The 115,343-nt window shown below is 42.3% G+C and carries 120 protein-coding genes and 3 pseudogenes (2 of these 123 only partly in view); 100 read left to right on the forward strand and 23 right to left on the reverse strand.

The features are described 5' to 3' along the window. From gdhA to WA407_RS13400, 3 genes are all read left to right on the forward strand, one after another. Positions 1–30 carry the 3' end of an NADP-specific glutamate dehydrogenase gene (gdhA, locus tag WA407_RS13390; protein WP_235309024.1) on the forward strand. 1,347 nt of this gene lie to the left of the window's left edge, so the window shows 30 of its 1,377 coding nt (coding positions 1,348–1,377); its start codon lies beyond the left edge, outside the window; it ends in the stop codon at positions 28–30. A 279-nt stretch (positions 31–309) separates the two neighbouring features. Then, positions 310–702 carry a MarR family winged helix-turn-helix transcriptional regulator gene (locus tag WA407_RS13395; protein WP_025718154.1) on the forward strand — a complete coding sequence of 131 codons (393 nt, stop codon included), beginning with the start codon at positions 310–312 and terminating at the stop codon, positions 700–702. Between the two features lie 51 nt (positions 703–753). Continuing rightward, positions 754–1,407, forward strand: coding sequence for a nitroreductase family protein (locus WA407_RS13400; RefSeq protein WP_061828772.1), 654 nt, complete (start codon positions 754–756; stop codon positions 1,405–1,407). Positions 1,408–1,542: 135 nt separating this feature from the next. Here WA407_RS13400 and WA407_RS13405 read toward each other — a convergent pair whose 3' ends face one another. The 3 genes from WA407_RS13405 to WA407_RS13415 all read right to left on the reverse strand — a co-directional run bounded on the left by WA407_RS13405 (position 1,543) and on the right by WA407_RS13415 (position 5,583). Next, a complete protein-coding gene (locus WA407_RS13405; protein WP_336077542.1) occupies positions 1,543–2,697 on the reverse strand; it encodes a VanZ family protein in 1,155 nt (384 codons plus the stop codon). A gap of 7 nt (positions 2,698–2,704) precedes the next feature. Further along, complete coding sequence (locus tag WA407_RS13410) at positions 2,705–4,048, reverse strand: amino acid permease (protein WP_336077544.1); 1,344 nt, start codon at positions 4,046–4,048, stop codon at positions 2,705–2,707. A gap of 269 nt (positions 4,049–4,317) precedes the next feature. Then, complete coding sequence (locus WA407_RS13415) at positions 4,318–5,583, reverse strand: VWA domain-containing protein (protein WP_336077545.1); 1,266 nt, start codon at positions 5,581–5,583, stop codon at positions 4,318–4,320. Between the two features lie 180 nt (positions 5,584–5,763). On the opposite strand from WA407_RS13415, the gene WA407_RS13420 reads away from it, so the two are divergent. Continuing rightward, complete coding sequence (locus tag WA407_RS13420) at positions 5,764–7,758, forward strand: AraC family transcriptional regulator (RefSeq protein ID WP_336077546.1); 1,995 nt, start codon at positions 5,764–5,766, stop codon at positions 7,756–7,758. A 112-nt stretch (positions 7,759–7,870) separates the two neighbouring features. On the opposite strand, the gene WA407_RS13425 is transcribed toward WA407_RS13420, so the two are convergent. Further along, on the reverse strand, positions 7,871–8,923 hold the full coding sequence (locus WA407_RS13425; protein ID WP_028542246.1) for a 2,3-butanediol dehydrogenase: 1,053 nt from the start codon (positions 8,921–8,923) through the stop codon (positions 7,871–7,873). A gap of 340 nt (positions 8,924–9,263) precedes the next feature. On the opposite strand from WA407_RS13425, the gene WA407_RS13430 reads away from it, so the two are divergent. After that, the gene (locus WA407_RS13430) at positions 9,264–10,301 is read left to right on the forward strand and encodes a LacI family DNA-binding transcriptional regulator (protein WP_235309036.1); all 1,038 of its coding nucleotides are present in this window, start codon (positions 9,264–9,266) and stop codon (positions 10,299–10,301) included. 65 nt (positions 10,302–10,366) lie between these two features. Next, positions 10,367–11,017, forward strand: coding sequence for a hypothetical protein (locus WA407_RS13435; protein ID WP_336077547.1), 651 nt, complete (start codon positions 10,367–10,369; stop codon positions 11,015–11,017). 160 nt (positions 11,018–11,177) lie between these two features. On the opposite strand, the gene WA407_RS13440 is transcribed toward WA407_RS13435, so the two are convergent. Beyond that, the gene (locus WA407_RS13440; RefSeq protein ID WP_336077662.1) at positions 11,178–12,107 is read right to left on the reverse strand and encodes an AraC family transcriptional regulator; all 930 of its coding nucleotides are present in this window, start codon (positions 12,105–12,107) and stop codon (positions 11,178–11,180) included. A 198-nt stretch (positions 12,108–12,305) separates the two neighbouring features. On the opposite strand from WA407_RS13440, the gene WA407_RS13445 reads away from it, so the two are divergent. From WA407_RS13445 to WA407_RS13460, 4 genes are all read left to right on the forward strand, one after another. Then, complete coding sequence (locus WA407_RS13445; protein WP_336077548.1) at positions 12,306–12,584, forward strand: Atu4866 domain-containing protein; 279 nt, start codon at positions 12,306–12,308, stop codon at positions 12,582–12,584. A gap of 39 nt (positions 12,585–12,623) precedes the next feature. Continuing rightward, the gene (locus tag WA407_RS13450) at positions 12,624–13,361 is read left to right on the forward strand and encodes an SDR family oxidoreductase (RefSeq protein ID WP_028542250.1); all 738 of its coding nucleotides are present in this window, start codon (positions 12,624–12,626) and stop codon (positions 13,359–13,361) included. Positions 13,362–13,582: 221 nt separating this feature from the next. Next, the gene (locus WA407_RS13455) at positions 13,583–13,861 is read left to right on the forward strand and encodes an ArsR/SmtB family transcription factor (RefSeq protein ID WP_013311367.1); all 279 of its coding nucleotides are present in this window, start codon (positions 13,583–13,585) and stop codon (positions 13,859–13,861) included. A gap of 71 nt (positions 13,862–13,932) precedes the next feature. Beyond that, positions 13,933–15,105: an MFS transporter gene (locus tag WA407_RS13460; RefSeq protein ID WP_336077549.1), complete on the forward strand. Its 1,173-nt coding sequence runs from the start codon at positions 13,933–13,935 to the stop codon at positions 15,103–15,105. Positions 15,106–15,284: 179 nt separating this feature from the next. On the opposite strand, the gene WA407_RS13465 is transcribed toward WA407_RS13460, so the two are convergent. Beyond that, a complete protein-coding gene (locus WA407_RS13465) occupies positions 15,285–16,013 on the reverse strand; it encodes a GNAT family N-acetyltransferase (RefSeq protein ID WP_336077550.1) in 729 nt (242 codons plus the stop codon). A 453-nt stretch (positions 16,014–16,466) separates the two neighbouring features. Between WA407_RS13465 and WA407_RS13470 the strand changes: the two genes are divergently transcribed. After that, entirely contained in the window at positions 16,467–16,838 is a 372-nt protein-coding gene (locus WA407_RS13470; RefSeq protein ID WP_061828782.1) for a hypothetical protein, read from the forward strand. 229 nt (positions 16,839–17,067) lie between these two features. Here the strand turns inward: WA407_RS13470 and WA407_RS13475 are convergent, their stop codons facing one another. Further along, positions 17,068–18,072: a chitosanase gene (locus WA407_RS13475; RefSeq protein ID WP_336077551.1), complete on the reverse strand. Its 1,005-nt coding sequence runs from the start codon at positions 18,070–18,072 to the stop codon at positions 17,068–17,070. Positions 18,073–18,338: 266 nt separating this feature from the next. Here WA407_RS13475 and WA407_RS13480 point away from each other — a divergent pair, with 266 nt between their 5' ends. The 5 genes from WA407_RS13480 to WA407_RS13500 all read left to right on the forward strand — a co-directional run bounded on the left by WA407_RS13480 (position 18,339) and on the right by WA407_RS13500 (position 22,579). After that, a complete protein-coding gene (locus tag WA407_RS13480) occupies positions 18,339–19,121 on the forward strand; it encodes an isocitrate lyase/PEP mutase family protein (protein ID WP_336077553.1) in 783 nt (260 codons plus the stop codon). A gap of 42 nt (positions 19,122–19,163) precedes the next feature. Beyond that, a complete protein-coding gene (locus WA407_RS13485; protein WP_336077554.1) occupies positions 19,164–19,724 on the forward strand; it encodes a bifunctional transcriptional activator/DNA repair enzyme AdaA in 561 nt (186 codons plus the stop codon). Between the two features lie 25 nt (positions 19,725–19,749). After that, positions 19,750–20,235, forward strand: coding sequence for a methylated-DNA--[protein]-cysteine S-methyltransferase (locus WA407_RS13490; protein WP_336077555.1), 486 nt, complete (start codon positions 19,750–19,752; stop codon positions 20,233–20,235). Between the two features lie 13 nt (positions 20,236–20,248). After that, a complete protein-coding gene (locus WA407_RS13495) occupies positions 20,249–20,536 on the forward strand; it encodes a hypothetical protein (protein WP_336077556.1) in 288 nt (95 codons plus the stop codon). Between the two features lie 165 nt (positions 20,537–20,701). Next, entirely contained in the window at positions 20,702–22,579 is a 1,878-nt protein-coding gene (locus WA407_RS13500) for a stalk domain-containing protein (protein WP_336077557.1), read from the forward strand. 85 nt (positions 22,580–22,664) lie between these two features. On the opposite strand, the gene WA407_RS13505 is transcribed toward WA407_RS13500, so the two are convergent. Further along, a complete protein-coding gene (locus WA407_RS13505) occupies positions 22,665–23,222 on the reverse strand; it encodes a YdhK family protein (protein WP_336077558.1) in 558 nt (185 codons plus the stop codon). 290 nt (positions 23,223–23,512) lie between these two features. Between WA407_RS13505 and WA407_RS13510 the strand changes: the two genes are divergently transcribed. From WA407_RS13510 to WA407_RS13520, 3 genes are all read left to right on the forward strand, one after another. After that, positions 23,513–24,352, forward strand: coding sequence for a MetQ/NlpA family ABC transporter substrate-binding protein (locus WA407_RS13510; RefSeq protein WP_235309047.1), 840 nt, complete (start codon positions 23,513–23,515; stop codon positions 24,350–24,352). Positions 24,353–24,421: 69 nt separating this feature from the next. Continuing rightward, on the forward strand, positions 24,422–25,597 hold the full coding sequence (locus tag WA407_RS13515) for an aminotransferase class I/II-fold pyridoxal phosphate-dependent enzyme (protein ID WP_254328780.1): 1,176 nt from the start codon (positions 24,422–24,424) through the stop codon (positions 25,595–25,597). Positions 25,598–25,639: 42 nt separating this feature from the next. Beyond that, a complete protein-coding gene (locus WA407_RS13520) occupies positions 25,640–26,350 on the forward strand; it encodes a 5'-methylthioadenosine/adenosylhomocysteine nucleosidase (protein WP_013311357.1) in 711 nt (236 codons plus the stop codon). An 18-nt stretch (positions 26,351–26,368) separates the two neighbouring features. Here WA407_RS13520 and WA407_RS13525 read toward each other — a convergent pair whose 3' ends face one another. The 4 genes from WA407_RS13525 to WA407_RS13540 form a co-directional block, all read right to left on the reverse strand. Continuing rightward, positions 26,369–26,854: a DUF5381 family protein gene (locus tag WA407_RS13525; RefSeq protein WP_336077559.1), complete on the reverse strand. Its 486-nt coding sequence runs from the start codon at positions 26,852–26,854 to the stop codon at positions 26,369–26,371. After that, on the reverse strand, positions 26,847–27,683 hold the full coding sequence (locus WA407_RS13530) for a hypothetical protein (RefSeq protein ID WP_254328783.1): 837 nt from the start codon (positions 27,681–27,683) through the stop codon (positions 26,847–26,849). Before WA407_RS13530 ends, WA407_RS13525 begins: the two co-directional genes overlap by 8 nt. Before the next feature lie 33 nt (positions 27,684–27,716). Next, complete coding sequence (locus WA407_RS13535) at positions 27,717–28,802, reverse strand: WXG100 family type VII secretion target (RefSeq protein ID WP_336077560.1); 1,086 nt, start codon at positions 28,800–28,802, stop codon at positions 27,717–27,719. 271 nt (positions 28,803–29,073) lie between these two features. Then, positions 29,074–29,820 carry a hypothetical protein gene (locus tag WA407_RS13540; protein WP_336077561.1) on the reverse strand — a complete coding sequence of 249 codons (747 nt, stop codon included), beginning with the start codon at positions 29,818–29,820 and terminating at the stop codon, positions 29,074–29,076. Between the two features lie 394 nt (positions 29,821–30,214). Between WA407_RS13540 and WA407_RS13545 the strand changes: the two genes are divergently transcribed. The 5 genes from WA407_RS13545 (at position 30,215) to WA407_RS13565 (ending at position 32,949) form a co-directional block, all read left to right on the forward strand. Further along, positions 30,215–30,397, forward strand: coding sequence for a hypothetical protein (locus WA407_RS13545; RefSeq protein WP_336077562.1), 183 nt, complete (start codon positions 30,215–30,217; stop codon positions 30,395–30,397). Between the two features lie 20 nt (positions 30,398–30,417). After that, positions 30,418–31,119 carry a DUF1963 domain-containing protein gene (locus WA407_RS13550; RefSeq protein WP_336077563.1) on the forward strand — a complete coding sequence of 234 codons (702 nt, stop codon included), beginning with the start codon at positions 30,418–30,420 and terminating at the stop codon, positions 31,117–31,119. A 173-nt stretch (positions 31,120–31,292) separates the two neighbouring features. Next, entirely contained in the window at positions 31,293–31,553 is a 261-nt protein-coding gene (locus tag WA407_RS13555; RefSeq protein ID WP_336077564.1) for a DUF6097 family protein, read from the forward strand. A 52-nt stretch (positions 31,554–31,605) separates the two neighbouring features. Further along, positions 31,606–32,073: a hypothetical protein gene (locus tag WA407_RS13560; RefSeq protein ID WP_336077565.1), complete on the forward strand. Its 468-nt coding sequence runs from the start codon at positions 31,606–31,608 to the stop codon at positions 32,071–32,073. Positions 32,074–32,151: 78 nt separating this feature from the next. Next, positions 32,152–32,949, forward strand: coding sequence for a hypothetical protein (locus WA407_RS13565; RefSeq protein WP_336077566.1), 798 nt, complete (start codon positions 32,152–32,154; stop codon positions 32,947–32,949). A 29-nt stretch (positions 32,950–32,978) separates the two neighbouring features. Here WA407_RS13565 and WA407_RS13570 read toward each other — a convergent pair whose 3' ends face one another. Further along, a complete protein-coding gene (locus tag WA407_RS13570) occupies positions 32,979–33,401 on the reverse strand; it encodes a hemerythrin domain-containing protein (protein ID WP_025718091.1) in 423 nt (140 codons plus the stop codon). 170 nt (positions 33,402–33,571) lie between these two features. On the opposite strand from WA407_RS13570, the gene WA407_RS13575 reads away from it, so the two are divergent. From WA407_RS13575 to WA407_RS13705, 27 genes and pseudogenes are all read left to right on the forward strand, one after another. Further along, the gene (locus tag WA407_RS13575; protein WP_235309064.1) at positions 33,572–34,360 is read left to right on the forward strand and encodes a YwiC-like family protein; all 789 of its coding nucleotides are present in this window, start codon (positions 33,572–33,574) and stop codon (positions 34,358–34,360) included. A 14-nt stretch (positions 34,361–34,374) separates the two neighbouring features. Beyond that, on the forward strand, positions 34,375–35,484 hold the full coding sequence (locus WA407_RS13580) for a TIGR04053 family radical SAM/SPASM domain-containing protein (RefSeq protein ID WP_336077567.1): 1,110 nt from the start codon (positions 34,375–34,377) through the stop codon (positions 35,482–35,484). Beyond that, complete coding sequence (hemG, locus tag WA407_RS13585) at positions 35,474–36,895, forward strand: protoporphyrinogen oxidase (protein ID WP_336077568.1); 1,422 nt, start codon at positions 35,474–35,476, stop codon at positions 36,893–36,895. The genes WA407_RS13580 and hemG overlap by 11 nt, the downstream gene beginning before the upstream one ends. 109 nt (positions 36,896–37,004) lie before the next feature. After that, positions 37,005–37,724 (forward strand): iron-sulfur cluster repair di-iron protein, encoded by a 720-nt coding sequence (ric, locus tag WA407_RS13590; protein ID WP_254328789.1) that lies wholly within the window; start codon positions 37,005–37,007, stop codon positions 37,722–37,724. 29 nt (positions 37,725–37,753) lie between these two features. Beyond that, positions 37,754–38,605: a molybdate ABC transporter substrate-binding protein gene (gene modA / locus WA407_RS13595; RefSeq protein ID WP_336077569.1), complete on the forward strand. Its 852-nt coding sequence runs from the start codon at positions 37,754–37,756 to the stop codon at positions 38,603–38,605. Beyond that, positions 38,602–39,279: a molybdate ABC transporter permease subunit gene (modB, locus tag WA407_RS13600; RefSeq protein ID WP_028542273.1), complete on the forward strand. Its 678-nt coding sequence runs from the start codon at positions 38,602–38,604 to the stop codon at positions 39,277–39,279. Before modA ends, modB begins: the two co-directional genes overlap by 4 nt. Before the next feature lie 197 nt (positions 39,280–39,476). Then, positions 39,477–43,151: a nitrate reductase subunit alpha gene (locus WA407_RS13605; protein WP_336077571.1), complete on the forward strand. Its 3,675-nt coding sequence runs from the start codon at positions 39,477–39,479 to the stop codon at positions 43,149–43,151. Then, on the forward strand, positions 43,141–44,718 hold the full coding sequence (gene narH / locus WA407_RS13610; RefSeq protein WP_028542275.1) for a nitrate reductase subunit beta: 1,578 nt from the start codon (positions 43,141–43,143) through the stop codon (positions 44,716–44,718). The genes WA407_RS13605 and narH overlap by 11 nt, the downstream gene beginning before the upstream one ends. After that, positions 44,711–45,277: a nitrate reductase molybdenum cofactor assembly chaperone gene (gene narJ, locus WA407_RS13615; RefSeq protein WP_039274409.1), complete on the forward strand. Its 567-nt coding sequence runs from the start codon at positions 44,711–44,713 to the stop codon at positions 45,275–45,277. The genes narH and narJ overlap by 8 nt, the downstream gene beginning before the upstream one ends. Beyond that, the gene (gene narI, locus WA407_RS13620; protein ID WP_081330765.1) at positions 45,277–45,960 is read left to right on the forward strand and encodes a respiratory nitrate reductase subunit gamma; all 684 of its coding nucleotides are present in this window, start codon (positions 45,277–45,279) and stop codon (positions 45,958–45,960) included. Before narJ ends, narI begins: the two co-directional genes overlap by 1 nt. A 45-nt stretch (positions 45,961–46,005) precedes the next feature. Then, positions 46,006–46,458, forward strand: a complete 453-nt coding sequence (locus WA407_RS13625) for a GAF domain-containing protein (RefSeq protein ID WP_029515512.1) — start codon at positions 46,006–46,008, stop codon at positions 46,456–46,458. Beyond that, on the forward strand, positions 46,459–47,523 hold the full coding sequence (locus tag WA407_RS13630; protein WP_039274412.1) for a PAS domain-containing sensor histidine kinase: 1,065 nt from the start codon (positions 46,459–46,461) through the stop codon (positions 47,521–47,523). Positions 47,524–47,530: 7 nt separating this feature from the next. Continuing rightward, the gene (locus tag WA407_RS13635) at positions 47,531–48,178 is read left to right on the forward strand and encodes a response regulator transcription factor (RefSeq protein WP_023989699.1); all 648 of its coding nucleotides are present in this window, start codon (positions 47,531–47,533) and stop codon (positions 48,176–48,178) included. Between the two features lie 22 nt (positions 48,179–48,200). Beyond that, the gene (locus WA407_RS13640) at positions 48,201–48,731 is read left to right on the forward strand and encodes a hemerythrin domain-containing protein (protein ID WP_172828330.1); all 531 of its coding nucleotides are present in this window, start codon (positions 48,201–48,203) and stop codon (positions 48,729–48,731) included. 165 nt (positions 48,732–48,896) lie between these two features. Beyond that, the gene (locus tag WA407_RS13645) at positions 48,897–50,051 is read left to right on the forward strand and encodes a nitrate/nitrite transporter (protein ID WP_013311332.1); all 1,155 of its coding nucleotides are present in this window, start codon (positions 48,897–48,899) and stop codon (positions 50,049–50,051) included. Further along, positions 50,044–51,063: a ThiF family adenylyltransferase gene (locus WA407_RS13650; protein ID WP_336077572.1), complete on the forward strand. Its 1,020-nt coding sequence runs from the start codon at positions 50,044–50,046 to the stop codon at positions 51,061–51,063. Before WA407_RS13645 ends, WA407_RS13650 begins: the two co-directional genes overlap by 8 nt. Positions 51,064–51,148: 85 nt before the next feature. Further along, positions 51,149–51,592 (forward strand): molybdenum cofactor biosynthesis protein MoaE, encoded by a 444-nt coding sequence (locus WA407_RS13655; RefSeq protein ID WP_336077573.1) that lies wholly within the window; start codon positions 51,149–51,151, stop codon positions 51,590–51,592. After that, positions 51,585–51,818 (forward strand): MoaD/ThiS family protein, encoded by a 234-nt coding sequence (locus WA407_RS13660; protein ID WP_069290094.1) that lies wholly within the window; start codon positions 51,585–51,587, stop codon positions 51,816–51,818. The genes WA407_RS13655 and WA407_RS13660 overlap by 8 nt, the downstream gene beginning before the upstream one ends. A gap of 37 nt (positions 51,819–51,855) precedes the next feature. Next, positions 51,856–52,872 carry a GTP 3',8-cyclase MoaA gene (gene moaA, locus WA407_RS13665; protein ID WP_336077574.1) on the forward strand — a complete coding sequence of 339 codons (1,017 nt, stop codon included), beginning with the start codon at positions 51,856–51,858 and terminating at the stop codon, positions 52,870–52,872. A 586-nt stretch (positions 52,873–53,458) separates the two neighbouring features. Further along, positions 53,459–54,292, forward strand: a complete 834-nt coding sequence (licT, locus tag WA407_RS13670) for a BglG family transcription antiterminator LicT (RefSeq protein WP_336077575.1) — start codon at positions 53,459–53,461, stop codon at positions 54,290–54,292. A 106-nt stretch (positions 54,293–54,398) separates the two neighbouring features. Next, entirely contained in the window at positions 54,399–56,312 is a 1,914-nt protein-coding gene (locus WA407_RS13675) for a beta-glucoside-specific PTS transporter subunit IIABC (protein WP_235309082.1), read from the forward strand. A gap of 31 nt (positions 56,313–56,343) precedes the next feature. Further along, positions 56,344–57,801 (forward strand): glycoside hydrolase family 1 protein, encoded by a 1,458-nt coding sequence (locus tag WA407_RS13680; RefSeq protein WP_336077576.1) that lies wholly within the window; start codon positions 56,344–56,346, stop codon positions 57,799–57,801. Between the two features lie 177 nt (positions 57,802–57,978). Next, complete coding sequence (locus tag WA407_RS13685; RefSeq protein WP_061829637.1) at positions 57,979–58,329, forward strand: hypothetical protein; 351 nt, start codon at positions 57,979–57,981, stop codon at positions 58,327–58,329. Between the two features lie 86 nt (positions 58,330–58,415). Beyond that, positions 58,416–59,222, forward strand: coding sequence for an alpha/beta fold hydrolase (locus WA407_RS13690; RefSeq protein ID WP_336077577.1), 807 nt, complete (start codon positions 58,416–58,418; stop codon positions 59,220–59,222). A 24-nt stretch (positions 59,223–59,246) separates the two neighbouring features. Next, positions 59,247–60,231, forward strand: a pseudogene (locus WA407_RS13695) (sensor domain-containing diguanylate cyclase). A gap of 117 nt (positions 60,232–60,348) precedes the next feature. Then, on the forward strand, positions 60,349–60,744 hold the full coding sequence (locus WA407_RS13700) for a hypothetical protein (protein ID WP_336077578.1): 396 nt from the start codon (positions 60,349–60,351) through the stop codon (positions 60,742–60,744). Positions 60,745–60,873: 129 nt separating this feature from the next. Next, positions 60,874–61,836 (forward strand): helix-turn-helix domain-containing protein, encoded by a 963-nt coding sequence (locus WA407_RS13705; RefSeq protein ID WP_336077579.1) that lies wholly within the window; start codon positions 60,874–60,876, stop codon positions 61,834–61,836. Positions 61,837–61,924: 88 nt separating this feature from the next. Here the strand turns inward: WA407_RS13705 and WA407_RS13710 are convergent, their stop codons facing one another. Both WA407_RS13710 and WA407_RS13715 read right to left on the reverse strand, forming a co-directional pair. Next, positions 61,925–63,085: an S-layer homology domain-containing protein gene (locus WA407_RS13710; protein ID WP_336077580.1), complete on the reverse strand. Its 1,161-nt coding sequence runs from the start codon at positions 63,083–63,085 to the stop codon at positions 61,925–61,927. Between the two features lie 393 nt (positions 63,086–63,478). Then, positions 63,479–65,239 (reverse strand): methyl-accepting chemotaxis protein, encoded by a 1,761-nt coding sequence (locus tag WA407_RS13715; RefSeq protein WP_336077581.1) that lies wholly within the window; start codon positions 65,237–65,239, stop codon positions 63,479–63,481. Between the two features lie 380 nt (positions 65,240–65,619). Here WA407_RS13715 and WA407_RS13720 point away from each other — a divergent pair, with 380 nt between their 5' ends. Further along, entirely contained in the window at positions 65,620–66,822 is a 1,203-nt protein-coding gene (locus tag WA407_RS13720; protein WP_336077582.1) for an MFS transporter, read from the forward strand. Between the two features lie 105 nt (positions 66,823–66,927). Here WA407_RS13720 and WA407_RS13725 read toward each other — a convergent pair whose 3' ends face one another. Next, positions 66,928–67,362 carry a hypothetical protein gene (locus WA407_RS13725; RefSeq protein WP_336077583.1) on the reverse strand — a complete coding sequence of 145 codons (435 nt, stop codon included), beginning with the start codon at positions 67,360–67,362 and terminating at the stop codon, positions 66,928–66,930. A 309-nt stretch (positions 67,363–67,671) separates the two neighbouring features. Between WA407_RS13725 and WA407_RS13730 the strand changes: the two genes are divergently transcribed. The 13 genes from WA407_RS13730 to WA407_RS13790 all read left to right on the forward strand — a co-directional run bounded on the left by WA407_RS13730 (position 67,672) and on the right by WA407_RS13790 (position 79,624). Further along, the gene (locus WA407_RS13730) at positions 67,672–68,682 is read left to right on the forward strand and encodes an ABC transporter permease (protein ID WP_172828265.1); all 1,011 of its coding nucleotides are present in this window, start codon (positions 67,672–67,674) and stop codon (positions 68,680–68,682) included. 36 nt (positions 68,683–68,718) lie between these two features. Then, positions 68,719–69,627: an ABC transporter permease gene (locus tag WA407_RS13735; protein ID WP_336077584.1), complete on the forward strand. Its 909-nt coding sequence runs from the start codon at positions 68,719–68,721 to the stop codon at positions 69,625–69,627. Positions 69,628–69,662: 35 nt separating this feature from the next. Next, complete coding sequence (locus WA407_RS13740; RefSeq protein ID WP_336077585.1) at positions 69,663–71,255, forward strand: ABC transporter substrate-binding protein; 1,593 nt, start codon at positions 69,663–69,665, stop codon at positions 71,253–71,255. A 134-nt stretch (positions 71,256–71,389) separates the two neighbouring features. Next, positions 71,390–72,661, forward strand: a complete 1,272-nt coding sequence (locus WA407_RS13745; RefSeq protein WP_336077586.1) for a M20 family metallopeptidase — start codon at positions 71,390–71,392, stop codon at positions 72,659–72,661. Between the two features lie 13 nt (positions 72,662–72,674). Then, positions 72,675–73,610 carry a DUF1177 domain-containing protein gene (locus tag WA407_RS13750; RefSeq protein WP_336077587.1) on the forward strand — a complete coding sequence of 312 codons (936 nt, stop codon included), beginning with the start codon at positions 72,675–72,677 and terminating at the stop codon, positions 73,608–73,610. 63 nt (positions 73,611–73,673) lie between these two features. Further along, positions 73,674–74,663 (forward strand): ABC transporter ATP-binding protein, encoded by a 990-nt coding sequence (locus WA407_RS13755; RefSeq protein ID WP_250260796.1) that lies wholly within the window; start codon positions 73,674–73,676, stop codon positions 74,661–74,663. After that, entirely contained in the window at positions 74,647–75,648 is a 1,002-nt protein-coding gene (locus WA407_RS13760) for an ABC transporter ATP-binding protein (RefSeq protein WP_336077588.1), read from the forward strand. Before WA407_RS13755 ends, WA407_RS13760 begins: the two co-directional genes overlap by 17 nt. Before the next feature lie 135 nt (positions 75,649–75,783). Continuing rightward, entirely contained in the window at positions 75,784–76,143 is a 360-nt protein-coding gene (locus WA407_RS13765) for an Hsp20/alpha crystallin family protein (protein ID WP_336077589.1), read from the forward strand. Between the two features lie 259 nt (positions 76,144–76,402). Continuing rightward, positions 76,403–77,410 (forward strand): phosphotransferase, encoded by a 1,008-nt coding sequence (locus tag WA407_RS13770; RefSeq protein WP_336077590.1) that lies wholly within the window; start codon positions 76,403–76,405, stop codon positions 77,408–77,410. 84 nt (positions 77,411–77,494) lie between these two features. Continuing rightward, complete coding sequence (locus tag WA407_RS13775; RefSeq protein ID WP_336077591.1) at positions 77,495–77,830, forward strand: hypothetical protein; 336 nt, start codon at positions 77,495–77,497, stop codon at positions 77,828–77,830. Next, the gene (locus WA407_RS13780) at positions 77,817–78,335 is read left to right on the forward strand and encodes a hypothetical protein (protein ID WP_336077592.1); all 519 of its coding nucleotides are present in this window, start codon (positions 77,817–77,819) and stop codon (positions 78,333–78,335) included. Before WA407_RS13775 ends, WA407_RS13780 begins: the two co-directional genes overlap by 14 nt. A 36-nt stretch (positions 78,336–78,371) precedes the next feature. Next, positions 78,372–79,031, forward strand: a complete 660-nt coding sequence (locus WA407_RS13785) for a DUF2625 domain-containing protein (RefSeq protein WP_336077593.1) — start codon at positions 78,372–78,374, stop codon at positions 79,029–79,031. A gap of 56 nt (positions 79,032–79,087) precedes the next feature. Beyond that, on the forward strand, positions 79,088–79,624 hold the full coding sequence (locus tag WA407_RS13790; RefSeq protein ID WP_190297689.1) for an SMI1/KNR4 family protein: 537 nt from the start codon (positions 79,088–79,090) through the stop codon (positions 79,622–79,624). 79 nt (positions 79,625–79,703) lie between these two features. Here the strand turns inward: WA407_RS13790 and WA407_RS13795 are convergent, their stop codons facing one another. After that, positions 79,704–80,288, reverse strand: coding sequence for an RBBP9/YdeN family alpha/beta hydrolase (locus WA407_RS13795; RefSeq protein ID WP_061829653.1), 585 nt, complete (start codon positions 80,286–80,288; stop codon positions 79,704–79,706). 284 nt (positions 80,289–80,572) lie between these two features. Between WA407_RS13795 and WA407_RS13800 the strand changes: the two genes are divergently transcribed. Further along, positions 80,573–82,318 (forward strand): methyl-accepting chemotaxis protein, encoded by a 1,746-nt coding sequence (locus WA407_RS13800; protein WP_336077594.1) that lies wholly within the window; start codon positions 80,573–80,575, stop codon positions 82,316–82,318. Between the two features lie 113 nt (positions 82,319–82,431). Here the strand turns inward: WA407_RS13800 and WA407_RS13805 are convergent, their stop codons facing one another. Together WA407_RS13805 and WA407_RS13810 are read right to left on the reverse strand one after the other, a co-directional pair. Further along, positions 82,432–83,001: a DUF1697 domain-containing protein gene (locus WA407_RS13805; protein ID WP_336077595.1), complete on the reverse strand. Its 570-nt coding sequence runs from the start codon at positions 82,999–83,001 to the stop codon at positions 82,432–82,434. 34 nt (positions 83,002–83,035) lie between these two features. Then, positions 83,036–83,686: a hypothetical protein gene (locus WA407_RS13810; protein ID WP_336077596.1), complete on the reverse strand. Its 651-nt coding sequence runs from the start codon at positions 83,684–83,686 to the stop codon at positions 83,036–83,038. A gap of 212 nt (positions 83,687–83,898) precedes the next feature. Between WA407_RS13810 and WA407_RS13815 the strand changes: the two genes are divergently transcribed. From WA407_RS13815 to WA407_RS13850, 8 genes are all read left to right on the forward strand, one after another. After that, positions 83,899–84,891 (forward strand): hypothetical protein, encoded by a 993-nt coding sequence (locus WA407_RS13815; RefSeq protein ID WP_235309120.1) that lies wholly within the window; start codon positions 83,899–83,901, stop codon positions 84,889–84,891. Between the two features lie 2 nt (positions 84,892–84,893). After that, entirely contained in the window at positions 84,894–85,085 is a 192-nt protein-coding gene (locus WA407_RS13820; protein WP_081112441.1) for a hypothetical protein, read from the forward strand. A 130-nt stretch (positions 85,086–85,215) separates the two neighbouring features. Then, the gene (locus tag WA407_RS13825) at positions 85,216–86,154 is read left to right on the forward strand and encodes an ADP-ribosylglycohydrolase family protein (protein ID WP_235309859.1); all 939 of its coding nucleotides are present in this window, start codon (positions 85,216–85,218) and stop codon (positions 86,152–86,154) included. Between the two features lie 235 nt (positions 86,155–86,389). Further along, a complete protein-coding gene (locus WA407_RS13830; protein ID WP_336077597.1) occupies positions 86,390–88,777 on the forward strand; it encodes a polyprenyl synthetase family protein in 2,388 nt (795 codons plus the stop codon). A 227-nt stretch (positions 88,778–89,004) separates the two neighbouring features. After that, positions 89,005–89,544 carry a CueP family metal-binding protein gene (locus WA407_RS13835; RefSeq protein WP_254328821.1) on the forward strand — a complete coding sequence of 180 codons (540 nt, stop codon included), beginning with the start codon at positions 89,005–89,007 and terminating at the stop codon, positions 89,542–89,544. Positions 89,545–89,827: 283 nt separating this feature from the next. Then, positions 89,828–91,891 (forward strand): methyl-accepting chemotaxis protein, encoded by a 2,064-nt coding sequence (locus tag WA407_RS13840; protein ID WP_336077598.1) that lies wholly within the window; start codon positions 89,828–89,830, stop codon positions 91,889–91,891. A 155-nt stretch (positions 91,892–92,046) separates the two neighbouring features. Further along, a complete protein-coding gene (locus tag WA407_RS13845) occupies positions 92,047–92,427 on the forward strand; it encodes an immunity 22 family protein (protein ID WP_235309130.1) in 381 nt (126 codons plus the stop codon). Positions 92,428–92,869: 442 nt separating this feature from the next. Next, on the forward strand, positions 92,870–93,010 hold the full coding sequence (locus WA407_RS13850) for a tyrosine-type recombinase/integrase (RefSeq protein WP_336077599.1): 141 nt from the start codon (positions 92,870–92,872) through the stop codon (positions 93,008–93,010). Between the two features lie 148 nt (positions 93,011–93,158). Here WA407_RS13850 and WA407_RS13855 read toward each other — a convergent pair whose 3' ends face one another. After that, positions 93,159–93,446: a hypothetical protein gene (locus tag WA407_RS13855; RefSeq protein WP_235309132.1), complete on the reverse strand. Its 288-nt coding sequence runs from the start codon at positions 93,444–93,446 to the stop codon at positions 93,159–93,161. 171 nt (positions 93,447–93,617) lie between these two features. On the opposite strand from WA407_RS13855, the gene WA407_RS13860 reads away from it, so the two are divergent. The 13 genes from WA407_RS13860 (at position 93,618) to WA407_RS13920 (ending at position 104,588) form a co-directional block, all read left to right on the forward strand. Beyond that, positions 93,618–93,821: a helix-turn-helix domain-containing protein gene (locus WA407_RS13860; RefSeq protein WP_235309133.1), complete on the forward strand. Its 204-nt coding sequence runs from the start codon at positions 93,618–93,620 to the stop codon at positions 93,819–93,821. Positions 93,822–94,024: 203 nt separating this feature from the next. After that, positions 94,025–94,420: a contact-dependent growth inhibition system immunity protein gene (locus tag WA407_RS13865; RefSeq protein ID WP_044788072.1), complete on the forward strand. Its 396-nt coding sequence runs from the start codon at positions 94,025–94,027 to the stop codon at positions 94,418–94,420. A 159-nt stretch (positions 94,421–94,579) separates the two neighbouring features. Beyond that, positions 94,580–95,152 (forward strand): hypothetical protein, encoded by a 573-nt coding sequence (locus WA407_RS13870; protein WP_235309135.1) that lies wholly within the window; start codon positions 94,580–94,582, stop codon positions 95,150–95,152. Between the two features lie 183 nt (positions 95,153–95,335). Next, positions 95,336–95,665, forward strand: a complete 330-nt coding sequence (locus WA407_RS13875; protein ID WP_235309137.1) for a DUF3024 domain-containing protein — start codon at positions 95,336–95,338, stop codon at positions 95,663–95,665. 305 nt (positions 95,666–95,970) lie between these two features. Continuing rightward, positions 95,971–96,642, forward strand: a complete 672-nt coding sequence (locus WA407_RS13880; RefSeq protein ID WP_235309139.1) for a DUF2971 domain-containing protein — start codon at positions 95,971–95,973, stop codon at positions 96,640–96,642. A gap of 212 nt (positions 96,643–96,854) precedes the next feature. Then, positions 96,855–97,691: an abortive infection family protein gene (locus WA407_RS13885; protein WP_336077600.1), complete on the forward strand. Its 837-nt coding sequence runs from the start codon at positions 96,855–96,857 to the stop codon at positions 97,689–97,691. A 119-nt stretch (positions 97,692–97,810) separates the two neighbouring features. Further along, complete coding sequence (locus tag WA407_RS13890; RefSeq protein WP_235309144.1) at positions 97,811–98,572, forward strand: RusA family crossover junction endodeoxyribonuclease; 762 nt, start codon at positions 97,811–97,813, stop codon at positions 98,570–98,572. Positions 98,573–98,767: 195 nt separating this feature from the next. Beyond that, complete coding sequence (locus tag WA407_RS13895; protein WP_235309146.1) at positions 98,768–99,571, forward strand: hypothetical protein; 804 nt, start codon at positions 98,768–98,770, stop codon at positions 99,569–99,571. 20 nt (positions 99,572–99,591) lie between these two features. Then, positions 99,592–99,861 carry a hypothetical protein gene (locus WA407_RS13900; protein WP_235309147.1) on the forward strand — a complete coding sequence of 90 codons (270 nt, stop codon included), beginning with the start codon at positions 99,592–99,594 and terminating at the stop codon, positions 99,859–99,861. 564 nt (positions 99,862–100,425) lie between these two features. Then, positions 100,426–101,580 (forward strand): DUF3800 domain-containing protein, encoded by a 1,155-nt coding sequence (locus tag WA407_RS13905; protein ID WP_235309149.1) that lies wholly within the window; start codon positions 100,426–100,428, stop codon positions 101,578–101,580. A 402-nt stretch (positions 101,581–101,982) separates the two neighbouring features. Continuing rightward, the gene (locus WA407_RS13910; protein ID WP_336077601.1) at positions 101,983–102,621 is read left to right on the forward strand and encodes a DUF2971 domain-containing protein; all 639 of its coding nucleotides are present in this window, start codon (positions 101,983–101,985) and stop codon (positions 102,619–102,621) included. 210 nt (positions 102,622–102,831) lie between these two features. After that, complete coding sequence (locus WA407_RS13915; protein ID WP_235309153.1) at positions 102,832–103,140, forward strand: nucleotidyltransferase domain-containing protein; 309 nt, start codon at positions 102,832–102,834, stop codon at positions 103,138–103,140. Further along, positions 103,137–104,588 carry a hypothetical protein gene (locus WA407_RS13920; RefSeq protein ID WP_336077602.1) on the forward strand — a complete coding sequence of 484 codons (1,452 nt, stop codon included), beginning with the start codon at positions 103,137–103,139 and terminating at the stop codon, positions 104,586–104,588. The genes WA407_RS13915 and WA407_RS13920 overlap by 4 nt, the downstream gene beginning before the upstream one ends. A gap of 182 nt (positions 104,589–104,770) precedes the next feature. On the opposite strand, the gene WA407_RS13925 is transcribed toward WA407_RS13920, so the two are convergent. After that, positions 104,771–105,058 (reverse strand): DUF6809 family protein, encoded by a 288-nt coding sequence (locus tag WA407_RS13925; RefSeq protein ID WP_023989605.1) that lies wholly within the window; start codon positions 105,056–105,058, stop codon positions 104,771–104,773. A gap of 153 nt (positions 105,059–105,211) precedes the next feature. Here WA407_RS13925 and WA407_RS13930 point away from each other — a divergent pair, with 153 nt between their 5' ends. The 5 genes from WA407_RS13930 (at position 105,212) to WA407_RS13950 (ending at position 109,904) form a co-directional block, all read left to right on the forward strand. Further along, positions 105,212–105,436: a helix-turn-helix domain-containing protein gene (locus tag WA407_RS13930; RefSeq protein WP_069291285.1), complete on the forward strand. Its 225-nt coding sequence runs from the start codon at positions 105,212–105,214 to the stop codon at positions 105,434–105,436. A 172-nt stretch (positions 105,437–105,608) separates the two neighbouring features. Next, the gene (locus tag WA407_RS13935) at positions 105,609–106,202 is read left to right on the forward strand and encodes a hypothetical protein (protein ID WP_336077603.1); all 594 of its coding nucleotides are present in this window, start codon (positions 105,609–105,611) and stop codon (positions 106,200–106,202) included. Between the two features lie 207 nt (positions 106,203–106,409). Continuing rightward, a complete protein-coding gene (locus WA407_RS13940; RefSeq protein ID WP_336077604.1) occupies positions 106,410–107,693 on the forward strand; it encodes a hypothetical protein in 1,284 nt (427 codons plus the stop codon). A gap of 172 nt (positions 107,694–107,865) precedes the next feature. Continuing rightward, positions 107,866–109,089, forward strand: a complete 1,224-nt coding sequence (locus WA407_RS13945; RefSeq protein WP_336077605.1) for a hypothetical protein — start codon at positions 107,866–107,868, stop codon at positions 109,087–109,089. 218 nt (positions 109,090–109,307) lie between these two features. Next, positions 109,308–109,904 carry a DUF2441 domain-containing protein gene (locus tag WA407_RS13950; protein ID WP_336077606.1) on the forward strand — a complete coding sequence of 199 codons (597 nt, stop codon included), beginning with the start codon at positions 109,308–109,310 and terminating at the stop codon, positions 109,902–109,904. Positions 109,905–109,972: 68 nt separating this feature from the next. On the opposite strand, the pseudogene WA407_RS13955 reads toward WA407_RS13950, so the two are convergent. Further along, a pseudogene (locus WA407_RS13955) lies at positions 109,973–110,170 on the reverse strand (hypothetical protein); the annotation flags it as partial. A 153-nt stretch (positions 110,171–110,323) separates the two neighbouring features. Here WA407_RS13955 and WA407_RS13960 point away from each other — a divergent pair. From WA407_RS13960 to WA407_RS13980, 5 genes and pseudogenes are all read left to right on the forward strand, one after another. Continuing rightward, positions 110,324–110,544 (forward strand): annotated as a pseudogene (locus WA407_RS13960) (helix-turn-helix domain-containing protein). A gap of 320 nt (positions 110,545–110,864) precedes the next feature. Then, entirely contained in the window at positions 110,865–111,836 is a 972-nt protein-coding gene (locus WA407_RS13965; protein WP_235309168.1) for an HNH endonuclease, read from the forward strand. Positions 111,837–112,217: 381 nt separating this feature from the next. After that, the gene (locus tag WA407_RS13970) at positions 112,218–112,637 is read left to right on the forward strand and encodes a YfiT family bacillithiol transferase (RefSeq protein WP_235309170.1); all 420 of its coding nucleotides are present in this window, start codon (positions 112,218–112,220) and stop codon (positions 112,635–112,637) included. A gap of 29 nt (positions 112,638–112,666) precedes the next feature. Beyond that, positions 112,667–112,825 (forward strand): hypothetical protein, encoded by a 159-nt coding sequence (locus WA407_RS13975; protein WP_235309172.1) that lies wholly within the window; start codon positions 112,667–112,669, stop codon positions 112,823–112,825. Beyond that, positions 112,825–113,472: a hypothetical protein gene (locus WA407_RS13980; RefSeq protein WP_336077607.1), complete on the forward strand. Its 648-nt coding sequence runs from the start codon at positions 112,825–112,827 to the stop codon at positions 113,470–113,472. The genes WA407_RS13975 and WA407_RS13980 overlap by 1 nt, the downstream gene beginning before the upstream one ends. Before the next feature lie 186 nt (positions 113,473–113,658). Here the strand turns inward: WA407_RS13980 and WA407_RS13985 are convergent, their stop codons facing one another. After that, complete coding sequence (locus WA407_RS13985; protein WP_010345193.1) at positions 113,659–113,946, reverse strand: hypothetical protein; 288 nt, start codon at positions 113,944–113,946, stop codon at positions 113,659–113,661. Between the two features lie 171 nt (positions 113,947–114,117). On the opposite strand from WA407_RS13985, the gene WA407_RS13990 reads away from it, so the two are divergent. From WA407_RS13990 to WA407_RS14000, 3 genes are all read left to right on the forward strand, one after another. Continuing rightward, positions 114,118–114,321: a helix-turn-helix domain-containing protein gene (locus tag WA407_RS13990; protein WP_235309176.1), complete on the forward strand. Its 204-nt coding sequence runs from the start codon at positions 114,118–114,120 to the stop codon at positions 114,319–114,321. Positions 114,322–114,521: 200 nt separating this feature from the next. Continuing rightward, a complete protein-coding gene (locus tag WA407_RS13995; protein WP_336077608.1) occupies positions 114,522–114,986 on the forward strand; it encodes a hypothetical protein in 465 nt (154 codons plus the stop codon). Positions 114,987–115,160: 174 nt separating this feature from the next. Next, positions 115,161–115,343 carry the 5' end (the start) of a hypothetical protein gene (locus WA407_RS14000; protein ID WP_336077609.1) on the forward strand. Its footprint extends 207 nt past the window's final position, so only the first 183 of its 390 coding nucleotides appear in the window; the start codon lies at positions 115,161–115,163; the stop codon falls past the right edge of the window.

A 115,343-nucleotide genomic window follows, 5' to 3' on the forward strand; every position in this document is an offset into this window, starting at 1 on the left:
GACGCAATGCTGTCCCACGGGATTGTTTAGCACAACGGTATACCAACCCTTATCTGCTATTACATGATGATTGAATAAGTAAGCTAATGAAACAAAAGCTGAGTGGCTCTGTGTGAGTCGCTCAGCTTTTATTTGCAAAGAGCACTTTATTTTTCTCAGGGACTTGATTTATTTTTAAAGAGGATGTATATTACTTGATAGATCAATAATTGATGGATCAAAGGTCGGACCATCAAGCCCAGCGATATGCTTAAGGGAGGAGAGATTGATATCACCCAGACACCATCCGAGCCTGAGTATATTTTTGACATGCTGTTGTTGCTGAACAAGCAGATTAGCTCCAAGTTTGAGCGTTGTGCAGGAGTCAGCGCATCCAGATTGCAGCTATTGTGCAAATTGTATCAAGTGGAGGAGATTAGTCAAACTCTGCTGCAAAAAGAGGTTGGCATTGACGCTGCAGCCGTAACGCGTCATTTGAAACAACTGGAAGCGACAGCAATGGTCACACGACGCACGAAGCCAGAGGACAACAGGGTTACCTTGGTAAGCCTGACCGATTATGGGCGTGCACGCATTGTCATCTTTAAGCAGGAGCGCTCGCAGTTTGTAGCTCAGCTGCTACAGAGTTTTGACGAGACCCAGCGACACCAGCTAGCTGATATGCTGCAAGTGATGAATAGCCATATATCCGATATGGACTGACAACATTTTTTAAACATTACTATACCCACAGAGGGACAAGGAGAGATTGGAATGAATAATACGAATACATCCAGTACTGTAAAAACGAATGATTTTAAAGAAATCGCCCTGGGACGCCGTTCTGTAAAAGTATACGATCCGTCCGTGAAGATCAGCCGCGAGGAAATGACAGAGATTTTGACAGAAGCTACACGCGCGCCATCCTCCATTAACCTGCAACCTTGGCGTTTCCTCGTGATTGACAGCCCTGAAGGTAAAGCTACACTGGCACCATTGGCCCGTTTCAACCAACGTCAAGTAGAAACATCTTCGGCTGTGATTGCTGTATTTGGAGATTTGAACAACTTTGATAATTTCGAACAAATTTTCGGAGAAGCTGTAGAACTGGGCTATATGCCAAAAGACGTCAAAGAAATGCAACAGGAAAAAGTAGCAGCCCATTTTGCAGCGCTTGATCCAGTTGTGAACAAAGAAACGGTCCTGATCGATGGTGGCTTGGTATCCATGCAGCTTATGCTGGTAGCACGCGCTCATGGTTATGATACTAACGCTATTGGCGGTTTTGAAAAGGATCAAATTGCTGAAGCCTTTGGTCTGGAAAAAGATCGTTATGTCCCTGTTATGCTCATTTCCATGGGTAAAGGTATCAACGATGGTCATCCGTCCACACGATTGCCTATTGATCAAATTGCACAGTGGAAATAAGCAAAACGAACTAACATCTATACACAACATAAAAAAACAGGCGGACAAAGGAAATTCCTTTGCTTCGCCTGTTTTTTATTTGCTTGGATGCAACGTAGATCGCGGGTGCTTATCACGTTGTCAGTCTTTCGGTTATCATGTCACGGTATTTTCTCCCGGCGTCTCTGCCGAATCAGCGGTGTCATTCTGAAGGTGATGATAATGCTTGGGCCATATAATTTGGTGCGAAGTATGGCTAAGCTCCTCATAAAATAACGGGGCTTTCTTGATTAGACGTATGACCAGATGGAAAAAGAACCATCCATTCATCACCAACAACAAAAGGCTGATCAGAACACTTACCCATGGAGAGACTTGAGACCACAGCACGGGTCCACCCAGTACGTAATTAAGTCCAAAATACAACCAATACAAGAGACTGTAACGCTTGATGAGCCCCCACAGGGAAATCCGTTGTCCTGTCCCTATAAGATGAATACGCACCAGCCATTTCCCTGGCGTTCGTCCATTTGTTAAGTAAGGAACCACCATAAAGTATACCCCACTGGAAACCCAGAAAGCAGCAGGAACATGCAGAGACTCCATGATGCCGAGTAGCCCGATCCATATGATAGAATCCACGAAAAAGGCTACACCCCGTCGGGTATAGGACACTCGCTTCGTTGCCATGTCCACATGCTTGTCCAGATGTTCCAAGCGGGGCAGGAAGCGTGAAAACCATTCGCCTAATAGAAAGCCTAGCATGCCGCCCAAGGTATTAGCCAATAGATCGTCCACATCGAACACGCGATACGCATGGTCAAAAAATCCATACAGTCCTGTCAGCTGCGTCACCTCAAAGAAGAGGGAGAGGATAAAGGACAGAATCAGGCACCATCCCCATCGTGCACGGAAATAATAACGTAAGAACATACCGAAAGGCATGGTCATCACAACGTTAAAAACGACTTGCAGAAAAGCGCGCTCCTTCAGCAAATGAACATAGCTGGAGGGATGGGCGGGTGAGACGGATGTTTCTCTTATAATGTCATGAACGAACTGCAAGGGTATCAATTGTAACGCCCCCCCAGCTAGTGCAGCATTATGACGCGATGCCGGAAGTGGGAGTATGACCAGAAAGAAGACGTTCATCAAGTATAAAAGCATCAAGTAAAGCAGCCATGCTCTAGCCTTGTGAATATAGCCATGCCTGCGATATTGCACGATTAGGAAAGGCAGTGTAAACAACAACGCAGCAAAAGGAAACGCAAGAAAGGCATACGAAACAGGAAATAGATACGATTGAATCATGTGCTGCTTACGCCTGCTTTCTCCGGAACTTCACCAAAGACCAGATGATCAGAAATGCCATGAAAGCCAGGCACACGCTAATGCTAATACGATTTTGCGGGTCAAGCAAGAATAGGAACGCAATTACCCATAGGCATCCTACTGTAAGCGCCGTTACATAAGGGAATCCCCATATCTTGAAAGTAGGCTCCACGGGATAAGATTTGCGCAATTTCAATTGGGACAGACAAATGCAGCTCCAGACGAGCAGCACGACAAAGCCAGGTACAGCCATCAAAATACGGAACAGTCCGTCCTGAGCGATATAAGCAACCATGGAACCGACAATCAGGACTACAGCGCACAATTTGAGACTATTTACCGGAACCCCATTAGAAGATACACGGGCGAGTGATTTAGGACCTTCTCCATTGATAGCCAGCGAATGCAGCATACGTGTAGCCCCGTAAATCCCCGAATTGGCGGCAGACAGTACGGCAGTGATCAGAATAAAGTTCATGACATGAGCCGAGCCTTGAAGCCCTACAGAAGACAATACCTGTACAAACGGGCTGGTATTCGCATCCAGTTGGTTCCAGGGAATCAAGCCACAAATGATGAGAATGGGCAACGTATAGAACAAAACAACGCGAAGAATAAAGCTTTTAACCACTCTAGGCAGTACCTTTTCCGGATTTTCTGTCTCCGTCAACGTCAGTCCAATCAGCTCGGACCCGCCGTATGAAAAGGTAACGACCAGCAGCGCTGAAAAGATAGCCAACCAGCCATTGGGTAGAAATCCGCCGTGCTGCGCGTAGTTGCTTAGATAAGGTGGAGTTTCAGTGGGAATAATCCCGAACAGTATACAGCCACCCAAGGCGATGAAGATAATAATCATGGCAATCTTAATACCCGCAAGCCAAAATTCCAGCTCCCCAAATCCGCCGACACTCAGCATGTTAACGACAATAATGAAAGCTGCACTCACTAAACTGAGTACCCATAGAGGAACATCTGGCAACCAATATTGCAGGAAGCTTCCCGCGGCAATGACCTCAATGATACAGACGGCCAGCCACATGAAGCAATACAACCAGCCGATAATAAAGGAAAGTCGTTCTCCAAAAGCTTTGCGAATAAAATCTTTCATATTCATGTTGGGATAGACGGTAGCCATCTCGGCAATTGCGCCCATAACGACCAAGAGCAGGAGTCCCGCGAAGACATAGGATAAAATAACTCCAGGTCCTGCCAAGCTAATCGTTTCGGTACTTCCTTTAAAAATTCCCGTTCCGATGACTCCACCCATAGCCATAAAGGTAATATGCCGTGGGAGCAGCTTTTTGTGCAAAGTTGCTTCATTTGATTTCAATATGAAATCCTCCTTCATATAGTGTATAGCTTCAGCATAGCCCAAACAGGGTTACTTCAATTAGACTTATACTACATGAAAATATCCAATTAGGAAATGAAAGAAATAGGATCTGGTAGGGAGATTGAAATCGATAGAGGACAAACTGAAGAAAACAGAGGCAGAATGTTGGCGCTGATGATTGCTCTATCTGCGGTCATTCTGCCTTTATTGCTCTGCTCGGTGGATATTTAAGTGATCATGTAGGAGTATCGCATTGCGGTGAAGGATTAGCTCCGCAATATTCCTTTAGCCCGCACTTGCTTGAGCCAACCAGGAAACTCATTCAGCAGACGGTTGTACAATTCTGCGTCTGTCACGGAGTCAATGTCATCCAAGGCAAAGAAATCAGCATTATCGACTACGCGGCCGCGCATCTTATCCAACTTTCGAAGGATTCCGTAATCGGCTTGACCAAGACCTACAAATTGCCAGAAAATCGGGGCGCTTGAGCTTTTAATCAGCAGTTGTTCTATTTTTTTTTGTTCATAAATACCTCCATCACTGAAAAAGATAATGTAGGTCGGGATTATATCGTTGGGATCTTCTTTTGTATATTTTAGTATGATATCCTTCATGACTTCTGGTTCGTTATTTCCCCACCCTAGCTCACTATCTTCACTAGGCTCAGCATAATTCATATGAATGTAATTCTCGAAATTCCTCTCTGTGACGCTTGGAGCACGCTTGGCTTTGTCTGCAAAAAACCATACATCCATTTCACCATTGTCATCCATACAGGCGGCTACAGCCAACACACGTTCGCAGGCTTTTTGCACCGTCCCACCCGTGTACAATTTGAACATAGAAACAGAAGCATCGAATACAACCGCTACCCGTGCCTTTTCACAGTCTATGTGTTTCTTTTTTAGTGAATATTGTACATTCTGCTTGTGCAGATTGATTCTTCCACTCACAGGAGAAGTTTCTTTCATGTCAGCTTTATCCGCTGACGGTGCTGCTGGCGATTCCGTTTCCTCTACGGTGACACCGTGAGCCTCGGCAAGCGGCTTTAGTCCTCCGTTGAAACCACGTCCAACTGCGCGAAGCTTAAAGCCAGAAGTATGACGATACACCTCTGCCAGCACAAGCGATGTCTCACTGGTGGCTTCGGTGATGCTGTAGGTGATATGGGATTGCTTGCCTTGAGCAGTAACTGAGCAGCCGACCACATCGGCAAAAGTACCTGGGCCGTCCACTGTGGCCGCAAACACACATTTTTCCACTCCGGTTCGTTCCAGTTCCTGGAGCGCTACAGTAAACTCAGTGGTTCTGTCATTTGGACGCTGTAATCGTACATGGCCGTGCGGGTCAGCGGGTTGATTGTAAAAAACGAAATAGTCATCTGAGGAAACCTTTCCGTCTGCTCCTACCATAAAACAGCTAACATCCAGTTCGGCAGGTGCATGTTTCCATGTAATGGTGACCCGCACTGTATCTTCCTTACCGAATGGTGCATTAGCTCCTGTACTCAATGCAATGTTGGAACCGCTCATGCTGTCAAACCCCCTATGTATTTTAAATCTTGTATTTATACAAATTGTACCATGAAAATGGTATATACACCTTGTTTCGTGCAGGAATATTTGTCTCATGGTAGACGCAGTAAAAGATGATATATAATGAGGTTGGTTTGGAAAAAAAGTATGATATTTATGAAGCGGAGGCTTTGATACGTGAAGCAGGATCGGCAAAAGCAGGCAGGTTCCTATATCGGGATGAGCAAGGGACATGAAGCTGATGAGTTAAACAAACTGCTGTCCCTATGGCTCCATTCGTCGATCCGTGTCATGGATGTCCGGCATATTCGACTGGAGCCGGAAGAGTTGCTTCAACCGTATCGTCTTCCAGCGCAGGCTTTTGTATTTGTATTGCAGGGTAGCGTGCGTTTGGATGGTGATTGGAAGGATACGCCACACTCAGGGTACGTACTGCATGGCAGCAAAGGCTTTGAACTGAATATGAAACCCTCGCACTGCGGGATTGAATATATCCTTGTACTATATAAAGCGACTTCTCTATCTGGACATACGGTGTATAATCATCCTTCGATAGCTCATGGTTTTATACCGCCCTATCCGGTTATACTGTATCAAAAGCTGCAACTACTGGATGAAGCATGGCAGGACCAAGAGACGCTATCCAAGATTCAGGCTCAGGGTCGGTTCTATGATTTTGCATATGAATGTATACGGCAATTGCAGGAACCGAAGGCTCGAACTTCTACGCGGGATATCGTGACACAGGCGATTCGATTTATGCAGATCCATTATGCGGAGTCCGTAACGCTGGAACGTTTGGCCGGATTGTTGGAATGCAGTCCGAGACATTTGACCCGGTTATTTAAAAAACAAACGGATTGTAGCCCGATTATGTACTTGATTCAACTGCGAATGGACAAGGCGAAGGAGCTTTTGCGGAAGACGGATGCGACTTTGCAGGATATCGCTGTCAGTGTGGGGTACCCGGATGTCTATTTCTTTAGTCGCGCATTCAAAAAATATACGGGTGTATCCCCGGTTCATTACCGGGACAGCCTATATTCATCTGCTTTTGTGAGAGATACCAGTCTGGATAATCCATTAAGCATGTCCGGATGTTCCATTGATTCGATAAGTGGCGCCCTGCATACTGTTATTGAGGATAATAATCATTATCAAAATTATGATGAAGGGATTTTACGAATGAATAGAAACGCAAAGCATTCCATGGCATTTATTTTATTGCTTAGTTTTACCCTGCTGCTCAGCGCGTGCTCAGGCACATCAAGTCCTACGGCAACCGATAGCGCTTCGCAAGGGACCAATAATACATCAGCGGAACCAACATCACAGGAAAGGGTACTGAAGGATGCACTTGGGCATGAGGTGAAAATTCCGGCTCAGCCTCAGCGTGTGATCGCTTCTTATCTGGAGGATCATCTGGTTGCGCTGGGGGTCAAACCTGTAGCCCAATGGTCGGTAGGTAAAAATTCAGTTCAAGGTTACCTGCAAAAAGAATTGAAGGACGTTCCTACCATTGCTTCAGATCTTCCGTTTGAGGCGGTTCTGAACTTCAAGCCTGATTTAATCATTATGGACAGTGCGAGCATGGTGGAAGGCGACAAATATAATCAATACTCTAAAATTGCTCCAACCTACGTGGTAGGCACTAATATGAACAATGATTGGCGTCAAGAGCTGCTGACCGTGGGTGAGGTGCTGAATAAGAGCAGTGAAGCGAAGCAGGCATTGAGCAACTACGACAAAAAAGCAGCAGAGGCTAAAGCCAAGCTGAGTCAGACGGTAGGACAAAAAACTGCGGCGGCATTGTGGGTAACGGATAAAAATGTGTATGTCGTAAACCAGAATCTATCCAGCGGTGATGTATTGTATAAGGATTTGGGATTCAAGATTCCACAAGTTGTACAGGAGATTTCCAAAACGGCTAAGGCGAACTGGAGTAATTTATCGCTTGAGAAGCTGGCCGAGCTGGATGCGGATTATATCTTTATCGTGAACAGCAAAAACGTAAGTAAAGAAGATATTGTAAAAGATCCTGTATGGGCGGGAATTCCAGCCGTTAAAGAAGGCCATGTATACGATTTTGGTAAGGATTCTAGCTGGTTGTATACAGGTACAATCGCAAACAGTCAAATGATTGACGATGTTCTGAAAAATGTAACTCAGTAATCCAAATGGTAATCAAAAAACGCTCATCTTGACGACAGCATGTCGCAGGAAGGAGAGCGTTTTTTTATAAAAAGATGTCTGCATAAAGCAGACATCTGGTTTGTTTTCGATATTAGGCTTGCGGAGATACCAGGATTTTAACCTGATTTTTCTCTTTCAGGAGACCTTCAAAACCTTGCTCAATCACTTCTTCGAGTTTAATACGTTTGGTAACCAGCTTGTCGGCAGGGAAATAACCTTTTTCCATCAGGCTGATAACAGCTGGGAATACATCACGGTAGCCGATAATACCAGTCAGATTGCGTTCCTTCATAACGATATTGTTAGGCTTGATCGGAGCTTCTTTTTCAAAAATGCTGACGATCATGATTTGTCCGCTAATTTTAGTAGATTCAATAGCTTGAGTCAGCACAGGAGGTACTCCAGTGACTTCATAGGCTACATCTACACCGCCGTTGGTCCGTTTGTGCAGTTCTTCCACCACATCATAAGTTTTAGGATCAATCACGATAGCACCCAGCTCTTCAGCTTTAGCTTTACGCTCCTCGGAAAGCTCTACTGCATAAATCTCAGATGCGCCCGAAGCTTTCAACGCTTCAATAACCAGCAATCCGATAGGGCCAGCGCCAAATACTACAGCTTTGTCGCCGACTTTCAGTTGGCTTTGACGAACAGCATACAAAGCAACGGCCGAAGGCTCTACTAATGCGCCTTGCTCGAAAGATACGCTTTCTGGAATTTTGTGAACCATGTGCTCGTCAGCTGCGACATATTCAGAAAATCCACCACCGCCGCCTGCCAGACCGAGGAAGCCCATTTTATCGCAAAGATTATATTTGCCTTGTTTACATGCATCACATTCTCCACATGCAAACACCGGTTCTACAACTACACGGTCGCCAACTTGAATCTTGGTTACACCTTCGCCGATTTCGACAACTTGTCCAGAGAATTCATGTCCCATTACGATCGGCGCTTTTTCGCCAGTCAATGGATGCTGAGCATCTTGGGGAATGAAGATCGGTCCTGCTACATATTCGTGAAGATCACTTCCGCAAATGCCACACCATTCTACCTTAATTTTTACTTTTCCTGCCAGAGCAGCGGGCTGCTCAATATTTTCCAATCGTAAGTCTTTTACTCCATGCCATCTCAATGCTTGCATGTTTGTCATCTCCTTGAAGAATATATGATCATTGCTTCTATAAAAGTGAATGAATTAGGAAACGTTTCCGAAAAATAATATGTCACAATTTTTACACATTGTCAAACCAATTTAATGCAAAAAGCACTTGATTTTTTTGTGAATATAATCACTTGTGACTACAGTGCTATATTTGGCTCCTTACTTTTATACAAAGAGATTTTGCGAATTTTTTAGGTGAGGCAAAGACAAGAAGAAAACGACTTCAATTTTTAGACACTCAATCTGTGGTATAATATCAACATTAAGACTTTATCTTAGAAAGTCAGAAAACGATTCCGTTCTTGAAAGGATTTTGGGCGTGACAGATCAAAAGAAAGTAACCATAGAGGATGTAGCCAAGCGGGCAGGAGTCGGTATTGCGACTGTCTCCAGAGCTATTAATGATAGTGAGGGCATCAGCCCGAGAACGAAAGCCTTGATTTTGCAAGTGATTGAAGAGATGGGGTTTACGCCCAACACCTCGGCTCAGAGCTTGAAAGTTCGTCAGACACGACAAATCGCACTGGCCGTGCCAGACATTCGTAACGCGATTATTCCAGAGATCGCTTGGTCCGTAGAGCAGGCCGCCAAGCAGCATGGTTACCGGGTCGTGCAAATCAATACCGCCGGGAATGCCAGAATGGAGCTTGAAACAGTTCGTGAGGTCAAGAAGCTGCATGTCGACGGGCTCATCATTATGCCGCTGGCGTATCCCAAAATGTTGGTAGACATGATTAACAAAGCCAGCGTTCCCGTGTCCATTATTAACTATGGCAAGAAGCTGGGCGAAGATGTCAAAGCGGATATTGTCAGTCTGGCCCGACAAGAGGGAAGACTCGTGATGGAGCATTTACTTAAAATCGGCAGAACAAGAATCGCCTATGCAGGCGCTGCGAAGGACAAAATCGAGGAGAGATACTTCGCTTATGAGCAGTCTCTCCAGCATGTGGACCCTTCACTCGTTTATTTTGGTGATGATTTTTCCTTTGAGACAGGACTGCGTGCAGCCGATTATTTTTACAGCCTCAAACATATGCCGGATGCTATTTATGCGGTTAATGATATGGTGGCGATAGGGATCGTCAATCGATTTAAGGATTTGGGTGTAAAGGTGCCAGATGAGGTTGCTGTAGTCGGTATTGATAACAATTTGTGGGCTATGGTAACGACTCCTCAGATCAGCTCAGTTTCCATCATGGGGGAAGAGGTGGCACGGTTGGCTGCGGAGCTGCTGCTCAAGCGGATTCAGGAACAGACACCTGGGGATTATGAGCGTGTGCAATTCGAGCCTCGTCTGATCGTGAGGGAATCTAGCGTCTCCGTGATCCGTAAGCCTACGGTGGGACGTGACGAGTAGTAGGGTATGAGTGGATTTTGGGCAATTATAACGTCCATTGTTTGTTCAGACAGGAGAGTGGATTCATGTTAAAAGGTAATGGGTTTGTATCTGTAGCTTGTACTGCACTATTGCTGGCTGTAACCATAGGGTGCACTCCCCATCCAGTGGGACAGGATGCTGAAACTGCGGCGCCGTCCGGGGCAAACAATGGGGATTCCAAGCAAACTGCAGTCAATACGCAGCATACCCAGCAAAGTAAAGAGGAGCTAGTGCTGTCCTTTTATAAGGATTCATCCCTCAGTGATGAAGCAAAAGTCCGTCATATGACGGACCATTTAGCAGGAATCCAATGGGGAAAGATGAACAAAATCAATGAACATCAAAGCCTGGAAATTATCGAATATCTATATAGGCAGCGTGCTTTTATTCCATCGGAAAGCTTTGCAAATGTGATCCAGGCTTCTGACGGATTGGATGGAGCTTTAAGCGAAAGCTATGCTGGTCTTATGGGAGATTTGTTTACAAGAGATAGAACTGCGATGACTCGAGCATTGGCAAATATGGACAAAACCAACCGCACACAAGGTATAGGAAGCATCGGGTATGCTCTCAGCTATAGAGAACCCAAGGAAGTCAAGAAAGAGATTCAACAATGGCAGGCAGGACAAAAGCTAACTTCGGCAGAGAAGGATGTCATTCGAGCCTTGTTCGTCAAGCTGGATAATCCGTATTGATGCTCAAATAGCGATGACCACATGATAGAGGAATATATTGAACAGCCGCGTCTCAACCGGAGGAGCGGCTGTTTTGTGCTGTCTTTTTACATCCTACCATGTATGATTGGGATAAGCGTTAGTAAGACCAGTAGTTTCAGATGTTCATCTAACAACGGGTTCAAATGGTCGGGTGATCCTGATCCGAGCGCAAGCGTTTGATATCACTAATTGGAGGCAGGCCGAACAAGCGGGCGTATTCGCGGCTGAATTGTGAAGGACTCTCGTAACCTACCTGAAAACCGACATCTGCCGCATCCGCTGATTCGGATAACAACAGGCGGCGGGACTCTTGTAGGCGTAATTGTTTTTGATATTGCATTGGGCTCATAGCCGTAACCTCTTTAAAATGTCGATGTAGTGACGAAGGACTCATATTCGCTAGTTTGGACAATTCCTCAATACGCAACGGCTTATCATAATCCTGCTTAATCCGCTTTATGACTTCTACAATCCGGTTGGAATGGCTGCCGGCCATGACCAGTTGTTTTAAGGATTCCCCCTGATTACCCTGTAAAATCCTATACAGTATCTCACGAATGACTAATGGAGCCAGCACCGGAACATCCTGCGGATTTTCCAAAAGATGCACTAGCCTTATCACGGCATCCAGCAGTAGAGAGTTGGTTTGGCTTACATACAAGCCTCGTCTGGAATCAGGCATTGGGCTTGTGGGAAGAGCAGATTCCTTGATCAGATCCAAAACCTGATACGGATCAAAATTGAGCCGGAGGCACAAATAAGGAGCTTCTGCTGACGCTTGGATAACCTGCCCCGAGATCGGCAAATCCACCGACACAACAAGGTAGTCGGATGTGCCGTAATGGTAACTTTCCTCTGCGAGCATCACGACTTTTCTGCCTTGTGCCACAATACATAAGGCAGGTTCATGAACTTGATGTATCGGAACGGTTGTATTTGAACTTCGGACGAAGTGAAGCGAAGATATGGCTGTAGTGAGAACTCCGTCCTGATGTGAAAATCGTTCTATGAGCCTTGCCAACTCGGCTTGTTTTTCCATGGTAGAACCCTCTATTTTGGTTGCCTCCATCATGACACATCCCTTCTTTGCAAAATAACCCGTTTTCATTTTCAGTAGTTTATTACATATTAAGGGTCTTTGGAGGATTAGGCAATAATTTGCTCTGATTCTTCTACCGGGCTGATGGACATTCCTCTCATAATAAGATGCAGATACAACACCTAATGAGCAATTGAGAAAAAAATAGAAGGGCAAAGGAGTGGGAGCATGGAGAGTAACAAGGCGGAAAAAAGTGTACACGCTTCGCAGCATCCCTATATAGGGATGTGGGTAACTGAAGACGGAGATATCCGTCAAGAACTCTTGCCTAATGGCCGTTATGATGAAGCACGGGGTCAGAGACAAAGTGCCTATACAGGCAGCTATATCATAGAAGATGACTATATCAAATATGTGGACGACACCGGATTTACGGCAGATGGTGTATTCAAAAATGGTGTTTTGTATCATGCAGGGATGGTTTTTTACAGGGAAGTAAAAAAGTAATCTGTTTCAGTCCGTTTTTAAACTAAAGGAGGAATAAGCATGTTGGATATTAAAGGGAAAGTCGTAGCTATTACGGGGGCAAGCAGTGGGATCGGTGAGGCTACTGCCCGTTTACTTGCTCACCATGGGGCTCATGTAATATTAGGGGCCAGACGCACAGAGCGACTAGAGGCTCTGACATCCGAGATTCGTTCTAAAGGTGGATCGGCTGATTATCAGCAACTGGATGTGACTAAGAGGGACCAGATGGAAGCGTTCATTAAGTACGCGGAAAAAACATTTGGGCGTGTGGATGTAATTTTGAACAATGCGGGAGTGATGCCTCTTTCAAAATTAGAAGCCCTGAAGGTAGAGGAATGGGATCGCATGATTGATGTAAATATACGGGGCGTTCTGCATGGGATTGCGGCAGGGCTTCCGATTATGAAAAAGCAAGGATTTGGTCAGTTTATTAATATCGCCTCTATTGGCGCGTATAGTGTAACCCCAACTGCAGCGGTGTATTGCGCAACGAAGTATGCGGTTCGGGCAATTTCTGAAGGGTTACGTTTGGAGGTGGGGGGAGATATTCGTGTGACGCTGGTATCGCCAGGAGTAACCGAATCTGAGCTTGCTGACAGTATTTCAGATGAAGAGGCCCGGCAAGGAATGAAAGAGTACCGTCGTATTTCGATTTCGCCTGATGCCATTGCCCGTTCCATTCTGTATGCCATGGAGCAGCCAGCGGATGTAGATGTTAATGAAATTATTGTCAGACCCACGGCAAGCCCGAATTAACGCCATGGCGTCCAAGATTCCCCCTCTCTACTCCGTCATTTTTCCCTCCATCCTTTATGGATGGGGGGTTATTTATCGGATGAGAAAGACCATCATTTACACCTCAGAGTGTAAAAAAGCTGTACCTTTATAATAAACAGGTTTACTTTTACAAATGTTTGTGATAACTTTATTTCGACAAACATCAAAATTAAGACTGGAACAGAAGGGAGCCGAACAGGGTGAAAGATACAACAGAGATGCAGCAAGCTGTAAAAATATATAAAGCACTTGGAGAACCCACTCGTCTCAAAATAGCACTTCTGCTAAAAGAGGAAAGTGACCAATGCTGCTCTGTGCTGGGCGAGAAGCTGAACAGTGTAGCTATTTCAACACTATCGCACCATCTGAAGCAAATGGCAGAGTCGGGGCTGCTCACATACCGTAAAGAGGGGACGTTTATTTATTACAGCTTGGATGTGGAAGCAGCGCAGAAATATGCCCCGTTCCTGATAACATAAATTTTTTTAGTCTTAATTTCGATATTTGTAAAAATATAAAAATACCAAAAGAAAAGAGGCGTTATTTAAAAATGCAGAGTACGTGGAAAGTGTATATTTTGGCCATTGTCAGTTTTTTGGTAGGCACATCTCAATATATCATCGCAGGTATTTTGGATCAGATTTCGGCGACGATGGGAATTACAGTGGCGGCTGCAGGTCAGTTGATTACCGTTTATTCTCTGGCTTATGCGATTGGAACGCCGTTCCTGATGGCAGTAACCGCTAAATGGGACAGACGCAAACTGCTCTTGAGTTCCCTTGGATTATTTGCAGTTGCCAATGTTCTGTCCTTTGCACTGCCGGCCTTTGGAATGTTTATTGCTGCACGTATTCTTATGGCCCTCGGAGCGGGGATGGTTGTGGTTACAGCTCTGAGCATTGCAGCAAAAATTGCCCCAGCCGGCAAACAGGCCAGTTCTATTGCTACAGTCACTATGGGTTTTACAGCCTCGCTGATTATCGGGGTGCCACTTGGAAGAATGATATCTTCTGCGTATGGCTGGAAAACCGTATTTCTCGGCATTGCGTTGACAGGGATTATTGCCTTGATCGTTATCGTTATGACGCTTCCTCGTTTGAAAGGAGATCAACCGATCCCCTTACTACAACAGTTTGCTCTTCTGAAAAAGCCTGAAGTCGCTTTGGGATTAGCTATTACCTTCTTTTGGGGAGGGGGTTATTCCCTCGCGTATACTTACATTTCACCGTACTTGCTGAATGTATCAGGGGTAGGGGATAATATGCTAAGTTCAGTATTACTTGCCTTCGGAATCGCCAGTCTGATCGGGTCGAAAATCGGTGGATACAGCGCAGATAAAAAGGGTATTTCCTTTACATTATTCGGGGGCATGGTGCTGCACGGTATTTCCTTACTCTTACTTCCTTTTGCCGCTCATTCCCTGATCGCAGTATTTGCTTTATTGATCCTTTGGTCGTTCGCAGCCTGGACAACTGGACCTACTCAACAATATAATCTGGTCACACTTGTGCCTGAATCTTCCGGTGTGATGCTGAGTCTCAATCAGTCTACGATGCAGCTTGCTATGGCAGCCGGAGCCGGAATCGGCGGTGTAGTTGTTGGTCAGGTTTCGCTGGCTTCCATCACTTGGTTTGGAGCAGCCGGTGTCGTCATCGCCATTGTAGCTGTATATTTACTTTCACGAAGATCCTCAGTTCACACTGGATTGGGTGTTACGGAGTAAAGTGCATAGATAAGTGAAGAGGAGGCCCAGCGATGGATAACATTGCGGGCCTTGTTTGATTTGAATGAGCAATAATATACTCTCTTGCAGTAGGAGGGCTTATTCAAACGCAATATCAGTGATTTTGCCGCCTTCCTTAAAGCCGATATTTTTATAAACTTGATTGGAAGCCGAATTTTTTAATCTGCATATAGCATGGGTACTAAATGCTCATTTTCCAAAATGCAACATAGCTTGGATACCATTGCGCTGGCAAAACCTTTCTTTCGCAAATTAGGCGGGGTATACACAGCATTAATGCGAGCATGTCTCGGAGAGCGGTGAGCAATATTAGCCATGGATACGGGCATGTTATTTACTATCCAAAGGTACAAATTTCCTGTCCTGATGGTCTTCTCCGCAACCGATATTTGACTAACCGGATCAATAGAACTACCTAAAGCCTCTTCTGAAAAACCAGCTAGAAACTGGGCAACTAATTGTACATCCTCTGTGATGGATTGTCGGATCATTCCCTCAACGCCCGAGGGCTTTTTATATTTAGGACAGAAATAAGATTCCATGACCATGTGGGTATGTACCTGAGCAGCATGACGCTGTGCGTAAGCTTTTGCGAACTTCTCGACTGTTTTGGCATCACCACAAACACCTGATAATGTGGTTCCTTTTAAATAACGTAAGAGTTCTTCTATATAGGTCAACTTATGATTATCTGTGATTTGTTGTGAGACCCATAGCCAAGCCTTATGTCCGGGGGATTGAGCAAAGATCATATTTTTATCAGACGTTTTGAGGCATGTTGACCCTTCTGACTCACAAATTCGATGGATCAAATTGTATCGAACTTCATCAGCCAAAAATTGATTTTGATTTAATATATCGTCGTTTGGGACTAGTAGCTCAATCATGACTCGGCCTCCTAAAAATGAGCTATGACCTAAGCACTTGTAAAGTGCTATGAAAAGTAAAATGCTATGAAGATCCAGTTGTTATATCTACTAGGATTTAAACTTCCGCGCTATAAGCTTCTTATTTTTTTGTCGCCAAATCCATCTTTCGATAAAGTTTTTTTCTTTTCTTTCCTGAAGTGTTTCCTTCATACCCTTAATAAGAAATTCGGATCTTCGCTTGTCGTTTCTGCTAATTTCACGTAGTTCCTCAATAAATTTATCGTCCATGTCCGCATCTCCGTTAGTTCAAGATTTTCCAAATTGCTAAGCTAGATTATACAGAACGTATGTTCCTTTTTCAAGTCTGCGTCTGCTCTATTCAATCATATAACCATTTTTAGATGGATGCTGCGAGGCCCGCGCCAATCGGATGGTGAAGCATAAGATAAAGTTGAAAGGAGGAATTACAACATGGACAACAAAGCATATGTATCTCAAACGTATCCACGTCTTACAGTCTACAACGAAGAAAATTTTCGGGGTTCCAGGAGAGTATTCAGAGGAAACCTAGGCATTCGTAATACCGATAACATTCTCGACGGCATCGAAAGTCTGCGTTTCTTTTCTACCAGCAGCAATGCTACACTTGTACTCTTTACTGGCACGCGGTTTAGAGGTAACTTCCGTGTGTTTAGAGGCAATCGCAACATCGCCGACCTGGATGATCTGATTCGCGGGAATGATGTGGAATCTATTATCTCTACCAATCAACGTTTGACGTTGCAGCAAATCCGTAATATCCGCAGTAGCGGTAGACTGCCATCTGGCTATCGAATCATCTAACGGCCTTATTTCGACTTCATAAACCATTTTACAAGACTGTTTCAGGAGCTTGCAACTTTCGGGCTTCTGGGACAGTCTCTCTATTTGTACACGCGACCTACATACTCGAATGATGAGAGGAACTGTATGGGAGAATGGGATGCTGTTAGCAGTCATCGCCAACCCAATGTTCATGAAAAATAGATAAAGGAGGACATACGATATGCCCTCCTAATGACGTATATTATATTTACTTCAGTTCCCAATTAGTTGCTTTGATCACAGCTGCATCTGCGTTCTTAAGATCTGTTTCGCCAGAAGCTAAGAGAGAGCTCCATTGTTTCACACGATTCTTACCATTGGGAGGTTGGTTATAATCATTGGTATCGACAACCAATGTACGCTTAGCATAGAAGCTAGTCATGAACTTCTTCTCATTCGTACTACTGCCTGAGCGTGAGAGGATTCCTTCAAGACTACCTGAATCACCAGTAGCGCCTTGATTGAGTGCTGTGTCGACAAATGATCCAATCGTCAGAGCAGTATTAAATCCGCGTTTCTGTGCTTGCTGTACACTATATTCGATATAGGTGTCATAGAACGTACGCCACATGGCTTCTCTCCAAGCTTCATTGTTTTGGAGAGCGTTGATCTTCTTCTTGATTACACTATCGCTATCGCTGAGTTTTAGAATCGAACCACTCATTTTCCCCTTCAGACCAGCACGTGTTAATCCACCTGCAATGGAAGGGTTACTAGCTCCACTAGCAGCATCAAAAGCTTTGAATAAGTCCGGACCATCGGGTCCTGTATCATTTGAACCGCCTGTTGTTGCTCCAAAGATACCGATTGTGTATCCGCGATTATCGCCGATATCTTCAGCATAGCCATAGAATTCAGTCCATTTCAAAGAATCTTGCTCTGGTTTGTTCACTAGCTTCATAATATTATCCCATTGCTCACCGTCGAGTCCTGTATTAGCCTTCAGAAACTGAAGTGTTGAAGGTGAGAAATTAGCATCATGATCAATAGCTGTAACCGTTGCTTGGCTAGTAGCTTCTTCGCTGGTAAGGGATAATGGCTCTATACTAGCTTCATTTGAATGGTCGAAGCCCTCATTTAAATCGATCGTTTTCTGCACCGGAGTTCCATTCTCTTCAGCAAAAGCCTTGCTAGGTGAAGGGCCGGATAAGCTAGAGAAAGAAGTGATTACAGTAAAGCTTAGCAAGATCATAAGGAACTTTGTTTTATACATATAACTCCTCCTATAATAATGTAATTGTGAAAGACTAAAAGCGTAGATTTGCATCTAACTCGAATTGATTTAGCAAGAGTATAGATAAGAAGCATAGGATTGAATAGAGCTTAAATAACCGTTTTTTTCAAAAATTATGATTTATATGTGAATAAATGGACCTAGTTGTTCCCAGATTCCTACAGACCATAAGTGCAAGAATGAGGACGAAACAAAGATAGTCTCTTGATAAAATGAGATACATCACATATCAGGAGGCTACATTTATGAACAAAATTCATCAGTTTCATGCACTTCACACATCAGAGGAACTTTTATTTTTAGGGAACGCCTGGGATATGCTATCTGCGGTGGCTCTGGAGAAGGCAGGCTTTAAGGCGATAGGTACGACGAGCTGGGGAATTGCCAATACGCTTGGATTCTCAGATGGAGAGCTTATTAATTTTGACCAGCATGTAAGCGTTATTCGGACGATTGCTGAGCATGTTCAAATTCCAGTGTCGGCAGATATTGAAGCAGGATATGGGGAGGATACGGCAACGATTGTTGAGCATGTTTTAAGGGTAGCCGATGTGGGAGTTGCAGGAATTAATATTGAGGATTCTTTGAAGACGCAAAAGGGGCTTCGAGAAGTGGGCCTGCACAGCAACCTGTTGTCCAAAATAAGAACAGCATTGGATGTGCGTGGGTTTCAAAAGTTTTTTATAAACGCAAGAACGGATACATATTTGCAGATGGATGCCCCACTTTCAGAGACCATAGAGCGGGCCAAAGCGTATGTGGATAGTGGTGCGAGCGGAATTTTTGTTCCAGGATTAAAGAGTGATGAAGAGATCAGGGAAGTTGTGTTTCATATACATGCTCCGCTTAATGTTTTATCCCTGCCGGGTCTGACGAATGTCCACCAGCTTCAGCAGTTAGGTGTTAAACGGTTTAGCTTTGGAAATGCATTTTCTGATAAGATAATAGTTGCTTTGCAAAAGAATGCCGAACAGTTGATAGAGCTTCAAGATACATCACATTTATATGAGGATTTTGCAAAATCCTGAACTAGATGAATATGAACTATAGAAAGGACAGAGCATTCGATCATGGCTAACATCAATCTTTCTTTTGAAGAAATGTGGGAGAAAATTATAGCGTGTGATCGTAAGTATGACGGGTTGTTTTTTACCGCTGTGAAAACAACCCGCATATACTGCCGACCTTCCTGTCGATCCAAAAAGCCGAAAAAAATAAATGTGGAGTTTTACTTTGATTTGGACAAAGTGGAAAAGGCGGGTTTTCGTGCTTGCAAAAGATGCCAGCCCCATACAGACCATTCGCCGTATATCAGACTTGTGCAGAATGTGGTAACCTTCTTGGTCAATCAATACAAGGAAAAAATTGTGTTGCAGGATATTGCGGATCATATCGGAATAAGCTCCTTTTACTTGGATCGGATCTTTAAACAGGAAACCGCTGAAACCCCGCGTACGTATTTGGAAAAAATAAGAGTAGATAAGGCAGCCTATCTTCTTAAAAGTACAAATCTTACGAATCTTGAGATTTGTTATGAGACGGGTTTCCAAAGTCCCTCCCATTTCTATAAGGCGTTTCGCAGCTTGAACCATTGTTCTCCTAGTGAGTATAGGAAGTTGAGTAAGGAATAGAAAAGGAAGGAGGTCATATCCTTTTATGAGTGAACTTAACGTATTGAAGTATGTATCGCCGATTGGAGAGATAGAGATACAGGGCACAAATGAGGCTGTCTATTCTATTATGTTCTCTAATCGGAATGAGCTCTTAACGAGGGCTATAGAAAAGGTTCCAATCCAAGTATTAGCGGAATGCGCTACCCAGCTTGACGAGTATTTTAAAGGTGAGCGCTTTGAGTTTACGTTTCCTTATGCCTTTGAAGGTACGGATTTTCAGCAAAAAGTATGGAATGCTCTGGTGTCCGTGGGGTACGGTAAAACGACAGCTTATAAAGATATTGCTCTTGCTATTGGGAATGAAAAAGCGATCCGAGCCGTAGGCAGTGCTAATGGAAAAAATAAGCTAAGCATTGTGATTCCATGTCACCGAATTATCGGTTCCAATCAGAAACTAACGGGCTATGCAGGAGGGCTATGGAGAAAAGAATGGTTGCTCCAGCATGAGAAGCGTTGTCTGAGGCCCTAAGGAGGGTTCGTAGATGAGAGACATATATTTGAAAGAGTTTAAGCCGGAGAGCTGGGCCAACATGGTTCAGCTCTATCAGGAGCGGTATGATCAGGTAGATCCGGCTATAAGAGCAAAAGTGGCCAAAAGTAAAATTCCAAAGGAGATTCAGATTGTGCTGCTGCCCGATATGGGGGAGTATTTGCTGACTTGGATGGATCGAAAAGTCCCCGCACTCGGCTACGAAACACCGTCGCATTATTTGAAAAGCGAAGAAGGGACTAAAGCACTGAAGGCGGCTATATTACGTATGCCACGTTGAAGAAGCGGACCAAGGAGATACATATGAACATTGAACAGAAGAACAGAGCGCGAATGATGGAAAAAGTGAGTTCGCATATCCATAACTGTAATCATATGGCATGAACTTCATCTAACCCTATGCTATGATTTACCGACAAGAATAGATGCAAAAGGGGAAATAAGAATGAAGCTCAAAAGAATGATGTTCCTACTTTCGTTTTTAACGATATTTGTAGGGTTGTTCACTTTGTGTACAGAAAGTGTTCACGCTGCCAATTCGACAGTATTCAGAAATGGAGATAAGCTTAAGCTTACCCTTGATGATGGTAATGGAGTAAACAGAGTGTTTAAATTCGATCTCCCGTTTACGATTAAGCCTGATACGCCAATTCGTCTGTATAGCAACTATATTGAAATTCCTTCTGGTGACTTTACGATTGATTATGCCAACTCTACAATTACGATTGCGGATTCACGACCAGCACCTTATTCAGGATCAGAAAATCATATAGAACTTCCTATAACTATGAAAGGGTCTGTGCAGTCAGTCGATGAATCTACAGTAACTCCACTTGAGGAGGAGCCGAAAGTAACGCAGCCTGAGGTGGAGACCCATATAAAAGAGATTTCCACTCCCAGTAAACCCGAGGTTGCTCAACAGTTGGACGAACCGAAAGTAATTGAACCTCAAGTAACCCAGCCTGTCGTGGAGCCTAAAGTGGACCAAGCGGTTGATGAGTCACCGGAAATCCCTTTAACTATCCCGTCTGGAGAAAATTTTCCGGGTACATTTACAATCAACTCTTCAGGTACGTCATTTTCGGTTCGTTTGAAAATAAAAAATATTCAACCCACGTACACTTCATACGTTATGGTCAAAAATGCAGATGCTCAATTAATTAAACGGATTCAGTTCGATCCGGAAACAAAGTTTACCTACCCTTTGAGTAACCTGAATTTATCTACGGGTGGATACTACTTTTATATCAAAATGATCGACCAGTCGGGAAATTCGGCAGCGTCTGTACCCCAATTTGTTCCCATAAATAATAACAAGGCTCAGCAGGTTGAGGTGTTTATAGACGGGAAACTGCAACAATATGAGCAGCCTGCGACCTCTATTAGCGGAAGTATGCTGGTGCCATTTCGTGCCGTTTTTGAGGCGCTTGGGGCGAAAGTGAAATGGGATGGAGCTACCAAGACCGTTACTGCAACCAAAGGAAATACAACGATCAAGTTAACTGTAGGCTCCAGAGATGCCTATATCAACGGTAAATTAGTGCGTCTCAATGCGGCGCCGAGGCTCATTAACGGCAAAGTAATGGTTCCTATTCGCTTTGTAAGCGAGGCGCTAGGTGCGAAGGTAAAGTGGAATATTGCAGCTCAGAGCGTTGTGATTTTTCTTGCTCCACCGCAGGTTTTGACAACCAGTGAAAGTGAACAATTAATGGAGGAAAATGAAGATGCTTCCGAATCACAATCCAACACAACGATTCTGAAAAAGATATCCACCACCTTCTCCAAATCTACGGATATTGTGTTCGTCATAGATGTTACAAGTAGTATGACAGGGACGCTGGATTATGTGAGACAGAAGGTGAAAGGCTTTGTTGATTCCGTTCCAGCAGGTTCCCAATTTGCTGTCGTTGCATTTCGGGATATCAATCTGAAGGCAGATAAAGATTTAGAATTTTTGGAGTTTACGACCGATAAAAACAAGTTAAAAGGTAATTTGAATATGTTGCGCCCTTCCGCTGGTGGGGATTTGAAGGAATCGGGATTAGAAGCTATTCAGTTAGCTATAAGTAAATTCCCCAAAAATTCTAATTCCAAAACGATCATATTCATTACAGATGCACCAGTTCATGATAAGAATACAGATCTGGGTAAAGCCCGTTTTTCAGTAGATGAAATCAACGAGCAATTACAGAAAAATGGTGTTATTTTTAATGCAATCGTGCCTGCAAATGGAACAGCCAACAAACAAATGAAAAAGCTTGTAGATACCAACAAAGGGGCTTTGTATGATATCAAGGATGCCAAGCTGAATTTAGCGAAGTAGGTTTGTCCAAACCCAAATAAAGCCGTATAAAGGGAGCCGATGTCAGGCTCCCTTTTGCTATCATAAGCGCCTGTGTTGTAAGTGTCTAATGGGCTGAAATCTCACTCTCCGTCACCCATTTATGATTTTTGACAGACTCCCCTCCTGTAGTCGGCGTATAGTCTACCATATATACGGTCGTTGGCTCGACGGAATCAATGGTAGCCTTAGCCCCATCCATCCCTTTCATATGATCTGCTGTAAGGATAACCTCCGTTCCCGGTGCATAGGGCTCGTTGCCTGCATCTTTAATCTCTTCATGAATAACCCACTTATGATTATTCACTTTTTCTTCTCCAGTGGTTGGAGTATATGAGACCGTATAAGCAGTAGTCGTATAAGCACCAACAATCGTGGCAGTAGCCCCATTCATGCCTGCCATATGGTCAGCTCGAATAGTCGCTTGGCTGCCAACTTTGAAGGCTGGGTTTTCAGCTTCTTTTAGTCCGGTAGGAAGCTCACTGGAAGTGGAATGGTTCATATCCGATGTGTCGTGCTGTTGACTGCTGTTTGTCGTGTGTTCCTTGTTCGGCGTGTTACTGTTTCCGCACCCACTCAAAATAATCATGATTGTACCAGCGAGCAAAGCCCATTGCATTCTCATATTTACAGCTCCTTTAGGGTTTTAATTATATATTTTAAATGTACCCCTATGGGGTATATTTAAAACGGAAGTATATGACAAACGTGTGAAGTGTTTTGCTTTCAAGGGGATCTCTTGTTGTGCCCCCTTTTTTGCTATGCAGAAGATGCGTAATTAAATGTTGTTGACAGTGAATAAAAAATCATTGTAATATCTATAAAACGCATAAAGTTACTTGGTATTTTGAGCGATTGTAAACATTCTAACTCACCAAAAGTAGATGATATCAAGGAGCAGGGGGAGACATCAAAATGAAGAAACCATGGATTTCATTTATATTGCTGCTGGGAGCAGTCGTGCTTTTTATTTCAGGTTGCGGCAGCAAGAATACGTCGGACAACGCTGCGGGTGAAGAAAAGAAAACACTGCATATCAGCTTTAATCCCGGTCCATACAGTGATCAGTTTAAGAATGGTGTGGCACCATATTTGGAGAAGAAAGGCTATACGATTACATATAAAGAGTTTACAGACGGTGTTCAGCCCAATGTAGCCGTGGCAAAGGGGGATATTGATGCTAATGTGTTCCAGCACTCGCTCTATCTGGATTCTATGAATAAGCGGGAGAATATTGATCTGATTGGTGCTGTGCAGGTCCCGACTCCTCCAATGGGATTGTACTCCAGCAAGCATACTAGCCTTGACGAAATCAGTGAGGGAGCCCAAATCAACCTGCCCAACGAGCCAGTCAATATGCTGCGTGCGCTGAATATTTTGAAGGAAGTAGGCTGGATTACGTTAAAGGACAATATTGATCCATTGCAAACCTCGGTGAACGACATCACCTCTAATCCGCATCATCTGCAATTTGTTGCTACCGACCCGGCACAGGGGCCACGTGCACTGGAGGATGTTGATTTTGCGGCTATACAAGGGAACTTTGCTGTATCGAATGGAATAAAGCTGACCTCGGCATTAAAGCTTGAAAATATGACAGATCCGTTCACGAACGTGGTCGCTGTGGACAGCAAGAACAAGGATAAGCCCTTCGTCAAAGACATTATTGAAGGATATCATTCAGATGAATTCCAAAAGTACATCCAATCGAATCCTGATTATGAAGGCTACAAGCTGCCAAGCTATTTCAAATAATATGGGGTATTATCTTCTGCGGGCTGACGTTGTCAGCCTGTATCTTATGGATAGAAGGTGGAGATGAACGTGATTTTTTCATCCTCTGATCTCGTCAAGGCTCTGCCTGACAACTATTTTAGCGCAATGGATGACAAGGTGAATCTGCATAAAAGTAAGGGAATAGATGTAATCAATTTGGCAGCCGGCAACCCGGATCAGCCGACACCGGCGCATATCATCAGCGCTTTGAAGGAAGCGGTCGATCAACCGATCAATCAGGGTTATCCGCCTTTTCATGGAAAAAAAAGCACGCTGGAGGCTGTCGCCGCGTTCTATAAACGGGAGTATCACGTGGAACTGGATCCTGACCGAGAGATTGCCATATTCAACGGCTCAGCCATAGGCGTAATGGGGATTCCACAGGCGCTATTGAATCCAGGTGATTGGTTATTGACGACCGATCCGGCATATCCCCAATATTATTCCGCTGCTGCGCTGGCAAGAGCCAAAATTCATACGATTCCGCTTGATGAGAAGCATGGTTTCTTGCCTGATTATACAACCGTGCCGGAAGAAATTGCAGAGCAGGTCAAATTGCTCATGATTAATTATCCGAACAATCCGACTGGAGCAGTAGCTACTGCAGATTTCCTGACAAAGACGCTGAATTATGCCGCTCGGTACCAGTTTCCGGTTATGAATGATTTTGCTTACGGTGCTCTTGGATTTGACGGATATAAGCCGATTAGTTTATTGCAAATCCCCGGCGGCAAGGAGTATGGCGTCGAGACGTATACGGCTTCCAAAACGTATAACATGGCTGGATGGCGCTTCGGATTTGCAGTGGGAAATTCGTCCATCATTGGTGCGCTCAAGCATTATCATACGCATGCCTACAGCACTGTTTTTGGAGCGGTACAGGATGCGGGAGCTGTGGCATTGCTGGGCACGCAGGAACCGGTACATGAGCTCGCGGCGCTATATGAGCGGCGCCGTGATGTTCTCATTGCAGCGTTACGAGGTATTGGCTGGGATGTAGCTACTCCTCAAGGGTCTTTTTTTGCCTGGTTCAAGGTGCCAGAAGGGTATACATCGGCTTCCTTTGCAGACTTTTTATTGGACGAAGCGCATGTTGCGGTCGCTCCTGGAGAAGGCTTTGGTCGTGCAGGAGCTTCTCATGTGCGGGTCAGTCTGGTAAACAGTGAGGAAAGGCTGCTGGAGGCGGTGCAGCGCATCGCAGCAACGGGTGTTTTTCAAGTATAAGCTGGAATACAAGGAATTCATGGAGGGAGCGGGAAAAGAACTTTGAGTATAGCGATTATCGGAGCTATGGAGGAAGAAATAGCAGATTTGAAAGCGCAGATCGAAGGGATAAAGATGACCCAGATTGCGAACGGGATTTTTTATACGGGCCAGCTTGAGGGCAAGGAAGTTATTCTGCTGCAATCAGGAATTGGCAAAGCGAACGCAGCCTCGACTACGGCGCTGTTGATTGAGCGATTTAGCCCGGAGCTTGTCATTAATACCGGGTCTGCGGGTGGGCTCGATCCAGCGCTGCATGTTGGCGATGTCGTAGTGGCGACCGAGCTGACTTACAGCGATGTGGACGGAACGGCGTTCGGCTATACCTACGGACAGGTGCCACAGATGCCGGCAAGTTATCCTGTCGATCCAGCGCTGCTTGCTTTTGCGACAGAAGCGCTGGCAGAGACCAGGATTGAGGGGCAGATCGTCAACGGTTTGATTACGACGGCAGACTCTTTTATCTCCCAGGCTGAGCGCGCCCATTTTATCCGTAGCCAGTTTCCAGAAGCGAAAGTGACGGATATGGAAGGGGCCGCGGTCGTTCAGACTGCGTACCAGTTTGGTGTTCCATTTTTGGCTGTCCGTTCTTTGTCTGATCTTGCCGGTGTAGAAGCGGCGGATTCTTTTGACTCCAATCTTGATTTGGCTGCGGCCAACTCGGCAGCAGTGGTTGTGGCTCTTGTAGCTGCATATGATAGAGACAAGCTTTGATATATTCAATGGCACTATTCAGGAACGTTTTTTCTTTGGCTTGCCATGCTGGTTAATGAGAGTTCGAAGTTGTTTCCCTGCTTGGTTCAGCTCCATATCGTTCAACACATAATCGGTGCTGACTTCCCAGGTGCTGCGGTCATTCAGATGAAAAATAAAGGCGGGAAAGCGAGGGCGCAGCCATTTGCGGATGGAGGCCCCTTCGAATTCGACTTTAGTGATTGCAGCCCACGGGACAGTTCGAATACCATCGGAAATGCTGTGTTCGTCAAAGATGAACAGGTAGGTATCCTTACGAAGCGTTCTGCTTAAACAAACCACAAGATAGCTACCGAAAAAAGGAAGTCCGACAATGGCGGACGTAATAAAGAAGAAGATTTGTAGAGCTGAGATATCTTCGTCGATAAAAATGAGCAGCAGCAAAAACAGACAAATTAGCACAAACATCAAGCTGCCCATGGCCTTCCAAAATGCCAAAGATCTTCGATATACAATTTTATCCACGGAATACCGCCTCGTCGCGTACAAACTCCTGAATGAAATATGTTATCCGTTCTCTCCAGTCAGCTTCGGTTACACTTTCAATACGCAGACATGGGATGGCCTGCATATCCAGTTCTGTATTTCTTACAATCCACACATCATTCATTCCTTTAAGAACAAATAGCAGATTCGTAACAGAAGGACCATCTTCATCCGTATCCGTGTATACCATTTGGCTCAAATTATTAAGGCTACACTGATTACGATCAAAATCCTCTCGCCAGTCTTGTATTATTTGTTGGGCCGACTCATGAAGCTTCCACGTTGTCATTTGCTGCATGCTGAAGTTGGATGAGGTTAACTCATTCCACTGTTCTTCGGTCAGATCGACGTATCGGCTGTGCGCATTGAAGTTCGAAGCAAGTAGGCCGAACAATTGATCAATGTCACGATGCCAGTCTTCTGGAGAAGACCAGCGAAAGAAATGGAGTTCATTGTGACTGGAGAAATGATACAGAAAACGTTCATTTCCATGGTGTATCGTTAATGTATTTTGCTTATCCTGTTGCTCCTTGTAGCCACGTAGCATCTGACGACTTTGTACCAGATGAGCTAGCATTTCAACAATGAACTCATCAAATTCGAGCTGTTGTTGCTCGTCATCCCGTTGTTCCATCAGACCCTTGGATATCAGGCTATGCGTTGCAGCATGAAAAAGCAGTTCCCAGCGATCTTCGGTTAGTTCCCCGTAATAAGATTGGAGCAGACCAGAAGCCATATCTTCTGCGCCCAGTGCGGTCAAGGCAAAGCCTAGTTCCTCAAGCGTTAAAATTACCGTTTGTTTATCCATAGTCAGGCTCCTTATCCATCTGTTAGGTGTATGTCATTTAAATAGTTTTCTGGCCCAACGTATCCCTTTTTCGGCGAATTTGGCGACTTTTCCACCTGCCCAGCTTCCCACCGTACCGCCGACATAAGCACCGACGGCTGCACCGACCGGACCACCGATAGCGCCGCCTACGGCTCCCAAAGCCACAGCACCGCCATAAGTTGCGGCGGTTTTAATCGCTACGTTAGAAGCAGATACAGCCACATCCGTTCCGGTAAGCTTCCCGCTTTTCCATTTTCCAGCCAGACTGATACCCTCGCCCACAATATTCATGGTGGCATTAATAGGGTACAGCTTTTTGGCAATCATGCCGGGAATTTGGCGGGTGGCTATGCCATATCGGCCTTTTTCCACCCCGGCGATAACGTTCCGCGTCCACTGAGGAAAGCTGTTGGCTTTATTGAATCCGAGGCCGAGCTTACCCATTTGAAGCTTTCCAGCTAATCGATCAAAGCCCTTTAACCCCTTCATCACAATACCGGGTTTGGCGAATTGGCGGTTTAGGCTTTTGCCTAAATTACGCATAAAAGCATTGTTACCCTTGCCTTTCACCCATGCCGCATTATGTATAACCGCTCGAGTGGGATTCTTCAGACTTTTCTTGAATTCTACTGTTTTGGTGAGCACAAGTGTGGAAGCCAGACCGCTATAGATAGCTGTTCCGGCAAATCCCAGTTGCCCGCGCCATTTATTGGCTTCTGAAATGCTGTTAATGGCTATATCTGCTGGATCGGGTCCTTTTTTCCCGGAAGTTGTCCCTTCACTGCTGCCGATCTGTCCGCTGTGATCTCCTTTATTAATACCTGTGTCTACTTGGGTATCTGTTTCCTTGAATTTTACTGCAATGGAACGCAGCTCTGTGCTGACAGAACCGACAGTTTGAGTGAAAGCATCCATTTGTCCACGAGCTTTATGAAAATCCTGATAAAAGCGCTGTTGTGTTGTTCCTGCCCAGCTATTTTCCAACATCTGAATATGCTGTGACAGTTGTCCGCAAATTTGTGCCCCCAGCTCACGTGCCTGTGCGAACTGCCTGGAAACCGCCTCTAGTTTCTCAGGAGGAACCATAATTTTAGCCATGATGTCCACCTCGGATGATTAAAATAATTACTTATATTTTAGTGAATCTAGTGGGGGTTAGCAAAAAAAGGAGGGGATTTAAGTGAAAAATAAGTCATTTGTATGAGTTCCTGAGGATTCATAAGGGAAAAAAGTAGGAGTGTTATGATCCGAAGTTCTTATAAGTTATTCATAACGAAAACGAAAAAAGCCCCTCTTTTCAAATGGAGCTTTCCATTAGAAAGAGAGGCCTTCTTGCGTAGAGGCTAATGCATGTTTCGCGTCGTATTAATTATTTTAGCGGAATCTGCTTGGACAGCTTTTCAAACTGCTGCAAGTGAGGAGTGACCTTGGCGGTAATTCCTTTGAAATACTTGATGGACGCTTGTCTTTGACGTTCTTTGGTAGCAGTCTCTTCAGGGAACATGGAGTATTCCTTTTGGACAGAGCCATTTTTATAAATTACGGAGAAGAGCTCTCCTTTTTGCCACCTTTGGACGAGATCTTGATTACTGTGCAAGATATTTAACACTTCTTTTCCATTTTTATAAGTGAAGCTGTAGTCTGGATCGGCCACAGCGTGGATCACTTGGTAGCCGTTCTGTAATCCATTGTTCTGAAAAGTACCTACTTGAATCTCGTTCGAACGTACGGTTCCGTCCATTTGCGTCACTTTTTCAGTCTGCGTACCCCTGCCGCTCATCGTGTCATTGTTCCATGTCCCGTTGTATACGATTTTATGATTTTGTCCATCTGCATCCGTGTATTGATTTATATATTTTCCAGTACCTGAACGCTTGCCATTCACAAAATCACCCGAATACTGCTTATATTGGCTCCATTTGATCGTACCACGTCCGTTGGGCTGCCCATTCTCAACCTCTCCATAGTAAGTCGTCTGACCAGATAGCTGAAGCAATTCCTTGGTTGCAGCCGCATTCGCCGCAGGTGTACTTACAGACAGCGCTCCAGATATCAGCGATGCGGACACCATAATAGGCAGAGACAGATCTTTCCCTTTTTGCCAAAGTTTTTGCATCATGAGTTCTCCCCTTTCGAAGCTTTGAAATTCTAAAAAATTATGTTCAACAACCCAGCACCGTTTTTATACTATTTTGTGCTTGGTGATTTATAGTTTAATATATATTGAGAATTATAGGAAACTGTAAAGTGAAAACAGCTAGCTAGGAGAGAGATTCATGAATTTACCTGAATATGGGAGTGAGGATGTATCTAACATCCTTGCCGTGGAGTCGGAATATGAGCCTGTGAAGACCATAAAAGGAATCCATCAATTGGAGCCTGATGCTTAACTATTTAGCGTACATACGGGAACCGAGCCTGGCTTTTTTTGGTTGAGTACACTCGCGGAGGATCGCTTTGCAGATTTGATTTTCAGTATGGATGGGGTACGGACCGTGTAGCCGCAAACTGTGTTTGAGGCAATGTGGAAAAGTGCCGAATATGCGCGCGCCAGGCTCGGCGGGACATTAGTGAATGAACAGGGTCTGCCAGCTATGCGGGAAGATTATCTACATCAGATTCAAGAGATGGAAGATCGATTAAGTGAGTTTGGATTTAAAGCAGGCGAGGATGTTGTTGCGTTTCTATTCTAGATTAGAAAGGAGTGATTTCGTTGTCCAGCAACTCTATTGAGAAGCTAAGAACGATTCTAAAACGTAATGCTACTATTTTTCATACAGGGGGTCGCAGACCGTCGGGTTCCCTTGAACAGAGCTGGATTGGTAGAGTTACAGTGGCTTTGCCAACGGAGGAACAACCCATTGATGTACAGGGGAATGTTATGGCTCCGATCATGCAATTGTATTTGCCTGCCTTGCCCTTTGTCCCTGAAGCTATGCACAGTGTCAAGCTGTTGACCGTCTTCCTGTCTCCCCATGTACTGGATCATGAGGACATGGAAGGATATATGTGTATTCGTGAGTATACGTCGGTAGAGGATTTGGTTGAAAAAGATTTTGGTCCGGCATTTATGCAAATCAAAGCATTTCCGCTGTTCCCCGAACTTAAAGAGAATGATTATCCGGTCTGGGACGGTGAAGATATCCCTGAGGAATACGGCGATGTTCTCAACCAGATGGACGAGGAGGAACCCGACTATTTTGAGGACATCGTAGAGGAAATATATGCGGTTCACAAAATCGGTGGCTATCCCAGCTTTATTCAACCAGGCATCGACTTTGGCGAGGGCTATGAATTTGTGTTTCAGATTGCCTCAGATGCCAAAGCCCAATTGAATATTGTGGATGGAGGCAGCTTTTATTTTGCCAAGCATCAGAATGAAGGAGTCTGGCGGGGGTACTTTGATTTTTACTAATAGGCTCATTTAGAGAGCAGTCTGGAACCGATCGTTTTGTAGTGCATGGCAACCCAATATACTCGTAGTTTAGAAGCTATCGAAAATGGAGTGGAAAGATATAAATGTTTTAGCAATATGCGGGAACTCGCGTTTTTCAGCGAGGGCTTGCTAAATACAAAGTAATCAATGTAATGCTTATGATCATATCTGTGATCATATTGCTGGCAGCAGGCATCGTTGCGGCGGTGGAATATTTACAACCAGAACGACATTTGCTGCAAGTGCTGGCGAATGTCATGTTTGACCATTGGGTTCCCTCTATCACTTTGCTCAGTGTTGTATTCGTGGGTGTGATCGTTCTTGCCATCGTTAGAAATGTTTATGCCAAGCAATTACATACGCGCGTGCTGGATCGGGCCTGGCAGGCCATTTTCAGTCATGTGGACAAATGAGGACAGAGAGTAACTGTAGGAGATTGGCATAATAGCTGAAGGAGTGACAGCAATGAATGACTGGGAATCGGGAATCATTCAGGTCGATGGTGAGCGTGCGATCTACTCATCTTTAACGGAAGATCAGTTGTTAGAGGCTACTTGGTATTCGAAATATTTTCATTCTGTAAGAAAGCTAGGGAATGACTACATCTGGTATCATTTCGATCAGGTTTCTTTGCTGTGTCGGCATTTTTTTGTGTCTGTATGCTTTAAGGATACAAACCTAATTGTCGTGGAGATTTCGCTCCAGGGAGATGAATTTCCAACTTCGTGGGATAATTGGTCTGAGGAAGGAGAGAGAAAGCGACAAAGGGAGCATGATCGTTTGTTACAGCAACATTTGTCCGTAAAGCCAAGCTATCGTCAAACAAAGCCTTACCCCTATATGGAATATGAACTGAACTGGGGGAAAATCTCTTCTTATTTTGACCCCCGGTCGGGAAATACGGCCATTGCTTTTAAGTATAAAGATGAATAGTGATCTTACATAAAATACACGACAACCCTGCGCTTTGTGCTGAAGGTGAGGGTGTTGGATGAGTAAGGGAGATGTGTTGTGGATAAAAAGGCGAAAAAAATACTGATGAACACATTCTGGTCCTCTAGCGGCTGGAAGCAGGAGCGGGAATCTTTTTCGGGTGAGGATTTTGAATATGCCAAAAGTAAGGGCTTGATGTTCGATCCGATCACCATTACACATAACGAGATTATAAACAGGCTGCATGAGCTGCACCAGCAAAAGGCTACAAAAGAGCGAGTGGCAGCAGCGTTTTTGCACAGTCTTTCCACGAAAAAGGTTCATTTACGAAGCGCCTTATCGAGCTGGGCATTAACCGCAGGGCTTCCTTTGCACACCTATGAGGAGCGGCCTGTCGTCTTGCCCAATTACAGTAGCTGTGGGGATTGTAATTTTAATAAATTGATGTCTGATAAGGAATATGTCAATGAAGATTTGAATGTACTGAATTTTGAACGAATCAAATGGGGCGGTATTCGTCTGAACCACCTTCTGTATTGCTGGATGGACCTTGAATTGTTCAGTCAAGAAGAGGCTGTTCAGATTTCCGATGAGGATCTGACTATACTTCATAACATGCTCGAAGCTGTTCAGAACTGTGATGCTCAAAGCAGTGCACGTCAATTGGAAAAGCGCTGGAAGGATGTGTTTCCATCCAGCAAAAACGAGCGTGATGTAGTCATGGAGGTGTGGGGATATGCCGGACTGCTGGTTCCACAGGACACGCCTCGTAAACGACAGCACGGCAATCATGATTTTTATTCCGTAGCAGCTTGGCAAGGAGATGACGGATACTCGCAGGAGGCGTTGGACTATTTCTTCGGTGCGTTTTTATAGAGAAAGTGAATCGTTATGCCACATCTTGATCATGACGGTTCCTCAAACAACAAACGTTCTTCTTCCCGACTATGAATGGCATTGACAACCAGAAGCGCGTGGAACTGCTGAAGAACTTCAGGCGTAAGCCCTTCTTCACGGATCATGGCTTTGAGCTCTTTTACAATGATTCGGAGCAGATCATGATCCCGTGTAAGTTTGACGACAGCCTCCTGCAGTTCCGGTTTTTTCTCGACCATTTCCTGATAGAATCCTTCCTCTTCTGCATCAGCATGGCTAAGAATGCGGGTTTCCCAATATTCGATCAAGTGGTCGGCAGCCTGGCGCGCCACCTTGAATTCTTTTGCTTCGAGTAATTCCTCTACTTCTCTCGTCTTATCTAGAGCGCCAGATAGCCCGCCTTGATGAATGGCATGATGAGCATGCAGTTGACGTAAAGAAGGTCCTCCCATAACAGTTCATCCTTTCTTTGTACCCTTTTTTTAGTACAGTATAGCATAAGAAAATAGCGTTATTTTTTCGGTTAGGATTTTCCCCCCTAAGGAAAAGGGAACTCCCTAATTGGTTCAATTTCATATAATACTTAGAATGAGGTTAGAAGATAAAACTCAATCTTGGGGGAATGGATGATGAATCGATTAACCGAAATAACAGACATAAAAAAGATTGTGAAAAAAGGATCAAGGGTTTGAAGGGGATGAGCAGATACATACCCAATCAACATGGAGCTTGGGCCATGCTCATTCTTCCATTTTTATTCGGTTTAGCTGCTTCTCGAGGGGAACTCATTCATATCCCCCTATTTGTGTGCTGGTTTTTTATCTACTTATTCAGTTTTCCTGTCCTCCAATGGATCAAAACAGGCAGCAGTGAAAGATACCGCAAACCCGCCGTTGTATACGGAGTGATATTACTTCCTTTGTTAATTTCACTGATATGGTTTGAGCCTGCCTTGATCTGGTATGGAGCTCTTCTATTGCTCTTTTTTATGGCTAATATTTATTTTGCAAAAACGAAAAATGAACGTGCTTTACTTAATGACATTGTTGCAATTCTACTCTTTTGTTCTTTTATATACCCTGTTATTTATATGGGAGGAGGAGAGGATTGGGGAGTAGCAACAGAGCTATTCTTACTTTTGGTGCTTTACTTTATCGGAACTGCTTTGTATGTCAAAACGATCATTCGTGAAAGAAAAAATATACGTTACCATTATGCTTCCGTCATCTATCATTTGGTGATTTTGTTGTTTGCTACCTGCTTAAAGTTACCTCTGTTTGTTCCTTTTTTGATTTTTTTGATACGGGCCATATGGCTTCCTAAACTCGGATTAAAGGCAAAACAAGTTGGCATGGCGGAAATTGGATTTTCAATGATGCTCTATGTTTTTGTGTTGTTTTTATACTTCTAAAAGGAGAGACATCAATGATACCTTTGAAAACGCCGCGTGATTATCATACTGATCCGTTTATAGTCATCTGGGAGGTTACCCGAGCTTGTGCTTTAAAGTGTCTTCACTGTAGAGCGGAAGCTCAGTACAAACCGGATCCTCGCCAGCTGACACTAGAAGAAGGTAAGAAGCTGATAGATCAAATCGCTGAAATGAATCATCCGTTGGTTGTGTTCACAGGCGGAGATCCTTTGATGCGTCCTGATCTGTTTGAACTGGCTCGATATGCAATTGAAGAGAAAAATCTGTCGGTTTCGATGACCCCCAGTGCCACACCTAAAGTGACACGAGCAGCGGTAGAAAAAGCAAAGCAAGTTGGGTTATCGCGGTGGGCGTTTAGTCTGGACGGTTCATGTGCAGACATTCACGATCATTTTCGGGGTACGGTGGGTTCTTACGATACAACCATGCGAGGAATTGGTTATTTAAAGGAACTGAATATCCCTATTCAAGTGAACACTACGGTGTCCCGGTATAACCTCCATGATCTGGAGCAAATTGCAGAAAGGGTAAAGGAAATGCAGGCCGTGTTATGGAGTTTATTTTTCCTTGTTCCAACCGGACGTGGCATGGAGAAAGATATGATTACTCCTGATGAGCATGAAGCCGTAATGAAATGGTTGTATCAAATACAGCAACAGATGCCGTACGGTGTGAAGGCTACAGAAGCTCCCCACTACCGGAGGGTCGTACTGCAGCAAAAGCACAATGCAGGTGAGAGCAGTGTAGCAGACGGACAAAAGAGGACAGATATTTTAGGACGTGCTCCTAAAGGCGTAAATGATGGAGATGGATTTGTTTTTATTAGTCATATCGGCGAAGTATACCCGAGCGGTTTTCTGCCTCTTATGTGCGGGAATGTACGAAACGATAGCCTGGCAGATATTTATCGCAACTCTCCGATCATGATGAATCTTAGAGATAAGTCCCTACTTAAAGGTAAATGTGGAGTCTGTGAATTCAAGGCCATCTGTGGGGGCTCCAGAGCAAGGGCTTTTGCAATAACAGGAGACTATTTGGAGAGTGACCCTTATTGCGCTTATATACCCGGGGTTGGAGAGGAAAAGTGTTTTCATGAAAAATAGTTCTAAAAAAGTCGTTATTCTCGGTGGAGGAATAAGTGGTTTAAGTGCTGCCTTTTATGTGAAAAAGCTGGCTGAGGATCGGCAGCTTGAAGTGGAGATTACACTGGTGGAGAAAAGTGAACGTCTGGGAGGAAAGCTGCAAACCGTTCGCCAAAACGATTTTATGATCGAAAAAGGACCGGATGCTTTCTTGGCCAGAAAGACGGCAATATTGGATCTGACCATGGAGTTGGGGCTGGAAGCAGAGTTGGTATCGACAAACCCGAAAGCCAAATCTGCTTGTATTTTGCATAAGGGCAAACTTCATACGATGCCGATGGGCTTCATTCTGGGCATCCCAACAAAGCTGACTCCTTTCATTCGGACAGGACTTATTTCTCCACTGGGAAAAGCACGGGCAGCCCTGGATTTAATCATTCCGGCGAAGAAAGGTGATGCGGACGAATCACTAGGTGATTTTATCAAACGGCGTCTCGGCAAAGAAGTTCTGGACCAGATTACAGAACCTCTGCTGTCTGGAATTTACGCTGGGGATACTCATTCTCTGAGCCTTATGTCAACTTTCCCTCAATTTAAACTAATGGAACAAAAGCATGGAAGTTTGATTAAGGGTATGTCTAAAGGGGCGGGAAAAAAGCCAGCAGTACAAGACAAACTGCCGGATATCGCTAAGAAAAGTATGTTTCTTTCTTATCGGCTAGGATTATCTACGATCGTGGAGCGGCTAAAGGAAAGGCTGGATACCGTACGTTTTGTTATGGGGCAAGGTGTAGTTGAAGTAAGGAAGGAAAGCGGTTATCAGGTCATTTTAGAACACGGACAAAAAATAGATGCGGATGCGGTGATCTGCGCTGTTCCAGCTTTTGAAGCGGCTACATTATTTTCCGGCGTTGCAAGTGCTAGCTGGTTACACAAGATTCACTATGTTTCCGTAGCCAATATTGCTCTTGCTTATAAAAACACAGATCTTAATTTTGCTTTTGAGGGAACGGGATTTCTAGTCCCCCGCAAAGAAGGCAAAAAGATTACGGCATGTACTTGGTCTTCGACGAAGTGGAGCCATACTGCTCCTGAAGGATATACGCTTTTACGGACCTACATCGGACATGCAGGCGCACAGGATTGGATTCAGATGACAGACGATCAACTTGTGGATGCCGCGCGCAAAGATTTGAAAGATTTAATGGGCCTGGAAGCGGAACCGGAATTCGTTGAAGTCAGTAGGTGTGATCGATCGATGCCGCAATATCCGATTGGACACAAAGAGCATATGGCGAAGATGAGACAGGACTTCGCACAGTATTTACCGGGTGTTTTTCTATGCGGTGCCGGCTATGGGGGCGTTGGAATTCCAGATTGCATCGCTCAAGGGAAAGAAGCGGCTGAACAGTTGCTTTCTGATTTTTTATAATCAGGCTCTTTCCACTAGTGAAAGAGGGAACCCCCTGATTGGTTCAGCTTTAAGGGAGACGTAGAATGAAAGTTAAGCATAAAATCGAAATAAGATGGAGGAATGGAAGATGAGCCAGTTAACGGAAGAAACATGGGTGGCGGACATTGTGAAAGCAGTACCCAAAACGGGAGATCTGTTCCGCAAACTGAGGATTGATTTCTGCTGTGGAGGGAAAATATCGCTCCGTGAAGCAGCAGCCGATCGAGGCCTCCACGCTGGTGAACTGCTGACGCAGATACATGAAGTGGAAGAAAAGCAGGCACAGCATAAGCAAATGCAACCTCCTTCACTCGAACCAAAAGAACTAATCGCCTATATTCAAAATGAGTATCATACGAAGCTTCGGGAAGAACTATCGGCCTTAACGCCGTATGTAACCAAACTAACGCGGGTTCACGGTGAACGTTATCCGCATCTCAAGCGAGTTAATGAACTGTTCACCTTGCTTAAACAGGAATTATCGGAACATATTCAAAATGAGGAGGACCTTGTATTTCCGATGATTGAAGCATTTTTACAAGAATCAACAGTGGAACGAGCAGATGAGTTGAATCTAATTTTGTCCAAGTTGCAAGACGAGCATCAAACGGTGGTGGAATTCCTGAAAGAAATGCGCTTGATCACAAACGGCTTTGAGCCGATGCAGGAAGCTTGTGGTACGCACCGACTCGTATTGAAGCGGTTAGAAGACCTGGAAGCAGATATTTTTAATCATATTCTTCTTGAAAATTGTACACTGATCGAACGTACGAGACAGGCACAGCTAATAGCGAAACCGATTAATTGATGATGAACTAACATGAGGAGCCGAACCAAATGCATAAATTAATTAAAAGTAGCACTGTTTTCGTTTTGGTTATTTCCATCATTTTATTATTATCAGGATGCGGTACGAAACAGCAACTAGATTCAAATGTTGGCAGTGCGGATCAGAACGGATCTTCCAGCCAGACATCTTCGAAAACGGCTGAAACTATTGAGCTTACCATATCCGCAGCAGCAAGTTTAACGGATGCGCTCAAAGAAATTCAGCATTCATACGAATCAACCCATACAGACATCAAATTGAATTTTAACTTCGGCGGCTCTGGTGCGTTGGAAAAACAAATTGAGCAAGGAGCGCCGTCGGATTTGTTTTTGTCCGCTTCGACCAAAAACATGAAGTCCCTTGTTGATCAGCAGTTAATAGATACGAAAAAACAAAAAACGTGGCTGACGAACGAATTGGTCGTGGTTATCCCTGCAGACGGGACGATGAACATCGCGAGTGTAACCGATTTAACAAAAAAAGAAGTGAAGAAAGTTGCAATCGGAATTCCTGAAAGTGTTCCAGCGGGTAACTACGCACAGGAAGCGCTGACGAAAGCGAAGCTTTGGGACACGTTACAGAGCAAGCTGGTTCAAGCGAAAGACGTTAGACAAGTGCTGCAATATGTGGAAACTGGGAATGCAGATGTCGGATTTGTATATAAAACAGATGCATTGACTTCACAAAAGGCAAAAATCGCCTTTGAGGTGAATCCCAAAACCTATTCACCTGTTGAGTATCCAATCGGGATTGTCAAAGCTACAAAGCACATTCAAGAAGCCGAAGACTTTTATGCATACTTACAATCGCAAGAATCTCTGAATATTATGGATAAGTATGGATTTACCATACCGAAGTGAGCATGCAAGATATAGACTGGAATGAATATTGGCCTCCTATCCGATTATCGTTGCAGGTTGCACTGTTATCCAGCGTTCTCGTAATCATATTAGGCTTGCTTGTGGCATGGTCAATGTCGCGGTTGGGATTATTTAAAGGGAAAACGGTTGTTGAAACCGTGCTTATGCTGCCCTTGGTACTCCCACCGACGGTTGTTGGTTTTTTACTGCTCATATTACTTGGACGAAAAAGCGGGTTCGGACGGTTTGTGGAGCAATGGTTTGGCGAGCCTATTATATTCTCGTGGTGGGCAGGGGTTATAGCAGCGGTGGTAGTAGCTTTTCCTCTAGTCTATCGGACGCTGAGAATGGGATTGTCTTCTGTTGACCGTGACTTGGAAAACGCGGGACGTTCGATGGGCGCAAGTGAATGGCAGGTTTTTCGATACATCACCTTCCCTTTAATTTTCCCTTCTTTTAAAGCTGCCTTCATACTCGGTTTTGCCCGCGGCCTGGGCGAATTTGGTGCTACGCTGATGATTGCCGGAAATATTCCGGGTAAAACACAAACGATTCCGACGGCCATTTATATTGCAGTGGATGCTGGTCATCTTCCTATGGCGTGGGCGTGGACATGCTCTATCATACTCATTTCTTTTATCATGCTCCTGTTAACGGGTCAAAAGAACAATTAATTACTTCATACAAGCTTCCCTTTAGCAGGGGAGGCTTTTTTGTATCTTTCCATAGAACGAGGGATTTCCTGTAGCGCTATAGGACATTCCCTAATGGGAACAGAGATGAATGAATTACATAATGAGAGTAAGCGAATGAGTCTTCCCTTGGAACTTGCGTTGGGATGATTCTTTCTAAAAAGGAGTGTTGGTCATCGATGAAAAAGAAATACAACCTCAACTTTTTTAAACCGATCGAAAGCTATTCGGGAAATTGGTCAATCCTTGAGGAAAAAAATAGAGAATGGGAAAACGTATATCGTCAGCGTTGGTCTCACGACAAAGTGGTTCGGACGACTCACGGTGTGAACTGCACCGGTTCCTGTAGTTGGAAGGTTTTTGTCAAAAACGGCATCATTACCTGGGAAAATCAACAGATCGATTATCCTTCCTGCGGTGTAGATATGCCAGAATTTGAACCGCGGGGATGCCCGCGTGGGGCTACATTTTCCTGGTATGAATACAGTCCATTACGCGTGAAATATCCTTATATGCGCGGTAAGCTGTTGCGGCTTTGGCAGGCGGCCATCCAGGAGCATGCCAATCCGGTGGAAGCATGGGCAAGCATTGTGGAAGATCCAGAGAAAGCCAAGCTCTACAAATCAGCTCGCGGAAAAGGCGGTCATGTCCGTGTCACTTGGGACGATGTCCTGCGTCTGATCTCGGCACAACTTATCTATACCATTCGTAAATACGGTCCTGACCGGATTGCGGGCTTTACGCCAATCCCGGCGATGTCAATGATAAGCTACGCTTCGGGAGCCCGATTCATTTCGCTACTGGGGGGGCAGATGTTGAGTTTTTATGACTGGTATGCCGATCTTCCTCCTTCATCTCCTCAAATTTGGGGGGAGCAGACGGATGTACCGGAATCTTCTGATTGGTACAATGCGGGTTACCTGATTATGTGGGGATCGAACGTACCGCTTACCCGGACGCCAGACGCTCATTTTATGACGGAAGTACGATATAAGGGAACAAAAGTCGTATCAGTGGCTCCCGACTTGGCGGAGAATGTGAAGTTCGCTGACAACTGGCTTGCCCCAAATCCGGGTACAGATGCTGCCGTAGCCCAGGCTATGACGCATGTTATTTTGGATGAGTTTTACAAAGAGCGCCAAGAACCGATGTTCATTAACTATGCCAAACAATATACGGATATGCCGTTTATGATTCTGCTTGATCCACACGAGGGAGCCTGGAAAGGTGGACGTTTTCTACGGGCGAGTGACCTGGGGGATGCTTCGCCGCATGCGGACTGGAAGCCAGTCATATATGACGAAGCGGCGGGGGAAATGCTGGTCCCGAACGGTACGATGGGACAGCGCTGGGAGCAGGATAAGAAATGGAACCTGATTCTGGAACGGGAAGATGGAACAAAGGTTGAGCCCGCGCTCACTGTGGAAGGTCATGGCGAGCAATGGGAAGAAATCGTATTCCCTTACTTTGATAACGCCGGTAATGGAACGTTCAAACGTGTAATTCCGGCCAAAAAAGTACGCTTGGCAGATGGCTCGGAGCGTTACGTAGCAACTGTGTACGATTTGATGATGAGCCAGTATGGTGTCGCACGCAATGACAGCCCTAATAACGCCAAAAATTATTACGACGAAGCTTCGCATTATACCCCTGCCTGGCAGGAGAAGATCACAGGTGTGAAGGCGTCTGTTGTGGTACAGATTGCTCGGGAATTTGCCCAAAATGCTATCGATACTAAAGGTCGCTCCATGATTATTATGGGTGCGGGTATCAACCACTGGTTCAATAGTGACACGATCTATCGGTCCATCTTGAATCTTGTCGTGTTGACTGCTTCCCAAGGTGTAAACGGTGGAGGCTGGGCGCATTATGTGGGTCAAGAAAAGCTCCGCCCAATCGAAGGCTGGTCAACGATTGCTTTTGCAAAAGACTGGCAAGGGGCGGCTCGGCAGCAAAATGCTACATCATTTTTCTACTTTGCAACAGAGCAGTGGCGTTACGAAGAAAGTGGAACAGATACCTTGAAGTCACCGATTGGCGGGGATGTCAGTTACAGACATCCAGCAGACTACAACGTGCTCGCAGCACGTCTGGGTTGGCTGCCTTCTTATCCACAGTTTAATAAAAACAGTCTGCTGTTCGCCGAAGAGGCTGCACAATTAGGCAAGAAGTCCAACGAGGACATCATCAATCATTCTGTGGAAGAGATTAAATCACGTAAGACACGCTTCGCTGTAGAAGATCCTGGGGCAGCCGAGAACTTCCCGCGTTCACTCTTTGTTTGGCGGTCAAATCTGATTTCCAGTTCGGCGAAGGGACAAGAGTATTTCATGAAACATTTACTCGGAGCATCTGATGCCCTGCTTGCCCGACCGAATGAAGAACAGAAACCTGAGGAAATCGTCTGGAGAGAAGATGTAGAAGGAAAGCTTGATTTGATGGTTGCACTTGATTTCCGGATGACAACAACTCCATTGTACGCGGACATCGTGCTTCCTGCGGCAACCTGGTACGAAAAAACAGACTTGTCGTCAACAGACATGCATCCTTTCGTGCATCCGTTTAATCCGGCTGTTAATCCACTGTGGGAATCCCGCGCGGACTGGGATATTTACCGCCAGCTTTCCGAAGTCTTTTCGGATATGGCAAAAGAGTACCTGCCAGGCATATATAAAGACCTTGTGACTGCGCCGCTCGCACACGATAGTATAGGCGAAATTTCACAGCCGATGGGTCTTGTAAAGGATTGGACGAAGGGCGAGATTGAAGCGACTCCGGGTAAAACCATGCCGAATTTCAGCATCATCGAACGCGATTATACTAAAATTCACGATAAATTTATCTCACTCGGTCCGAATTTGACTAGTGGGAAAGCAGGTGCGCATGGCGTCAGCTTCTCCGTAGCGGACGAATATGAGGAAATGAAAAAGTTGAACGGAGTTTATTACGATGAATCCATTAAAGACGGGCTGCCCAAAATCCAGACAGCTCGCCAAGTAGCCAATGCAATTCTTCACCTTTCATCCGCGACTAATGGACGGGTGTCGCAAAAGGCTTATGAGCAGGCAGAAGAGCTTCACGGTGTGGAACTCAAAGATATCTCGGCCGATCGGGCAGCGGAAAGGATCACTTTCCAAAGTATCACGGCGCAGCCACGGGAAGTTATACCGACACCAGTATTCACTGGATCGAATAAGAAGGGACGCCGCTATTCACCATTTACAACGAATATTGAACGTCTCGTTCCGTTTCGTACTTTGACGGGAAGACAGCATTTCTATATTGATCATGAGATTTTCCAACAATTTGGGGAATCATTGCCGATCTACAAACCGACGCTGCCGCCAATGGTGTTCGGCCCTCGCGATCGGGAAATAAAAGGCGGGCAAGATTCACTCGTGCTCCGTTATCTGACACCGCACGGTAAATGGAATATTCACTCCACCTACCAGGATAACCAGCACATGCTTACACTGTTTCGCGGAGGTCCTACGGTGTGGATCAACAACGAAGACGCAGAGGCACACGATCTTGCCGACAATGACTGGGTAGAGGTATACAACCGTAACGGCGTCGTAACCGCCCGGACCGTTGTCAGCCACCGGATGCCAAGAGGAACGATGTTCATGTACCATGCTCAGGATAAGCACATTCAAGTGCCAGGCTCCGAAATCACGGATACACGCGGCGGTAGTCATAACGCACCTACAAGAATCCATCTCAAACCAACCCAGATGGTCGGTGGATATGCTCAGCTTAGTTATGGATTCAACTATTATGGTCCGATCGGCAACCAGCGTGATGTGTACGTTGCGGTACGTAAAATGAAGGAGGTTAACTGGCTTGAAGATTAAAGCTCAAATTGCCATGGTCATGAACCTGGATAAGTGTATTGGCTGTCATACGTGCAGCGTGACCTGTAAAACAACCTGGACGAACCGCAAAGGTGCGGAATATATGTGGTTTAACAATGTGGAAACCAAACCGGGTATCGGTTATCCGAAGCGCTGGGAAGATCAGGAATTATATAAAGGGGGCTGGCAGCTCCGCAAAGGGAAACTGGAACTGAAGTCAGGCAACAAGCTGTCCAAGATAGCACTGGGTAAGATTTTTTACAATCCAGACATGCCGGAAATGAAGGATTATTATGAGCCCTGGACTTATAATTACGAGCAACTGACCAACGCTGGCGAACAGAAGCATTCACCTGTGGCACGCGCGCATTCTGCGGTAACGGGTGAAAAAATGGATTTGGAATGGGGTCCAAACTGGGAAGATGATCTGGCGGGGGCGCATGTAACGGGTCCGCTTGATCCAAATATTCAGAAAATCGAAGAAGAGATTAAATTTAACTTTGAGAAGTCTTTCATGGTTTATCTCCCACGGCTTTGCGAACATTGCCTAAATCCAAGCTGTGTCGCGTCATGTCCTTCGGGCGCCATGTACAAGCGGGACGAGGACGGAATCGTGCTAGTGGATCAGGAAGCCTGCCGTGGATGGCGGTATTGCATGACGGGCTGCCCATACAAAAAAGTGTACTTTAACTGGCAGACGAACAAAGCGGAAAAATGTACCTTCTGTTTCCCACGTGTGGAAGCTGGTCTGCCGACAGTCTGCTCCGAGACATGTACAGGACGAATTCGCTACCTCGGCGTTATGCTGTATGACGCGGATCGAGTGCTTGAGGCCGCTTCTACGCAGGATGAGAAAGAGCTTTATAAAGCGCAATGCGACCTGTTCATGGATCCAAGTGATCCGGCAGTGATTGCTCAAGCGAGAAAAGACGGTATCTCGGAGGACTGGATTGAAGCAGCGCAGAACTCGCCGGTCTACAAGCTTGCTATTGAGCACAAGCTGGCATTCCCGCTTCATCCGGAATACCGCACATTACCTATGGTCTGGTATGTGCCACCACTCAGTCCGATCATGAATTACTTTGAAGGGAAAGACTCAATTGAGAATCCCGATATGATCTTTCCGGCTATCGAAGAGATGCGCACCCCTATTCAGTACCTTGCCAATATGCTGACAGCGGGCGACACGCAAACTGTGAAGGAATCCTTGCAGCGAATGGCTATGATGCGCTCCTATATGCGTGCCCAATCCACAGGACAATCTTTCGATGAAAGCCGTCTTGAGCGCATCGGCATGACACCGCGGCAGACTGAGCAGATGTATCGACTTCTGGCGATTGCCAAGTATGAGGATCGTTTCGTCATTCCGACATCACATAAAGAAGGATATTCGAATCCATACCGGGCTCAAGGATCTGCTGGTTACGGCGATACCATGGGAAACATGGGTTCTGGCTCTGGATGTGACGGCTGTAGTATGGCAAGTTCGATGGGGATGGAAGAGCCTTTGAAAACGGGCAAAGAAATGTATGAAGAAAACTTCTACGGGGGTATTTGGCGTGATTAATGTAGCGAAGTTGTATGAATGCAAGCCATCATTCGGGTTTTTCGCTCAGCAACTCATGTACCCGGAAAAGCTGGATTTTCATCCAGCTTTTCTGGAAGCATCGTTTGATCCGAACCATCCGGCATATACGTATGCGAACACCTACTGGTCCCTTATGCAAGAGTTCAGTATGGAAGAGATTCAGGAAATGTATACGGAAACCTTTGATTTTCAAAAGAATTGTGCACTATATATGACTTACTTTAAATTCGAAGATGCAAAAGAACGGGGACAAATGTTGGTCAAGTTAAAGGTGCTATATGAGATGTACGGTCTTGAAATGCCAGATGGAGAGCTGCCAGATTACCTTCCGCTCATGTGTGAATTTCTGTATGCCGCCGAATGGGCGCAAGATCCGAAGACGACAGAAAACTTCCGCATGCCAATCGCGATCCTGGAAGACGGCACATATCATTTGCTTAAAGCGCTGGAAAAAATGGAAAGCCCTTATTTTCATCTGGTGAAGGGACTGCGCGAAACGCTTAAAGCTTGCGTAGAACAGGAGGCGGCCGCGCAATGATGATGCTAGAGCAGTTTTTATGGGTCATTTTCCCTTATATGTGCGTGGTCGTCTTTATTGTAGGCCATATTTTCCGCTACAGAAACGACCAGTTCAATTGGACAGCGAAATCAAGTGAGTTTATTGAAAAAAAACAATTGATGATCGGAAGCCTCTTGTTCCACTTGGGTATCATCCCGGTTATTATGGGGCATGTGTCCGGTCTGGGCATACCGAAAACCTGGATGCATGCACTGGGTGTAAATGATCATCTGTATCATATTGGGGCAGTTTATATTGGTGGTATATTCGGAGCCATGACGTTCCTCGGTATGTTGATTCTCACCTCTCGCCGTTTTACAATACGCAATGTGCGCCGTTTAAGTACAGCGTCTGATTTGATCGTAAACGTATTGCTTTTGGCCATTGTATGCATGGGGATGTTTGCGACTCTCGTAACGAATGCGGTACAGCCAGAATTCGATTATCGAGAGACGATCTCAATCTGGTTCCGCGGTTTATTCATATTCCGTGTCGACCCGACACTGATGAGAGACGTACCGATGTCCTTCAAGCTTCATATCCTTATGGCCTTTGCGATTTTTGCATTCTGGCCGTTTACCCGGCTTGTACATGTGTGGAGTGTTCCGTTGAATTATGTGCGCAGAAGTTATATCCTTTACAGAAGACATAAATCGAATTAGGAAAGCGGGCTCTGCCTTCTTTCCTAATTCTATTAGGAGAGAGCGATGAATAATAGGATGGATTATCAAAGGGAGCTTGAGCGAATACGCGAACATTTCGGTTATGATTTCATGGCGCTTGCTCTGGTTGAACCGGCCGAATATCAATACGTAATTAAATGGAAAAATGCAGCCGGTAATTTAAATGATCGCTTTAAGCGAATTGTACTGCAATCCGGAAAGGGCATAGCAGGAGTCGTGTTCAAAACTGGGAAATCCGTTTTCATTCCATCTGTTCATCAATATGTGGGGGCAGACAACCTGTTTAACTACCCGATCGTTCAATCCGAGAAGCTCAAGAGTCTCGGGGCTGTTCCCCTATGGAATGATGCTCGCGTCGCGGGCGTACTGCTTGGTGGATTTCGGGAAGAACTGCTGATGACCGCAGCCATGATGCGTGATTTGGAAGCTTTGGCGCATAGGGGATTTGGAGAGTTGAACGGGAAGGAAGTGATGTAATTGACATTATCTGTAGGGACTGGCTCTTTGAATGCGCTAATGGTGAAGTTGTTTGAGAACAGTACAGAAGCCATTTTCTTTTTTGATGGGCAAGGGAACACCCTAGCTATGAACCCGGCAGCGGAGGAGATTGTGAGCGATGACGTCCTCATTCAACTCTATGAAGGGAAGGAAAAAGCTTTGTGTGGAACATGCAGGGGCTATACAAGCGAAACGGAGCCCCGTACCTGCCTTGATTGTTATTTCAATATGCCAGAATCCAAGGATTTCGCTTCTTTTCAGGTTTATCTGGAAACAAAGAGCAACGGAATGATCCCCTATGCCGCTTCTTTTCACACCATTGATTCTGAACATGGAACAAGGGTGTTGATGTTGAGGGACTTGACTCCGCAATTTCAGACGCAGGAAAAATTGTATCAAAACAAAATGATGAAGCATGTCATTGAAGCGCAGGAAAATGAGCGTAAACGGCTTTCCAGGGAACTGCACGACAGCGTCGCCCAGGAATTGATGAGTGCGGTTGTTGAGCTGCGGGTGTTAAAATACATGACGAATGATGAACAGCTCATCAAAAACATGAAGCAGACTGAAGCATCCATGACGCGATTGCTGGATGATATCCGCAACCTGTCTGTGGAACTACGCCCCGCCACACTTGATGATTTTGGGCTTGAAGCGGCATTTCGTTCCCACTTTAAGAGGGTTGAACAAAGCTTTGGTCTTGTCGTTGAATTTGTGTCGGATCTTCCCCAAAAGCGATATGGAAGTGAAAAGGAAACGGTCATTTACCGTGTCTGCCAGGAGGCTGTTCTCAATGCCTTGAAGTATGCCCAGGTAGATATGGTTAAAGTTTCTTTGTCTGAGCACGATCATACGCTTCGTTTGACTGTAGAGGACGATGGGGTTGGCTTTGAAAAGGGGAGCAATCCTATTGGAACGGGACTTGGTTTATATGGCATGCAGGAGAGAGCAGAACTGGTAGGTGGAAGTTTTGGCGTTCTTTCAAATGTTGGTCAAGGAACCAAAGTATTTTTAAAAATTCCGATTGGACATGAGGAGGAGTAAAGACGTGATCAAAATTGTGTTAGCGGATGACCATGCAATTGTACGGAGCGGATTTTCCATGATTTTGAACTTCCAATCGGATATGGAGGTTGTTGGAACGGCTGCAGACGGCATTGAAGCGTATACAATGGTAGCTAAATATCGTCCAGATATTCTGATCATGGACCTCAGCATGCCCCCAGGCGAGAGTGGATTGATCGCCACAGGCAAGATTAAAGAAGACCACCCTGATACTAAAATTCTGATTCTGACCATGCATGATGATGAAGAATATCTTTTTCATATTTTAAAGAATGGTGCTTCAGGGTATGTTTTGAAAAATGCTCCAGATGAGGAGCTATTACTTGCCATACGAACCATTCATGGGGGGGGGACTTATATCCATCCTAAAATGGCTACTTCTCTCGTTCGTGAGTTCATCAAAAAAGATACAACGTCACAATCAGAAGATCCTTATGAGATCCTGTCCAAGCGGGAACTGGAGATTCTGCCTCTGGTCGCAAAAGGTTACGGTAACAAGGAAGTTGCGGAAAAGCTGTTCATCTCTGTCAAGACGGTGGAAGCGAACAAAGCGAAGATCATGGAAAAATTGAATTTAAGAAGCCGGCCTGAACTGGTCCAATATGCATTAAAGAAAAAAATGCTGGATTTTTAGCCGATGAATGGAGGAAATCCGCGTGCTGGAAAATGAGAAATTGCGCTTTTCCAAACCTGCCATGCGTATTCTTGAAAATGAGCATCGATATCTAACCTATCTGATGGATGAATGGCATGCCATTGTATTGTGGTTTGAGCAGCACAGAATACTAGATTTGGAAGAAGGCCGCAAGCAACTGGAAAAACTGAGAATGCAGATTATCGACTTTAGGGTACCCCTCAAGAAACATACCGAAAAGGAAGAAGAACACTTCTTTTCTATGCTAGGAACCTACATTGGTTTTGAGCAGGGACCGCTCGTCGGTATACAGGAGGAGCACCGTGAAATAGAGGGCTATATCGATCATTTTCTTCATCAGACGGAGGGCGATTTGAGTTTGCTCACGCTTGATGACATTCAGGAGGCAGCCAAGAACGCGGGAGAGGCCTTTGAAGTGCTGACTGTACATTTTATAAAAGAAGAAACTGTACTTTTTCCTATGGCAGAGCAACAGATCAATCGGAATGATCTAACCAAGTTATGTGACAAATTAAATACACTTATCTCTTAAAAAGACCAAGTCGCTTCTTATAGAAGCGGCTTTTTATATTTTCAGGGAGTCCCCTGTCAGGTAAAGGGGAGTCCCCTATATTCGAACAGATCAACTAGCGGCTACAATGGGGACATAAATTCAAATCAATAATTCGACAGAAAAAACGTTGAAAAGGTGAGTTAAATGATCAGAAAAATGCAGTTGCCGCTACAAACATTGAACTTGATTCTTGGATTCATGGTATGGGTTATCATTTCTTCTCTTATGCCGTTCATTACGGAGGATATTGCTATTCCACCCGGAAAATTGGCCATGGTTACGGCGATTCCGGTCGTGCTTGGATCGATTCTGCGCATTCCGCTTGGTTATTATGCCAACATCGTTGGAGCAAGAATCGTTTTTCTCGTTAGCTTTATTTTGCTTTTGTTTCCCGTCTACTACATTAGTGAAGCTTCTACGATGACGGATTTAATTATCGGTGGCTTGTTCCTTGGGATTGGAGGAGCTGTGTTCTCGGTTGGGGTGACTTCGCTACCGAAGTATTATCCAAAGGAAAAACATGGGTTTGTAAATGGAATGTATGGTATAGGGAATTTGGGAACAGCCGTCACTACCTTCTCGGCCCCTATTGTGGCTACACAAATTGGCTGGGCCCTTACAGTGAAGCTGTATCTCATTCTGCTGCTTGTTTTTATCGTTTTGAATTTCTTCTTAGGGGATCGTCATGAAGCTAAAGTAAAGACGCCTATTATGGAACAGATCAAAGGGGTTTACAAAAATGAAAAGCTTTGGTTTTTCTCGCTCTTTTATTTTATTACTTTTGGCTCATTTGTAGCGTTCACGGTGTACTTGCCGAATTTCCTGGTATCGAATTTTGAGCTGGCTAAAGTGGATGCAGGGATGCGTACAGCAGGCTTTATTGCGATTGCCACATTCTTCCGTCCCATCGGTGGCTGGCTGGCGGATCGGTTTCAGCCCCTGTTCCTGCTGGTAGGCACGTTCACAGTTTATACGGTCGCTGCGATTCTTTTGGCTTTTTCACCAGGGATTACCCTGTATACAGTAGGCTGCTTGGCGATCGCTGTAAGTGCTGGAGTGGGGAACGGTGTCATTTTCAAGCTAGTTCCATTTTATTTTAATAAACAAGCAGGTATAGTTAACGGAATTGTATCCATGATGGGCGGTCTCGGTGGCTTTTTCCCTCCGATCCTGTTATCGACGATTCATGCCGCTACTGGCCAATATTCCATTGGATTCATGCTCCTCTCCCAAGTGGCGCTGGCTAGCCTGATCCTCGTCATATGGCTGTATTATCAAGGGACACAATCTAATGAATGAACGTTATTCCAGACAGATCTTATTTAGACCCATTGGTGGCGAAGGGCAGCGTAATCTATCCGCTGCTGTCGTCACCATTATCGGTTGCGGGGCACTGGGTTCCGCCATCGCCGAAACACTGGTAAGAGCGGGCGTTGGGGAGCTTCATCTTGTTGACAGGGATTACGTAGAGATGTCGAATCTGCAACGTCAGCAGCTGTTCACGGAGCAGGACGCCGCGGAAATGCAGCCCAAGGTTATGGCAGCCGAAAAAAGGCTGAAAGCCATACGAGAAGACGTGCGCTTGCACACATATCTCGATAATTTAGATGCTGAGCTTGTTCTAGAACTTGCCAGCAAGAGTATATTACTGATGGATGCTACGGACAATTTCGAAACTCGTCTGCTGATCAACGATGCTGCACTGAAGATAGGAATTCCATGGATTTACGGAGCCTGTGTTGGAAGCACAGGCGTTGTTTTTCCATTCGTGCCGGGAGAGTCTGCTTGTTTACGCTGCCTTCTGCCATCGTTGCCTGCGATCAATCAGACCTGCGATACGGCTGGAATCATCTCACCCGCAGTCCAGGTGACAGCTGCCCTCCAATGTGCAGAAGCCATGAAGTGGCTGAGCGACAGACGTGATAAGATGCGCCGCAAGGTTCATCTATTTGATCTATGGGAGAATACGCAGATGGACATAGGGATTTCCCGCATCCGTAACCAAGATTGTCCAACCTGTGGAGAGCATCCTACGTTTCCTGCACTGACAGCATCACGTCGCTCGGCGTATGCGGCTCTGTGCGGACGGAACGTGGTCCAGGTTCTTCCAGACCCACAACGTCCGATCACGCTCGATGATGCAGAGAAAATGGGCAGGCTTATAGCAGATCGTGTAAAAAGAACCCCTTATTTCGTTGAATTTTATGCTTTTAAGCATCGAATGATTTTATTCAAAAACGGAAGGCTTCTCATACACGGTGTACGGAGTGTTGCCAACGGTCAAAAACTATATCATCAGCTGTTCGGTTAAATGAGATGTAGATACAAAAAGCAGAAACATTTAAAAGAGTCTGTCACCGGAGAGTGGCTTGTCCGGTGGCTGGAAGGTGGAAAAGATGAGTGTATTTGAAATCGTAACGGAGCCCATTATCCCGCAGGCTTATGCGGATTATGTCCTAAGGCCGGAAGCAGGAGCGGTGACTATTTTTACAGGGCACGTACGAGAATGGACTCAAGGCGTACGGACCTTATACCTTGCTTATGAGGCCTATGTCCCCATGGCCCAAAAAAAACTCACAGAGATTGGTCGCGAAATCGAACAGAAATGGGAAGGGACGCGAGTGGCAATCGCGCACCGCATTGGCGAGCTTAAAATCGGTGATATCGCCGTTGTCATTGCCGTTTCTTCACCTCACCGTTCGGATGCGTATGAAGCAAATGAATACGCGATCGAACGAATTAAAGAAATAGTTCCTATTTGGAAACGAGAGATTTGGGAAGATGGAACGCAGTGGGTCGGAGGTCAAAAGAAAAAGCCGGGGGAGATCAGTCATGATTAAGCTGTACTACTTTGCGGGACTCCGTGAGGTGACGGGAAAAACAGAAGAATTGGCAGATTTGGCGGGCCAAACGGTAGGCGATTTATCCAATTGGATAACAGATCAATATCCAGATATGCCAATCCAGTCTGTACGAATTGCGATAAACGAAGAGTATGCGTTGTCTACGGATGTATTACAGGATGGAGACATTGCAGCCTTCATTCCCCCAGTCAGCGGCGGCTAATGATAACGATGCTAAACAACTAGAAAGGAGGGGGCGTATGAATTTTCATCCACTGAAAGACAAGTTGCAGCGGCCCAGTCGTGACCTGCGTATATCGGTTACAGACCGCTGCAATTTCCGCTGTTCCTATTGCATGCCTAAAGAAATTTTCGGTGACGATTACGCCTTTCTTCCCCAAAATGAATGTCTGTCGTTTGAAGAGATTCACCGGCTGACGAAGCTCTTTGTATCCCTGGGCGTAAAAAAGATCCGACTCACGGGCGGTGAACCATTAATGCGCAGGAATCTATCCGACCTGGTCTCCCAAATCCTGTCCATTGACGGAGTGGAAGATGTCGGCTTGACCACCAACGGTGTGCTGCTAGGACAGCAGGCTAAGCCTCTCTATGACGCGGGGCTACGACGGCTTAATGTCAGTCTGGACGCTCTGGACCCCGAGCTATTTGGACGGTTGAATGGCCGGGGGATTAAGCCTGATGTTATTTTGAAGCAGATCGAATATGCAAGAGAAATTGGCTTTGAAATCAAGATCAATATGGTAGTTCAAAAAGGCGTTAATGACTCGGAGATTTTGCCGATGGCTGCTTATTTTAAGGAGCAGGGAATAACCCTTCGCTTTATCGAGTTTATGGATGTAGGAAATGACAACGGATGGAGCTTCAAAAAGGTACTAACCAAAAAAGAAATCGTTGAACGACTTAAGAATGCGTACGAGCTGGAGCCGATGGATCGGGATTACTTTGGAGAAGTGGCAAAGCGTTATCGTTATAAAGACAGCGACGCACAGATTGGTTTTATTACTTCGGTTTCTGAATCGTTTTGTTCGTCTTGTACACGTGCCCGCTTATCGTGCGATGGCAAGTTTTATACATGTTTGTTTGCTTCAGGCGGATTTGATTTACGCCAGATGCTTCGCAACGGGGCGAATGACCAGGAATTGCTCGATGTGATTACTTCAGTATGGGAACAACGCACAGATCGGTATTCCGATGAACGTACGGAGCAGACAGCCAACAACAAAAAAAAGATTAACATGTCCTACATTGGTGGATGACATTTTATACCATAATAATGTGCTGTATTTGATGTGGTTGCTCCGGAAAAGAAAGCGCAAACATTTTTGTTGGCAAAACTTAAATTCGATGTTATTATGATTTTGGGATTGTTACTGAAAAGGCAAAACCCGAGGCATGGAATTAGATTTCCATGTGTTGGGTTTTGCCTTTTCTTTTTAGAATACAAGCTTTACGATATCCTGCATGATATGAATATCTGCCCAGCAATAACGCAGAAAGGTGAGTGATATAAAGCCTTACAAGTGCTGAACAACAAAGATGATGACGTCGACCAACGAATCGACATCCGAAAAATGATGTCATGGGAAGTGGTTAACCGACTATATCCATTTTCAGAACGGAATATCAGATCGGTTTGGGAGCACTCAAGATCAATGATGGAAAACGTAAGGCTTTTGTCTCTTATTATGAATGCGTTTTCATAACATAAAGTTGTAAATCAATACATTTGAATTTGATTTACGACGAAGATTTGATCGGCTATTACCGTCTTGTGACCTATCTGAAATTTCGCCCAGCATCTAAATCCTTTTTTAAATTTGATGGGATAAGGGGGGCAGTTAGATGATCATAACGAAGATATTTAATAACAACGCCATAATAGCCAAAGATCAAAAAAGAGATGAATTTGTTGTTATGGGTCGTGGTATTGCATTCAAAAAGAGTACAGGCGAACAAGTAGAAGAGCATCTAATTGAAAAGGTCTTTGTGCTTAAACATAAAGATGCTTCAGAGAAATTCAAGTTATTGTTAGAGGATGTTCCATCAGAATATGTTTCGTTATGCTATGACATCATTGAATATGGAAAAAGCATATTAGAAGCACAATTGAGCGATTATATATATGTTTCGCTTACGGATCACATGAACAATGCATTTAAAATGTTTGATGAAGGGTTTAAAAATGCAAATCCGTTAATTTGGGAGATTAAAAAATTTTATCCCAAAGAATTTGCGGTTGGCTTAAAAGCACTGGAGTTTATTGAAGAAGAAACAGACAAACGATTGTCAGAAGATGAAGCAGGTAATATTGCTCTTCATTTAATCAACGCTCAAGTAAACGGCTCCTACAACAAGGTAGCAGACGTTGCTCAGCAAACTCAAAAAATACACGACATCTTGAATATTATTAAATACTCTTATAATACCACCATAGATGAACACTCGATCAGTTATGAGCGATTTATTACACATTTAAGATTCTTCTTTCAGCGATTAAATAAAAAAGAAAAAGTAGAACTGGAAGACGATTTTTTGTGGAGGCAAGTGAAAGCAAAGTACAAAAAGGCCTATGGGTGCATGCTGAAGATTGAGAAATACTTGGATACGGTATTGTCAGATGAGGAGAAGCTGTATATAACGATTCATATTCAGCGTGTGACCCAAAGACAAAATTGAATAACCCTTGGATTGTTACTGGTAATGCAGGCGAAACCAACCTAGATCGAATTTGATCTATTTGGTTTCGCCTTTTTTTATAAATACAAATAAAGGGGAAGTTACAATGAAGTATGAGACATTAGCAAAAGACATCATCAGAAATGTCGGCGGCAAAGAAAATGTGAATAGTCTAACTCATTGTATTACACGCTTGCGCTTCAAACTAAAAGATGAAAGTAAAGCCAATACAGAGGTTTTGAAAAATATGGATGGTGTTGTCACTGTGGTAAAGAGTGGCGGGCAATACCAGGTTGTTATAGGTAACCATGTACCTGAGGTTTATGCTGATGTTACTGCTGTAGGCGGTTTTCAGACAGGAGATTCAGAAGAAGCCTCAGGTGAAAAAATGAGTTTGTTCAATAGATTCATTGATACCATTTCAGGTGTATTTACACCCACGCTGGGTGTCTTAAGTGCCACGGGTATGATTAAGGGCTTCACTGCCTTATTTGTAGCTTTGGGCTGGCTTGCCACTACATCGGGTACCTATCAAATTCTCAATGCTTTAGGTGATTGTTTGTTCTACTTCTTTCCTATTTTCCTGGGGTATACGTCAGCTAAAAAGTTCAATGCCAACATTTTTATAGGTATGGCTATAGGTGCATCACTTGTATATCCGACATTTAGCACGATAACAGCTTCGGGGAAACCACTATACACTCTATTTAGCGGGACTATATTTGAGTCACCGGTATATATCACTTTCTTAGGTATTCCGGTCATTCTGATGAGTTATGCGTCAACCGTTCTTCCAATTATCATATCCACCTATGTAGGCTCAAAAATAGAAAACTTCTTTAAAAAGGTAATCCCTAGCGTCGTGAGAACATTTTTGGTTCCGTTTTTCACATTGTTAGTTATTGTACCCTTAGCATTGATTGTGATTGGACCTCTCTCGACTTGGGCAGGTCAACTGCTTGGGGCAGCAACCCTCTTTGTGTATAACTTAAGTCCAATTATTGAAGGCATAATCATGGGCGCTTTCTGGCAAGTGTTTGTTATCTTTGGATTACACTGGGGACTTGTTCCTATCGCTATGAACAACTTAGCAGTGCTTAAATTCGATCCGATTCTTGCGGCTACGCTGGGGGCTTCCTTTGCTCAGACAGGCGTCGTACTGGCGATTTTGTTTAAAACCAAAAATGTAAAACTGAGATCACTTTCCATTCCAGCTGTCATCTCCGGGATTTTTGGTGTGACAGAACCAGCGATTTACGGGATTACATTACCACGTAAGAAACCATTTATTTTAAGCTGTATAGCATCTGCAGTAGGCGGCGGTATTATAGGAATGATGGGAACTAAAGGCTACATCATTGGTGGATTGGGTATTTTCGCTATCCCGAGCTATATCAGTCCGGCAGGAATAGACAATGGATTTTATGGGGCTGTTATCGGTATCCTGGTAAGCTTTGTATTAGGTTTCTTGCTTATGTTCTTTGGCGGATTTAAAGATGATGAAGTGAAAGAAGCAAAAAAGGAAGACAGCACACCAGGTGCAGCCAAAGGAGAAGTTTTAGTAAAACAAGAGACGGTGATGAGTCCATTAAAAGGTGAAGTGAAGTCTTTATCTGAAGTAACAGATGAAGCCTTTTCGACAGGTGCTCTGGGTAAAGGGATTGCCATTGAACCTTCTGAAGGTAAGGTCGTTTCACCTGTAGATGGTGTATTAACATCATTATTTTCGTCAGGTCATGCGATTGGAATTACAAGTGACCACGGTGTTGAGGTCCTCATCCATGTAGGCAAAGATACGGTCAAATTAAAAGGCAAACATTTTTATCCTAAAGTAAAACAGGGAGATGCTGTTAAAAAAGGCCAGCTGCTTATGGAGTTTGATATGGAAGCTATAAAAGAGGCTGGTTATGTTTTGACCACACCTGTTATCGTTGCCAATACTACGAATTACCTGGATGTCATTGAAACAGAGAAGAAGGCGATTGAGTATCAAGAGGATTTATTGACCGTCGTAGTCTGATCTTAATTAAATGTTGAGGAGGAATTAAACAATGAAAAATACAACTAAATTGGAATTTCCACAAGGATTTTTATGGGGAGGTGCAACGGCTGCCAACCAATTTGAAGGTGGATATAATGAAGAAGGTAAAGGCTTAAGCACTGCTGATGTGATTACGGCTGGAACGCATACGACTTCCCGAAGAATTACACCTATACTGGAAGAAGGGGTGAACTATCCGAGTCACGAAGCTATTGAATTTTTCCACCGCTATCAAGAGGATATCCGCTTATTTGCGGAAATGGGATTCAAGGTCTTTAGAATGTCCATTGCGTGGTCAAGAATATTTCCTAACGGAGATGATGCAGAGCCAAATGAGCAAGGCTTGCAGTTCTATGATCGTGTATTCGCAGAATTGAAAAAGTATAACATTGAGCCTTTGGTTACGATCTCACATTATGAAGCACCGTTTCATTTGACCCAAAAATATAATGGCTGGTCAGATCGCAGAGTCGTAGATTTTTATGTGAGATATTGTGAAGTGCTTTTTAATAGATACAAAGATGTCGTAAAATACTGGTTAACTTTTAATGAAATCAATATTTTAACCTTGTCATTTGGCGCGTTCATGGCTGGAGCTATGATGCCGGAGGGGAATGGAGAGCTTGCCCATGCTACAGTGAAGGATGAGCAGGTTCTGTATCAGGCGTTGCATCATCAATTTATTGCCAGTGCAAAGGCTGTAAAGCTGGGTCATGAAATCAACAAGGACTTTAAAATCGGTTGTATGATTGCTTATATGTGTTCCTACCCACTTACATGTCATCCTGATGATATTCTACTGGCCCAACAAAAGGATAACTTAAGCAATTTCCTATGCTCAGATGTTCAAGTAAGAGGAGCTTATCCGGGATTTGCCAAACGCTATTTTAGAGATCATAACATTCAGATCAAAATGCAAGAAGAGGATGAGGACATCTTAAAAGAAGGCTGCGTAGATTTCTATACCTTCAGCTATTATTCCTCTACTTGTGTCAGTGCCGATCCTAACCAGGAGAAGGTGGGAGGGAACTTATCTATGGGCTTAAAGAATCCTCATTTGAAAGCAAGTGCCTGGGATTGGCAGATCGATCCACAGGGATTGAGATGGTCCCTCAATAACATTTATAACCGATATGAAATCCCGTTAATGGTTGTTGAAAATGGCCTTGGCGCCGTAGATACAGTGGAAGAAGACGGCTCCATTCACGATGATTATCGAATTGATTATTTGAAGCAACACATTGAGCAAATGAAAGAAGCCATTGCGGATGGAGTACATTTAATAGGTTATACGCCTTGGGGATGTATTGATCTAGTAAGTGCGGGAACCGGTGAAATGAAAAAGCGTTATGGGTTTATATACGTCGATAAGGATAATGAAGGCAAAGGGACACTTGCTAGATCCAGAAAGAAGAGCTTTTATTGGTATAAGAATGTGATCGAAACCAATGGAGAGCAGCTGGATTAATTTTAGTGCCTGTTTCATAAAAGTCATACCGTCAGCGCGTGCCCATTTTAATCGGTACGCGCTGCTTGAATTTACATTATGAAACGAAAATAATACCTTAAATGTGAGGTGGCCGGCTACATTAAGGAAATTTCAGAGCAGACAAACTTGCATGAATAACTTGGAGTGGATACATGTATGAATTTGAATGGGTTGAATGAACAGAGTTACACAGAACTAGAGGATTATTGGGTGCGTGTATTTCTTAATGTAGTACAAGATCAGGATAAGGAGAACTGGGTGATTCCTTATTACAACACCTCCTTTTCTAATGGTCAGAAAATCATGGATATGAACCCCATTTTTTCGGCTAAGTCAGAAATAAGTCATAAATCCATCAGAATCATTCATGAAACGGTTAATGAAGAGGATGACGTTCACCAATGGTTAGATACGAATGGGAAAAACGAATTGGTTATTATTTGTTCCTTATCACAGCAACATGTGCAAAGAGTAAAGGGGATCATTGAACGCTGGATTTATGAATGAGAGTCATTATCCATAATCGAAACTTTTCCGATATAATAGGGAAGAGAAGCTATAGAACAGATACTACCTCAGAGAGGTGATTCACAATGACCGTTGATATTCTCCGACGTAATAATGTAAAAGTAATAGGCACAGGCAGCCAGACAATTGTGTTTGCTCACGGCTTTGGATGCGACCAGGATATGTGGCGTTATATCGTCCCTAGCTTTATCGACAACTACCAAATCGTCTTGTTTGATTACGTAGGTTCCGGAGATTCTCAAATAAAGTATTATGACTCGAAAAAATACAGTGACTTGCAAGGGTATGCCCAAGATGTGCTGGATATTATGGAAGCGTTAGACTTAAGAAATACCATATTTGTCGGACACTCCGTTAGCAGTATGATCGGAATGCTCGCCTCCATCCGCAGCCCTCAATATTTTGAACGCATTGTCATGCTCGGTCCTTCTCCACGCTATGTGAATGACCTGCCTTCTTATTATGGAGGCTTCGATAAGAGTGATATTGATGAATTACTGGATATGATGCAAATGAACTTTATTGGCTGGGCTAGTTACCTGGCACCCATTGTTATGCAGAATCCTGAACGACAGGAATTAACCGAAGAATTGGAAAAGGCATTTTGCTCAAGAGATCCTCATATTGCACGGCAATTCGCAGAGGTTACATTTTTTTCGGATTGCCGTGTCGATCTTCAGCATGCTTCGGTTCCTACACTTATTCTCCAGTGCTCAGACGATAGTATTGCTCCGATTGAGGTAGGGGATTATTTACATAGTCATCTTAAAAACAGCATGCTTCAACAGATGAGGGCAAAGGGGCATTATCCTCATTTAAGTCAACCAGGAGAAACGAGCGATTTAATCAATGAATATTTAGCCAGTGTGTAATATCGTATGAAAGGCAGTCATGCAATGGATATTCAATTAGATAAAGCTCCCTGTGGATACTTTTCAATTTCGGACACTGGGATCATTCAATCGGTAAATCAAACTTTGTTGGACATGCTTCTGTATGAACGTGATCAATTGCTCGGACGACCGATTGAAATGACAATGTCTGTTACCAACAAGCTATTTTTTCATACTTATTTTTATCCCTACATCCAGTTGTACGGGCGTGTCGATGAGATGTACTTTTCGTTTCGCACAAGTGATCGACAGGATGTGCCTGTACTACTAAACGGAGTTCGCCAGGAGCGAAATGGAGAATTTGTTATTGACTGTGTAGTGCTTGTGATGCGTAAGCGTATTGAACACGAGAAAGATATACTACAGACCAAAACCAAGCTTCAGGAATTATATCAAGCTACGAATGAAGCGAACCAGAAGCTTGAACGGTTGCACGCAGAATATGAAATCAAACAGCAGGAACTGGTACGGATCAATCTCCAGCTAGAAACGATGGCGTCAACTGACCCGTTAACCGGTCTTAGAAATCGAAGATATTTTCAAGATCAGTTACTGGCTAGCCTAGCCTCCTTTCAAGAGACTGGAATACCTTTTTCGCTGCTGCTCATTGATATTGATCATTTCAAAAGCATTAACGACACTTACGGTCATCCGGTGGGCGACCTGGTTGCTCACTAATCTGGCAGAAATACTCCAATCCATGTCACGGGACAGGGACATTGTCGCTCGATATGGGGGCGAGGAGTTCGTAATTATTCTTCCAGACAACGATCAAGAAGAAGCCATTCGTACAGCAGAAAGATACCGCTCCACGACAGCCTCGATGGATTGGGGAGAATATGCCATTACTGTGAGTATTGGTGTGGCAACGGTTACGCAAGAGGATACGGAACAAACGATTGTTCATCAAGCGGATTTGGCTCTGTATGCTTCCAAAAGTGGCGGGAGAAATCGGGTCACTCATTCAGCAAATCTTGTAAAGAGATAGATAAAGTCTTAATAAAGGGAATTAAGAGCTGACGCGCCTTAGAGCTAATTAGCCGAGCGTGTCTCTTACGGTGGGCTTTTTTATTATAAAAAGAATGAGTGATATGGAGGAATAAAAATGGGGGAAGCGTACAAGCTGGACTGTGATACCTGTACTTATACGGGGAACATATTTGTAGGATTTGGTTTTGCATATATGAGTTTGAAATCCATTGCTTCGTTTGTACAGGATGCTGCCCTTAAACGACGTATTGAGGAATTCATAGGCAACCCTTCGACGAGATATGATGCTTATAACGCTCTATATGTGTGTCCGACCTGTCAGGCTATGCGCAATGAATTGTTTATAGAGATGAAATCCGACTCATCGCAGTATAGGAGTTCTTATGCTTGTCCTAGATGTACGAGTGTCATGGAAAAGAAACACATTGAAAACAATGCTCCTCATCATTTAAGCTGCCCAGCATGTGAGAAGGGTAAATTGAAGGCAACGTTTTATATGGATTGGGATTAATAGACCCCCGAATGTCTCCACATCTTACTCCAATAGGTCTGGTCAAACCATTCAAATTCGGCTACTATTATTGATAACGATTCTCATTTGTAGCATCGGAATGAATGAAAACATTTGAGGTGGACGCTTGTGAATTCAAACTCGTTATCATTAATATATCAGCATTATTTGGAAAAAACTCCGTTTAGACAACAGAATGAGCATACGTATATGATGTTACCGGAAGCGGGTCATGGGCATATCTACCGAGTTACAACTTACAGCGGAATTGAGATTGTATATTCGCACATTCAATATCACGAGCCGTATCCGACCAATTTTTCTTCCAGAGGCCAAATGATTGAACTTCAATTTGCGCTTTCCGGTCAACGTCATGTGAATGTGGCTGGTCTGGATTATACACTCCCGATGGGGCAGGGTGCTCTTATTTTTTTACAGGATTTCAAAGCATGTTTCCATCCTCCGGTTAACGAACAATACCAATCATTTGCACTTGGCATTCCGATTTCGTTGTTTAATTATGCGGCTTCACAGTTAGCGGCTCGTCGGCAGGTAGCTATTGAATTTAATCAAATTCTTAAGGGAGCTGCATTCCATCACTTTAGTTTTGAACTGGATCACAGAAGTATAGTGATGATTGAACACTTGATCAAAGACTTGAAAAGTGTGCATAAATCGCCTTTGTTAATGGAAGCAGCGGCACTTGAGATTTTAAATCGATTTATGATTCAATTATTTGATTTAACACCTATGCCCGAAGGTTTGTGTAAAGATGATGTCAGAAAGCTGCATATGGCTCGGGAGATCCTTGAATCCAGCATGATTGATCCACCTTCGCTGATCACATTATCCCAAAAGGTTGGATTAAACGATTTTAAATTAAAAAAAGGATTCAAAGCCTGCTTTGGAACTACTGTATTTGAATATTTGCGCCAAATTCGTCTCGATTATGCGATGAAGCTGCTCCGAAGCCAAGAAAGCAATGTGACTGAAGCTGCGATGGCTGTTGGATATAGCAATGTGAGTGCATTTTCAGAGCAATTTTTCCGGGAATACGGAGTGAAGCCATCCTCCTTAAAGAAGGTATTTTAAAATTTATTTTTTGACCGTTTTTTAAAAATATCAGGTAAATAAAAAGCTGGAACCCTGTATAGAAAGGATTCCAGCTTTTATTTGGTGCTTAATTCACGATAGTTTCAGTACCCTCTGAATTGATGGTTGAAGTATGGGTACGAGACGCTTCTTCAATATTTTTGAATGCCCAGTAATCTGCGGGTACATCCTTCCATGTAGCCTGGGTCGTACCTTCCAGGGGTCCTCGTTTTAAGATAGTGTTCAAAATTGTAACGGTTTCTACTCGTGTTATATATTGATTGGGTTGGAAGCTGCTGTCGTTAAAACCAGTAATCCATCCTGTCTCAGCTAGCGCTTTAATTGAATCTCTTGCCCAATGCTTTTCGATATCGGTATAAGGAGATGCTGCAGTTTGCGTTCCTTTAAGCTGCTTCCAGGATGCGAGTATTGCTGCCATTTCTGCACGGGTAATGGGTTGCTCTGGCCGAAATGTTCCATCTGCATATCCATTCATGAAGTGTTGTGTCGTGAGTGCTATAATTGAATCCTTTGCCCAATACGTGCTAGGTACATCTTTGTATGTCGTTGAGCCTTCTTTTGTCTCCAGCTTCATAATCCTAGCCATCATCGTGGCAGTTTCAGCTCGTGTAATCGACTGGTCCGGTCGGAATGTCCCATCGTGATAACCGGTTATATATTTTTCATGCATAACCTCTGGTTGATCAACTGGCTTGATTTCCAGAGTCGTCGGCAAATCTGTCGGTAAAACCGATGGTGATGAAGGTGTGGTTGTTTCGCTAGAAGAAATAGACTCACTGCTATCTGTACTATCCTTCTTATCTTTTTTACTGCTACTGCTGCCGTTACCAGTAGTAGCACCAGTTCCGCCAGTATTCCCAGTGTCTGCATCTCCATTTATAACCTGTATATACGCTTCAGAGGTACTCGGGGCAAATCGAGCATCTCCACTGTAAATAGCAGTGATCGAGTGACTTCCCACGCTTAAATTGCTTGTGGTATAGGTCGCAGTGGCATATCCATTTGCAATCCCATTTGGCGTCATCGTAAGCGTATCTAATATATCCGTACCATCCATAAGAACCACGGTGCCAGTTAAATCCTTCGTAATTTGTGGGGTTGAGATGGTTTTGATGCTAAACGTTACGGATTGACCTTGTTTAGAAGGATTTGTCCAACTCGTTACCGTGGTTTCAGTAGCATACACAGCATCTGTTACACTAGGTACTGGTGAGGAGGTCGCATACACAGCACCCCCAGAAAAACTCCATGTCCAGGTCCCAAATAAGACGATAACAGCAAGATAAGATAAACAAAAAGACTTGATTTTACTCATAAACTTCCTCCATAAATTTCTGGTGTCACGATGAACAGACTAAGATCCTCCATGATGACTAACCTGCTAATATGATTTCTTACACTACTGGATTACTATACTAAATGCTTCTGAACCAATTCTGAACAAAATCGACAAAAACCATGCCCAATTAACAGATCACGATTTGCGAGCCCTTCATAATACGAATAGTCAGTTTAGCGCGACGTTTTCGGAAAAAAATGAGCCTTCTTACCATGAACTAATGCTAATCTCACGGTAAGAAGGCTTTTCATGAAACCATATTGGAAACTACAGTTTATTCCACTAGTATTTAAATTTGACTGTTAGGTCCTGTAACTTCTGAGACATATCCGACAAGGTCGTTGCCAGGCTGGTGATCTGCTGCATTGAAGCCAGCTGCTCTTCTGCAGACGCTGCAATATTCTGCGAGTTGTCCGCCGCTTGAAGCGCCAGACTTGAGACGTTCTCTCCGCTCGCCGAAATTTCTTGGACACTTGCGGTTATTTGCTGCGTGATGCTCGCGAGCTCTTCCGTTTGCTGTGCGATATGATTGGTGGACGTCACAATTTTGTTAAACTGCTGCTCCGTCTCACTGGCAATTTTAATACCAGAGTCGACATCCTGTTTTACGCGTTCCATGGTCTTAAGCGAATGCTCCATATCTTTGCGCATATTCTGAATCAACTCGGAAATCTGCCCGGAAGACTGGTTCGATTGTTCGGCCAGCTTTCTTACCTCTGCAGCAACGACGGAGAAACCGCGGCCTTCTTCGCCTGCACGGGCGGCCTCAATCGAAGCATTTAAGGCAAGCAGGTTGGTTTGCTGTGCAATATCCGTAATGGCATGCAGCATCGTGTCGATCTGTTGAGTGCGTTCATCCAACATTCTCATAACCGCATCGGTTTCATTGACGGAATGGTTAATCAGGTCCATTTGCTTCACCGTATGTTGTACAGCAGTACCACCAACGCTCGCCATTTCCATCGCGTCTGCAGACGAATCAGCAATGGCCAAGGAGCTCTCCGTGATCCGCTGCATACCTATTGAAATTTCTTCAAGCGAGCTGGTTGTCTTCTGGAGCATCATCTGCTGCTCCTTAGCACCGGCCGCCGATTCTTGAATCGCGATGGTGATGTGCTCGGTTGCCTGTCCAGTGTGCTCTGCTCCAAGGGTCAATTCTTTCGAGGAAGTAGCTACCTGCTTTGTGGACAGATTTACCTCACCGATCAGAAATCTAATATTTTTAATCATATGATTGAAGTCCTGTGCAAGCTCGCCGATCTCATCTTTTGAATGAATTTTGACTTCTTCGACCGTTAAATCACCGTCCGCAACTGCGTTAAGTCGCTTTGCGATCATGATGATAGGCTTCGTAAAACGTCCCGAAACAAAGCTTACGATAATTGCTCCCAGAATAACCGCAACAGTCGTAATAATCAGGACAATATAAAGGACTTTGGTCGCTCCGCTGTTAAATTCGTTAAAATATGCTCCAGAACCGATGATCCATCCCCAATAAGGATCCTTTTCAACATACGAAATTTTCGTCTCCACTTGATCTGTACCAGGTAAAGCCCATTTATAAGTGACAAATCCCCCGCCGTTTGTACCGACTTCTACAAACTCTTTTCCCACATGCACACCGTCTTCCGACACGGCATTCATTAAATTCTGGCCTTCATTTGAAGGGTTCATCATTGAAACGGCATCTTGGTTGACTGCCCACGGATAACCTGTTTTACCTACAGTATATTTAATCTTTATCGGTCTTTTGTTATTAGCATCTTTTACACCGAGCAGCTCGATGCGCAGTTTTTCCTGTGCTTCCTCCAATGTTAAATTACCGGCTTCGACTTGCCCATTGAGGAAACTAATCATACCAATTACCATTTGCACACTATTCTTAAGTGCCACTTTGCCTGATTCATTCATTTCATTCTTGGAAACAAAATAAGAACTGATTCCAATTACGAATGTGGGTACAATTAAAATAATTAAGCACATTATGGTTAACTTGGTTCTTAGTGATCTCACCTTCATATTTGATCCTATGTTTGTTTTCACTGCATTTCCCCCTTAGACATCGATATACAGACTCAACCCACAACTGCGCTAGTTACTAAAGGGTAAAAAGACTGTACATCATATATCGTAATAACATGCCAGGAAATTAAGCTCTTTCATCTTGTCAGCGATGAAACCGTCTAAACTTCGTATCATGTTACGGCACCCAGGCGAACTATGCGTCATGGTCACTATAATCAACGGTGCCCATTGGACCATAGAATTAAGACCATCTTATATTGTCCTGAAGGCTGGCCGCTGTTTTATATGCTAAATTAAATCCGTTTAACCGCAAATTTATCCGTATACAGGCAGTAGTTTCTTGGTATGCTCCGTATACTTCTGAATAGAGAGCATCTATATCAGAGGAGTGTGCGAGGATGAATAGAATCAAAGGGAGCATCTTTTTCAGTGTATTTGTGGCTATGCTAGGGCTCATGCTCATTGCTCCAATTATGCCGCCCCTTATTCGTGAGCTGGGGTTAAGAGAAAGTCATTCTGGGTTAATTATATCGCTTGGCTCCATAACGATGGCCTTAATGGCTCCAATTTGGGGGAATCTGAGTGATGCAAAGGGACGCAAGCCTGTGATTTTGCTTGGATTCATAGGGATGTGTGTAAGCTGCTTGCTGTTTACGCTTACTCTTTTTGCAGGATTAAAGGGTTGGCTCAGCGGGGGAATGCTGTTAGTCCTGCTGATTGTTACACGCGGCTTGATCGGCGGGTTTATCCCGGCGGTATTGTCATCCTCCCAAGCTTACATGGGAGACGTGACCGAGGGCGAAGATCGAGGTAGTGGCATGGCTATCATTAGCGCGGCCAATGGACTTGGATTAGTATTTGGGCCCGCTATTGCAGGCGCCTTTACTTTAATAGGCTTGCTGTGGCCTCTGTATTTTGGAATCGTGATTGCGGCTTTAGCATTTGTAGTGGCCTTGCTGGCAATTCCGTCTGCCAAGCCTGTTATTCAGCAAAAGCCAGCTCGGATTAACCCTTTTCAACCTGGTCTACGAATGTATTTGTTTGCAGGTTTGGTTACGATGATTAGTATTGTGACCATCCAGGTTATAGGTGGATTTTATTTTCAAGATCAATTAGGCCTTTCATCCGAAGAAACAGCAAGAGGGGTTTCCTTTGGGCTTATGTTTTCTGGGGCAGCGATGTTGATTGTACAGATCGTTCAAATGAAATGGCTTAAATGGCAACCCAAGCCGATGATTTTGCTCGGCTCTCTGTTTCTTATTGTCGGTATGCTGCTATTCCTCATGTCAGCCAGCATGGTCGTTTACTATTTTGCGTTTTTTATGTTTGGTATAGGTACAGGCTTGCTAATGCCTGGATTTATGGCCGGGGCTTCTCTTTCTGTCAGTAAAGAACAGCAAGGAGGAGCCGCTGGTCTGGTGGCCACTGTCCAAGGCATTTCTGCGATTATTGCTCCTATTTTGACAACGACGCTATATCGGGTGGATAAATATATTCCTTTTGCTCTTATAGCAGTTCTGGTAGCTGTTATGGCCGTCATTATGTTGGGGATAAGAAAGAGAAAAGGGAATAGTGAACTGGTATCTCAGAAGGCCAAATAAATAAAAGAGTGGTTTGATGAACCCATAGGCCTCCGCGCTATATTCACGAGAAGCCTATTTTGTTTGCTGGTTTGAATGATAGTCAAAAGGTCTCAATTGTCTATTTCATATTGGTGGCGAAGATGCGGTGAAGTGGAGGGAAGGAATGTACAGGGTGCTGGAAGAAGAGGAGCGTGCTGCGGAATGGTTCGAGCTGTAGCCGAAGACAATACTGGATATACCTTGCAGTAAAAAAACGGCGTAATACAGAGCATCGCCAATCCCCTGAAAACTGTTCGTTCCCCTGTCTATAATCTCATTAACGAGCAACCTTCTAACAATCGGTTCGTAATGCGGGGCATATCGATCCTCGCGATTGTACATAGCCAAAAGCACCTTCAAGCGATTGGTATAATTGGCATCACTCTTTCCATATTTCTCACTGTGCTTTTCCAAATAATCGACCTTCGAAAAATCGGCGTGATTACCTATTAGACTCTGCAGCATTTCATCATAGGGTGTCATCATCTGATCCAACAGCTTTCTGTAGTTCGTTTCCAATACTGTGATTCTCCTTTCCTGATCGACCTAATACTACAATCCATATTTACAAAAAACAAGCGATTTCCTTTTAAAAGGGGATTGCCTGTTTTGCATTATGCTGTTTTTGATTTTTCAAACCGGATGCATACATAACATTTAAACTACATATTGAGTCACTTTAGTGCACGGACGACAAATTTCGTCATTATTTTTAGTTATTCAGGACGTGGAAACCGTTCTTGTTCCTTAGTACAATGATAAAAATAACAAGTTATGAAAAGAAAGATGACAAAGAGACGAGGGATTACGGATAAGGGGGGACGGACTGTGGCCGTATACACACTACGTAGATTGGTACAAATGATTCCAGCACTGCTTGGTATTGTCGTCATTACATTCATGATCTCAAGAGTGCTTCCAGGTGATCCTGCCGTGATGCTTGCGGGGGAGCAGGCTACACCCGAGACGATTGAAAATATTCGCAGCAGTATGGGACTGGATCAACCGAAGTACATTCAATTCTTTCATTATGTAGTGGGATTGTTCCATGGTGATCTGGGTCAGGCTTATCACACCGGACAGTCAGTGGCAAGCGACTTTGCTACCCGGTTTCCAGCAACCATCGAGTTGGCGCTGGCAAGCTTGGTTATTGCGATTCTGGTGGCAATCCCGATCGGTATTCTGGCGGCAACCCGTAAAGAATCGATTGTTGATCACATTTCTCGCGTGTTTTCCTTGATCGGTGCATGTATGCCCATTTTCTGGATTGGCCTGTTATTCATTTATATTTTCTATGCTAAATGGGGCATCGCTCCTGCGCCCATGGGTCGAATTAGCGGTGATATCAATCCGCCGACGCACGTTACGGGACTTTATGTACTGGATAGTCTGATGACCGGTGATTTTGTAGCTTTAAAAAGCAGTTTATCCCATTTGGTTCTGCCAGCTGTCTGTCTCAGCACAGGCACTATGGCGATTGTGGCACGGATGATGCGCTCCAGCATGCTGGAAGTCATCGGTCAGGATTTTGTTCGCACAGCCAGAGCCAAAGGTCTGCGCGAAGGAATTGTCATTTATAAGCATGCACTCATTAACGCTTTTATTCCAACGCTTACCGTACTTGGTTTGCAGGTCGGTTACCTGATTGGTGGAGCGGTTATTACCGAAACCATTTTTACCTGGCCAGGAGTGGGCAGTTATGTGACGGACTCCATTTTGGCGGCTGATTACGCACCGATTCAAGCATTTACCCTCGTAAGTGCGCTGATTTATAGCTTTATCAATCTTGGAGTCGACTTGGTTTACGGATTGATTGACCCACGTATCCGGTACGAGTGATAACAATGAAGCACAAAAGTAGGGGGAGGTACTCGGATGAGCACTGCAAGTGATTTGGTGGCAAAAGCGGCTGTACCTCAGCCCAATGCAGCCGCTATACCGAAACGTAAGACCTTTTGGCGATTACTGTTTGGCAATAAACTCGCTTTAATCGGATTCATTTTTATCGTTGGCTGGACGCTCATTGCCATCTTCTCATCATGGATCGTTCCACATGATCCTTATGTAACCGATCCGGTGAACAAGCTGCTGCCGCCAAGTGTGGAACATTGGTTTGGGACCGATAATTACGGACGCGACATTCTCAGCCGTGTTATTTACGGAGCCAGAATCAGCATATGGACCGGGATGATCGCCGTGTCGATCTCATTTATCATCGGCGTACCGCTTGGAGCCATCGCAGGTTTCTATGGCGGTCGAATGGGCAGCATTATTATGCGCTGCATGGATATTCTGTTGGCTTTCCCGTCGCTGGTACTCGCCATGGCCATTGCTGCAGCGATGGGACCAGGACTGATGAGTGCACTTATCGCCGTGGGTATTGTAGGCATACCCGAATTCGCCAGGCTGATTCACGGACAAACCATCTCTCTCCGGGAAAAGGAGTTTGTTGAGGCCAGCCGGGCGATTGGTGTAACGAACGGAACGATTCTGTTTCGCCACATCTTGCCTAATGCACTTGCCCCACTGCTTGTGAATGCAACGCTTGGAATGGGCTTTGCCATCCTCACCTCAGCCAGTCTCAGCTTCCTGGGACTCGGTGTGAAACCCCCGATTGCCGAGTGGGGCGCAATGATTTCGGAAGGGCGAGCGTATATCATTTCCGGTGAGTGGTGGATTGTAACCTTCCCGGGTCTTGGAATTGCGACAGCTATTTTGGGCTTCAATTTGCTTGGAGACGGTTTGCGGGATGTTCTTGATCCAAGACTGCGCTCTAGCAAATAAAAATAAATAGATCATTAAAGGGGAGAACGTAAGCCATGTTGAAAAAAAGTCTTTCTCTAATTGTCGTCTTGTCTACGTTGCTATGGACGGCAGGTTGTGCGAGCAATGCTAACAGCCCGTCCGCTTCATCTGGAGAGAAGGGCGCAGATGCCCCATCCCCACCAAAGACGATTACACTTGCTTACTCGGAGGGAGGGTCAACCATGGACCCTGCTGAAGCAAGTGATCTTACATCGGACACCCTTGTGCTTGCGCTCTATGATCAGCTTGTGACCTACGGCAAAAAGTCTACGGATAGCGGCGAAGTGGCAGATACGGAAGCCATTAAGCCCATGCTGGCTAAAAAATGGGATGTGTCCGCTGATAACATGACTTATACGCTCCATCTGCGTAAAGACGTTACATTCCAAAGCGGCAACCCGCTAACCGCCAATTCCGTGTTGTATTCCTTTGAGCGGCTTAAAAATTCCGATTCCGGTAGCTTTCTGTATGGTATGAGCTCCATTAAAACCGCTACAGCGCCAGATGAGCACACCGTTGTCGTTACATTGTCCCAACCCAATCATATGTTTCTGCAAATCCTGTCATTGTACAACTTCTCCATTGTGGATGATGTGCTTGTCAAAGAAAATGGCGATGGTGACTATTTGAAAACACATGCGGCAGGTTCAGGCCCGTTTAAGCTTGAAAAATGGGACCCTGCGACAGAAGCTGTCTTTAATGCTAATGACAGCTACTGGCAAGGAGCGCCAAATCTGAGCAAAGTAACGATGAAGTTTACCAAGGAAGCTTCCAACCGTGTACTTCTGCTGGATAAAGGCGATGTCGACATGGCGATTGAGATTCCTGCAAAGGATGTTTCGAAGCTGGAAACCAACGCCGATCTAAAGGTTCAATCCAATGCAAGTAACCGGATTCTGTATTTTGCCATGAATAACAAAGTCAAACCTTTTAATGATCCAAAAGTGCGTCAAGCAATTGCTTACGCCATCCCTTACGACCAATTAATCGACGATGTCATGTACGGTCAAGCAAAGCAAATGAAGAGTTCTGTAGCGAGTAACACCCCTGGCTACACCGATGCGGGCTATAGCTACAAGCACGACTTGGACAAAGCAAAACAGCTGCTTACAGAAGCGGGGTATCCTAATGGGTTTAATTTTGACCTGACACTGGGTTCCGGCTTCCAGGACTGGGCAGATGATGCCGTATTGATTCAAGCTGAACTTGCCAAGATTGGCGTAAAGATGAATGTTGTCAATGTTGCTCGTGCACAGTTCCTTGAACAGCAACGAGAAGGCAACCTGACAGCATACATTTCCAAATGGACTTCCTTCGTCAACGACCCTGGTTATCATCTCGGGTTTCTGATGTACAGCGGCGGTTCATCGAATTATATGCATTACGCTAATGCAGAAGTGGATAAGCTTTGGGAACAAGCAGGCAAAGAGCAAGATGAAAATAAACGTAAAGAGCTGTATGGCAAAGCACAAGAGCTTATAAATCAAGATTCGCCATGGGCGTACCTGTATGAATACAATCGCGTTGTTGGCATGAGCAAAGACGTCACTGGATATGTCTACTACCCAGATGAGGTTATCCGATTCTATTCATTGAATAAAGAGTAAGTTGTAATCTTACCTTATGCCTTCGGTTTTTACAGCCGAAGGCTATCATTTTACACCTGAAGGAGGAAACTGATCCCGATGGATAGTAAAAATTGTAGTTGGCTAAATGGAAAACGTGAAGGGACTGAATGGAAATGACAGATTGGAAAACGTTAGTTCTTGATGAAATAGATAAACGGCAGGATGAATTGCTTGAGCTATGCTCGCGGTTGATTCAATTTCCTTCGGAAAATCCTCCAGGTGATTCACGCGAAATTAGTCAGTTCATTATGGACTATCTTAAAGAAGCAGGTATAGAAACAACGGTGCATGAATCCGGGCCGAATATGTGGAATCTCATTTCTGATTATGGCGCTGAAACGGCGGACGGAAAAAAACTGATTTTCTGTGGGCATACAGACGTTGTGCCGGCAGGGGATCGTACTCGTTGGGATTTCGATCCGTTCTGTGGTGAAATTCGTGATGGCTATCTCCTGGGCCGCGGCGCTTCGGACATGAAAGCCGGCCTGGGTGGATTAATATTTACCGTTGCGCTGTTCTCCAAATTGGGCGTACCGCTCGAAGGTGCGTTGTCGTTGCTTGTAGTTCCAGACGAGGAAACCGGGGGACATCTTGGAGTACCTTGGGTGCTGGAAAGAAAACTGATCGAAGGAACAGCTGCTGTGATTGCAGAGCCTTCAGGCCCGCAAAACCCGACCATCGGTCAAAAAGGAAGCTGCTGGTTTGAATTTACTGTTGAAGGCACACCGGGTCATGGCAGTTTGCAGCCAATTGCAGGTGAAAGTGCTATTTTGAAGGCTGCAAAAGGGATTGAAGCGCTGCAACAACTGTGGGACATCAAGCCGGACATCCCGGAAGAAGTCAAAGAGATCATTGAAATTTCCAAGCGTTATGCAAGCGAACGAGAGAACCCAAGCTATGGACAAGCGTTTGATCATGTAACGGTGAACATTGGTACGATCCAGGGGGGCACGAAAGTCAATGTGGTTGCGGACCGTTGCACAGTGCAAGTGGATTCCCGTGTTCCATTTGGCGTAGACCACCGGGAAGTACTGGCCAAAGCCAAAGAATTGCTTGCAAGTGTTGGCATTGACGCGGAGCCCAGACAATTCGGATTTTATGGTAATGCCAACTGGACCCCGCCCACCGAGCCGATTGTACAGGAGCTTGTGGAATCTATCGCTGAAGTCAGCGGTAAAGAGGCCTATGGCGTACTGCAATGGGCAACCAGCGATGCACGTGCATTCCGCAAATACAATATCCCGGTATTGCAATACGGGCCTGCCGAACTGTCGACCATTCACAATTTTAATGAAAAAGCTCCGGTATGGCAGATCATTCAATCTGCGAAAGTATACGCCTTGACGGCGCTTAAATATCTGAAAACAACACAAAAAGAAGCATAAGGGGATCTGTCGTATGATGAAACAAGTTTTTGAAGTTTATGACCTTTTGGATAATCCGTTCGCCAGCGGGGCAGAAGTCAAAGCTTATTTGGAACAACTGGGTCAAGCAAAGATTACGGTCACCACTGTGCAAGGTGAAAAGGGCTCTACGGATTTTATTAAAATTGTCATTGCCGGTAAAACGGGTCGCATTCAGGGGGGCGATTCTCCAACCTTGGGTGTAGTAGGGCGACTTGGTGGACTAGGAGCACGACCGGAGATGATCGGATTTGTATCCGATGGTGACGGTGCGGCAGCGGCAATTTCGGCGGCGGCTAAACTTTTGAGCATGCAGTCCAAAGGAGATGTGCTTGATGGAGATGTGATTATCTGTACACATATTTGTCCAGATGCACCCACTCAGCCCCATGATCCGGTTCCATTTATGGATTCACCCGTAGATATTTTGACGATGAACAAATATGAAGTGACACCCGAAATGGAAGCGATCCTGTCCATTGATACGACCAAAGGGAATCGGGTCATTAACCATAAAGGTATTGCCATTTCCCCAACGGTACGTGAAGGCTACGTACTACGCATTAGTGAAGACCTCGTCGATATTGTGCAGACCGTTACTGGCGAACCGTGTGTCACGTTTGCTGTAACTACGCAGGACATCACACCTTATGGTAACGACCTGTATCACATCAACAGCATTTTGCAGCCAGCGGTGGCCACTTCCGCTCCAGTGGTTGGTGTAGCCATCACGGCCGCTGCTCCTGTCCCAGGCAGTGCAACGGGGGCCAGCCACGAAAGCGATATTGCGCTGGCGGCCAAATTGGCTGTAGAAACAGCCAAAGCTTATGGACGTGGGCAATGCTCTTTTCATTCGGAAAAGGAGTTTCAACATATTACTAAATTGTACGGTACCATGAAGCATCTGCAAACGATGGGTAAGTCTGAATAAGCTTATTCCCTAAGATAAAAAGAACATGAAGGTTCAATGATGGACAAGGAGGAGGAAGAGGGCATGACACAACTGCTTGAAGTAACCAACCTCCGGACGGAGTTCAAGACTGCGGCTGGCACCATCCGGGCTGTGGACGGCGTCGATCTATCGGTTGGCAAAGGCGAAACACTCGGAATCGTTGGCGAATCCGGGTGCGGCAAGAGCATTACCTCCCTTTCTATTATGCAGCTCCTCCCCAAGGGACTTGGGAAAGTAGCCGCTGGCGAAGTACGGTTTAACGGTGAAAATATGCTGGATTTTTCGGAGCGGAAAATGCGCTCGATTCGTGGCAACGAGATGGCTATGATTTTTCAGGAGCCCATGACTTCGCTAAATCCTGTGTTCAAAATCGGCAAGCAAATTGCGGAGTCTGCCCGCTACCACCACGGTGTAAGCAAACACAAAGCAAAAGACATGGCTGTGGAAATGCTGACGAAAGTGGGAATTCCACGTCCAGAAAAAGTAGCCGCTTCTTATCCGCATGAACTCTCGGGCGGTATGCGCCAACGGGTGATGATTGCGATGGCGATGGTGTGCAATCCGAAGCTGCTGATCGCCGATGAACCGACAACGGCACTCGATGTAACCATTCAAGCACAGATTCTTGACTTGATGCGTGAGCTACAGAAGTCCGAAGGAACTTCCATTCTGATGATTACTCATGACCTTGGTGTCGTTGCTGAAATGTGCGATCGGGTCGTGATTATGTACGCCGGACAAGTCGTAGAAGAAACGGATGTTAAAACACTTTTTAAAGATCCCAAGCATCCGTATACCCAAAGTTTGCTAGCCTCACTGCCACAATTGAACAGTGATCAGGAGCGTCTGGCTTCCATTCCGGGCCAGGTTCCCAACCCACTTGATATGCCAAAAGGCTGCCGCTTTGCACCACGTTGCCAGTTTGCCAAGGAAATTTGCCGTGCAGAGGCCCCGGAGCTTACAGAAGTGGAACCCGGACACAAAAGCCGCTGCTTGCTACAGCAGGAGGGATATCATGAGTACACTGCTTGAAATACGTAATTTGAAAAAACACTATCCGATCAAAAAAGGACTTTTTTCCAAACAGGTGGGAGCAGTCAAAGCGGTGGATGGTATTAACCTGACTGTACAGCAGGGTGAAACCTTGGCAATCGTGGGGGAATCTGGCTGCGGCAAATCCACAACCGGACGGGCAATACTCAGATTGATCGAACCGACGGATGGAGAGATTCTGTTTAATGGCACGGATATACGTAAGCTAAACACAGAGCAGCTGCGCAAATTCAGAACGGATATGCAGATGGTGTTTCAAGATCCGTTTGCTTCGCTTGATCCCAGATGGACAGTACAGCAGGTGCTGGAAGAACCGCTTATCACGCATGAAAAGCTAAGCAAAACGCAGCTCAAAGAGCGGGTGGAAGAGCTGCTCGAAGTGGTCGGATTGTCTCCTTATCACGCACATCGTTATCCGCATGAGTTCTCGGGTGGTCAACGCCAGCGGATCGGGATCGCACGGGCACTGGCGCTTCATCCCAAATTTATCGTGTGTGACGAGCCAGTCTCGGCCCTCGATGTGTCGATTCAGGCGCAAGTGCTCAATCTGATGAAGGACCTGCAAAAACAATATGACCTGACGTATATGTTCATATCCCATGATCTGTCGGTCGTCAAATTTATCAGCGACCGCGTGGGTGTGATGTACCTGGGCAAGCTGGTCGAACTCGCATCGACCCAAGAAGTGTTCAGAGAGCCGCTGCACCCGTATACAAAGGCGTTAATGTCTGCGGTACCTGTAGCTGATCCAGAAGCGGAACGTGATCGGATTGTACTTAAAGGGGATGTGCCCAGTCCAGAAAATCCGCCAAGTGGTTGTGCGTTTCATAACCGCTGCCCGGCAGCCATGGAGATATGCAGCAAAGTACAGCCCGTCTTTGCCGAAGCTGCACCAGGGCGGCAGGTGGCCTGTCACTTGTACCCAGCTTCCACGCCTGAACAAGCGATAGCAGGGCAAGCCTGAGTTGGCTGCCAAAGAATATGTAGTCTCTTGTGAAGTCAAAAGGTCAAAAAAGGTCAAATTGATTGAAATCTAAAACTATTTTTGACAGATCGCTTAGGATCGGGTTATTTCAGTATTTTCAGCCTCTTTTGAACTTTGAGCCTCGCTCCATTTGGCAGCAACTCTCAGACGTTTCGGACGGATATTCGTGAAGAAAACGACAGATATCTGGTGGAAGCTGAGCTTCCAGGCATTGCAAAAGAAGATATCGACATCGATATTGTCCATAATTATTTGACGATCCGTGCTAAACGGAATGAATATCATGAAGAGAAGGATGATACGAATAAAATGATTCGACGGGAGCGCCGTTCTGGGGAATTTGTCCGACGCTTCTATGTGGATCATGTTGATGAAGAAGGCATTAAGGCAAAACTGGATCAAGGTGTATTGAAACTTGAAATTCCTAAACGTCAGGGTGATGATCGTTCCCGCAGACAGATCCAGATTGACTAAAGGGGTATGATGTACAAGACAGGGCTGATTAATCAGTCCTGTTTTTTTGTGTACGTCCTGTTTAAAAAGACTCGATCACATTGTAAGTGAGGTATTCCTCCTTCGGTTTAAATTCTTGTGAATTAGAGTCGCTCTCTGCTATAAAATAGGCTATCTGCTATGCTAAAATAATGAAACTACCTGTAAAGCTATTATAACCATACTTCTCGCATGCCGGGGTCAGCCGATGCTATGGAAACGAAGAAGGGAGGATACATCCTTGGAAGCAATACTAAGACGGCACTGGCCGGAGTGGAACGGAACGCTGCAGAAACGAACCGGGGGTTGGAATAATACGACGTATTTTGTTAAGAGTGGTGGACGAAGCGGGGTGCTGCGCGTCTACGATACACACAGGGATCGGGATAAAATTGAATTTGAGCATGCGGTTTTGCAGGAGTTGGGTAAGCATTCTCTATCATTCAGGATACCCCAGCCTATTCCAACGGTCACGGGAGAGACGCTTGCTCAACTGGAGAAGGAAAGCGGCAAATATGTGTGTCTGTTCAAATACATAGAAGGCATATCACCCCTGAAGCAGGATTCAAGCTTTGCCTATTCTTTTGGCGAGACTACGGGGGAATTATCGGCTGTGCTTGCGACATTCAATCTTGATATGACTCCAGTCTATCGACCGTATTATGCTTTGCAGCAATCCTATCCATTGTGTAACCGGGAAACGGTTCAAGGCTTTTGTTTACATCCGCCTGAGCCTCTAAAGGATTTGCATGAAGAGCTGCGATTGATAGGAGAAGTTTATGAAGAGATTACAGATTCGCTTCATGCATTGGAAGAGTTGTCGCATCAGCTTGTACATGGAGACTTGAACGCTTCCAATTTGTTAGTAAAGGATTCGGATCATAGTCTAGTAACTGCACTGCTTGATTTTGAATTTTGTACGCTAGATGTTCGGATCATGGAGCCGGCGGTCATCTTATCAGGATTTTTGGGACAATCGGAGGAGGAGACAGCAGTTCGGGATTTTTGCCGGGGCTTCATCCGCCAGGTTCATTTAAGCCATAACGAGATTGATGCTTTGCCTGTTTTGATGCTGCTTAGGAAGGTAGACGTATTTCTTCATTTTTTGAGTCGCTTTCTGGAAGGAACGGATCAATCACACGTGTTGCAAGAGCAAGTCAAACAGATCTCTGCTGAGTTGCTCCAACTGTCTACCAAAAGTAGCTGGATTCAGGAGGAGTTGATCCAAGCTGGAACAGTGTATGAATAAACGAGCTATATGCCGTGCTATGTTATAGTCTCTGGAAAAATTGAGCCTAAGTCCATTGAGATGTACTCGGAACTGGAGGAGTAGATGAATCGTTGGTTAACGAACACGTTACGACCGTACTTCGGGCTGGAGGCGCTGGAAGAACATTGGGACGTGGTAGAAATTAAAAATGGATACTTTATTTGTATGGACGGGGATGTCATTCGCAAGCGAATTTCTTTCACTAAGGATACCTATGGAGAAACCGATGTAGAGATTCTTACGCGTGACCGGGCATTTGTTTTGCCTAAAACGGCTCGTGGCAAAGAGAAAAAGCTGAATTACACAAGTGTTTCGAGCATCAAGGCAGAAGGCGTAACCTTTTCAGCAGGCATTCGAAGGTTTGGTTTTTTAATAGGAGGAGCACATGAAGTATCTTAAAGATTGCCCGGAACCAGGCATGGGAACCTGGTATTTTGAAATAGATTCGGATGGAATAGCCTATCGACAAATTGTCATCCAGGATGATGGCACGTATATCGCCTCTAATCGCAAGCACGAGCAGTATCATTTCTTATTAGCTGAGAAAGCGATTGATGATACAGAGCCCTATTATACGCAAATTACAAAAAAAGAGTTTGAAGAAGTCTGGTCCAATTATCTTCACACCTTCAACCAGGAATGGCATCAAATCAAAAACGCACTGCCCGTTGGGACTAAGGTAAAAGGTTATATTGAAGCATTTTTCCCACACGGTACGATTATTCATATTTTCCAGCATCATGCGGTCGGATTGTCAGACACTCGTACATATGAGGAAAAGACACCATCCGAGTGGATGTATCCGAAGCATGAGGTCACGGCAATTGTAAAAGGATACGACGAAGTGAATCAGTGGGTGATTTTAGATCAAACGCAGGTTTTCAAACATCAGTTTGTAGGTTGAAAGTGAATTTTGGAATATACGGGAAGGGGAATGAACATGCATACTTTAACGGTTGATGAACTGGTGGATAAGGACAACCATGCATGGGAAGAGGTCACAAATATTCTGAAAGAAGGCCGGAATTCTTATCACATTGTATCGGCCGAATCGGAATCCGCTCCAGGGGACACGCTGTACCGTTTGCAGGTGAGTACGAAATCGTATTTGGGAACAGTTGCCTATGAGACAGGAGGAATCGTGTTTGATTACGGTTGGATCACCTTGCTGGGTGCAGGTGGCTCTGGAATTTTTGGTAGCTTGACCTCATGGAACGGGCTTCAAGAGCCGGAAAGTGTTCCTGCACTTGAGGGGATGCTGATTGTGGCTTATGATGCAGCAGGTGGATTTTTTGGATTGGATACAGGGAAATTCGGACGTAGTGGTCATATCTACTATTTTGCACCAGATGCATTAGAATGGGAATCCACAGAGCTGGCCTATTCCGGTTTCTTGGGCTGGTTGGCTGAGGGAGATTTAGAATTGTTCTACCAGACATTCCGCTGGAACGGTTGGCAGAAGGATATGGAGCAACTTCAGCCGGGAGAGGTATTTGCATATTATCCGCCGCTATGGACCCAGGAAGGTGGAGGGGAGACCAGCAGCAAGTCGCCTATAGATATTACAAAAGCATGGCAGGCGGTAGTGGATAAGGAATAGCTTGCTCGGTAGAAACAACAACTCTTAGAGGCATCAAGGCATGGAGGTTGGCTGATATGTGGAGTATTCACTTTGAACAGCAGTTTGTAAAAAGTCTGGAAGCAACGGATGAACAAATCGCAAATTTTTTGAAAACATGGAACATAAAGCTATCGGAACAAGAGATTCACGAAATCAAGCAAAGACAAGTGAACCCTTTTCCAAAGTCGTCTCCATTCTATGATCAGTATAAACCTTTAGATCCTGTGAGCTGGCATCTGCCCCAAGGGCAATTTCCTGACAGCTATATGGATTTTTTGAGATACTCTAACGGCGGGGAGTTTCAAAATGGAGAACGTTATTTTCAGTTTTTCAATACCGAAGATTTGAGAGAAATGAACCTTGCCTACGAGTTACCGGAATATATGCCGGGTGCTGTATCGTTTGCGATGGATGGGTGCGGAAACCACTATATGTTTGATATGAGAGAGGAAAAAAGAAACAATGAGTATCCCGTTCTTTTTGCTCATTCTGGTAGTTTGGGATATGACGAATGTGAACAGGTTGCCCATTCATTTATAGAGCTGTGTACGGAAAAATGGGCATTATATTGATGTATTGAACCCGCAATAATGAACCCTTCGCCGGTTCCATTTTGCGGGTTATGTAAGTTTTCAAACTAAGCCTGTCATGCTACTTATTTGCATTCATCATTTCAATTAACACTTGATGTACCATCGGTAAGGTGGTAAAACCGTCACTTTGTAAAAAGTGTCCTCCATGGTCTACTTCATGGAAATCGGCTTGGATGTCTTCAGCTAGTTTCTTACTGAGTGCAAAGGGTACAATTGTGTCATCCTTTGAAGCGATAACTGAACGCGCTTTTAGCGAATCCATGATTTGCTGATAATCCAAATGGCCATTTGTAAATTCATCTAATGACGGTAGACTCGGCACTGGATCAGTAAAACCGGAAACGAAAACGAGACCACCAAGTGGTTCTGGGATACTTACTTGCTGTAGGTATCTTAATATGGATACACATCCCAAGCTATGACCAATAAAATAGGTGTCTTTATGTAGAACTTTAATATTTTGTAATAGATGCTCAATCCACTCATTAAGTTTGGGGGATTGCGAGTTGGGCATCTCCAGTATACCTACCGATACTCCATCCTCCTGTAATTTGTCTTGTAACCAAGGGAACCAATGATCGGCTGGCGAAGCTGTGTATCCGTGGATTATATATACTTGTTTTTTATTTTGTATGTTTGTCACAATACTTTCTCTCCCATCATTCAGCGTCGTTGTTTATATGTGCCCTACTTCGTGTAAGGACTCCTCTTCTAGTTTAGCAAATTCTTTAAGCCCATGAATATCTAAAATTTTGAGTTACATAGCAAGTCCAAATATGAAGTTGCCTACTATAATATTCTTATTTTTGCAGTACCGTTATTTTACTTATAAATTTAAGCGCTTTCTACCGATATATAGATATATATCATCACGTTCTGTGATCTGCAGCGTGAACTATTATCCATAGACGATCTGGAGGGGTTTGGATGAGTAACAAGCTATCAGACAGGACTAAAAAAGGAAAAGGTTTTAGAGATTTAAAGGTTACGACAACGATGATCTCCATGATTGTAATCAGCTTAGTGGGTTTACTCATTGTATCGTTGGTAGGGGTTATCGGTATGTATCAAGCTAAAGAGGGTCAAGGTATTTTGTATGTGGATCGCTTTCAACACCAAACGAATATTCTTGAAGTCAAAAGTGATTTCTATAATATGCGGGCTAATTATACCAAAATACTTGACAATAAGGAGTACACAGACAAACAGTATAAGCAAGTGCAGAAAGGAAAAGATAGCGTTACAACCGGGCTAAATGAATTCTCACAAAGGAATTTGGATGCTAAGGAACAGAAATTATACGAGGAACTACGGGGGAGTATAGACACATATTATCAGGATATTGAGCAAATCATGGCAGTCAAAAAAAATAGCGGAACGTATGACACGGAAGAGAGAGGCCGGATTAATAAATCCAGTACGGCAATTGTTACGATGTTGACTACGATTTCAGATTATAACAATGAGCAATCCGCCAACTTATATCAAAATACGCAAAATGAGATTAAAATGCGTACAATTGTTTTGATCACGGTTCTGGCCCTCGTGCTGGCTATTCTTATCACCATCTCCTTTGCGGCTATTCGAAATATCCGTTTTCGGATGAGTACAATTACGAAATACTGTGAGGAGATTACCCAAGGGAATTTAACGGCAGCACTTGATCCTACCTTGCTCAAAGGAAATAATGAGATCGCTGTCATTGCTCGTGCCATTCAACAAATGACAGATTCAACCTCAATGGTCATAACGGGGGTTATCAATGAGTCACGCCAAATTAACCAACTGAGTGACCAGACGAATCATAATATGACAGATCTCAATGAGCGGATTAGAGATGTATCTGCCACGGTCGAACAGCTGTCAGCAGCTATGGAAGAGACTTCGGCATACACCGAAAATATGAACCATTCTGCGGAAGAAATGCAGCGGGCAGCAGAGTACATTTCGGTCAAAACTCAAGAAAGAGCTCAGTCTGCCAATGATACAAGTGTAAAAGCCGAAACATTGAAGCATGCGGCTAGTGAATCCAATAAAGCAGCCAAGGAAATTTACCGGAAGGCCAATGAAAAGATGAAGGAAGCGCTAGAACGAGCCAAGGGCGTAGACCAAATTCGTTTACTTTCTCAGTCCATCTTAGAAATTACGGCACAAACCAATTTGCTGGCTCTAAATGCATCCATTGAAGCGGCTCGTGCGGGTGAGTCAGGTCGAGGGTTTGCGGTTGTGGCTAACGAGATTCGCAAGTTGGCAGACGGCTCCAAACACGCAGTAGACCAAATTCAGAGTGTTACTCAAGAAGTTGTGCAATCTGTTGAGAATTTAACTACTAATGCGGAAGAATTACTGCACTTCCTGCAAGCCCAGGTAGGCAAGGATTATCAGCTGCTTGAGGATACAGCAGGACAATATTACAATGATGCCGTGGAGCATACGAACACGGTCAATGATTTGAACGCCACCTCTAAGCAGGTGAATGAAACTATCCAAACCATGGTGAGAGCAATCCATGAGATTGCAACAGCCAGCGAACAGTCTGCTATATCCACTCAGCACATTGCAGAGAATATGGTTTCATCGACGGAGAAATCTCTTGAAGTGGCACACCAATCTGATCAGGTGAAGGAAAGTGCTGCGCGACTGAATGAACTGGTCGAAGGATTTAAAATTTAACGAGGCCCATCGTAAAGACTAGGGAAAACATTACATCGAAGAAAAACAGTTGGGGAGCCGTAAAAAGGCTCCCTTTTTGAGTTTACTCTTCTAAGGTTGCTTTTGGACTACAGTCAGGAGTCCGTATCCCGTAGTTCTTCCTGTTCAGCCATTTGCATCAGCTTATAAATCTGACGGGTTGTGTTCACATTCCGCACCGTCATTTGCTGATACAACTTGGTGCCGACTAATTTCGTTAACCCGCTTTTTGTGACTTGTTCTTTGCTGACAGAATACAGAACGGCGCCGGTCGTATATATTACATGGCCTATTCCGGGTTTCAAAGGAAGTTTGTCCAGAACGGAAATATCGTTAATTTCATCCCACAGGAACAATACATCACTTTTCATCTGTGTATCATTAGACCATTCATTCGGCAGTGCCTCTATAATGGTCTGAATCTCCTTCATATTACGAACGATGACGCGGATGGGTAAGCTAAAATCCTCCAGAATCGCCTGTTCCAATATGAGCGATAATTCCTCGTTGGACTGACCTTGACTAGAAAAAATAATGTTTCCAGAATTAATGTAAGTCGTCACATGCTCCATACCTGCATTTTCAAACGTTTGCTTGAGCTTCTTCATCTCGATCTTGTTATTGCCGCCAACATTGATGCCCCGCAGTAATGCGATATAGATCATAAAAAGTCCCACCTCTCTTTAACAAAAAGGATTTTTAGGAAAGGGATAGGTATTCCAATAAAAACGTAGTTTGATTTTCGCTCAACAGCGGATGCAGCAATGGTTTTACGTGCTCGATATATTCTGTTTTGGTTTCGTATGTGTCCTCATCTTTCACTTCTCCCTTAAAGGTACAGGCACCTTCAATCAGGATGGAAAGAGCCGTAAAGAAGTTAGCTAAAGAGTCGGCAACCTGCTGCGCTGCCCCACCTTCAAAAGCAGCATATACAGGGGAACCGAGTGCGCTAGTATCGACAATGACTGGATCGTCATTAAAAGTGGCAATCACGACATGATGGGGCGGCCACGAAGAAGATTCTTGGACAAGCTCACCAGATGTAATCCAGCGATAGCCTAGCTGTTGGCGATACAGATGTTCTGGTGCGGCAAAAAAGAGAACCGCAGCATCCCCAATTTCAACTGCCGCATTTTTCAATGTGTGTGTACCTGCTGCCTTAGCATCGATCATTTCATAGTGGCTATACAGGTACTCAAGCTCAGGGGATACGGGAATCCGTCTGTCCCAGCAATCTGTTAGGTTCTCCGTCCGGGGCTGGATGTCGTGGTTTTGGAACAGCCCGTAGGCTTCATTATACAAGTTTTGTTGTTGTACAAAACGGGCCAGAGCTTCACTTAATTGTTTCATAGGTTTGCATTCCTTTCTAATTTTAGGCTATGACCTCCGACAATAACGTTTCATTTCTAGCCTAAAGATATCATAATATAGATATGGAGAACATATGTTTCTGTAATTGTGCCGCCTTGCCAGTCTATCCAGATTAATTTTACAATATAGGAGTTCGAAAATGTTTTGTACTTAGTTTAATATGCTCAGGCTTACTTGTAAGGAGGATAAGCATGTCATTTTCTAAAATATACGATTACAAATTAAGAGCTTATTTTAATGAGCGTATTTCTGATTTAAGTCATGAATATCTATTTTATTCTTATCCCGATCAAGAGCAAAATTTAAGAATATTAACCCTGAATATAAACGAGCAGGATTATGTTTCTCTAGTGCGATGGCATGATCTGTTTGACAGGTCGCTATTTACAAAAATGGATCATGTCATTCGAAGCGAACTGGATGCTGAACGCCTGATTCGATTGCTTTCGCTCATTTTTAATGTTTTTGATATACATAAAGATGTTGCTTATAGGAGAAAAAACTTATTTTGTTTTTATTATCAATATCAAGTTTCACATCTAGCAGAGAGAGGCAATGAATTCACGTTTGCTCAGGACAGACTATTTTTCCTTCAACATCTTTTATTTGAACTGGGTTTAGGTGACGACATTTATGATCGTTTAACGATTAAAAATAATAGGATCATGTACAGAATGGAAGACGTACAATATTATGATCTGCACATTCTTATTAACATTTTGCATGAGCATATTCACAAAAGTAAGATGGATATGGATACACAAGCAGCGCTGGAAAAAATAAAATTTTTACAAGGTCAATGGGTTAACTTCATTCTGGGTAGTCATGATGTATATGATTTTCCATTCGATGATTTCAACAAGCCGTTTGTAGAAGCAACGATGTTTATACAAGCCTATAACTCTAATAAAAATAGGGTATTAGAGGTGCTGATCGACTGTATCAATGAGCATCAATCTCCAACAGAGCAGTTCATCTCCAACTTGATCTTGATGAATTACTCCTATTTTGTTCTCAAAAGTAATCCTAGCGAAATTACATATCTTAAGTTGTTTTGCAAGAAAAAACCGGGAGTTTTTATGAAAGTATTGACTGCATTGCTTGATATCAGATTTTTCGTTGATAAATCCAGCTTCACAAATGCGGGTATAAATTATTATTTATCCAGAATAAAAGGGGTTTAATGATGCCATTCCATCACGTTTCTTTACCTGATTTACCACCGTCCATCGGACGCCTTACAGCCATTCATCCACTACAGGGCGACTCTCAGGAAAGCATAACCCTGCTGGCACTAAACACACAAGCAGAACTGTGGAGACTAGAACTTCGCTCTGGCAGCACTCGTTTACCATCACGAGGCGGGGATTTTCATTGAATTAAAACCGAATAGCCGTTGTACAGCCTTGATCTACGAATAAAAGGCGTTACCGCATTTTTGCTTCCTTCCTGACGAGATGGGAAAATATGCGTTAGTTATTACATTTGAAAAGGGGCGTAAAACCAAAATGGCACTTATCAAGGATCGTTTTTTGGGATGTCTGGTTGGGCTGGCTGTGGGCGATGCTTTGGGAACCACTGTGGAATTCAGCAGTCCAGGTACATTTGAACCTGTAACGGATATCGTGGGCGGCGGTGTATTTGGGTTAAAGCCGGGCCAGTGGACAGACGATACGTCGATGGCGCTCTGCTTGGCCGAGAGTATGGTACGTAAAGATGGCTTTGATCCGGCAGATCAAATGCGCCGATACACCAATTGGTACCACTTGGGATATATGAGCAGCACGGGAACGTGCTTTGATATCGGTGGTGCAACGAGAGCAGCACTGCATCGCTTCGAAGCTACCGGAGATCCGTACAGCGGGTCCGTTGACCCCATGACTGCCGGCAATGGCTCTATTATGAGGCTTGCACCTGTGGCTATGGCCTATGCGAGCCGTCCGGAAGAGGCGGTGAAGTACGCTGAGATGAGCTCGCGAACCACCCATGGAGCAGTCGAAAGTGTGGAGGCTTGTGCTGTGCTTGCTTCAATCCTTGTGGCAGGTCTGCGAGGAGCGGACAAAGAATCCATGTTATCGGCGGACGTCTGTTATAAGTGGCGGCAGGACGAGCCCGCTTATTCGGCAGCCATTGAAGAAATAATTCGGGGATCTTACCGGCATAAGGAGCCGCCCGAAATAAAAGGAACCGGGTATGTCATTCGTTCCCTTGAGGCTGCGTTGTGGGCATTCCACCATTCGAATTCATTTGAAGAGGGGGCACTGCTGGCAGTGAATCTGGGGGATGATGCCGATACGACCGGGGCGGTGTACGGGCAAATTGCAGGAGCTTATTACGGAATAAGTGGTATCCCGAGTCGTTGGCGCGAGAAGCTGGCGATGAAGGAGACGATAGATGAACTGACTGAGGCTTTATGGCAGAAGGTCGAGAAGGACCAAACACTCTAAGGAGATATCTATAAAGATCAAGCTGGGCTGCTAATCTTATGAAGCAGAACCCAGCTTTTTTTGTTCACTATATTTCATGACGATTCACCTCTTGAGATTACTTCTTATATCGCCTCGACCCCATTAAATTTCGTAACCTCACAGATTATTTTCCGTATAAAGATAAAAACATGATCCGAGTTCGTACCCTCAGGGAGAAATGCAACCATGTTTAACAAAATGAGAAGTAGAGGTAATGCATCATATGAATGAAAAATTACAAGCCAATACAGGATATCAGCTGGCTGAGCGGAAGGCGATTCAGTATTTTGCATTACTGTATGATCAGGTCTTAGACAAATCTTATGTGACTACCCTGACAGAAGACATTCAAAAGTGGAAAAAAAATCATATTCATCATTCCTCATGGTTATCCTTTTTTTCGCGGAGAAAAAGAAAACCTGATACTCGGGACTATAATAGATACATTCAATGGCTGAATTATACAGGCAAATTGGATGATTATCTGGACCGAAGTGTCTCCTATATTTATATGAGGGACCTAGGCAAAGCTCTGGATTCTCCTGACACACATACCCGGATTCAGCGTGTCATTGCAGACGTAAAAAAACACTTGATCCAATCCACCCGTGCAAACGGGGGAGACCAACCGGAATTTATGAATTTGGCCGGGGTGTATCGGTGGGCCCAGAGGGAAGGTATAGAGACCGCGATAATTTGGGTGATCAACAAACTTAGGTCCGTATCCTCCCATATTCCCAAGGAGATGGATGCCGAGCAAGCCCAGCACAAACTGATTAAGATCATTGTCGGAGTTATTCTGCATGTGATGGAAGAAATGGACGATACAGTGTCGCCTATGGAACGTGCTCGCAGACTTGATGAAGCCATCAGGCTTGGGTACTCCTATGGTCTAACCTATCCTTTCATCGATGATCTTCTCGATTCCCAGGTTCTGAACGTTCAAGAGAAAGAACAATATTCCCGTATGATACGTGCCGCGCTTCTCAGTGGATCTGTGCCTGAGTTGGGCAATTGGACTGGAAATCATATGAAGTTGATTCAATACATACATTCGGAGCTCTCGGATGCATTTGAGTATATTAAGGAACATCAGCGACCGGACACACAGCAAACATTTTTCGAGCAGGCCTATGTCTTTTTTCATTCTCAAGATATTGACCGTGTTAAGGATCTAACGCGAGCTACTTATACCAATGAAGAGCTTTATATACCCGTTATTTTGAAGTCCTCTTCGTCCCGCTTGATTGTCCGTTCCGTGATTAGTGCTCCTGCGGATGAGGGCTTTGAGCAACGAACATTCTTTTATGGTATCTATAACCAGCTTGCTGATGATTTTGCGGATATGGTTGACGATATGAGAGACGGTGCGGTAACACCTTATACCTACTATTTAAAATATCATCATCAGAGACCGGATTTGATCAATCCCTTTGAATTATACTGGGTGGTTATTTCCTATTTGATCCATAACGTATATGACTCCGATGCCATGGCTCGTGAGGTGATACTGGATCGTGCAATGAATGGACTCAAACGTTATAAAGAACGTGTAGGTATTGAAAAATATAATGAAACGATGGAGATCTTTGCATCCGGAAATCCGGAATTTAATAATCTCATTCAGAAGATGGTACAAAAAGCGGATGATGTAGATTTCTTAGATAAGCTGCTTCGGGACCAGATGATTACCCATCTGAAAAACGATGCGAGGGAAAAAGAAGACTTTTTCAATACGGTCAAAATGGTCCGTGAGCAGATTAACAACCAATTGAAAATTACCAAGCCACAAGGGATTCCGGCCATGAAAGAACAGCTTATTGAGGCTGCAAATTACAGTCTCGAAGGGGACGGGAAGCGGATACGGCCTATATTGACTTGGGTCATGGGCGTGAACGAATATGGATTAGATGCATCGGCAATCGTGCCTCTTCTGAGATCACTGGAGTATATGCATACCGCATCCCTGATCTTTGATGATCTGCCTTCCCAGGATAATGCGTCTACCCGTAGAGGGCGTCAAACCTTGCATCAGGTGCACAATAGCGCTACTGCGGAATTAACCGGTCTGTATCTGATCCAGAAGGCGATTGGAGAACAATCGTCACTTGACCAGTTCAATGCTGAAACGGTGCTTTCTTTGATACAATACTCGGCCCAGAAAGCAGAAGATATGTGTATGGGGCAGGCGATGGATCTGGATTCCAAAGGAAAGGCACTGACCTTGGAGCAGCTGAATATGGTGTGCTTTTACAAAACAGGAGTGGCGTTTGAGGCTTGTCTGGTTATGCCAGCCATGCTTGCACAGGTCAAGGAGTCGGAAATTGCTGCTTTGAAGAAATTTGCCTATCATATGGGGATTGCTTTTCAGATTAAAGATGATTTGCTTGATGTGGAAGGAGATATGCTCTTACTCGGAAAACCTGTTGGCCAAGATTCTGATAATAACAATTCGAATTTCGTGTCCATCCTTGGTCTTGAAGGTGCCAGTAAAGAGATGTGGGAACACTATTGCCTCGCGATGGAAGCATTGGAAGAGATCCCACGTAATATTGCTTTTCTGAAGCACTTAATACATTATGTCGTGAACAGGGACCGTTAAAAAAGGCTGTACCCCATTGCTCCACAAGAGTAATGGGGTATTTTTACGTTGAGACAGAAGAGCTGATCATGTTCCTTCGCTCATCGGTAATCCTCTAATGTGATATAAATATGTCTGAGCACACAACACAGATATATGAATATCTGGTGACTTCAGCACCCCATTTTGCCCATTATGGTGCATTCTCCCTTATAATAATACAAAACAGACGAGGAGATGAACTCCAGATGAAAAAAGGAATCTTAGTCGCTTCAGGGCTGGTTGTTGCCGCATTGGGGACGTACCTAATTGCAGGGAATATTCAGAGAGAAGGGACGGACAACCCGGGGAAGACAAATATCAAGCAATTGGTGCATGATATCAGTGCAGGCAAGGCAACAGCCCAGTCCGCTTCCATTAATTCCAGTCAGTTGATTGTCACAGAGGACGATACTCAGACCGTGAATTATGATTTGTCTGACAACGAGTTTTTTGTTTCGATTGCGCCATATGTGGAACAGACCCACCCTTGTGCAACTCATAGTCTAACGGGCTGCCAAGGCGAAATAAAAAACGGAGCGTTCAATGTGACCGTTCACGACTCCGAAGGGAATGTCATCATGGAGAACGCCGCCATGAAATCACAATCCAATGGTTTTATTGATCTATGGCTACCGAGGGATAAAACATACCGTATTAGCGTGAATCATGAAGGTAAAACGGCTGAAACTGAATTCTCTACATATGAAAAAAACGATACGTGTATCACAACGATGCAGTTGGGTTAACGACGGAGTATGAGGGTTGAGCTTACGGATCGCTGAAACGCTCTAAATCCGCAAAACTCTGCGTTCTCATATATAGCTTTTAGTAAGAGCCTACGTCTGACGGAGGCTCTTTGTGCTGCCCTAATCTTTTGCTGGAGTTAACGAACAGGTTAGGAGGGAATCTATGAGGAATCAGATAGCAAAACTTTAAATTGTGTATACTAAAAACCTATTAAAATAGCTGCAAACTTCCGACATATTATCTAAGAGCTTTTCGCTCAATATTCCTCGGGGAGATGGCAGCATGTCACAAAATATAAAAAAGCGGGTAATCAGATCATCCAGCATCGCGAACACATTAGCCATGGTCTTGTTAATCATTATCGTTGTCGTCTTTGCAACCTTGGGGACGTTCATGTTTGCAAGCACGCAAAGCATACTTGTCAAGCAGCAAGAGGCCATGCTCCAGACCAAGACGCAGGCCGTTGTCACTCAATTCGATGCGTTGTTTAAGGAAAAGGGATCACTTGTCAAACAAATGTCAACGAATAATCTTTTTAAGCAATATTTACAAACCACCTCATCGGCAGAAATGGTGAAAACTTCTCCACATGCTGCGGAAACCGAAGCGACTCTGGCAGCCATTGTAAAGGCAGAGCCATCTTTTGCCGACGCCTGGATTGCAGGAATATCTGGTAAAGGCTTCTTTCTTCAGAATGATGGTGTTGCTTCTAAACCGGATTTCGATATCCATACACGCCCATACTTCAAGCCAGCTGTTGAAGCAGACGGTTTATACTACTCAGAACCCTATAAGGACGTCAATTCGGGTAATGTGCTCATGGGCATTTTCTATCCGATTAAAGATAGCAGTAACCAATTAATCGGATTTGCTGCTGTCGATATTGCTTTCAAAGACATCCCTGCCGTTATGCAAAGCTATTCGCTTGGAAGCACAGGTTATTCGATTCTTGCATCCAAAACAGGTGATATTTTGTATCACCCCGATCAAAATAAAGTGCTGAAAGAAAAGATTAACGAAAGCACAGGTGATCTTGGGGAGATTGGAAAGAAAATGATTGCCGGCGAGTCTGGAGTACAGCTAATTAATGATAATGGCGAACGTCGTTACATTGGGTATGCAACCAGTAAAGATACGGGGTGGTCTGTAGGCTTAACCATTTCTGAAGATGAGGTGCTCTCAGAATTAAAAGCGTTTACCTGGATTACCATTGGCGGTTTTGCGGCAGCCACCATCCTGCTCGTTGTGATTTGTTATATAACACTCCGTTATCTGTTGAGATCAATCCCGAAATTGCTTGCAAAAATCAAGCTGATTGAAAATGGAGATTTGACCGTTCAGTTTGATACGCAATCCAACAATGAAATCGGGCAAATTTCTCAAGGAATTTACAATATGGTTCAAAAAATTCAAGGCATGCTCCAAATGGTGGGTGGCTCAGCTCAAGTCTTGAATCAGTCTTCTCATGATTTGCAATCCATTTCTTCCAGAACCGCGATCACGATGAACGATACGGCGACAGCAATTAATGAAATTGCCAATGCAACGAACTACCAATCCATCGAAACGGATAACATTTTACAAAAAACCGGAGCATTATCCGGCCAAATTGACGAAATTGCCAATGATGCCAAAGCCATCGAAACGATGGTGCAAATCTCTGCTGAGCAAAGCGGACAGGGGCTTGCTGTAGTAGATCAGTTATCCAGATGGGCGGAAGAAAATCACAATTCCACACAAGCAATGTCGTCTATTATTCAGGAGATTGATCTGAGCCGTCATGAGATTTCCAGCATCGTGGATACGGTTAACCAAATTGCAACGCAAACCAACCTGCTGGCGCTCAATGCTTCTATTGAAGCTGCACGTGCAGGAGAACAGGGCAAAGGGTTTGCTGTGGTTGCCGGGGAGGTTCGCAAGCTGGCTGAGCAGACGGCGCTGGCGACACAGGAAATCTACAAGAAGGTACGTGTAATTGAAGAAAAAACCAGCGTATCAGTTGAGCATACGGTTCACGGTCTGAAAATTGCAGAAGAAAATGCCAGATCGGTGGAGGACACGAAGCAAGTATTCTTTAGCATTAATAAGGATTTGGAAGATTTGAAATTGCGAATGATCCAGATCAGCACCAACACCTCCAAAGTCCACAAGCACAAAGATGAGATTTTGCAGGCGCTGGAAATCATCTCTTCCACCACCGAAGAGAATTCCGCTTCAACTGAAGAAGTTAGCGCCAGCACGCAGGAACAATTGGAAAGCTTCGAACAGGTTGCTGAACTATCCAAACAATTAAACCAACTGTCCAATAAGCTTCAAGATGAATTAAAACAGTTCAAGGTGGAGTAACAAGTCTAGGCATGATTTTGACTAGATATACAGCAAAGCCCGCGATCAGCGCGGGCTTTTTAGCTTCAACAGCTGTTGTGGGGTAGAGGGCATGGTAGCTGGTGCGGGATACAGATAGACCATACTATAAACTGAAGTATTAGCGGGGTGAAGATATGAATTGCTTTGAAAAAAATATGGTGTCCGTCTGGTACGGCCACTTTGCCTCTGAAGATGAGTTGTTTGAATATGTTGAAATCAAATACCCGGAAGATGAGAATGAGGATGTTTTTAGTGGTTTTTTGAATGACCATGCAGTAGATGATTTTGACGAAGATTTTGCTGAAGGAGTCTTTCTGATGGATGGGGCAGATGATGGTATAAAAGATGTTTCCTACGTTGATTCTTTTTTATCTCCACTATTAAATGGCTTGAGTAAAATAGATGGTAAATATAATTCGTTGTTCTTTATATATGATTGTAATACAAGCGGTTTGCTTGAAAAAAGCGGCGAGAAACTATGCTTTTTAGCCGCGTATCCTTATACAAGAGATTAACGTTACACTATTCCACTGTCTTCGGAGTCTCATTCCAAGTAATTATAATAATGAAAATTGAACTTAAAGGATCAAAAATTTGATCCGAAAGAATCAGGGACTTAAAGTGAATTTGCATCTTAAGTCCCTTTTTTTGTGCAAAATTAGATTTCCAATTTTTTGAACGACTGATATACTAAGGAGACAAGCGAGTATGAAGATTACCTATTTTATCGGATGAAGCAGGAAGGAACGGTAAGCGTTGCTCTCAGAAGTGGCTTTTGCGGTAGTAGAGCAGTACATAGGGGCGGAGTAGTCAGAAAAGAGGCTTTTTTCTAGGGCATAGGGAAGGCCGCCATCTGACGGAATGTTCAGCGTAGAAGGTATTTGAAAAGACACTGGCTAAAGCGGGCATTCACAAACAGGTAAGTATCCATTACTAAGGCATTCTTTTGCGACCCATTTGCTGGAGAACGGGATTCATCTTCGCTATATTCAGGAACTGCTAGGGCATCAGAGTGTGCGCACGACAGAGCGGTATACACATGTGAGCAGACGGGACATTAGACGAATTCAAAGTCCGTTGGATCGGATGAGCGGGTAAGAGGATTGAAACGCAGAAAGTGCGGGAATAAGGAGAAAAGTGCAGGATTCACGATGTTCGTGAATATGACGAAGAGAGCATTCTTTCGGAAGTTCGTAAATAATACGTTATACAACAGAATCAAAAATAAAAAAGAGCCAGAAGGCTCTCAATCTAAAGATATATGTAATTCGTTATGCAGGTGAAGAGCGTCCTTAAAACCTTGCAAATAAATTTCACGTTCTAAAATAGCTTGAACAGAAAGCTCAGCATCGTCGTAAAGGAATAGGGTCTCCTGTATATTCTCCGGTACTCCCTCATGTAACTGCTTGAAGTAGAGATTCCGTTCGGATGAGAACTGGTTGTAGCTGGAGTTGTTTTTGGTAAGCTCGCCATATAAAGATTCAATTCGAGTATGAATGAGTGAATCAAGTAAGACTTCTAAAGAATTATGCATACTAAACACCATCCAATGAATTTTATTTTATGAATAAAAGTTCAACTTATTAAAAATAATTTTAATATATCAAACAATTGGGTCAATACATGTTGAGGATGTTTTCAATAAAGAAAATATACTTTCATATAATTAAAGAAAAATTCACTTGATGTGTGAAAGGAATATCAGATGATTAGTTATAAACCTTTTCAAAAATTATTGATCGATAGGGAGATTAAGAAGCAGGATTTATTGAAAATGACAGGTATCTCGTCTGCTACAATGGCGAAACTCAATACGAACGAATATGTGTCATTAGAAGTGATTGATAAATTATGTGCGGCTTTAAGTTGTCAGCCAGGAGATTTATTGGAGCATATAGTAGAACAATGACAGATTAGAATCAAGAATGAATGTTGGTTAATCGAAGAAGTGATTCCATCGTATAACATAATATTCAAGCAGCGGCTCCTTTCGGAGCCTTGGTCTGCGAGAAGGATTTCAGGGAAGCATTTCAGCAGACAACCCTTCGGGGTTCATGAATACAGGAACGTTATGTGACATACCGGAAACCATTTATTTAAGAGGGTGAAGCCATGCAACAAGTAGATCTAACCAAAACCCTTGAAGAACTTGAAGGAAAATATTGGGGTGAACCGAATTTTGCTTCTTCATTAGTGATCCAAGTACATCGATTAAGGAAGAAACCTCTTTGTGAATTGAATAATGAAGATTTAAGACTTTTGATTGGGCAACAAATGAATCTAGATTTTCTTTTACCTCTAGCCTTAGAGCAATTAATACAGAACCCATTCGGATCAGGAGATTTATATATCGGAGATTTATTTTGTTCGATACTCAAAGTGGAGAAAGAATATTGGAAAGAACATAAAGAGTTGAAGAACGAATTGGATGAAGTGATTAGAACCTATGAAGAAGCGAGAAAGACATTAGAAGAGCACATAAGTAAATACAGAAGCGATCATTTGTAAGTAGATTCAAGAAGTCCGGTACACCACATAACATAATATTCACGCTGCGGGCATACGCCCTGGGTACGACATTCGCCGGACACCCAGCATAGCTGGGGCGTGAATACAGGAACGTTATACGACAGTACGGAGAAATTAATAAAACAGGAGGTCATAATGATGGGAATCTTTAAAGAATTTGAGGCGAAGAAGGCTGCAGGAGAAGAATTATCTTTAGACGATCTTACGCAAGAAGATCTCAAAACGATGTTTATAGATGAGCAGATACCAGATTATATGATATCTCAGCTATTTGATGTAAAAGAATCGAAAATTACATATAGACGAAGAAAATATGGAATTACTATTAGGAACTCGATACTTGATGATTATTTACTTGTTAAAACCGAACATGCAAAAGAAATGAATGATAGAGTAAAAGCTGAACTTTTAGTTGAAGAAAACTTAACAATGATTGCCAAAGCACTTACACATTTTGCTTTTAGAAATGGTCCTGTTGAAGATATGCATGCAAATCCAAATAATCAACTCTCTGAAACTGATATGGAGACTTTAAATAAATTCATGGTGAATAGAATAGCGTACATTTTTAAATTAATTATTGAAGAGCGATGGATTGAACTTGATTTTTTGATAAGGAATACAGATCGATGGTACGGTCACGGGTGGGATAATGCTATACCTGATGACGGGGATACAAGAAAAATAATTGAGTCAATGTTAAAGAAGTAATAAAAGACTTGTGGGTGATTGAAGGCACCGTCGTATAACATAATATTCACGCTGCGGACATTCGTCCTTGGTCCGGCATAGCCGGACACCCAGCATGCGCTGGGTCGTGAATACAGGAACGTTATGAGAAATCATCGTGATATAATCATAGTAAAACGAATCAGGGCAGGAGAGACAAAATCCATGGATGACTTTACAAAGAAGCGGATTAAGAAAATCATGGACAATTATATACAAAATGTAGTACCAGAACTTGTGAAAAACCAGATTAAAATCAGTTATAAGATCAGAGGAAATCATGTGACATTAATTGAAGAAAGACAGGGATTCAAAAGTGATCAATGGGTGCAGTTGCCTGTAGCTCAATTCAGATTAGATGAAAACGAATGGAAAATATATTGGCAAGACAGCAAGGGGAAATGGCACTTCATAGATGACATAGAACCGGATGAAGATTTTGAAAAACAGTTAAAGATTGTGGATGAAGGGCATAACGGACTGTTTTGGGGATAAATCGAAGAAGCCAATGACATCTCATAACATAATATTCAAGCTGCGGCTCCTATGGAGCCTGGGTCTGCGAGAAGGATTTTCGGAGAGGAATTTCAGCAGACAACCCTTCGGGTTCATGAATACATGAACGTTATCAGAAATTATTGTAAATACATCGTAAGGAGGGAGTGTTTTCATGGGAGAAATAATATATCATTACTGTAGTTTGGATACCTTTATAAGTATTGTTTCTAAATAAAAATATTAGATTAACTTCAGCATTTAAGACAAACGATAGTAGCGAAATAACTTGGATAGTTCATAAATTGCAAGAGACACTTCAGAATAGTCGAATCGATCTTTTTAGTCTTGGCTCTGTTTATGAATATTGGACAAAGCAATTGTTCAAACCACATATTGCATGTTTTTCAAAACATGGTGATCTTCTTAGTCAGTGGAGGTCATATGCTAACGATGGAAGAGGAGTAGCTATTGGTTTCGACCGAGATTATTTTAATGCTATTAAATCAACTGAGAATAAAGATTTTGTAATTAAAGACGTTATTTACGACAGTCAAAGGCAAATAGAAATAATCAACGAAAAACTAAGCGAAGAAAAAATTATTGAGGAATATAAAAAATACAATTTTACAAATACGAATATAGACATAAGATCAATAAATGTTGTGAGTCAAATTTTACGATATGGTATGACTTTTAAAAGTACAGGTTTTTCTGAGGAACAAGAAGTAAGAATTATTTATGGATATGATGAAGTATTTGCAGAACCTGATGTATTTAAATACAGAGCTACAGAAGATGATTTAATATCATTTATTGAAATTCCGTTAAATCCTAAACATGAGGTACATCCCATTGCAGAAGTAATAATGGGCCCTAAATGTAAAGCAGATATTGAAGGTGTGAAGGGGTTACTTTCAAAATATTTATATGTACACAGAGTAGAACTTATTAAATCCAAATGTACATACAGATAATTCGAAGAAGACAATAACTTTTGATAACATTATATCTACGCTGCGGGGGCGAGCCCCCTTGATCTGCCCGAGGTGAGGAGTGGAATCAGGCAGATAACCCTGCGAGGCTAAGTCCTTCGGACCCAGTCGCATGCGCTCCCTTAAGCCTCTCGGGTTCGTAGATACAAGAACGTTAGCTAAAATTATTGCAATATTTTACAGGAGGTATATTCATGAAAGGTGTTATTGTTAGTAGTCGCACAGTTGATGTGTTTTTTAATATTTTGTCTTCTAATTCTACTATAAATGAAATATCTGAATTATTTGAGAGTGAAGGAGTCTTTAAAAAGCCTGATTATTCTTCAAAACATTCAGGCGCTAGAAAATCAACTGCTGATTCGTATGTAAGTAATCTTGATTTGAGCAATAAGAGCGATGTACAGAAGCTAATTAAGGTTATTGAAACTTTTTTATTAAGGAATGATAATGAATATTTTAATATTAGTGAAGATGTTCGATTTACTCAACTAATAAAATTGCTGAATAACGATGGATTTGATTATATTAACGGAAAGATAACATCTGCGAGTGGTGTATCGGTCTCCCAACCAGAATCTATTTTTGATAACTATAGTTTGGATCATGTTAAAAAAGACTGGGATAGAGCAATTAAAGAATGTAGTACTGACCCGGAAGATGCAATAACTGCAGCTAGGTCAATGTTAGAGAGCACATGTAAATGGATATTAAATAGAATGAATATTAACTACACAGAACGTGATGATTTACCACAATTGTATAGGAAGGTTGCTGACAAATTAGAATACTTTCCTGATATCGATGGTGAGAGGATTATCAAACAAATTACTGGATCAATGTCCGGTATAGTTTCTGCTCTTGCGGAGTTTCGTAACAAATATGGTGATTCACATGGTAAGAATGAATATTATGTACCTCCGACACTAAGTCATTCCGTATTATCTGTTAACCTAAGTGGAGCATTATGTACTTTTTTGTTTGAAACATATATCAATAGTGAGCATCTCAGAGAAGGCAATAGCTCCAGTTGACACTGTATTCACGCATCGGGGCAATCGCCACTCGGTTGTCAGAAGTATAATCACGGAAGAAGCTCAAACAACAAACGAACCAGCATAAGGATAAGGGCTACCTATGGCTGGATCGTTTCGTGAATCCAGCAACGTTAGATGAAATTAATGGAGGTGTTTTTATGTTTGACGATAATGAAATACTGAAAATAGAAAACGAAGGTTATGAAAACGGCAATAACCCAATGTTTGGAGAGTATCAGAAAATTTTTAACTTTGAACCTATTCCCTATGGTAATCGTGAGAGACATGTATTTAAGGAGAAAGTTGCTTCTGAATTAAAAGTCAATTACGTATATTTTCGAGAAGTAAGAGTGAATATAACTCTTTATTTGAATGAACAGAAAAGATTTGAGACACCGGAACTTGCTGACTTGGATAATTATGCGAAATTGATTTGCGATGCGATAAAGGGTTCAAAGGGAATACTTATTGATGATGCTCAAATTCAACCATTGAATATTTCGTGGATTGAAACTGAAAAAGAAGCTCATTTTGAATTGAAAGTGTCCGGACATCCTGATGATTTTGTGATGAAACCCTTAAAGTTATACGAGATGTCAAATAAGCTGTTTTATCCTCTATCATCAGAAATTTGGACAACAGAAGATGTAAAACATAACGAAAAAAATACTATGCTGTTGACTGAACTGGATAAGATGATTGGAAGGAGTAAAACTTATAGACACAAACTTAGACAGGAAGGACATGATTTAAATAAAGCATTTTACCGAAGTAGAAGTATTACACCGATTCTAATGGGATTTCATAAAAACAGAATTATTGATTCAGGATTCGAGGTAGTAGAACTAAAGCATTGGAAATCTTCTGATCTATATTAACTTCATCTAACATAATATTCACGCTGTGAGCATTCGCTCTTGGTCCGGCATTCGCTGGACACCCAGCATTTGCTGGGTCGTGAATACAGGAACGTTATATGTAATACAAAAAAACATATTTGAAAGCTGACTCAATGAAGGGGGAGTGCCTTCAAGTTTTGCGCTATACTACAAAGTAATAAGAGGAGGGGTTTTATGAAATTATTACTAGATACTATCACTTTCAATTCGTATGCATCGTATAGTGAAAATAAATATAATCACAGCTTTCAAAATAACATGAATATAGAACCATTAGTCAACTTTTTGGATCATAACACAGGAAGCATGTTTTTACATTCAGCAACACTCTATGAGTTATTCATCAAATGTATTAAAAATAAAAATATACAGGTGCCCTTTAACCAAAATAAGCAAGTATCCATCAAACAATTTTTGGATGACTATAATTTTATGGCTAGAAGAAAAATCAGAATAGCAAATGATACGACTTGCTATTTTGATACAAACTTACTAATAGACCATTTACAAAAAGGGATCCCTTTTTCAATGGATTATTACATCGATCAGAAAATTAGCTACGAGACTTATCGCATAGGCTTTTTTTATAGTTTGGTTATTATTATTTGCGGAGAGTTCTTGTTTGAAAAACATGGAGACACAGTTGATAATAACTTGTTTTATAATTTCATGAATTCATTAAACCTATTTATGCAATATAAAATTGCGAACTTATTAGAAGAATACTATTATAATGAGCAACAAAAAGATTTTTCAAAAAAAGCTCTTGATTCTACTTTATATTTTGTTTTAACACAGTTCGAAAAATGTGTAAAACTAAAATCAACTTTAAATTTGGATGCCGAAGGTGTAATTGAATTTTTAGTTTCATTATTTGAGACATTAGATTTAGAATTCTTGGAAGATGAAGCAGGAGTAAATAAAGCTCATGAAATTATCTCTCCGATCAATAATCCTGCTTTTATACAAAAAAAATAAATGAAAAAGTTAACTCCGTAATGGAGGAAATGATCAATAATAATCTTCCTTCTCTAAGCAAAACGGAGATGCGCTATATCACTTATCTATTAGAAAAGCTATTTTTAAATAAATATAAAATTACTAAAAATGACTTTTCAGATTTTTTGATTCTATCTAGCTGTGACCCTCTTTCTGAAAAAGAAGATATTGTTTTTATCACTTTTGATGCTCGATTGAAAAAATTTATTGAAGAAAATGAAATCTATTACGATGAAGATATCTATAACTTATTTTACATTCAAAAATAGAAACATACGAAAATAAGTTGTTTTTTAAAGCGTGTATGCAAACTACGAGCAGGCTTTCATTAAATGTATGAATATCTGGGTTTTATTGTTATAAATTACGATAAGACCTTCAATTTTGTCTCGCTGGCCGATAAGTTTGTATACACGCCTTAATCAAAAACCATAGACTTGTAGATGGAGATAAATGTATTAGAGTAGTTTGTTATGCTGTTTCTACTCCCATTAAATGGATACCTAATTAGAATTGTTAACAGCAGAAGGCAAACACACAGAGCAAGATATTAAAGAGTAAATTATAAGACGTCCGGAATAAAGCTCGGTGTCTTATTTTATATCTTTTGGTATTTTTAAATAAGACCTGTACTACATAACAATATATTCACGCTGCGGGCATACGCCCTGGGCCCGGCAGTCGCCAGACACCCAGCATACGCTGGGTCGTGAATACAGGAACGTTATGCGTAATTACTATAAAATAAAAGAAGATAGAAGAATTAAAGAATCACTGTGCATTATAAACATAACAATATCAAGCGAAACTCAAAAAGATAAGAGGTGTTCAATATGAAAAAGTATTTAATGGTATGTGATGAATCCGGGAACTGTGGCCCAAATGCATTGAATAAACAAGAACCGTTCTATGTAGTAACAGGATGGCTTATTCAAGAAAGCAAGAAGAATGAAAGTGTAAAAATAATAAATCAAATTCTAAGCAAGCGTTCTGCTACTGAACTAAAAAGTACTCATTTAATGAAGAATAAAAAAGGCCAAAAGATGGCATATGACTTGATTAAAAATATGATCGAAATAGGTAATTTACCTGTAATATCTATACTTGAATTTAGGTTCGCTATAGTAATGAGAATAATTGAGTTCGTATTTTCCCCAGTTTATAACAGTTTCGTGCCTGATGAATTTGAGGATGATATCGTGAGAAAACAAATATTTTCAATTATTTTATATGAGATTCCAGATGAATTGTTGGATGCTTTTTTTAAAGCTTATAGATCTTATGATGCGTTAAGTATTCATGAAAGTCTAAAAAATATAATAAAATATGAAGCTTTTGATTTCGTCAAAATCGATAAATTGTTAAAAGAGCGCTTTATACAAGAAGAAGGCAACTCGAAAAAATATGTGAATCTGATAAGAAAGTATCTAAGTGTAGACATACCTGAATTATTAGAAAATTGTGAAGATCAAAAAGACACAGACAAGTCCTGGCCAAATGGAGTTTTAGCAACTTTTAATTTGCCTATGCTAGTTATTCTTTTACAAACAGCTCAAAACTTATGTGAAGATAATGACATGATCATTTCAGAATTTGTTCATGATCAAAGTAAAGAATTCTCGACAGGTTACTTAAACGTTTTTGAGATGTTTGCAAGAAATTCTGAAGATTTCGAAATGAATTTTAATGATGGATCTAAGCTTATAATTTCTGATAAATATATTGAAAGCGATCTATATTTTGAAGACTCTAAAATGAATACTTTAGTTCAAGCTGCTGATGTTTTTGCCGGATCTTTAACAAAATGTTTAAAAGATAAAAATATTTTGCCCGAGCTATATGATTTGATAATCCCATTTTTAGCTGCGTGTCAATCTCCATTTGCACTTTGTGTCCCACGAGTATCCCCTCAGAGACAAGGTGAAATATTTAAATTGTTAGGTGACATGGATAACATAAGATCTTTTCATAGTAAATTGAAATTTTGATAGCAGATTTAGATGTAAGGAGAATGAACAGAGTAACGAATTTTGATTTAGTTAATAATAAAAGGCTCAAAACCAAAACTAGTGGTTGACTACGATCTGATCTTTGATCGTTTCTGGAAAGCCCATCACTACAGTGTGGTAATTTAGAAAACCGATCTATTTCACTGTCAACCACTAATTTTAAGATTGAGCCCAATAAAAGGTGTGAAGAATAATTGTGTTATCAAATTTGAAGAAGACAGTAACTACGCATAACATAATATTCATGCTGTGGCTCCGATGGAGCCTTGGTCTGCGGGAAGGAATTCAGAGTATTTCAGCAGACAACCCCTTTGGATTTCATGAATACAGGAACGTTACGCGAAAGTAATGTGAAAACACTATAAAGAAAGACGTGATTGAATGCCTTATACAATAGATCAATGGAATAACAGGATTAGCGGGAGAACAGACCTCACTACTTATATTACTCATTTAACTAGAGCAAAAGGTGAATTGAAGACAGGTCAAGTCTTAATGAAAATATTAAAGGAGGGAAAAATTATTGGGAGTAAACCCGGTTCCCCAGGATTTATTGTAGGAGATAACCCCGCAGTTTGTTTTCAGGATACCCCTCCAGTTTCTCTAGTACAAAATATACTACATGAGCAAGGCTATAGAGAAAAACAAGTAGAAAGCGGTATGCCTAAGGAAAAAATAAAAGTTCGTTACTTGCCGGCAGGTATAGCATTTAGAAAAATCTATGCATATGAAAAAGGTGCTCGCCCTGCTATATATGAACAAACAGAAATAGCAAAGAAAATGTTACCTAAGGATGAACATTGGAGAATTGTTAATTTTAACTTAAGTGATAGATCAAATATTATTGACTGGACTCACGAGAGAGAATGGAGGATCAAAGGTGATTTTCAATTTGATATATCAGAGGCGGTACTACTAGTTTCTAATGAGAAAGCTTATAAATGGTTTGTGAATAACGATAAAGACGATTTGTTGAAGAAAATTGCAGGAATCGTTTGTCTAAGACCAATTATTTTTTGATTTTAAGGTATCCTTAGAAGACATTACCATCGCTTAACATTATATTCACGCTTAGGGCATACGCCCTCGGTCCGGCAGTATGACTTCAGGGAAGCAAAAGCGGCCGGACACACCTGGCAGCCGCCAGGCGTCGTGAATACGGGAACGTTATAAGAAATTACTGTGAAATCAAAAAAATAAATAATAGTAGTTTTATGGAGTGAAATAAATATGAGTATTGAAGAGTCAATAATTAGAAAACTGAGTAGCCATACTTATTTTAATTGTGAGAAACTTTTTATTAGAGGTTCTTATGCATTTAATCTACAAAATCAATATTCTGATTTTGATATTTTAGTAGTATCAGATGATTTTATTGATTTAGATATTGTTACAAGAAAAAGAATCTTACTTAAGAGCTTAGGAGAGAATGTAGAAATAAAAGTTGATGCTATTTGTCTTTCTCAAAAGGAATATTCTTATATTTTTAAAATTTCAACAGATGATTCACTAAATGAATTGAAAGAGGTGTCTTTATGAAAGAATTTTTAGAAACGAGTTTAAATGATCAGCTATTTTTATGTGAAAAATCATTAAAAATGGAGCCAAATAAGGCTCAGATAAAAGAACTTTGTGAACTTGCATTTTTATTAGAAGATATACAAGAAAACTTTACTTTAAGTGCAGAAAATCAAGTTTTATTAACAAGATTTTTAAAAAAAATAGCTAATCAAGTTTATATTCTTGATAAAATATTTTATTTTTATAGTCTTTATAAATTGCCACAAGAGTTTTATAAAGCAACATCAGATTCAGTTGGACGTGCAACCTATAACGTAAATATTGATATTAATATAATGAGACTTCAGATGAGGGAAGGTATGGTACATGGAAGCTCAGAAGATGAGTATTTTTTTACAAGAGGAGACTCTGGATTAGTACGTGGAATGAATAACTTACTTGATCATAACAATGAAATGGATATACTTGTACCTGCTTTCTATACGGTTCTTAATTATTTGCAAGCTATGGTGGAATATCTTAAAACAGAGCCGAAATTATATAGAGATAAAGCAACTGACTTAGCGGTCAAATGCTTGAATATTGTTAAAAGGTTTGTAGAAAAAGAAGGAATGGCAGTTCAATTAGATAGCAACCCTCAGTTGAACTTGTTCTTAATATCAACAATAAAGTATTGCGAAGATTATAGTAAAAAAGAAATAAACTTTATTCGAAAAGAGGTGAACAATTTAGAAGATATAAAATCTATTGTTAAAAAAATATGGGGATACTTTAGTCTTATAAACGTTGACTTCGAGTACTTCAAGGATAAATTCCCAGATGACTTCTGGAATGTTCTTATAGATAAATATAGTGATTTTAAGTTTATTGAAAAAGTTATAGTCCTTAGAAATTGTAGTGCTATTCTCAAACACGAAAATAATGTTGAATTAACGAACCTAAGAATTCCTGTTGTCGAAGAATACGAGATTAACGAATGGTTTACTATGGATAATTATTTCAAGGACTATGGTAAACATAATGCAACCGAATTGACTGAAGAGGATAAACAAAAAATTTTAAATTATAACGACGAAGAACTTCGAGAAGCAGTTGCTCAAATAATTATAAATATAGATAAATCAATTGTAGATAGAGAAAAAGTTAAGCCTCATGGTGTGTACGAGATATCAGATATGGAATTGCCTATTAAAAAAGTTGGGACCAATAAAGTTAATTATCTTTGTATGCCTTTTAAATCTGGACAAGAGATTAAAAAGAAAGTAACTGAGGATGTAACATATCAAGTGTATAGACCATTTGCTAATTTTGGTAATAAAGCTGTGGTAGTGTTTGTTTCTCCTTGCGAAGGAACAGAACCATTTTACAATGCGATCAAACGTGCAACTGCAAATCTAAATTGGACAATACACACACTTATGGGAGATAACTTGATGAAGCTTTTGAAATACAACTCCGTGATTTAATAATATTAAAGTCTTTATAATATATTTGATTATAATAGTGAATTCTTATAACAATATATTCACGCTTTAGACATTCGTCCTGGGTCCGGCATACGCCGGACACCCAGCATATGCTGGGTCGTGAATACAGGAACGTTATACGACAGAATCAAAAACAATAGGAAAGAGGATCATATGATCCTCTAAATGTTAGAATTTTTCAATTCACTAAAGAGTTGTAGAGCGTCTTTGAAACCTTGTATGTAGATGCTTCTTTCTAAGATGGATTGGAGAGATATTTGAGCATCTTCGTACAGAAAAACCGTATGTTGAAGTTGATCGGGTAACGCTTCACGAAGTGTTCTAAAGTATCGATCTGTTTCCGAAGAAAGCTGATTGTACTCCGTATGATACTCCAGAAGCTCAGCAAAGAGTAATTCTAAACGTATTCTTATAAGTGGCTCTGTCAATGATTCTAATGTATTAATCATATGTTCTTCCTCCTTTAATTAACTCCATAAAGTTATTATATAACCTTATAGGGTTAATTTCAAGGTGAATATTTGACTTTGTAGAGTTAAATCTTTGCTTTTCGTTGATGATTATTGATATGGGAGATAAGATAGAATTATGGAGGGGAAAAGATGACCGTAATCAAGTGTAATATAAGGGAACTCATGGCAGAACATCGAATAGATGATATAACAGAATTGATGGCGAAATCGGGATTGAGTCGGAATTCAATTAATAAGCTATATAGGGAAACGAATATAGAAACAACAAAGCTGGAGACTTTATTCAAGCTTTGCGATACATTTAACTGTAAATTATCTGATTTGATTGAATATCTACCTGGAGATAATCAATAGTGAGGGCACTGAATCCGTCGTATAACATAATATTCAAGCAGCGGGCTCCTTCGGAGCCTTGGTCTGCGGATGGATTTCGGGGAGGAATTTCAGCAGACAACCCCTTCGGGGTTCATGAATACAGAAACGTTATACGCCATGTTTCTAAAGAATTAATAAAGGAGATTGTGAGATGATTTGGAACTCCCACATTTGGAAAGCGGAATTAATTAAGGAATTGAGAAATTTCAAAAAATATCTCAAACAAATAAAATTCTCAAAATATGATACTGAACACTTTGTAATGGGGCTTGAGAAGTTTCATTTTCTTTGCAGTTTTATTATTAGAAAACTTGTTGAAAATGGAAAGTTAAGTGATGAATTACTTTCTAAAAATTACAAGTGTGGAAAATATCAAAGAATACAAAATGAGAAAAAAATAGATTTGCTAAATCTTATTGATTACGGTGAATTCTACGATTTAATGAATTGTTTAAACAGTTCACTTACAATTAAACAAATGTGCAATTCATTTATACATAGTTTTATTTTCTTTCCAACGTTTGATGAAGAAAATGGAATGGAGTATAGTGGAGTATTTATAAATTCTGATTTTGATAAAGATAAACATCTTTATCATATAGATTATGGAATTATTGTTGAAATGATAGATGATATAGTTAAAGACGATATTATCTCTATTCAATTCGATAGAACAAGTGGAAAAGTTAGAAGATCTAAAGAGACAATTGAAGGGTATATCGACGAAGAGAAACACGGCGTATAACACCGTATTTAAGCAGCGGGCCATACGGCCCTTGGTCTGCCAGTAGCTAATACAAGGAAGTGAACTCAGATAGACAATCCTGCGAGGCTAAGTCTACGACCCGGGCGCAAACGCCCTTAAACCCCTCGGATTCGTGAATACAAGAACGTTACATGAAATATCTATAAAGAATATTTAGGCACCTATTTTAGTTTGGAGGGAACCTTTATGGTTAGGACTAGTAAAAATTTTAAAGAAGGTTTGTATGTACTTTCTCAAGCGACCGAGCCGAAAGAGCTGTTTGAAGCTTGGGCAATTATGGGGAATTCTAATGATACAAGTGCTATCGTTTCGCTAGATAATTATCACAGAAGTGGTTATCCAAATGGCATAAAAAAACTTATTGAATCTGAGAATAGCCATTTCATTCCTTATTTTTCAACTGATAAATTGTACTTCATAGAGAATGAATTAAACAGGGAAATGATTATGAATGGGAGTGCTGATACAACATTCAAAGTAGATTATTCAATAATGTTAGATACTAACTATGCCAGTTACATTGATAATTTTGTCAGAAATAATGAATGGTCAACAATGAATAACGAGGTATTTCAAGTTATAGATGTACTTATCCGGGGAGGGTACAATTACGACTATTTATTTTATATGATTGAAAATTATAAAAACTCCTTCAAATTAGAAGGGGTAGAAGATGAATCTATCAGAAAAGATAAAAGAGCAAAGTTGTATAGGAATTTGGTTAGTCTAGAGCTTTTTAAAAGTATTGATCAACAAAAGTATATAGAGAAAGGCATCATCTCTTATACAATTACTGAAACAGAGGCTTTTCTTCTTGCCGATCAAATTTTTAATGGAACATTTAATGCCAGTAGCATTGAAGGAATGATGAGTATATTTAAGAATCTTCATCAGTGCATGATCCTATTACTCATTGGTATCTTGATTAATAAATTCGAAAATAAAGCAGGTGTTCCAAAAAAAATAGACAATTTATTTAAGTTTATTAATGATGAGCTGGGAATTTATTATGAAAGAGAATTTATTGTAGCACACAAGTATTTTATGAATTCAAAAAACGTTAATATGCTCAATAAATTTAATAAAGGTATGAAGACTGAAAAATTATTTCGCCAGATCGAAAATATAGCCTGGGATTTTTCAGTCCCACGTATTATGGAGTATTTTCTTAAGCGAGGGGGAGAAGGTCGTTTTTTCATTCCGTTTTTTTTAACTAATGATTTTAATTTAAGACAGCTATTGAGTTTGTTTAAAGTGAAAGGAGTGATATTTGATAAAAAAGGGGATCTATTTATACCTCTTCCTGTTGTTAATACCAGTGATTACTTTGAGGAGCATAAATGTAATATTGAAATTTATTTTACTGATGATATTAAGGAAAAAAGAGAAAAGGTTTATCAAAGAAATGTTGAAGAACATTTTGGCATTATTAAAGAAAGCTTTGAAAGATTAGTAAAGATTTTAGAATAACTCGAGTATTTCAGTGATGTAGATACTTCATGTAACATAATATTCACGCTGCGGGCATACGCCCTGGGTCCGGCAGGAGCCGGACACCTCAGCATTCGCTGAGGTCGTGAATACAGGAACGTTATAAGAAATCGGCATGAATAATTATAAAATAACACATTAGGAGGACAGGATGTTACGTTTTATTGACGATGAAACAAAAACAAAGACCCATGAATTATTATCTTATTTCAAGAAATTTCGTATTGACTTTGACTTTTTTGATATAGAAAGTTCTGAAGATTACGACGAAGATGTTGTTATTGATTTGGACTCAGAGATCAATTTTGGATTACCCTACTGTGACGATTATCCAGTAAAAACTTTGGGTGAGGTATTTGAGACAATTAAAGAAGTAAGAATGTCAAGGATTGATAATGACTATATCTATATTAGTCCCAAGCGAATTTTGCTAAGGGTGGACTCACTAAATAGAGAAAAGATAGTTGCTCTTGAAGAAAAAGTAGATGGAGTGTTTAGTACCTCTCTTATCATTAATAATCAAACCTTTTATTTTAATTTGATTGATGAACAAACAAACTTTGCAGTTGTAGTTACCGTTATGAATAACTACGATAAATATTTCCCACCAGTACTTTACGAAGATCTTTTCATTGAGGTAACATCAGAAATACAAATTAATGAAGCATTAATTGATGACTTAATTCAAGCGTATATGTTTGAGTTGAGTTCGTCATTGAATATTAAATTATTTGTTTCTCCAAGACCTGTATATTATGAATTGGAGTATGAATTACAAGAAGGCGAAGAGAATGTTAGGCTCCGTCCTTTAGTTGCTGGAAAGGGAAATAAGGAACTTTATCAAATTTATAATGCATGCGCCAGTATTGAAGATCCAGAAATTTTGGTTCTTATGTATACAAAAGTTATAGAGTATGTTTCTCAAACGGTGGTTAGAAGAGAATTATTAGAATCAGTAATGACGAAACTATATAGCCCAAAAACATTGAGTCCTGATGCAAATTATGTGCTCGAATTAGAGAAGTTGTTTGATGATCTGGGGAATTATAGGAAAGACAAAGAAGCTATTAGAATCACAATTGAAGTATGTTGTGATGTGGTAGAACTAAAAGAGCATGCACCAAGATATTTGAAAAATATCAACAAAATGAATATACAAAGCACAAGAGAAGAAAAGAAGCAATCATTACTAGAGTTATCAAATGCAATTTCAGATACAAGAAATATGATCGCTCATGCAAAAACTAATTACAAAAATAAGGGATACGAGTGTCCAAAAGATGAAATGAAACAATTCTCAACTTGTTTAAAAATAGTTGCTGATCAAGTAATACGATGGTTTTCAAGACAACATGATGATTCAAAGGTCATCTAAAATGAAAGTATTTCAATGAAGCCGTCGACTCCTTATAACATCCTATTCACGTAGCGTCACTACATTCCTTGGTCTGCCGTTGGAGACAACTCCTGGCGGAGTTCGTGAATAGGGAAAAACGTTATAGGAAATCAGCGTAAAAATTAAATATCAAAATCAATATTGTTAGTTACTTATTGAATTGTTTTTTTACGTTAATGGTCAAACGGAGGTAGACTATGAATGAGAACGAAATGCTTGTTTATCATATTGTGACTAGGAAAGAAATGAGTCCTGGACAGATTATCAATTTTGACAAAAACCAGAAGAACAACCTGTATCATTTCTTTTTTGAGAAGACATATACAAATAATAACGGTGAAGATATTTTTAAGATTTTACATGATCATTATTCAAATGAAGGATTGAAGCTGGATAAAGAGAACGCTGCAGCAACGATGAAGTATGCAGGACAAACGATCAGATCTGTTAGAGAAGTAATAGTAGAAATGGTGAGATTACAAGAATATCCGGATTATCCTTCTAGATTGTCTTGCTTATATGCTGCGAGAAGTTATGAGGATGCTTTGAAATGGAAGGAGATATTTGATTCTTTTAATCGAAAGGTTTTGCAGATTGTTAAGCTACGAGTAACAGGGAGTTATTTTGAAGGTGATGGGAACCTATTACCAAAGGTAGACGGAGCATCATTTTTAAAAAAAATCGAACAGGCTAGAGAATATTGGAAGGGGAATGTAAAAAACGAACTTCCTGAGCTTCTGATTAATGGAAAAATTGAAGTTGTTGAAATAATTGATGATTTCACATTAGTATAATCTGAGTATTTCAAAGGAGACGCTGACATCCTATAACATCATATTCACGCATCGGAGCCTGGCGGCTGAGAAATTTGGGCGTCTTCGTAAAGAAAAACCGTATGTTGAAGTTGATCGGGCAAAGCATCATGAAGCGTTTTAAAATATTGATCTGTCTCCGAAGAAATCTGAGTGTACTCCTTATGACACTCCAGAAGCTCAGTATAGAGTAATTCTAAACGTATTCTTATAAGCGGCTCTGTTAATGATTCTAATGTATTAATCATATGTTATTCCTCCTCTGATTAACTCTATAGAGTCATTATATAACCTTATAAAGATAATTGCAAGGTGAATATTTGACTTTATAGAGTTAAAACTTCGCTTTTCGTTGATGATTGCTAATATGGAAGATAAGATAGAATTATGGAGGGGAAAAGATGAACGTAATCAAGTGCAATATACGAGAACTCATGGCAGAACATCGAATAGATGATATAACAGAATTGATGGCGAAATCGGGCTTAAGTCGGAATTCAATCAACAAGTTGTATAGGAGAACGAATATAGAAACAACAAAGCTAGAAACCTTAAGCTATGCGATACATTTAACTGCAAATTATCAGATTTAATTGAGTATGTACCCAAAGAAAACCAATAGGTGAAGGCAGATTCGAGAAGTGATTCCATCGTATAACATAATATTCAAGCTGCGGCTCCTTTGGAGCCTTGGTCTGCGAATTAGGATTTTGAGAGGTATTTCAGTAGACAACTCCATTGGGTACATGAATGCAGAAACGTTATCCGAAAGAACCGAGTAATTTTATTGTACATCAAAGTTTTGAGTGCTCTGGTTTGGAGAAGCAGAGCAAAGCAGATGTACGGTTTGTTGACTGCATGTATTACGTTAATTTTTTCACCTAAAGCTAGCGAGGGCGCATGAATTACAACCTGAGAATATTTCATAAAGGAGCTAGGGATATGATTTGGATAGAGATGTCAAAGGACGAAGTACATGGGGGAGGAGAATGGGGATTTACAAAATGCCTTTGGTCACCAGCATATAAAATAGTAGGTGATACCAGACGTATATGGGCATATTGGGATAGTTTAATGCGTGTAAAAGAAGGGGACATTATCTTACATTTAAGAGGAGACTCAAATTCTAAATTCATCGGACATTCAATTGCTGAAACAGATGGCTTTATCACAACACTAAGACCACCTGATCCTGGACCAAATTGGAGTTACGCTGATACTTTTTATAGAGTAAATTTAAAAAAATTTGAACCATTTGATCAGACAATCGAATTAAGTACACTTTTTACTCAAAAAGAAAATCAATTGATGTATTATTTCAATGTAAATAAAGCTAAGAGTTCAGACGAAAAGAAACTTTTATTTTATGTAATTCAAAACGGAAATTTACGTAGACAAAATGGGGCATATCTATCTGAAGTGGATTCAGAATTATACAACATTTTATTTAGTAACAGTAGTATTAATACTACTGTTAGAGAAAGGTTGGTAATTGATCAGTCCAATACATATGAAAGTAAAAAAACTCTGCCTATTAGAATAGGGCAAAGTAATTTTTCTAAAAATGTTCGCGATAATTTTAATCATATTTGTTGTTTTCCAAATTGTGAAGTTGCTGATAGCAGTTTTCTGATTGGAGCTCATATTGCTAGATGGTCTGATAATTCAGAATCAAGAGGAGATACATCCAATGGATTGTGCCTTTGCTTATTTCATGATAAAGCATTTGAAATTGGCTTATTTACTTTAGATGATAACTTATCTGTTTCTATAGATATTGAAAGACTATCTTATTATCATAGTCCAATAAATCAGATAATAGAATCTAATGGTCAAGCTATTAAAGATTCTAAAATACCAATAAATATTAAATATCTAAGGCATCATTGGGCTAGAATTGGATATAGACCATGAAAATAGCTTATAAATAAAGTTATGGGGTACATTTAACTGCAAATTATATGATCTGATTGAATATGTACCTGGAGAAAATCAATAGTGAGGGCAGAGTCGAGAAGCGATTCCGTCGTATAACATAATATTCAAGCTGCGGCTCCGTTGGAGCCTTGGTCTGCGGGATGGATTTCGAAGAGGCATTTCAGCAGACAACCCTATTGGGGCTCATGAATACAGAAACGTTATGCGTAATTATTGCAATTCTAAAGCAGAAAGGAGAAATACAATGGATCAAATCAAATATCCGATTGGTCAATTTCAACCCAAAAACAATCTTTCAAATGATGAATAATAAATCTTATTAAACAAATTCCTGAACTAACTAAGCGATTAAATACATTGCTGATTGGTCTTGAACAATACCAATTGGAGACTCCGTATCGGCCGAATGGTTGGACAGTAAGGCAGGTCATACATCACTTAGCTGATAATGATATGAATGCGTACCTGAGATTTAAAAGAGGATTAACTGAAAATAATCCATTAGCAAATACATATAGAGAAGATCTGTGGGGAGAATTAATTGATTACAAGAAGTTGCCCGTAGAGAATTCGCTATCACTTATTGAAGTATTGCATCATCGCTTTTTGGTGTTGCTGAATGAACTTAGTATAGAAGACTATAAACGGACTATACAAACTGAAGTATTAGGAATAATTACATTAGAGACAGCTATACAAAGATTTATTTGGCACAACAAACACCATGCATCCCAAATCGAAAACCTAATAAGAAGAGAGGAATGGAAAGACATATAAGAGAGAGGATAATTGTAAGGAGTTCAAAGATGGCAGTAACAACGCATAACATAATATTCAAGCTGCGGCTCCTTTGGAGCCTGGGTCTGTGGGATGGATTCGGAGAGGAATTTCAGCAGACACCCCCTTCGGGGTTCATGAATACAGGAACGTTAGGCGAAACTGAGCTTAAGGAAGAAGGAACATAATGCAGTTAATACATAGAAGAGGCTGGGGAATATTCGAGGATGAAGAAGAGGTTTATTTTCACCTAATGGATGAAAAAGGTGAAGAGCTTGGTTATGCTAAGTGGTCCAATTCACAGGTTGATACTATTTCTAAACAAGAATACTTTTGTCATAAGTACGGTCCATACTATGTTGAAATTATGAATTACTTTCAGGACAATATAACTGATTCATGCAGGTCATTAGATGGCTCCGTCTATGTATCAAACTTCCAACAATCAGACATTCATAAGTTTGATAGTAACGGAAATCTAGAATTTATCCATCAAGATATGTTTGATACAGTCTATGGTTTTGCTGTTTCTGAGGATCTGATTTGGGTTGTTTACCCAACAAGGAATACAATAAAGTGTTATAACCTTAAAACATACAAAGAATTGTATTCTATAGGAGACATTGAAGGAACCTTATTTAACTTACCTGAAAGTATATACTTTTACGATGAACTTCTTTACGTCTGTGATATGGGAAATCAACGAATATGTACTATAGATCCGAAGAGTAAAGTAATAAGTTCTTATAAAGAATTTAGAGAACCGGTATGGGAATATATAAGATCTAATAACTATGAGATCGTAAGACTGAAGTCAGGAATTTTTCGGGTATAACTGTCTGCATTGCCTAACATCATATTCCTACTGCGGGGCATTCGCCCCTTGGTCGCCGGAGGCATTTCAAGGAGAGGATCCAGCTGACGTTGATTTCCCTAAGAAAGAGCTATCTAAGGGAAACCAACGTCAGGAATGTACATACGTTATACGACTGAATCAAAATGAAAAAGAGCCAGAAGGCTCTCATTCTAAAGATATATGTAATTCGTTATGCAGATGAAGAGCGTCCTTAAAACCTTGCAAATAAATTTCACGTTCTAAAATAGCTTGTACAGAAAGCTCAGCATCGTCGTAAAGGAATAGGGTCTTCTGTATATTCTCCGGTACTCCTTCATGTAACTGCTTGAAGTAGAGATTCCGTTCGGATGAAAATTGGTTGTAGCTGGAGTTGTTTTTGATAAGCTCGCCATATAAAGATTCAATTCGAGTATAAATCAGTGAATCAAGTAAGACTTCTAAAGAATTATGCATTTTAAACACCTTCCAATGTATTTGATTTTATGAATAAAAGTTCAACTTATTAAACATAATTTTATCATATCAAATAATTAAGTCAATACATGTTGAAGATGTTTTTGATAAAGAAAATATACTTTCATATAATTAAAGAAAAATTCACTTGATGTGTGAAAGGAATATCAGATGATTAGTTATAAACCATTTCAAAAATTATTGATCGACAGGGAGATTAAGAAGCAGGATTTATTGAAAATGACAGGTATTTCGTCTGCTACAATGGCGAAGCTCAATACGAACGAATATGTATCATTAGAAGTGATTGACAAATTATGTGCGGCTTTAGGGTGTCAGCCAGGAGATTTATTGGAACATATAGCAGGACAGTAACAGATTAGAATCAAGAATGCACGTTGGTTAATCGAAGAAGCAATTCCATCGCATAATATAATATTCAAGCAGCGGCTCCTTTGGAGCCTTGTCTGCGAGAAGGATTTTCGAAGAGGGATTTTAGCAGACAACCCTTTCGGGCTTCATGAATACGGAAACGTTTTCTGAAAGACTAGCATTTAAGAAAACAGGTGAATAGAATGCCATTAATTCATGAGTTTCTTATAGCTCCTAAAATTGGCTTTGAATTAAATCAAATTGTTAGGAATAACAATGGGAGAATTAATAAAAGTAAATCAGGTATCGATTATTTAGTTGAATTAGATGATGAATTCTTTCAGTATTTTTCAGATACATTAAAGTGGATACCAAATGAAACTGGAAATAGATTCGGGTTGAATTACTATGGGTTAACAGATATTTATCCAAATGGAGCGAGTGTACTAAAAAAAATTATTACAGGTTGGTATGAGATATTTAAAAATGCTCCAAATGAAATAAAGTTAACAGGGAATTATTTTTGGAGAGACCAAATCGATAAAGGTGAATATGAAAAAATTGAAGTAAGAAAAGCTAATTTATTAAAAATTCTCTCTGAACTAATTACCTTATGTAATCTAGTTGAAGATAATGACGACTTAATAATATTACATCTAGGGATTTGACACTTTGAATGAAGTACTAGTAAGTTATTAGGTGTCAAGCACAGAATCATATTCAGATAACACACGACCTGACCTAAAGTAAGCTATCTAGGGTCAGGTCACGTCATAGATACAGGAACGTTAGATGAAAGCACCCAAATAAATAAAACCATCTAAAAAGGATGCAAAGAAAAAATGATAAAATCTATTAGTGTTGATGAATGGAATGGGACCACATTCAATGAAGAAATAGTTATGAATCCTACATGGGGAGACACTTTAAGATTTTTAAGAAAACTCGATGGAGATAAATTTACATTAGTCTTTTTTGAGGTATCAGACACAGATTCAGCATTAGTTGGAGGCGGACCGGAATAT

Source organism: Paenibacillus sp. 203, from assembly GCF_037027525.1.
Taxonomy (GTDB): Bacteria; Bacillota; Bacilli; order Paenibacillales; family Paenibacillaceae; genus Paenibacillus; species Paenibacillus polymyxa_B.

Bases quoted from the DNA above. Each gene is read 5' to 3' on its own strand.
- WA407_RS13475 (WP_336077551.1), bottom strand. From the start codon at position 18,072: ATGTATAAAACAAAGTTCCTTATGATCTTGCTAAGCTTTACTGTAATC.
- WA407_RS13500 (WP_336077557.1), top strand. From the start codon at position 20,702: ATGAAGCTCAAAAGAATGATGTTCCTACTTTCGTTTTTAACGATATTT.
- WA407_RS13840 (WP_336077598.1), top strand. From the start codon at position 89,828: ATGTCACAAAATATAAAAAAGCGGGTAATCAGATCATCCAGCATCGCG.
- WA407_RS13825 (WP_235309859.1), top strand. From the start codon at position 85,216: ATGGCACTTATCAAGGATCGTTTTTTGGGATGTCTGGTTGGGCTGGCT.
- WA407_RS13510 (WP_235309047.1), top strand. From the start codon at position 23,513: ATGAAGAAACCATGGATTTCATTTATATTGCTGCTGGGAGCAGTCGTG.
- WA407_RS13650 (WP_336077572.1), top strand. From the start codon at position 50,044: ATGAATGAACGTTATTCCAGACAGATCTTATTTAGACCCATTGGTGGC.
- WA407_RS13625 (WP_029515512.1), top strand. From the start codon at position 46,006: ATGAATAATAGGATGGATTATCAAAGGGAGCTTGAGCGAATACGCGAA.
- WA407_RS13965 (WP_235309168.1), top strand. From the start codon at position 110,865: ATGATTTGGATAGAGATGTCAAAGGACGAAGTACATGGGGGAGGAGAA.
- WA407_RS13570 (WP_025718091.1), bottom strand. From the start codon at position 33,401: ATGGGAGGACCTTCTTTACGTCAACTGCATGCTCATCATGCCATTCAT.
- WA407_RS13555 (WP_336077564.1), top strand. From the start codon at position 31,293: ATGCTTATGATCATATCTGTGATCATATTGCTGGCAGCAGGCATCGTT.
- WA407_RS13605 (WP_336077571.1), top strand. From the start codon at position 39,477: ATGAAAAAGAAATACAACCTCAACTTTTTTAAACCGATCGAAAGCTAT.
- WA407_RS13835 (WP_254328821.1), top strand. From the start codon at position 89,005: ATGAAAAAAGGAATCTTAGTCGCTTCAGGGCTGGTTGTTGCCGCATTG.
- modA (WP_336077569.1), top strand. From the start codon at position 37,754: ATGCATAAATTAATTAAAAGTAGCACTGTTTTCGTTTTGGTTATTTCC.
- WA407_RS13435 (WP_336077547.1), top strand. From the start codon at position 10,367: ATGTTAAAAGGTAATGGGTTTGTATCTGTAGCTTGTACTGCACTATTG.
- WA407_RS13815 (WP_235309120.1), top strand. From the start codon at position 83,899: ATGTCATTTTCTAAAATATACGATTACAAATTAAGAGCTTATTTTAAT.
- WA407_RS13775 (WP_336077591.1), top strand. From the start codon at position 77,495: ATGAATCGTTGGTTAACGAACACGTTACGACCGTACTTCGGGCTGGAG.
- WA407_RS13870 (WP_235309135.1), top strand. From the start codon at position 94,580: ATGGGAATCTTTAAAGAATTTGAGGCGAAGAAGGCTGCAGGAGAAGAA.
- WA407_RS13760 (WP_336077588.1), top strand. From the start codon at position 74,647: ATGAGTACACTGCTTGAAATACGTAATTTGAAAAAACACTATCCGATC.
- WA407_RS13905 (WP_235309149.1), top strand. From the start codon at position 100,426: ATGAAAAAGTATTTAATGGTATGTGATGAATCCGGGAACTGTGGCCCA.
- WA407_RS13810 (WP_336077596.1), bottom strand. From the start codon at position 83,686: ATGAAACAATTAAGTGAAGCTCTGGCCCGTTTTGTACAACAACAAAAC.
- narI (WP_081330765.1), top strand. From the start codon at position 45,277: ATGATGCTAGAGCAGTTTTTATGGGTCATTTTCCCTTATATGTGCGTG.
- WA407_RS13680 (WP_336077576.1), top strand. From the start codon at position 56,344: ATGAAAAATACAACTAAATTGGAATTTCCACAAGGATTTTTATGGGGA.
- WA407_RS13445 (WP_336077548.1), top strand. From the start codon at position 12,306: ATGGAGAGTAACAAGGCGGAAAAAAGTGTACACGCTTCGCAGCATCCC.
- moaA (WP_336077574.1), top strand. From the start codon at position 51,856: ATGAATTTTCATCCACTGAAAGACAAGTTGCAGCGGCCCAGTCGTGAC.
- WA407_RS13895 (WP_235309146.1), top strand. From the start codon at position 98,768: ATGAAATTATTACTAGATACTATCACTTTCAATTCGTATGCATCGTAT.
- WA407_RS13470 (WP_061828782.1), top strand. From the start codon at position 16,467: ATGGACAACAAAGCATATGTATCTCAAACGTATCCACGTCTTACAGTC.
- WA407_RS13490 (WP_336077555.1), top strand. From the start codon at position 19,750: ATGAGTGAACTTAACGTATTGAAGTATGTATCGCCGATTGGAGAGATA.
- WA407_RS13845 (WP_235309130.1), top strand. From the start codon at position 92,047: ATGAATTGCTTTGAAAAAAATATGGTGTCCGTCTGGTACGGCCACTTT.
- WA407_RS13450 (WP_028542250.1), top strand. From the start codon at position 12,624: ATGTTGGATATTAAAGGGAAAGTCGTAGCTATTACGGGGGCAAGCAGT.
- WA407_RS13940 (WP_336077604.1), top strand. From the start codon at position 106,410: ATGGTTAGGACTAGTAAAAATTTTAAAGAAGGTTTGTATGTACTTTCT.
- ric (WP_254328789.1), top strand. From the start codon at position 37,005: ATGAGCCAGTTAACGGAAGAAACATGGGTGGCGGACATTGTGAAAGCA.
- WA407_RS13560 (WP_336077565.1), top strand. From the start codon at position 31,606: ATGAATGACTGGGAATCGGGAATCATTCAGGTCGATGGTGAGCGTGCG.
- WA407_RS13900 (WP_235309147.1), top strand. From the start codon at position 99,592: ATGGAGGAAATGATCAATAATAATCTTCCTTCTCTAAGCAAAACGGAG.
- WA407_RS13855 (WP_235309132.1), bottom strand. From the start codon at position 93,446: ATGCATAATTCTTTAGAAGTCTTACTTGATTCACTCATTCATACTCGA.
- WA407_RS13930 (WP_069291285.1), top strand. From the start codon at position 105,212: ATGACCGTAATCAAGTGTAATATAAGGGAACTCATGGCAGAACATCGA.
- WA407_RS13740 (WP_336077585.1), top strand. From the start codon at position 69,663: ATGTTGAAAAAAAGTCTTTCTCTAATTGTCGTCTTGTCTACGTTGCTA.
- WA407_RS13690 (WP_336077577.1), top strand. From the start codon at position 58,416: ATGACCGTTGATATTCTCCGACGTAATAATGTAAAAGTAATAGGCACA.
- WA407_RS13980 (WP_336077607.1), top strand. From the start codon at position 112,825: ATGCAGTTAATACATAGAAGAGGCTGGGGAATATTCGAGGATGAAGAA.
- WA407_RS13395 (WP_025718154.1), top strand. From the start codon at position 310: ATGCTGTTGTTGCTGAACAAGCAGATTAGCTCCAAGTTTGAGCGTTGT.
- WA407_RS13645 (WP_013311332.1), top strand. From the start codon at position 48,897: ATGATCAGAAAAATGCAGTTGCCGCTACAAACATTGAACTTGATTCTT.
- WA407_RS13875 (WP_235309137.1), top strand. From the start codon at position 95,336: ATGGATGACTTTACAAAGAAGCGGATTAAGAAAATCATGGACAATTAT.
- WA407_RS13820 (WP_081112441.1), top strand. From the start codon at position 84,894: ATGCCATTCCATCACGTTTCTTTACCTGATTTACCACCGTCCATCGGA.
- WA407_RS13750 (WP_336077587.1), top strand. From the start codon at position 72,675: ATGATGAAACAAGTTTTTGAAGTTTATGACCTTTTGGATAATCCGTTC.
- WA407_RS13885 (WP_336077600.1), top strand. From the start codon at position 96,855: ATGAAAGGTGTTATTGTTAGTAGTCGCACAGTTGATGTGTTTTTTAAT.
- WA407_RS13505 (WP_336077558.1), bottom strand. From the start codon at position 23,222: ATGAGAATGCAATGGGCTTTGCTCGCTGGTACAATCATGATTATTTTG.
- WA407_RS13780 (WP_336077592.1), top strand. From the start codon at position 77,817: ATGAAGTATCTTAAAGATTGCCCGGAACCAGGCATGGGAACCTGGTAT.
- WA407_RS13805 (WP_336077595.1), bottom strand. From the start codon at position 83,001: ATGATCTATATCGCATTACTGCGGGGCATCAATGTTGGCGGCAATAAC.
- WA407_RS13785 (WP_336077593.1), top strand. From the start codon at position 78,372: ATGCATACTTTAACGGTTGATGAACTGGTGGATAAGGACAACCATGCA.
- WA407_RS13530 (WP_254328783.1), bottom strand. From the start codon at position 27,683: ATGGATAAACAAACGGTAATTTTAACGCTTGAGGAACTAGGCTTTGCC.
- WA407_RS13415 (WP_336077545.1), bottom strand. From the start codon at position 5,583: ATGAGCGGTTCCAACATTGCATTGAGTACAGGAGCTAATGCACCATTC.
- WA407_RS13720 (WP_336077582.1), top strand. From the start codon at position 65,620: ATGAATAGAATCAAAGGGAGCATCTTTTTCAGTGTATTTGTGGCTATG.
- WA407_RS13405 (WP_336077542.1), bottom strand. From the start codon at position 2,697: ATGATTCAATCGTATCTATTTCCTGTTTCGTATGCCTTTCTTGCGTTT.
- WA407_RS13485 (WP_336077554.1), top strand. From the start codon at position 19,164: ATGGCTAACATCAATCTTTCTTTTGAAGAAATGTGGGAGAAAATTATA.
- WA407_RS13745 (WP_336077586.1), top strand. From the start codon at position 71,390: ATGACAGATTGGAAAACGTTAGTTCTTGATGAAATAGATAAACGGCAG.
- WA407_RS13915 (WP_235309153.1), top strand. From the start codon at position 102,832: ATGAGTATTGAAGAGTCAATAATTAGAAAACTGAGTAGCCATACTTAT.
- WA407_RS13495 (WP_336077556.1), top strand. From the start codon at position 20,249: ATGAGAGACATATATTTGAAAGAGTTTAAGCCGGAGAGCTGGGCCAAC.
- WA407_RS13920 (WP_336077602.1), top strand. From the start codon at position 103,137: ATGAAAGAATTTTTAGAAACGAGTTTAAATGATCAGCTATTTTTATGT.
- WA407_RS13975 (WP_235309172.1), top strand. From the start codon at position 112,667: ATGGCAGTAACAACGCATAACATAATATTCAAGCTGCGGCTCCTTTGG.
- WA407_RS13755 (WP_250260796.1), top strand. From the start codon at position 73,674: ATGACACAACTGCTTGAAGTAACCAACCTCCGGACGGAGTTCAAGACT.
- WA407_RS13700 (WP_336077578.1), top strand. From the start codon at position 60,349: ATGGGGGAAGCGTACAAGCTGGACTGTGATACCTGTACTTATACGGGG.
- WA407_RS13440 (WP_336077662.1), bottom strand. From the start codon at position 12,107: ATGGAGGCAACCAAAATAGAGGGTTCTACCATGGAAAAACAAGCCGAG.
- WA407_RS13480 (WP_336077553.1), top strand. From the start codon at position 18,339: ATGAACAAAATTCATCAGTTTCATGCACTTCACACATCAGAGGAACTT.
- WA407_RS13995 (WP_336077608.1), top strand. From the start codon at position 114,522: ATGCCATTAATTCATGAGTTTCTTATAGCTCCTAAAATTGGCTTTGAA.
- WA407_RS13945 (WP_336077605.1), top strand. From the start codon at position 107,866: ATGTTACGTTTTATTGACGATGAAACAAAAACAAAGACCCATGAATTA.
- WA407_RS13910 (WP_336077601.1), top strand. From the start codon at position 101,983: ATGCCTTATACAATAGATCAATGGAATAACAGGATTAGCGGGAGAACA.
- WA407_RS13950 (WP_336077606.1), top strand. From the start codon at position 109,308: ATGAATGAGAACGAAATGCTTGTTTATCATATTGTGACTAGGAAAGAA.
- WA407_RS13575 (WP_235309064.1), top strand. From the start codon at position 33,572: ATGGATGATGAATCGATTAACCGAAATAACAGACATAAAAAAGATTGT.
- WA407_RS13830 (WP_336077597.1), top strand. From the start codon at position 86,390: ATGCATCATATGAATGAAAAATTACAAGCCAATACAGGATATCAGCTG.
- WA407_RS13675 (WP_235309082.1), top strand. From the start codon at position 54,399: ATGAAGTATGAGACATTAGCAAAAGACATCATCAGAAATGTCGGCGGC.
- WA407_RS13540 (WP_336077561.1), bottom strand. From the start codon at position 29,820: ATGCAAAAACTTTGGCAAAAAGGGAAAGATCTGTCTCTGCCTATTATG.
- WA407_RS13465 (WP_336077550.1), bottom strand. From the start codon at position 16,013: ATGATTGAGCTACTAGTCCCAAACGACGATATATTAAATCAAAATCAA.
- WA407_RS13660 (WP_069290094.1), top strand. From the start codon at position 51,585: ATGATTAAGCTGTACTACTTTGCGGGACTCCGTGAGGTGACGGGAAAA.
- WA407_RS13985 (WP_010345193.1), bottom strand. From the start codon at position 113,946: ATGCATAATTCTTTAGAAGTCTTACTTGATTCACTGATTTATACTCGA.
- WA407_RS13860 (WP_235309133.1), top strand. From the start codon at position 93,618: ATGATTAGTTATAAACCTTTTCAAAAATTATTGATCGATAGGGAGATT.
- WA407_RS13990 (WP_235309176.1), top strand. From the start codon at position 114,118: ATGATTAGTTATAAACCATTTCAAAAATTATTGATCGACAGGGAGATT.
- WA407_RS13935 (WP_336077603.1), top strand. From the start codon at position 105,609: ATGATTTGGAACTCCCACATTTGGAAAGCGGAATTAATTAAGGAATTG.
- licT (WP_336077575.1), top strand. From the start codon at position 53,459: ATGATCATAACGAAGATATTTAATAACAACGCCATAATAGCCAAAGAT.
- WA407_RS13400 (WP_061828772.1), top strand. From the start codon at position 754: ATGAATAATACGAATACATCCAGTACTGTAAAAACGAATGATTTTAAA.
- WA407_RS13425 (WP_028542246.1), bottom strand. From the start codon at position 8,923: ATGCAAGCATTGAGATGGCATGGAGTAAAAGACTTACGATTGGAAAAT.
- WA407_RS13925 (WP_023989605.1), bottom strand. From the start codon at position 105,058: ATGATTAATACATTAGAATCATTGACAGAGCCACTTATAAGAATACGT.
- WA407_RS13655 (WP_336077573.1), top strand. From the start codon at position 51,149: ATGAGTGTATTTGAAATCGTAACGGAGCCCATTATCCCGCAGGCTTAT.
- WA407_RS13535 (WP_336077560.1), bottom strand. From the start codon at position 28,802: ATGGCTAAAATTATGGTTCCTCCTGAGAAACTAGAGGCGGTTTCCAGG.
- WA407_RS13790 (WP_190297689.1), top strand. From the start codon at position 79,088: ATGTGGAGTATTCACTTTGAACAGCAGTTTGTAAAAAGTCTGGAAGCA.
- WA407_RS13460 (WP_336077549.1), top strand. From the start codon at position 13,933: ATGCAGAGTACGTGGAAAGTGTATATTTTGGCCATTGTCAGTTTTTTG.
- WA407_RS13865 (WP_044788072.1), top strand. From the start codon at position 94,025: ATGCAACAAGTAGATCTAACCAAAACCCTTGAAGAACTTGAAGGAAAA.
- WA407_RS13735 (WP_336077584.1), top strand. From the start codon at position 68,719: ATGAGCACTGCAAGTGATTTGGTGGCAAAAGCGGCTGTACCTCAGCCC.
- WA407_RS13800 (WP_336077594.1), top strand. From the start codon at position 80,573: ATGAGTAACAAGCTATCAGACAGGACTAAAAAAGGAAAAGGTTTTAGA.
- WA407_RS13580 (WP_336077567.1), top strand. From the start codon at position 34,375: ATGATACCTTTGAAAACGCCGCGTGATTATCATACTGATCCGTTTATA.
- WA407_RS13685 (WP_061829637.1), top strand. From the start codon at position 57,979: ATGAATTTGAATGGGTTGAATGAACAGAGTTACACAGAACTAGAGGAT.
- hemG (WP_336077568.1), top strand. From the start codon at position 35,474: ATGAAAAATAGTTCTAAAAAAGTCGTTATTCTCGGTGGAGGAATAAGT.